Annotated in this window: 112 protein-coding genes, 3 tRNA genes and 1 other RNA gene (1 of these 116 only partly in view); 75 read left to right on the top strand and 41 right to left on the bottom strand. The window is 69.3% G+C overall.

The genetic code is table 11. The features are described from left to right. Positions 1-79 precede the first annotated feature (79 nt). From MRBLMX7_RS02510 to MRBLMX7_RS02500, 3 genes are read left to right on the top strand one after another with little or no spacing between them, the layout of a single operon-like run. Positions 80-1,303, top strand: a complete 1,224-nt coding sequence (locus MRBLMX7_RS02510; RefSeq protein WP_363366045.1) for an LLM class flavin-dependent oxidoreductase — start codon at positions 80-82, stop codon at positions 1,301-1,303. A gap of 1 nt (position 1,304) precedes the next feature. Continuing rightward, complete coding sequence (locus MRBLMX7_RS02505; RefSeq protein ID WP_363366044.1) at positions 1,305-1,949, top strand: FMN reductase; 645 nt, start codon at positions 1,305-1,307, stop codon at positions 1,947-1,949. Between the two features lie 60 nt (positions 1,950-2,009). Continuing rightward, positions 2,010-3,362 (top strand): FAD-binding oxidoreductase, encoded by a 1,353-nt coding sequence (locus MRBLMX7_RS02500; protein WP_363366043.1) that lies wholly within the window; start codon positions 2,010-2,012, stop codon positions 3,360-3,362. A 40-nt stretch (positions 3,363-3,402) separates the two neighbouring features. Here the strand turns inward: MRBLMX7_RS02500 and MRBLMX7_RS02495 are convergent, their stop codons facing one another. Then, positions 3,403-4,101, bottom strand: a complete 699-nt coding sequence (locus MRBLMX7_RS02495) for a response regulator (RefSeq protein WP_363366042.1) — start codon at positions 4,099-4,101, stop codon at positions 3,403-3,405. Continuing rightward, positions 4,098-5,378, bottom strand: a complete 1,281-nt coding sequence (locus MRBLMX7_RS02490; RefSeq protein WP_363366041.1) for a sensor histidine kinase — start codon at positions 5,376-5,378, stop codon at positions 4,098-4,100. The genes MRBLMX7_RS02495 and MRBLMX7_RS02490 overlap by 4 nt, the downstream gene beginning before the upstream one ends. A gap of 160 nt (positions 5,379-5,538) precedes the next feature. On the opposite strand from MRBLMX7_RS02490, the gene MRBLMX7_RS02485 reads away from it, so the two are divergent. Next, complete coding sequence (locus MRBLMX7_RS02485; protein WP_363366040.1) at positions 5,539-6,981, top strand: cation:dicarboxylate symporter family transporter; 1,443 nt, start codon at positions 5,539-5,541, stop codon at positions 6,979-6,981. 57 nt (positions 6,982-7,038) lie between these two features. On the opposite strand, the gene MRBLMX7_RS02480 is transcribed toward MRBLMX7_RS02485, so the two are convergent. After that, complete coding sequence (locus MRBLMX7_RS02480; RefSeq protein ID WP_161804375.1) at positions 7,039-7,215, bottom strand: DUF5302 domain-containing protein; 177 nt, start codon at positions 7,213-7,215, stop codon at positions 7,039-7,041. A 39-nt stretch (positions 7,216-7,254) separates the two neighbouring features. Next, positions 7,255-7,827, bottom strand: coding sequence for a DedA family protein (locus MRBLMX7_RS02475; RefSeq protein ID WP_363366039.1), 573 nt, complete (start codon positions 7,825-7,827; stop codon positions 7,255-7,257). 154 nt (positions 7,828-7,981) lie between these two features. Between MRBLMX7_RS02475 and MRBLMX7_RS02470 the strand changes: the two genes are divergently transcribed. Further along, complete coding sequence (locus MRBLMX7_RS02470) at positions 7,982-9,907, top strand: GDSL-type esterase/lipase family protein (protein ID WP_363366038.1); 1,926 nt, start codon at positions 7,982-7,984, stop codon at positions 9,905-9,907. A gap of 25 nt (positions 9,908-9,932) precedes the next feature. Here MRBLMX7_RS02470 and MRBLMX7_RS02465 read toward each other — a convergent pair whose 3' ends face one another. Then, positions 9,933-11,243: a UDP-glucose dehydrogenase family protein gene (locus MRBLMX7_RS02465; protein WP_363366037.1), complete on the bottom strand. Its 1,311-nt coding sequence runs from the start codon at positions 11,241-11,243 to the stop codon at positions 9,933-9,935. Positions 11,244-11,607: 364 nt separating this feature from the next. Between MRBLMX7_RS02465 and MRBLMX7_RS02460 the strand changes: the two genes are divergently transcribed. The 5 genes from MRBLMX7_RS02460 (at position 11,608) to MRBLMX7_RS02440 (ending at position 17,074) form a co-directional block, all read left to right on the top strand. Then, positions 11,608-13,884, top strand: a complete 2,277-nt coding sequence (locus MRBLMX7_RS02460) for a polyribonucleotide nucleotidyltransferase (RefSeq protein ID WP_363366036.1) — start codon at positions 11,608-11,610, stop codon at positions 13,882-13,884. Between the two features lie 217 nt (positions 13,885-14,101). After that, positions 14,102-15,127, top strand: coding sequence for an aldo/keto reductase (locus MRBLMX7_RS02455; protein ID WP_363366035.1), 1,026 nt, complete (start codon positions 14,102-14,104; stop codon positions 15,125-15,127). Between the two features lie 109 nt (positions 15,128-15,236). Further along, entirely contained in the window at positions 15,237-15,839 is a 603-nt protein-coding gene (locus tag MRBLMX7_RS02450; protein ID WP_363366034.1) for a histidine phosphatase family protein, read from the top strand. 60 nt (positions 15,840-15,899) lie between these two features. After that, positions 15,900-16,640: a 4-hydroxy-tetrahydrodipicolinate reductase gene (dapB, locus tag MRBLMX7_RS02445; protein ID WP_363366033.1), complete on the top strand. Its 741-nt coding sequence runs from the start codon at positions 15,900-15,902 to the stop codon at positions 16,638-16,640. Continuing rightward, positions 16,640-17,074, top strand: a complete 435-nt coding sequence (locus tag MRBLMX7_RS02440) for a hypothetical protein (RefSeq protein WP_363366032.1) — start codon at positions 16,640-16,642, stop codon at positions 17,072-17,074. Before dapB ends, MRBLMX7_RS02440 begins: the two co-directional genes overlap by 1 nt. A 30-nt stretch (positions 17,075-17,104) precedes the next feature. Here MRBLMX7_RS02440 and MRBLMX7_RS02435 read toward each other — a convergent pair whose 3' ends face one another. The 3 genes from MRBLMX7_RS02435 to MRBLMX7_RS02425 form a co-directional block, all read right to left on the bottom strand. After that, the gene (locus MRBLMX7_RS02435) at positions 17,105-17,530 is read right to left on the bottom strand and encodes an OsmC family peroxiredoxin (protein ID WP_363366031.1); all 426 of its coding nucleotides are present in this window, start codon (positions 17,528-17,530) and stop codon (positions 17,105-17,107) included. A gap of 94 nt (positions 17,531-17,624) precedes the next feature. Beyond that, the gene (locus MRBLMX7_RS02430; protein ID WP_363366030.1) at positions 17,625-18,188 is read right to left on the bottom strand and encodes a DUF4395 domain-containing protein; all 564 of its coding nucleotides are present in this window, start codon (positions 18,186-18,188) and stop codon (positions 17,625-17,627) included. A gap of 20 nt (positions 18,189-18,208) precedes the next feature. Continuing rightward, on the bottom strand, positions 18,209-18,619 hold the full coding sequence (locus MRBLMX7_RS02425) for a thioredoxin family protein (protein WP_363366029.1): 411 nt from the start codon (positions 18,617-18,619) through the stop codon (positions 18,209-18,211). Between the two features lie 96 nt (positions 18,620-18,715). Between MRBLMX7_RS02425 and MRBLMX7_RS02420 the strand changes: the two genes are divergently transcribed. The 3 genes from MRBLMX7_RS02420 to MRBLMX7_RS02410 are packed head-to-tail and all read left to right on the top strand — an operon-like array spanning position 18,716 to position 20,759. Next, complete coding sequence (locus MRBLMX7_RS02420; protein ID WP_363366028.1) at positions 18,716-19,525, top strand: thymidylate synthase; 810 nt, start codon at positions 18,716-18,718, stop codon at positions 19,523-19,525. Next, complete coding sequence (locus MRBLMX7_RS02415; RefSeq protein ID WP_363366027.1) at positions 19,522-19,998, top strand: dihydrofolate reductase; 477 nt, start codon at positions 19,522-19,524, stop codon at positions 19,996-19,998. Before MRBLMX7_RS02420 ends, MRBLMX7_RS02415 begins: the two co-directional genes overlap by 4 nt. After that, positions 19,998-20,759, top strand: a complete 762-nt coding sequence (locus MRBLMX7_RS02410; RefSeq protein ID WP_363366026.1) for an SDR family NAD(P)-dependent oxidoreductase — start codon at positions 19,998-20,000, stop codon at positions 20,757-20,759. The genes MRBLMX7_RS02415 and MRBLMX7_RS02410 overlap by 1 nt, the downstream gene beginning before the upstream one ends. 24 nt (positions 20,760-20,783) lie before the next feature. Here the strand turns inward: MRBLMX7_RS02410 and MRBLMX7_RS02405 are convergent, their stop codons facing one another. After that, the gene (locus MRBLMX7_RS02405) at positions 20,784-21,326 is read right to left on the bottom strand and encodes an NUDIX hydrolase (RefSeq protein WP_363366025.1); all 543 of its coding nucleotides are present in this window, start codon (positions 21,324-21,326) and stop codon (positions 20,784-20,786) included. A gap of 36 nt (positions 21,327-21,362) precedes the next feature. On the opposite strand from MRBLMX7_RS02405, the gene MRBLMX7_RS02400 reads away from it, so the two are divergent. From MRBLMX7_RS02400 to MRBLMX7_RS02320, 17 genes are all read left to right on the top strand, one after another. Continuing rightward, entirely contained in the window at positions 21,363-21,782 is a 420-nt protein-coding gene (locus MRBLMX7_RS02400) for an EF-Tu/IF-2/RF-3 family GTPase (RefSeq protein WP_363366024.1), read from the top strand. A gap of 28 nt (positions 21,783-21,810) precedes the next feature. Beyond that, positions 21,811-22,788 carry a 4-hydroxy-tetrahydrodipicolinate synthase gene (gene dapA, locus MRBLMX7_RS02395; protein WP_363366023.1) on the top strand — a complete coding sequence of 326 codons (978 nt, stop codon included), beginning with the start codon at positions 21,811-21,813 and terminating at the stop codon, positions 22,786-22,788. A 68-nt stretch (positions 22,789-22,856) separates the two neighbouring features. Continuing rightward, positions 22,857-24,533: a ribonuclease J gene (locus MRBLMX7_RS02390; protein WP_363366022.1), complete on the top strand. Its 1,677-nt coding sequence runs from the start codon at positions 22,857-22,859 to the stop codon at positions 24,531-24,533. A gap of 66 nt (positions 24,534-24,599) precedes the next feature. Continuing rightward, a complete protein-coding gene (locus tag MRBLMX7_RS02385; RefSeq protein WP_363366021.1) occupies positions 24,600-25,094 on the top strand; it encodes a GNAT family N-acetyltransferase in 495 nt (164 codons plus the stop codon). A 73-nt stretch (positions 25,095-25,167) separates the two neighbouring features. Then, positions 25,168-27,885 (top strand): FtsK/SpoIIIE family DNA translocase, encoded by a 2,718-nt coding sequence (locus MRBLMX7_RS02380; protein WP_363366020.1) that lies wholly within the window; start codon positions 25,168-25,170, stop codon positions 27,883-27,885. Further along, positions 27,885-28,460, top strand: a complete 576-nt coding sequence (gene pgsA, locus MRBLMX7_RS02375; protein WP_363366019.1) for a CDP-diacylglycerol--glycerol-3-phosphate 3-phosphatidyltransferase — start codon at positions 27,885-27,887, stop codon at positions 28,458-28,460. The genes MRBLMX7_RS02380 and pgsA overlap by 1 nt, the downstream gene beginning before the upstream one ends. After that, complete coding sequence (locus tag MRBLMX7_RS02370; RefSeq protein ID WP_363366018.1) at positions 28,457-28,936, top strand: CinA family protein; 480 nt, start codon at positions 28,457-28,459, stop codon at positions 28,934-28,936. Before pgsA ends, MRBLMX7_RS02370 begins: the two co-directional genes overlap by 4 nt. 141 nt (positions 28,937-29,077) lie before the next feature. Then, positions 29,078-29,386, top strand: coding sequence for a helix-turn-helix domain-containing protein (locus MRBLMX7_RS02365; RefSeq protein WP_050721194.1), 309 nt, complete (start codon positions 29,078-29,080; stop codon positions 29,384-29,386). 21 nt (positions 29,387-29,407) lie between these two features. Continuing rightward, the gene (locus MRBLMX7_RS02360; RefSeq protein ID WP_363366017.1) at positions 29,408-29,632 is read left to right on the top strand and encodes a DUF3046 domain-containing protein; all 225 of its coding nucleotides are present in this window, start codon (positions 29,408-29,410) and stop codon (positions 29,630-29,632) included. A gap of 268 nt (positions 29,633-29,900) precedes the next feature. Then, a complete protein-coding gene (recA, locus tag MRBLMX7_RS02355; protein ID WP_050721192.1) occupies positions 29,901-30,947 on the top strand; it encodes a recombinase RecA in 1,047 nt (348 codons plus the stop codon). A gap of 398 nt (positions 30,948-31,345) precedes the next feature. Next, positions 31,346-31,891, top strand: a complete 546-nt coding sequence (locus MRBLMX7_RS02350; RefSeq protein WP_363366016.1) for a regulatory protein RecX — start codon at positions 31,346-31,348, stop codon at positions 31,889-31,891. A 39-nt stretch (positions 31,892-31,930) separates the two neighbouring features. Then, positions 31,931-33,478, top strand: coding sequence for a tRNA (N6-isopentenyl adenosine(37)-C2)-methylthiotransferase MiaB (miaB, locus tag MRBLMX7_RS02345; RefSeq protein WP_363366015.1), 1,548 nt, complete (start codon positions 31,931-31,933; stop codon positions 33,476-33,478). Positions 33,479-33,495: 17 nt separating this feature from the next. Further along, a complete protein-coding gene (gene miaA, locus MRBLMX7_RS02340) occupies positions 33,496-34,410 on the top strand; it encodes a tRNA (adenosine(37)-N6)-dimethylallyltransferase MiaA (protein WP_363366014.1) in 915 nt (304 codons plus the stop codon). Between the two features lie 58 nt (positions 34,411-34,468). Then, positions 34,469-34,996, top strand: a complete 528-nt coding sequence (locus tag MRBLMX7_RS02335; RefSeq protein WP_363366013.1) for a dihydrofolate reductase family protein — start codon at positions 34,469-34,471, stop codon at positions 34,994-34,996. 25 nt (positions 34,997-35,021) lie between these two features. Beyond that, entirely contained in the window at positions 35,022-35,459 is a 438-nt protein-coding gene (locus tag MRBLMX7_RS02330) for a GNAT family acetyltransferase (RefSeq protein ID WP_363366012.1), read from the top strand. A 22-nt stretch (positions 35,460-35,481) separates the two neighbouring features. Continuing rightward, positions 35,482-36,354, top strand: coding sequence for a diaminopimelate epimerase (dapF, locus tag MRBLMX7_RS02325; protein ID WP_363366011.1), 873 nt, complete (start codon positions 35,482-35,484; stop codon positions 36,352-36,354). Further along, on the top strand, positions 36,354-37,007 hold the full coding sequence (locus MRBLMX7_RS02320; RefSeq protein WP_363366010.1) for an HAD family hydrolase: 654 nt from the start codon (positions 36,354-36,356) through the stop codon (positions 37,005-37,007). Before dapF ends, MRBLMX7_RS02320 begins: the two co-directional genes overlap by 1 nt. Positions 37,008-37,040: 33 nt before the next feature. On the opposite strand, the gene MRBLMX7_RS02315 is transcribed toward MRBLMX7_RS02320, so the two are convergent. Further along, the gene (locus MRBLMX7_RS02315; RefSeq protein WP_050721185.1) at positions 37,041-37,694 is read right to left on the bottom strand and encodes a class I SAM-dependent methyltransferase; all 654 of its coding nucleotides are present in this window, start codon (positions 37,692-37,694) and stop codon (positions 37,041-37,043) included. A gap of 68 nt (positions 37,695-37,762) precedes the next feature. On the opposite strand from MRBLMX7_RS02315, the gene hflX reads away from it, so the two are divergent. Next, positions 37,763-39,274 carry a GTPase HflX gene (gene hflX, locus MRBLMX7_RS02310; protein WP_363366009.1) on the top strand — a complete coding sequence of 504 codons (1,512 nt, stop codon included), beginning with the start codon at positions 37,763-37,765 and terminating at the stop codon, positions 39,272-39,274. A 7-nt stretch (positions 39,275-39,281) separates the two neighbouring features. Here the strand turns inward: hflX and MRBLMX7_RS02305 are convergent, their stop codons facing one another. After that, positions 39,282-39,950, bottom strand: coding sequence for an SIMPL domain-containing protein (locus MRBLMX7_RS02305; protein ID WP_363366008.1), 669 nt, complete (start codon positions 39,948-39,950; stop codon positions 39,282-39,284). Between the two features lie 142 nt (positions 39,951-40,092). Between MRBLMX7_RS02305 and ssrA the strand changes: the two genes are divergently transcribed. Continuing rightward, positions 40,093-40,462: a transfer-messenger RNA gene (gene ssrA / locus MRBLMX7_RS02300) on the top strand. Between the two features lie 73 nt (positions 40,463-40,535). Here the strand turns inward: ssrA and MRBLMX7_RS02295 are convergent. The 4 genes from MRBLMX7_RS02295 to hisN all read right to left on the bottom strand — a co-directional run bounded on the left by MRBLMX7_RS02295 (position 40,536) and on the right by hisN (position 43,314). Then, positions 40,536-41,396: a transposase gene (locus tag MRBLMX7_RS02295; RefSeq protein WP_363366007.1), complete on the bottom strand. Its 861-nt coding sequence runs from the start codon at positions 41,394-41,396 to the stop codon at positions 40,536-40,538. A 44-nt stretch (positions 41,397-41,440) separates the two neighbouring features. Continuing rightward, a complete protein-coding gene (locus MRBLMX7_RS02290) occupies positions 41,441-41,764 on the bottom strand; it encodes a hypothetical protein (RefSeq protein WP_050721151.1) in 324 nt (107 codons plus the stop codon). A gap of 153 nt (positions 41,765-41,917) precedes the next feature. Next, entirely contained in the window at positions 41,918-42,484 is a 567-nt protein-coding gene (locus tag MRBLMX7_RS02285; protein ID WP_363366006.1) for a hypothetical protein, read from the bottom strand. A gap of 32 nt (positions 42,485-42,516) precedes the next feature. Next, on the bottom strand, positions 42,517-43,314 hold the full coding sequence (gene hisN / locus MRBLMX7_RS02280; protein WP_363366005.1) for a histidinol-phosphatase: 798 nt from the start codon (positions 43,312-43,314) through the stop codon (positions 42,517-42,519). Between the two features lie 147 nt (positions 43,315-43,461). Here hisN and MRBLMX7_RS02275 point away from each other — a divergent pair. The 3 genes from MRBLMX7_RS02275 to MRBLMX7_RS02265 all read left to right on the top strand — a co-directional run bounded on the left by MRBLMX7_RS02275 (position 43,462) and on the right by MRBLMX7_RS02265 (position 45,391). Next, positions 43,462-43,534 (top strand) — tRNA-Lys (locus MRBLMX7_RS02275). A gap of 241 nt (positions 43,535-43,775) precedes the next feature. Next, entirely contained in the window at positions 43,776-43,988 is a 213-nt protein-coding gene (locus MRBLMX7_RS02270) for a helix-turn-helix transcriptional regulator (RefSeq protein ID WP_050721148.1), read from the top strand. Further along, positions 43,985-45,391, top strand: a complete 1,407-nt coding sequence (locus MRBLMX7_RS02265; protein ID WP_363366004.1) for a type II toxin-antitoxin system HipA family toxin — start codon at positions 43,985-43,987, stop codon at positions 45,389-45,391. Before MRBLMX7_RS02270 ends, MRBLMX7_RS02265 begins: the two co-directional genes overlap by 4 nt. 164 nt (positions 45,392-45,555) lie before the next feature. Here MRBLMX7_RS02265 and MRBLMX7_RS02260 read toward each other — a convergent pair whose 3' ends face one another. The 4 genes from MRBLMX7_RS02260 to MRBLMX7_RS02245 are packed head-to-tail and all read right to left on the bottom strand — an operon-like array spanning position 45,556 to position 48,581. Next, the gene (locus MRBLMX7_RS02260; RefSeq protein ID WP_363366003.1) at positions 45,556-46,029 is read right to left on the bottom strand and encodes a YbaK/EbsC family protein; all 474 of its coding nucleotides are present in this window, start codon (positions 46,027-46,029) and stop codon (positions 45,556-45,558) included. Positions 46,030-46,085: 56 nt separating this feature from the next. Continuing rightward, on the bottom strand, positions 46,086-47,318 hold the full coding sequence (locus MRBLMX7_RS02255; protein WP_414685133.1) for an MFS transporter: 1,233 nt from the start codon (positions 47,316-47,318) through the stop codon (positions 46,086-46,088). Beyond that, the gene (locus tag MRBLMX7_RS02250; protein ID WP_363366001.1) at positions 47,309-47,746 is read right to left on the bottom strand and encodes a MarR family winged helix-turn-helix transcriptional regulator; all 438 of its coding nucleotides are present in this window, start codon (positions 47,744-47,746) and stop codon (positions 47,309-47,311) included. The genes MRBLMX7_RS02255 and MRBLMX7_RS02250 overlap by 10 nt, the downstream gene beginning before the upstream one ends. A 46-nt stretch (positions 47,747-47,792) precedes the next feature. Then, a complete protein-coding gene (locus MRBLMX7_RS02245) occupies positions 47,793-48,581 on the bottom strand; it encodes an IclR family transcriptional regulator (RefSeq protein ID WP_363366000.1) in 789 nt (262 codons plus the stop codon). Between the two features lie 105 nt (positions 48,582-48,686). Here MRBLMX7_RS02245 and MRBLMX7_RS02240 point away from each other — a divergent pair, with 105 nt between their 5' ends. Genes MRBLMX7_RS02240 through MRBLMX7_RS02230 form a run of 3 tightly spaced genes read left to right on the top strand, consistent with a single transcriptional unit; the run spans position 48,687 to position 51,341 of the window. Continuing rightward, complete coding sequence (locus tag MRBLMX7_RS02240) at positions 48,687-49,460, top strand: CoA transferase subunit A (protein ID WP_363365999.1); 774 nt, start codon at positions 48,687-48,689, stop codon at positions 49,458-49,460. Between the two features lies 1 nt (position 49,461). Next, positions 49,462-50,109 (top strand): 3-oxoacid CoA-transferase subunit B, encoded by a 648-nt coding sequence (locus tag MRBLMX7_RS02235; RefSeq protein WP_363365998.1) that lies wholly within the window; start codon positions 49,462-49,464, stop codon positions 50,107-50,109. A gap of 23 nt (positions 50,110-50,132) precedes the next feature. Next, positions 50,133-51,341 carry an acetyl-CoA C-acetyltransferase gene (locus MRBLMX7_RS02230; protein WP_363365997.1) on the top strand — a complete coding sequence of 403 codons (1,209 nt, stop codon included), beginning with the start codon at positions 50,133-50,135 and terminating at the stop codon, positions 51,339-51,341. A 19-nt stretch (positions 51,342-51,360) separates the two neighbouring features. Here the strand turns inward: MRBLMX7_RS02230 and MRBLMX7_RS02225 are convergent, their stop codons facing one another. Then, positions 51,361-51,639, bottom strand: a complete 279-nt coding sequence (locus MRBLMX7_RS02225) for a hypothetical protein (protein WP_363365996.1) — start codon at positions 51,637-51,639, stop codon at positions 51,361-51,363. Positions 51,640-51,870: 231 nt separating this feature from the next. Between MRBLMX7_RS02225 and MRBLMX7_RS02220 the strand changes: the two genes are divergently transcribed. The 7 genes from MRBLMX7_RS02220 to ilvC all read left to right on the top strand — a co-directional run bounded on the left by MRBLMX7_RS02220 (position 51,871) and on the right by ilvC (position 60,675). Beyond that, entirely contained in the window at positions 51,871-53,157 is a 1,287-nt protein-coding gene (locus MRBLMX7_RS02220) for an MFS transporter (RefSeq protein ID WP_363365995.1), read from the top strand. Between the two features lie 54 nt (positions 53,158-53,211). After that, complete coding sequence (locus MRBLMX7_RS02215) at positions 53,212-54,621, top strand: alpha,alpha-trehalose-phosphate synthase (UDP-forming) (protein WP_363365994.1); 1,410 nt, start codon at positions 53,212-53,214, stop codon at positions 54,619-54,621. 47 nt (positions 54,622-54,668) lie between these two features. Next, the gene (gene otsB, locus MRBLMX7_RS02210; RefSeq protein ID WP_363365993.1) at positions 54,669-55,466 is read left to right on the top strand and encodes a trehalose-phosphatase; all 798 of its coding nucleotides are present in this window, start codon (positions 54,669-54,671) and stop codon (positions 55,464-55,466) included. 9 nt (positions 55,467-55,475) lie between these two features. After that, positions 55,476-57,194, top strand: coding sequence for a dihydroxy-acid dehydratase (gene ilvD, locus MRBLMX7_RS02205; RefSeq protein WP_050721138.1), 1,719 nt, complete (start codon positions 55,476-55,478; stop codon positions 57,192-57,194). Between the two features lie 60 nt (positions 57,195-57,254). Beyond that, complete coding sequence (locus MRBLMX7_RS02200; protein WP_363365992.1) at positions 57,255-59,057, top strand: acetolactate synthase large subunit; 1,803 nt, start codon at positions 57,255-57,257, stop codon at positions 59,055-59,057. A gap of 2 nt (positions 59,058-59,059) precedes the next feature. After that, positions 59,060-59,569 carry an acetolactate synthase small subunit gene (gene ilvN, locus MRBLMX7_RS02195; protein ID WP_050721136.1) on the top strand — a complete coding sequence of 170 codons (510 nt, stop codon included), beginning with the start codon at positions 59,060-59,062 and terminating at the stop codon, positions 59,567-59,569. Positions 59,570-59,646: 77 nt separating this feature from the next. After that, positions 59,647-60,675 (top strand): ketol-acid reductoisomerase, encoded by a 1,029-nt coding sequence (gene ilvC / locus MRBLMX7_RS02190; RefSeq protein ID WP_050721135.1) that lies wholly within the window; start codon positions 59,647-59,649, stop codon positions 60,673-60,675. Positions 60,676-60,828: 153 nt separating this feature from the next. On the opposite strand, the gene MRBLMX7_RS02185 is transcribed toward ilvC, so the two are convergent. Continuing rightward, complete coding sequence (locus tag MRBLMX7_RS02185) at positions 60,829-61,764, bottom strand: hypothetical protein (protein ID WP_363365991.1); 936 nt, start codon at positions 61,762-61,764, stop codon at positions 60,829-60,831. 77 nt (positions 61,765-61,841) lie between these two features. Here MRBLMX7_RS02185 and MRBLMX7_RS02180 point away from each other — a divergent pair, with 77 nt between their 5' ends. The 3 genes from MRBLMX7_RS02180 (at position 61,842) to serA (ending at position 64,380) form a co-directional block, all read left to right on the top strand. Next, positions 61,842-62,330, top strand: a complete 489-nt coding sequence (locus tag MRBLMX7_RS02180; protein ID WP_363365990.1) for a hypothetical protein — start codon at positions 61,842-61,844, stop codon at positions 62,328-62,330. Then, on the top strand, positions 62,327-62,656 hold the full coding sequence (locus MRBLMX7_RS02175) for a hypothetical protein (protein ID WP_363365989.1): 330 nt from the start codon (positions 62,327-62,329) through the stop codon (positions 62,654-62,656). Before MRBLMX7_RS02180 ends, MRBLMX7_RS02175 begins: the two co-directional genes overlap by 4 nt. Before the next feature lie 119 nt (positions 62,657-62,775). After that, complete coding sequence (gene serA, locus MRBLMX7_RS02170; protein WP_050721132.1) at positions 62,776-64,380, top strand: phosphoglycerate dehydrogenase; 1,605 nt, start codon at positions 62,776-62,778, stop codon at positions 64,378-64,380. Positions 64,381-64,452: 72 nt separating this feature from the next. On the opposite strand, the gene MRBLMX7_RS02165 is transcribed toward serA, so the two are convergent. Next, a complete protein-coding gene (locus MRBLMX7_RS02165; protein WP_050721131.1) occupies positions 64,453-64,998 on the bottom strand; it encodes a TetR/AcrR family transcriptional regulator in 546 nt (181 codons plus the stop codon). Positions 64,999-65,117: 119 nt separating this feature from the next. On the opposite strand from MRBLMX7_RS02165, the gene MRBLMX7_RS02160 reads away from it, so the two are divergent. The 8 genes from MRBLMX7_RS02160 (at position 65,118) to MRBLMX7_RS02125 (ending at position 73,536) form a co-directional block, all read left to right on the top strand. After that, complete coding sequence (locus MRBLMX7_RS02160; protein ID WP_363365988.1) at positions 65,118-66,653, top strand: MFS transporter; 1,536 nt, start codon at positions 65,118-65,120, stop codon at positions 66,651-66,653. Between the two features lie 67 nt (positions 66,654-66,720). After that, complete coding sequence (locus MRBLMX7_RS02155) at positions 66,721-67,764, top strand: 3-isopropylmalate dehydrogenase (RefSeq protein WP_363365987.1); 1,044 nt, start codon at positions 66,721-66,723, stop codon at positions 67,762-67,764. A 61-nt stretch (positions 67,765-67,825) separates the two neighbouring features. Further along, positions 67,826-68,926: a branched-chain amino acid aminotransferase gene (locus MRBLMX7_RS02150; RefSeq protein WP_363365986.1), complete on the top strand. Its 1,101-nt coding sequence runs from the start codon at positions 67,826-67,828 to the stop codon at positions 68,924-68,926. 96 nt (positions 68,927-69,022) lie between these two features. Continuing rightward, entirely contained in the window at positions 69,023-69,799 is a 777-nt protein-coding gene (locus MRBLMX7_RS02145; protein WP_363365985.1) for a fumarylacetoacetate hydrolase family protein, read from the top strand. Continuing rightward, complete coding sequence (locus MRBLMX7_RS02140) at positions 69,796-71,073, top strand: MFS transporter (RefSeq protein WP_363365984.1); 1,278 nt, start codon at positions 69,796-69,798, stop codon at positions 71,071-71,073. The genes MRBLMX7_RS02145 and MRBLMX7_RS02140 overlap by 4 nt, the downstream gene beginning before the upstream one ends. Continuing rightward, a complete protein-coding gene (locus tag MRBLMX7_RS02135; protein ID WP_363365983.1) occupies positions 71,054-71,842 on the top strand; it encodes a class I SAM-dependent methyltransferase in 789 nt (262 codons plus the stop codon). Before MRBLMX7_RS02140 ends, MRBLMX7_RS02135 begins: the two co-directional genes overlap by 20 nt. Before the next feature lie 19 nt (positions 71,843-71,861). Further along, positions 71,862-73,367 carry a glutamate--tRNA ligase gene (gene gltX, locus MRBLMX7_RS02130; protein ID WP_363365982.1) on the top strand — a complete coding sequence of 502 codons (1,506 nt, stop codon included), beginning with the start codon at positions 71,862-71,864 and terminating at the stop codon, positions 73,365-73,367. Between the two features lie 97 nt (positions 73,368-73,464). After that, positions 73,465-73,536, top strand: a tRNA-Gln gene (locus MRBLMX7_RS02125). Between the two features lie 50 nt (positions 73,537-73,586). Here the strand turns inward: MRBLMX7_RS02125 and MRBLMX7_RS02120 are convergent. Further along, positions 73,587-74,546, bottom strand: coding sequence for a hypothetical protein (locus tag MRBLMX7_RS02120; RefSeq protein WP_363365981.1), 960 nt, complete (start codon positions 74,544-74,546; stop codon positions 73,587-73,589). Between the two features lie 175 nt (positions 74,547-74,721). Here MRBLMX7_RS02120 and MRBLMX7_RS02115 point away from each other — a divergent pair, with 175 nt between their 5' ends. Beyond that, positions 74,722-75,681 carry a DNA topoisomerase IB gene (locus MRBLMX7_RS02115; protein WP_363365980.1) on the top strand — a complete coding sequence of 320 codons (960 nt, stop codon included), beginning with the start codon at positions 74,722-74,724 and terminating at the stop codon, positions 75,679-75,681. A 52-nt stretch (positions 75,682-75,733) separates the two neighbouring features. After that, positions 75,734-78,214, top strand: coding sequence for an aminopeptidase N (gene pepN / locus MRBLMX7_RS02110; RefSeq protein ID WP_363365979.1), 2,481 nt, complete (start codon positions 75,734-75,736; stop codon positions 78,212-78,214). Position 78,215: 1 nt separating this feature from the next. Here the strand turns inward: pepN and MRBLMX7_RS02105 are convergent, their stop codons facing one another. Next, positions 78,216-79,112, bottom strand: a complete 897-nt coding sequence (locus MRBLMX7_RS02105) for an aminoglycoside phosphotransferase family protein (protein WP_363365978.1) — start codon at positions 79,110-79,112, stop codon at positions 78,216-78,218. Further along, entirely contained in the window at positions 79,112-79,750 is a 639-nt protein-coding gene (locus MRBLMX7_RS02100; RefSeq protein ID WP_050721119.1) for an MBL fold metallo-hydrolase, read from the bottom strand. The genes MRBLMX7_RS02105 and MRBLMX7_RS02100 overlap by 1 nt, the downstream gene beginning before the upstream one ends. Positions 79,751-79,903: 153 nt before the next feature. On the opposite strand from MRBLMX7_RS02100, the gene MRBLMX7_RS02095 reads away from it, so the two are divergent. Further along, a tRNA-Glu gene (locus MRBLMX7_RS02095) sits at positions 79,904-79,976 on the top strand. 65 nt (positions 79,977-80,041) lie between these two features. On the opposite strand, the gene MRBLMX7_RS02090 is transcribed toward MRBLMX7_RS02095, so the two are convergent. The 6 genes from MRBLMX7_RS02090 to MRBLMX7_RS02065 all read right to left on the bottom strand — a co-directional run bounded on the left by MRBLMX7_RS02090 (position 80,042) and on the right by MRBLMX7_RS02065 (position 85,739). Next, the gene (locus MRBLMX7_RS02090; RefSeq protein ID WP_363365977.1) at positions 80,042-81,358 is read right to left on the bottom strand and encodes an acyltransferase family protein; all 1,317 of its coding nucleotides are present in this window, start codon (positions 81,356-81,358) and stop codon (positions 80,042-80,044) included. Between the two features lie 45 nt (positions 81,359-81,403). After that, complete coding sequence (locus tag MRBLMX7_RS02085; RefSeq protein WP_363365976.1) at positions 81,404-82,651, bottom strand: MFS transporter; 1,248 nt, start codon at positions 82,649-82,651, stop codon at positions 81,404-81,406. Next, complete coding sequence (locus MRBLMX7_RS02080) at positions 82,651-83,199, bottom strand: ArsR/SmtB family transcription factor (RefSeq protein ID WP_363365975.1); 549 nt, start codon at positions 83,197-83,199, stop codon at positions 82,651-82,653. The genes MRBLMX7_RS02085 and MRBLMX7_RS02080 overlap by 1 nt, the downstream gene beginning before the upstream one ends. A 108-nt stretch (positions 83,200-83,307) precedes the next feature. Beyond that, a complete protein-coding gene (locus tag MRBLMX7_RS02075) occupies positions 83,308-84,456 on the bottom strand; it encodes a DUF4349 domain-containing protein (protein ID WP_363365974.1) in 1,149 nt (382 codons plus the stop codon). After that, the gene (locus MRBLMX7_RS02070) at positions 84,453-85,010 is read right to left on the bottom strand and encodes an RNA polymerase sigma factor (RefSeq protein WP_363365973.1); all 558 of its coding nucleotides are present in this window, start codon (positions 85,008-85,010) and stop codon (positions 84,453-84,455) included. Before MRBLMX7_RS02070 ends, MRBLMX7_RS02075 begins: the two co-directional genes overlap by 4 nt. A 60-nt stretch (positions 85,011-85,070) precedes the next feature. Further along, positions 85,071-85,739, bottom strand: a complete 669-nt coding sequence (locus MRBLMX7_RS02065) for a TIGR00645 family protein (RefSeq protein ID WP_363365972.1) — start codon at positions 85,737-85,739, stop codon at positions 85,071-85,073. 181 nt (positions 85,740-85,920) lie between these two features. Between MRBLMX7_RS02065 and MRBLMX7_RS02060 the strand changes: the two genes are divergently transcribed. Further along, positions 85,921-86,925, top strand: coding sequence for a TerC/Alx family metal homeostasis membrane protein (locus MRBLMX7_RS02060; protein WP_363365971.1), 1,005 nt, complete (start codon positions 85,921-85,923; stop codon positions 86,923-86,925). 3 nt (positions 86,926-86,928) lie between these two features. Here the strand turns inward: MRBLMX7_RS02060 and MRBLMX7_RS02055 are convergent, their stop codons facing one another. Then, on the bottom strand, positions 86,929-87,522 hold the full coding sequence (locus MRBLMX7_RS02055; RefSeq protein ID WP_363365970.1) for an LON peptidase substrate-binding domain-containing protein: 594 nt from the start codon (positions 87,520-87,522) through the stop codon (positions 86,929-86,931). Positions 87,523-87,558: 36 nt separating this feature from the next. Between MRBLMX7_RS02055 and MRBLMX7_RS02050 the strand changes: the two genes are divergently transcribed. Next, the gene (locus MRBLMX7_RS02050; protein ID WP_363365969.1) at positions 87,559-88,056 is read left to right on the top strand and encodes a DUF427 domain-containing protein; all 498 of its coding nucleotides are present in this window, start codon (positions 87,559-87,561) and stop codon (positions 88,054-88,056) included. Between the two features lie 32 nt (positions 88,057-88,088). Here MRBLMX7_RS02050 and MRBLMX7_RS02045 read toward each other — a convergent pair whose 3' ends face one another. Together MRBLMX7_RS02045 and MRBLMX7_RS02040 are read right to left on the bottom strand one after the other, a co-directional pair. Continuing rightward, positions 88,089-89,402 (bottom strand): LLM class flavin-dependent oxidoreductase, encoded by a 1,314-nt coding sequence (locus MRBLMX7_RS02045; RefSeq protein WP_363365968.1) that lies wholly within the window; start codon positions 89,400-89,402, stop codon positions 88,089-88,091. Further along, positions 89,399-90,694, bottom strand: coding sequence for an O-acetylhomoserine aminocarboxypropyltransferase/cysteine synthase family protein (locus tag MRBLMX7_RS02040; protein ID WP_363365967.1), 1,296 nt, complete (start codon positions 90,692-90,694; stop codon positions 89,399-89,401). The genes MRBLMX7_RS02045 and MRBLMX7_RS02040 overlap by 4 nt, the downstream gene beginning before the upstream one ends. 187 nt (positions 90,695-90,881) lie before the next feature. Here MRBLMX7_RS02040 and leuC point away from each other — a divergent pair, with 187 nt between their 5' ends. The 6 genes from leuC (at position 90,882) to MRBLMX7_RS02010 (ending at position 97,237) form a co-directional block, all read left to right on the top strand. Then, positions 90,882-92,333, top strand: coding sequence for a 3-isopropylmalate dehydratase large subunit (leuC, locus tag MRBLMX7_RS02035; RefSeq protein ID WP_363365966.1), 1,452 nt, complete (start codon positions 90,882-90,884; stop codon positions 92,331-92,333). A gap of 2 nt (positions 92,334-92,335) precedes the next feature. Continuing rightward, a complete protein-coding gene (gene leuD, locus MRBLMX7_RS02030; RefSeq protein WP_363365965.1) occupies positions 92,336-92,932 on the top strand; it encodes a 3-isopropylmalate dehydratase small subunit in 597 nt (198 codons plus the stop codon). 65 nt (positions 92,933-92,997) lie between these two features. Continuing rightward, positions 92,998-94,365, top strand: a complete 1,368-nt coding sequence (murA, locus tag MRBLMX7_RS02025) for a UDP-N-acetylglucosamine 1-carboxyvinyltransferase (protein WP_363365964.1) — start codon at positions 92,998-93,000, stop codon at positions 94,363-94,365. 5 nt (positions 94,366-94,370) lie between these two features. Further along, positions 94,371-95,126 (top strand): lysophospholipid acyltransferase family protein, encoded by a 756-nt coding sequence (locus MRBLMX7_RS02020; RefSeq protein WP_363365963.1) that lies wholly within the window; start codon positions 94,371-94,373, stop codon positions 95,124-95,126. Continuing rightward, a complete protein-coding gene (locus MRBLMX7_RS02015) occupies positions 95,116-96,249 on the top strand; it encodes an NAD(P)H-dependent glycerol-3-phosphate dehydrogenase (protein WP_050721104.1) in 1,134 nt (377 codons plus the stop codon). The genes MRBLMX7_RS02020 and MRBLMX7_RS02015 overlap by 11 nt, the downstream gene beginning before the upstream one ends. Further along, on the top strand, positions 96,155-97,237 hold the full coding sequence (locus MRBLMX7_RS02010; protein ID WP_363365962.1) for a D-alanine--D-alanine ligase family protein: 1,083 nt from the start codon (positions 96,155-96,157) through the stop codon (positions 97,235-97,237). Before MRBLMX7_RS02015 ends, MRBLMX7_RS02010 begins: the two co-directional genes overlap by 95 nt. A gap of 24 nt (positions 97,238-97,261) precedes the next feature. Here the strand turns inward: MRBLMX7_RS02010 and MRBLMX7_RS02005 are convergent, their stop codons facing one another. Further along, positions 97,262-97,762: a DUF3515 family protein gene (locus tag MRBLMX7_RS02005; protein ID WP_363365961.1), complete on the bottom strand. Its 501-nt coding sequence runs from the start codon at positions 97,760-97,762 to the stop codon at positions 97,262-97,264. Between the two features lie 23 nt (positions 97,763-97,785). Between MRBLMX7_RS02005 and thiL the strand changes: the two genes are divergently transcribed. Beyond that, complete coding sequence (gene thiL / locus MRBLMX7_RS02000) at positions 97,786-98,781, top strand: thiamine-phosphate kinase (protein ID WP_363365960.1); 996 nt, start codon at positions 97,786-97,788, stop codon at positions 98,779-98,781. 81 nt (positions 98,782-98,862) lie between these two features. On the opposite strand, the gene rsmD is transcribed toward thiL, so the two are convergent. Continuing rightward, positions 98,863-99,441 carry a 16S rRNA (guanine(966)-N(2))-methyltransferase RsmD gene (rsmD, locus tag MRBLMX7_RS01995; protein ID WP_363365959.1) on the bottom strand — a complete coding sequence of 193 codons (579 nt, stop codon included), beginning with the start codon at positions 99,439-99,441 and terminating at the stop codon, positions 98,863-98,865. 61 nt (positions 99,442-99,502) lie between these two features. Here rsmD and MRBLMX7_RS01990 point away from each other — a divergent pair, with 61 nt between their 5' ends. The 6 genes from MRBLMX7_RS01990 (at position 99,503) to mutM (ending at position 104,628) form a co-directional block, all read left to right on the top strand. Continuing rightward, on the top strand, positions 99,503-101,674 hold the full coding sequence (locus MRBLMX7_RS01990; RefSeq protein ID WP_363365958.1) for an ATP-dependent DNA helicase RecG: 2,172 nt from the start codon (positions 99,503-99,505) through the stop codon (positions 101,672-101,674). A gap of 50 nt (positions 101,675-101,724) precedes the next feature. Beyond that, complete coding sequence (gene coaD, locus MRBLMX7_RS01985) at positions 101,725-102,222, top strand: pantetheine-phosphate adenylyltransferase (protein ID WP_050721098.1); 498 nt, start codon at positions 101,725-101,727, stop codon at positions 102,220-102,222. A 133-nt stretch (positions 102,223-102,355) separates the two neighbouring features. Then, complete coding sequence (locus MRBLMX7_RS01980) at positions 102,356-102,850, top strand: YceD family protein (RefSeq protein ID WP_363370774.1); 495 nt, start codon at positions 102,356-102,358, stop codon at positions 102,848-102,850. Positions 102,851-102,852: 2 nt separating this feature from the next. Further along, entirely contained in the window at positions 102,853-103,062 is a 210-nt protein-coding gene (gene rpmF, locus MRBLMX7_RS01975; RefSeq protein ID WP_050721097.1) for a 50S ribosomal protein L32, read from the top strand. Between the two features lie 23 nt (positions 103,063-103,085). Further along, the gene (gene rnc, locus MRBLMX7_RS01970; RefSeq protein ID WP_235556661.1) at positions 103,086-103,772 is read left to right on the top strand and encodes a ribonuclease III; all 687 of its coding nucleotides are present in this window, start codon (positions 103,086-103,088) and stop codon (positions 103,770-103,772) included. Further along, complete coding sequence (gene mutM / locus MRBLMX7_RS01965; RefSeq protein WP_363365957.1) at positions 103,765-104,628, top strand: bifunctional DNA-formamidopyrimidine glycosylase/DNA-(apurinic or apyrimidinic site) lyase; 864 nt, start codon at positions 103,765-103,767, stop codon at positions 104,626-104,628. Before rnc ends, mutM begins: the two co-directional genes overlap by 8 nt. Positions 104,629-104,637: 9 nt before the next feature. Here mutM and MRBLMX7_RS01960 read toward each other — a convergent pair whose 3' ends face one another. From MRBLMX7_RS01960 to MRBLMX7_RS01940, 5 genes are all read right to left on the bottom strand, one after another. Beyond that, positions 104,638-105,960, bottom strand: a complete 1,323-nt coding sequence (locus MRBLMX7_RS01960) for an FtsX-like permease family protein (RefSeq protein WP_363365956.1) — start codon at positions 105,958-105,960, stop codon at positions 104,638-104,640. Then, positions 105,957-106,652 (bottom strand): ABC transporter ATP-binding protein, encoded by a 696-nt coding sequence (locus MRBLMX7_RS01955; protein ID WP_363365955.1) that lies wholly within the window; start codon positions 106,650-106,652, stop codon positions 105,957-105,959. The genes MRBLMX7_RS01960 and MRBLMX7_RS01955 overlap by 4 nt, the downstream gene beginning before the upstream one ends. Before the next feature lie 87 nt (positions 106,653-106,739). Further along, positions 106,740-107,819, bottom strand: a complete 1,080-nt coding sequence (locus tag MRBLMX7_RS01950; RefSeq protein ID WP_363365954.1) for a GNAT family N-acetyltransferase — start codon at positions 107,817-107,819, stop codon at positions 106,740-106,742. Then, positions 107,816-108,904, bottom strand: coding sequence for a GNAT family N-acetyltransferase (locus MRBLMX7_RS01945; RefSeq protein ID WP_363365953.1), 1,089 nt, complete (start codon positions 108,902-108,904; stop codon positions 107,816-107,818). Before MRBLMX7_RS01945 ends, MRBLMX7_RS01950 begins: the two co-directional genes overlap by 4 nt. Positions 108,905-108,916: 12 nt before the next feature. Continuing rightward, positions 108,917-109,198, bottom strand: coding sequence for a hypothetical protein (locus MRBLMX7_RS01940; protein WP_363365952.1), 282 nt, complete (start codon positions 109,196-109,198; stop codon positions 108,917-108,919). Between the two features lie 573 nt (positions 109,199-109,771). Here MRBLMX7_RS01940 and smc point away from each other — a divergent pair. Continuing rightward, on the top strand, positions 109,772-110,739 hold the 5' portion of the coding sequence (gene smc / locus MRBLMX7_RS01935) for a chromosome segregation protein SMC (RefSeq protein ID WP_363365951.1). Its footprint extends 2,578 nt past the window's final position; the window shows 968 of its 3,546 coding nt (coding positions 1-968); its start codon is at positions 109,772-109,774; the stop codon falls past the right edge of the window.

Here is a 110,739-nt window from a genome sequence, read left to right as displayed (position 1 = left end):
TCCCAGTGCGTTGACCCAGATACATTCAAATGAATAGAAGCGGATGCACGACGTCCGCTTCGGAGGAGACGGAGCACTCATGAGCGAGCAGGCAGCCGGACAGATGCAGTTCGGCATCATGTCGGTCAGCGACATCACGCGCGACCCCACCACCGGCGTCACGCCCAGCGAGCAGGAGCGGATCGCCGCGACCATGACGATCGCCAAGCATGCGGAGGAGGTCGGCCTCGACGTGTTCGCGATCGGCGAGCACCACAACCCGCCGTTCTGGTCGTCGAGCCCCACCACCTTCCTCGCGGCGCTGGCCGCGCAGACCGAGCGCCTCGTCGTCTCCACGTCGACCACGCTCATCACGACCAACGACCCCGTGCGCATCGCGGAGGAGTACGCGATGCTGCAGCACGTGTCCGGCGGACGCATGGACCTCATGCTCGGCCGCGGCAACACCGGTCCCGTGTATCCCTGGTTCGGGAAGGACATCCGCCAGGGACTCCCGCTCGCGATCGAGAACTACGCCCTGCTGCACAAGCTGTGGCGCGAGGACGTCGTCGACTGGGAGGGCAAGTTCCGCACGCCCCTGCAGGGCTTCACGTCGACGCCGCGCCCTCTCGACGGCATCGCGCCCTTCGTGTGGCACGGCTCCATCCGCACCCCCGAGATCGCCGAGCAGGCCGCGTACTACGGCGACGGCTTCTTCGCGAACAACATCTTCTGGCCCAAGGAGCACTACCAGCGCCTGATCGAGCTCTACCGTCAGCGCTATGCCCACTACGGCCACGGCACTCCCGAGCAGGCGATCGTCGGACTCGGCGGCCAGGTCTTCATGGCCGCGAAGTCGCAGGACGCCGTGACGCAGTTCCGCCCGTACTTCGACAACGCCCCGGTCTACGGGCACGGCCCGAGCATGGAGGACTTCACCGAGATGACCCCGCTCACCGTGGGTTCACCTCAGCAGGTGATCGATCGCTACGCCGGCATGCGCGAGCACTTCGGGGACTACCAGCGCCAGCTGTTCCTCATCGACCACGCCGGACTGCCCCTGAAGACCGTGCTCGAGCAGCTCGACATCCTGGGGTCCGAGGTGGTGCCCGTGCTGCGCCGGGAGCTCGCGAAGGACCGACCGGCGGCGGTGCCGGATGCTCCCACGCACGCCGCGCGCGTGCAGGCCGTGTACGGCGACGGCCCGACCCGTCAGGCCCGCCCCGGGGCGAACCGCGGCGACAACCTGACCGGCGACTCGCCATACCAGGACACCCCCGCACCCGCCGGTGCGGCCTTCGGACTCAGCCGGAAGGAGGCGTGACATGACCACGCGTCGCATCGCCGTCGTCTCGGCGGGGCTGTCGAACCCCTCGTCCACGCGTATGCTCGCAGACCGGCTGGCCGCCGAGACCGTCCGCGCGCTCGCCGCGAAGGACATCGAGGCCACCGTCGACGTCATCGAGCTGCGCGACCATGCGCACGACATCACGAACAACATGCTCACCGGATTCGCGCCCCCGGCGCTCGAGACCGCGATCAACACCGTGGTGTCGGCCGACGCGCTGATCGCCGTGACGCCGATCTTCTCGACGAGCTACTCGGGTCTGTTCAAGTCGTTCATCGACGTGCTCGATCCCGACTCCCTCACGGGGAAGCCCGTGCTGATCGGCGCGAACGCGGGCACGGCTCGGCATTCCCTCGCGATCGACTACGCGATCCGACCACTGTTCGCCTACCTGCATGCCGAGGCCGTGTCGACCGGCGTGTTCGCGGCCTCGAGCGATTGGGGCGGCGCGGGCGACGACGTCGCGCCGCTCGCGAAGCGCGTCGAGAAGGGCGCGCGCGAGCTCGCCGAGGCGATCGCGAGTCGCGAGGTCGCGACGGCGTCCGACCCTTATGACCCCGCGACCTACCTCGGCGAGGGACGCTCGTTCGGCCACATGCTGGGCGGTCTCGCCGGCGAGTGAGTGCGCGGATGCGTCCATGAGGCCGTCGACAACGTCGGAGGGGCGTCGTACGGTGACCTCATGGAACACTCCTCCGTGTGGGACTCCGCCGCCGATGCGCTGCGTGGGTCGCTGATCCTGCCCGATGACGACGAGTTCGCCGCGGCGCGCCGTCCCTGGAATCTCGCGGTCGAGCAGCATCCGATCGCCGTGGCGTCCCCGGCCGACGTCGACGACCTGCGCGTGCTGCTTGCGGCGGCCCGCGACGCCGGCGCCGTGATCGCGGTGCAGCCGGGCGGGCACGGTGCAGCAGGCGACCTCTCCGGGGCGCTCCTCGTGCGTACCACCGCCTTCGACGGACTCGCGGTCGATCTCGACGCCGGCATCGTCCGTGTCGGCAGCGGCGTCAAGTGGGGCACCGTCGTGCAGGCGCTCGAGGGCACCGGCTGGGCCGCTCCCGCGGGGACGAGTCCCGTGGTCAGCGTCGCGGGCTTCACGCTCGGGGGAGGTCACTCCTGGTTCAGCCGTACGGCCGGTCTCGGCTCGGATGCACTGCGCGCGGCCTGGCTGCTCCGGACGGACGGCACACACGAGCGCGTCGACGACGACAGCGACCCCGAGACCATGTGGGCTCTGCGAGGAGCCGGGGGCATCGCCGGGATCGTCACGGACCTCGAGATCGACCTGGTGCGCGCGCCGGCGATCTGGGGCGCGGGTCTCGTGTTCGACGCGTCCGATGTCCCTCGTGTGCTGCGTGCCGTGCGCGACCTCGCCGTCGACGCCCCGACGTCGCTCAATGTGTTCGCGAACTCGATGCGCATGCCCGACGCTCCGCAGGTCCCCGAGGAGGTCCGTGGTCGCAGCTTCGTCACGGTGCAGGCGCTCTCGACGAACGGCCCGGCCGATGGACTGATGGATCGGGTGCGCCGCGTGGGCACGGTTCGTCGGGACACCACGGGCCCGACCTCGCCCGCGACGATCGCTGCGGCGGCCGCCGAACCGACGGACCCGACCCCGGGCCGCGGCGCATCCGCGGCGCTCGTCTCGCTCGACGACCAGCTGATCGACGACCTGATGGAGTTCCGCGACGCTGCCGAACAGTGGCCGGTCATGGGTATCGACATCCGGATGCTGGGCGGCGCGCTCGATGCCCCGAAGCGCGCCGGGTTCGCGACGCTGCAGGGCGTGGGCTGGCTGCTGCACGCACTCATCCCGGTGCTCCCGGGGACGCCGCCCGAGCCCGGCGACGCGAGCATGGCGGGATTCCGACGCGTGCTCGACCGTGCGCTCGCGCCGCAGACCGTGACGACCTTCCTGGGGCCGGGTGAGACGCTCGACAAGTGCGGACCCGCCTCGTCGATCGAGCGGCTTCGCGCTGTGCGAGCCACGCTCGATCCGGAGGGGCTGCTGCACGAGGGGCGACTCCCACGCTGAGGCGCGGACAGGGAGGCCTCGATAAGGCCGCGGACGGATCTCAGACGGGTCCGTCGGCGGTGCGGCGCTGCCAGGTGTACTCCGTCTCCGGGCGCCCTCGCGTGCCGTGGCGCGCCGCCCTGGCCACGACGCCCTCCGCCGTGAGGTGCTCCAGGTAGCGTCTGACGGCGACGCGAGACATTCCGAGCCGCTCGGCGGCCTCGCTCGCCGACAGGACTCCCGAAGAACGGAGGGCAGCGGACACGGCTTGCAACGTGGCACCGGAGAGCCCCTTGGGCAGCGGTATCGTCCCGGTCGCCCGTCCGAGTAACGCGTCGATCTCCGCCTGCGTGGCCTCCCCGTCGGTCGTGCGCGCGCTCGCGAGATGCTCTCGGTACGCCGTCATGCGCTCCTGGAACACCGCGAACGGAAACGGCTTGACCAGGTACTGGTACACCCCGAGGGCCGCCATCTGGCGAACGGTCTCGGCGTCGCGCACTCCCGTGATCGCGATCACGTCGATGGCTGCGGCCCGGGCCCTGAGGGTGCGGAGCACGTCGATCCCTGAGCCGTCCGGCATCGTGATGTCGAGCAGCACGAGGTCGAAGGGCGTGCCTGCTGGCGGGCTGAGCACGGCGTTCACGGCAGCGCGTGCACCGCTGCACTCGGCGCCGACCTCGAAACCGTCGATCCGTTCGAGGTACGAACGGTGCAGTTCGAGCGTGAGGGCGTCGTCGTCGACGATCAGTGTGCGGATCATGCTGTTCTCCGTCGGCGGGCGGCGGGCAGGAGCACCCGGAAGGTCGTCGGGTCGGAGCGGAGCTCGACCGAGCCGCCCGCGCCGATGACCACGGAGCGCACCAGGGCGAGGCCCACTCCACGGCCCTGCGCGCCGGCGGGCTTGGTGGAGAACCCCGCCTCGAAGACGCGGTCCACCAGGTCCGACGGCACCCCGGGCCCGCTGTCGGACACCTCGAGTGCGATCCCGCCGTCGGGCGTGGGTTCCAGCACCACCGATACCCAGCGCTCGGCGCTTCCGGCTGCGGCATCCATCGCGTTGTCGACCAGGTTGCCCAGCACTGCGACGCTGTCGACGGGCGACAGCGGGGACGCGGGCGTGTCGGGCTCGATGCGGATGCGCCAGTCGATGCCGCGCTCCTTGGCCTGTGAGGCCTTGCCCAACAGCAGCGCGCCGATGGCGGGATCGCCCGCGCGCCGCGCGGTCACCTGGTCCACGAGCGACTGGCTCTGACGAGAGGTCTCGGTGAGGATCTCGATCGCCTCCGCGCTGCGGCCCAGCTCGAGCAGGGCCACCGCGGTGTGCATGCGGTTCCCGTGCTCGTGGGTCTGCGCGCGCAAGGCGTCGCCGAGCGTGCGCAGGGACTCGTACGACGACACGGCGTCGCGCACCTGCCCCGGCGGCAGGTCGCCCGCGATGCGCCGGGTGACGCGCCGCGCCGCCCACGCGCCCAGGGCGCCGAGTGCCACGAGGGCGGCCGTGATCGCGAGCGACAGCGGCAGCCGACGCAGCAGGGTGTCGGAGATCGACTCGATCGTGACGCCCGCCGAGACCCATCCCCGCACGGTGCCGTCGGACGCGAGCACCGGCACGATCGTGCGCACCGACGGCCCGAGCGTGCCCGTGAAGACCTCGGTGAGCGGTACGGGATCCGTGGGAATCGTGCCGAGGTACTTCTCGCCGATGCGGTCGAGGTCCGGATGCGTCACGCGTACGCCGTCCGGCGTCATGACGGTGACGAAGTCGAGGTCTGCGGTGTCGACGACGTCGAGGGCGTAGGGCTCCAGCATGTTCGTGGCCGAGGCCTGATCACCGGACTCCAGGGCCTCGCGCACGACCGGGGACGCAGCCAGCGTCTGCGCCGTGGCCGCGGTCACCCTCTCGGCCTCCGCATGTGTCGCGCGCTGCGCCTCCACGACCAGGAACACCGCGACGAGGGCGCCGATCACGAGCGCTGCGACGAGCAGGACGAGGAAGACGCGCGAGGCGGTGCTGCTCGCGCTGCGGGCGTGTGCCATCGCTTCCTTCCGATCGTCCTCGATCACAGGGGGCCGAGATCCGTGATGACCAATACGACCACAAATGGCGTCGCGGGGGGAAGTCGGGGACCGTGAGGGGATCGCAGGGCGAGGTCGCCCGCGCACATGACACGACGACGTTCATGATCGAGGAGGAAACATGGCCATCACGACGGGGTTCTCCCTTCCGGGCTTCCACTGGCGCCGCAACAAGCAGGCGTGGGACAGGCACACGTGGCTGTACGTGTCCGTCATCATCGCGGTCGTGCTCGGCGCGGCCGTCGGGCTCATCGCCCCCGAGGTCGGGCAGTCGCTCGAGCCCATCGGCAAGGGTTTCGTCTCGCTGATCAAGATGATGATCGCCCCGATCATCTTCTGCACCATCGTGGTGGGCGTCGGATCCATCGCCAAGGCCGCGACGGTCGGGAAGATCGGCGGTCTCGCGCTGCTGTACTTCATGGTGATGTCCACGTTCGCGCTCGCGATCGGTCTCGTGGTGGGCAACATCATCCACCCCGGCGCCGGCCTCGACATGGCGAGCGCCCAGTACGACGCGACCGACACCGAGGCGAAGACCACGACCGAGTTCGTGCTCGGGATCATCCCCACGACGTTCTTCTCGGCCTTCACCGGCGAGAGCGTGCTGCAGGTGCTGTTCATCGCGCTGCTGACCGGCTTCGCGCTCCAGGGGCTCGGCGAGAAGGGCGCGCCCATCATGGACGCGGTGAAGAACCTGCAGAAGCTCGTGTTCCGCATCCTGGGCATGATCCTGTGGCTCGCGCCGCTCGGTGCGTTCGGAGCGATCGCGGCCGTGGTCGGCAAGACCGGCGTCGCGGCGATCTGGAGCCTCGGCATCCTGATGGTCGCGTTCTACATCACGTGCATCGTGTTCATCGTGGTGGTTCTCGGCGTGCTGCTGTACGCCGTCACCCGCGTCAACATCTTCAGTCTCGTCAAGTACCTGGCACGGGAGTACCTGCTGATCGTGGGCACGTCCTCGTCGGAGTCCGCGCTGCCGCGCCTGATCGCCAAGATGGAGCACGTCGGCGTCTCGAAGCCGGTGGTCGGCATCACCGTCCCGACCGGGTACTCGTTCAACCTCGACGGCACGGCGATCTACCTCACGATGGCGTCGCTGTTCATCGCCACGGGTATGGGGCAGCCCATGTCGATCGGCGAGCAGATCGGTCTCCTGGTCTTCATGATCATCGCGAGCAAGGGGGCGGCCGGAGTCACGGGAGCCGGACTCGCCACGCTCGCCGGCGGTCTGCAGGCGTACCGCCCCGACCTCGTCGACGGCGTCGGCGTCATCGTCGGGATCGACCGGTTCATGTCCGAGGGACGCGCGCTGACGAACTTCACCGGCAACGCCGTCGCGACGCTGCTGATCGGCACCTGGACCAAGCAGATCGACCGTGACCGGGTGCGTCGGGTCCTCGGCGGCGAGCTGCCGTTCGACGAGGCGCTGCTCGACGGGGTCGACGGTCACGGCATGGCCGATGAGAAGTCGGCAGTCGATTCGCAGGGACTCAAGGATTCGGCGATCGACGAGATGTCGGCCAAGCAGGAGCGGGCCCGCGCACGGGCGGCGCAGCAGCGCTGACACCGAGTCGAAGAGAGAATGCGGGAGCCGAGTCGATCGGCTCCCGCATTCGTGCGGTCAACCGCTCTTGCGTCGGAACTCGCGCCGCGTCTGCGGCGCGGCACCGCCGTGGACGGCGGAGTCGCCGTCCAGGTGGGCTTCGCCCTCGCGGTGGTGCGCGTTCTTCTTCTCGAGCGCTTCCTTGAACTTGCGCTTCATGTCCTCGGTGGAGGACGCGCCCTCTTCGGTGCTCATGCCCGCCAGCCTAGAGCACGCGTCGGAGCGCGCGGCGGGTCACCTGCGGAGCCGCCGGGTCGCGAAGTCGATCGCGGCACCGAGTCCCACGGCGACCGCGACCGACACGAGCACCGCCACGACCGGCCCGCCGGGGACGATCACGGCGATCAACGCGCCGACCGATGCCTGATAGGCGGCCCACCCCAGTGCGGCGACGGCGGCGAGGCACAGATAGCGCGCGGGATGGATGCGCGAGGCGCCGGCGACGAGGTTGATCGCGAGGCGCGCGAACGGAACGAACCGAGCGGTGAACAGCACCATGGCCAACCCGCCGTCCAGGCGTCGGCGAGCCCACGTCAGCGCCTGCTGCACGCGCGGGGCGCGCATCCAGCGCCACCGCTCGGTGCCGACGGTGCGGCCGATCACGTACACGGTGGCGTCGCCCAGGGCCGCGGCGACCCCCGCGCACGCGATCACCGCCCACAGCGGTGGCGAGCCCGATGCCGAGGAGACCGCCCCGAGCGCAGTCACCGCGATCTCCCCGGGGACCACCACGAAGAACGAGTCACCGAGAACGAGCAGGCTCATGATGGCGAGGCCCCAGGGGTCGGCGAGGAGATCTGTCGGCACCGCCCCACAGTGCGGGTCCGAGGTGAACGGGAACCAACGCGCGGATAGCCGGTGTCCAGCGATCCAGCATCCGGTGAACTTCTGGTGCCCTGGCCCGTTTCGGCGATCCGCTGCACCGCGACCGCTGCATCCTGAGGGTGTGAGAGTCGCGATCGTGACAGAGTCCTTCCTTCCGCACATGAACGGTGTCACCGGATCCGTGCTGCAGATCCTGAAGCACCTCGAGCGCACGGGGCATGAGGCCCACGTGATCGCGCCCGACGCGGTCGGCATCCCGACCGAGATCGCGGGGGCTCCGGTGGAGGCGATCCCGAGCCTGCCGCTGCCCGGCTACCGGAACGTCCGGGTCGGCACCTCGCCCGCGCACCGGGTCGCTGCGTCGCTGCGGCGCTTCCAGCCGGACGTGGTCCACCTCGCCTCGCCGTTCGCGCTGGGCTGGCGCGGTGCGCTCGCCGCCGAGCGACTCGACGTCGCCTCGGTCGCCGCTTACCAGACCGACGTCGCCGCCTACACGGAGCGCTACCGGATTCCCGCGACGACAGGGGTCGCGCAGACCCACATCGCGCGCCTGCATCGCCGGGCGACCCTCACGCTCGCCCCGTCGGCGGAGTCGGCGCAGCAGCTCGCGACACTGGGCGTGGACCGCGTCCGCCGCTGGGGAAGGGGCGTGGACGCGGAGCGCTTCCAGCCGTCGCGTCGCGACGAGACGCTCCGCTCGACGTGGGGAGGAGAGGTCGTGATCGGATACATCGGGCGCCTCGCACCCGAGAAGCAGGTCGAGGACCTCGCCGTGCTGCAGGACCTCCCCGGGACGCGTCTCGTGATCGTCGGCGACGGACCGAGCAGGGCGAAGCTCGAGGCGCTGATGCCCCGCGCCCTCTTCCTCGGCCACCTCGGCGGTGACGCGCTCGCCGCGGCCGCGGCATCCTTCGACGTGTTCGTGCACCCGGGGGAGAGCGAGACGTTCGGGCAGACGCTGCAGGAGGCGCACGCGAGCGGTGTGCCGGTCGTCGCCACCGGGCGAGGAGGCCCGCTCGACCTCGTGCGCATGGGCGTCGACGGCTGGCTGTACCGGCCTGGCGACCTCGACGACCTGCGCATGCGTGTCGCCGACCTCGCCGGAGACACCCGCAAGCGCCGGGCCTTCGGCGACGCAGGCCGGGAAGCCGTGCAGGGACGCAGCTGGTCGAGCGTGTGCGACCAGCTGTTGGGGCACTTCGACGAGGCGCGCGAGCTGCGCGCGGTCGATTCGGGCCTGCGCGCTCGCCGCATGACCCGGCCCGAGGCGACCGCGCCGCTCGTGGGACGACGATGGCAGCGCTACGTCGCCCTCGGGGACTCGCTGACGGAGGGATTGTGCGATCCGGCGCCAGACGGTGCGCTGCGCGGATGGGCCGACCGTCTCGCTCTGCTGCTCGCTGCACGCGGCGGACTCCACTACGCGAACCTGGCCATCCGATCCAAGCGCGTGCGTGACGTGTGCGAGACTCAGCTGCCCCGCGCGCTGGAGCTGCGCCCGGATCTCGTCTCGGTGCTGATCGGCGCGAACGATCTCGTGAAGCACCGCGTGGACGTGAGAGCGCTCGCCGCAGAGCTCGAGGATGCCGTCTGCCGGCTGCGAGGCATCGGCGCCGACGTGCTCCTGGTGACGCCCTTCCTGCCCCGCAGACGTGCTGCCCACCTGTACACGCGGCGGTTCTCGATGTTCGCGACCGCGCTCGCCGGCATCGCTGCGCGCACGGGGGCGATCCTCATCGACACCGACATGCATCCCTCGCTGCCCGACCGGCCGAACTGGGGCGAGGACCTCGTGCATCTCAGCAGCCGCGGGCACCGCTTCCTCGCCTACCGGGCCGGCGATGTGCTCGGCGTCCCGCACGCCGACGCGCTGGGTGTCCTCGACGCCGCGCTGCACGAGAACGAGTCGATCGGCGCAGGGCTGTGGTGGCGCCGGCATGCACTGCCGTGGGTGTGGCGGCGCCTGCACGGGCGTGCCGCGGGCGACGGTCGTGTCGCGAAGCACGACGACTACGTGTACCTCGGTCGCTCGGCGTCGGAGCGCACCGTCCCGGTGTCCTGAACGGGCGCTCGCGTCTCGAGACGGCTCAGCGGCGGCCCATGCCGTGGTACGACCAGCCCGCGGCGCGCCAGGCATCCGCATCCAGGCAGTTGCGACCGTCCACGATGACGCGGCCGGCGACGAGGGCCCCGGCGTGCTCCGGGTTCATCTCGCGGCGGTAGAGATCCCACTCCGTGACGACCACCACGGCATCGGCGTCGCGCAGGGCGTCGTCGCGCTCGGCGGCGTATCCGAGCTGGGGATGCGCCGCCGCCGCGTTCGGCAGCGCTGCGGGGTCGGTCACGACGACGTCGGCGCCGAGCCCGCGCAGGCGTACGGCGACGTCGAGCGCGGGTGAGTCGCGGATGTCGTCGCTGAACGGCTTGAAGGCCGCGCCGAGCACCGCGATCCGCTTCCCGAACACGAGACCGCCGAGTGCGTTCACGACGAGCTGCACCGCGCGGTCGCGTCGCCGGAGGTTGATGCCGTCGACCTCGCGGAGGAATCCGACGGCTTCGCCGCGGCCCAGCTCCTCGGCTCTGGCGGCGAAGGCGCGGATGTCCTTCGGCAGGCAGCCGCCGCCGAAGCCGATGCCGGATCCGAGGTAGCGCCGCCCGATCCGGGTGTCGTGCCCGAGGGCGTCGGCGAGCAGCGTCACATCGGCGCCTGAGGCCTCAGCGATCTCCGCCATCGCATTGATGAACGAGATCTTGGTGGCGAGGAACGCGTTCGCGGCGCCCTTCACCAGCTCTGCGGTAGCGAGGTCGGTCACGAGGTACGGCGCACCCGCCGCTATCGCGGGAGCGTAGGCCTCGCGCAGGAGTTCGGCCGCGGCATCCCCGGCATCGGTGGGAGGGATGCCGACGACGAGGCGATCCGGGGTGATCGTGTCGTGCACGGCCCAGCCTTCGCGGAGGAACTCCGGATTCCACACCAGCACCGCTCCCGACTCGGCGATCGATCCTGCCAGCCGTGCGGCGGTGCCGACCGGCACCGTCGACTTGCCGGCGACCACGTGTCCAGGTCGGAGGTGGGGGAGGAGGGCCTCGATCGCGGCGTCCACGAAACGGAGGTCGGCGGCGTGCCCGCCGGCGATCTGCGGGGTGCCGACGGCCAGGAAGTGCACGGCGGCGTCTGCGGCTTCGGCCATGTCCGCGCTGAAGCGCAGACGACCCGAGTCGAGTCCCTCGCGCAGTAGCTCGTCGAGCTGCGGCTCGAAGAACGGAGCGATGCCGTCCGCCAGGGCGGCGACCTTCCGCTCGTCGACGTCGATGCCGACGACGTCGTGTCCGATCGAGGCCATCGCCGCGGCATGGACGGCACCGAGGTACCCGCAGCCGATCACTGACATGCGCATGGGTTCACCTCAGCGGATGCCGCGCACCTGACCGCATCCACGCGGTGAACGCGCGATGACCGTCGGATGACTCTTCGGCGTCGTGGCCGGTCCCGCGGGATTCCGCGGCGGCGCTGATACAGTTGAGGGGACTGGCTCAGGTCGGTCACACAACTGCATATCGACTCATGGAGCGATCGGCGGAGAAGCTGGTCCCCTGTGGTGGGTTCCTCGGCGTGTGCCGTCGGGTGGCTTTCTACTGGTGGCCAGCGCAGGCGAGATTCGCGGGAGTGCCCGCGCGCCCGAACCCCGTCGTCCTGCTCCTTCATGAACACGCTCGCGCGTCACACGGACGAGCGAGTCTAAACAAAGAAGGAGAGACCTCTTGGAAGGTCCTGAAATCACCGCCACCGAGGCCGTTCTCGACAACGGCCGCTTCGGCACCCGCACCATCCGCTTCGAGACCGGCCGCCTCGCGCAGCAGGCTCAGGGCGCAGTCGCCGCGTACCTCGACGGCGAGACCATGCTCCTCTCGGCCACCAGCGCGGGCAAGCACCCGCGCGAGGGCTTCGACTTCTTCCCGCTGACGGTCGACGTCGAGGAGCGCTCCTACGCCGCGGGCAAGATCCCCGGCTCGTTCTTCCGCCGTGAGGGACGCCCCTCCACCGAGGCCATCCTCGTCTGCCGTCTGATCGACCGTCCGCTGCGTCCGTCGTTCGTCGACGGTCTGCGCAACGAGGTCCAGATCGTCATCACCGTCCTGTCGATCGCTCCGGGCGAGTTCTACGACGCCCTCGCGATCAACGCCGCCTCCGCGTCGACGCAGATCTCGGGTCTGCCGTTCTCGGGTCCCGTCGCCGGTGTGCGCCTCGCGTTCATCCCCGGCCACGGCGAGCACGCCGACCAGTGGGTCGCATTCCCGACCGCCGAGCAGGTCTCGGAGGCCGTGTTCGACCTGATCGTCGCCGGTCGTGTCGTCACGAAGGCCGACGGCACCGAGGACGTCGCGATCATGATGGTCGAGGCCGAGGCGACCGAGGGCAGCTGGAACCTCATCAAGGCCGGCGCCACGAAGCCCGACGAGACCGTCGTCGCGCAGGGTCTCGAGGCAGCGAAGCCCTTCATCGCTCAGCTCGTGAAGGCTCAGGCGGAGCTCGCCGCGTCCGCGTCGAAGGAGCCGGGTGTGTACCCGGTCTTCCCGCCGTACTCCAGCGAGGTCTACGACTTCGTGGCCGAGCGTTCCTACGACGACCTGGTGAACGTCTACCAGATCGCCGACAAGCAGGAGCGTCAGGGCAAGGACGACGAGGTCAAGGACCGCGTCAAGGCGCAGCTCATCGAAGCGGTCGAGGCCGGCAGCCTGCCCGCCGGGGCTCCGCTCGAGTTCGCCGCGGCGTACAAGTCCGTCACGAAGAAGATCGTCCGCGGTCGCATCCTCACCGAGAGCGTCCGCATGGACGGCCGCGGTCTCGCCGACATCCGTCCGCTCGACGCCGAGGTGCAGGTCATCCCGCGCGTTCACGGCTCGGCGATCTTCCAGCGCGGCGAGACCCAGATCATGGGCGTCACCACGCTGAACATGCTCAAGATGGAGCAGCAGATCGACTCGCTGTCGCCCACGACGAGCAAGCGCTACATGCACCACTACAACTTCCCGCCCTACTCGACCGGTGAGACCGGCCGCGTGGGTTCGCCGAAGCGTCGCGAGATCGGGCACGGCTTCCTCGCCGAGCGCGCCCTCGTGCCGGTGCTGCCGAGCCGCGAGGAGTTCCCCTACGCGATCCGTCAGGTGTCCGAGGCGCTGAGCTCGAACGGCTCGACGTCGATGGGCTCCGTCTGCGCGTCGACCCTGTCGCTGCTGAACGCGGGCGTGCCGCTGCGCGCTCCCGTCGCCGGCATCGCGATGGGCCTCGTGTCCGACGAGGTCGACGGCGAGACCCGCTACGCGGCGCTGACCGACATCCTCGGCGCCGAGGACGCGTTGGGCGACATGGACTTCAAGGTCGCGGGCACGAGCGAGTTCGTCACGGCGATCCAGCTCGACACGAAGCTCGACGGCATCCCGTCGTCGGTGCTCGCGGGGGCCCTGACCCAGGCTCGCGACGCGCGCCTGACGATCCTCAATGTCCTGAACGCGGCGATCGACGCTCCCGACGAGATGGCGCCGACCGCGCCGCGCGTCATCAGCGTGCAGATCCCCGTCGACAAGATCGGTGAGCTGATCGGCCCGAAGGGCAAGACGATCAACGCGATCCAGGACGAGACCGGCGCTCAGATCTCGATCGAGGAGGACGGCACCGTCTACATCGGCGCGACCGACGGCCCCTCGGCCGAGGCCGCCCGCGCCCAGGTCAACGCGATCGCGAACCCCACCAACCCGGAGGTCGGCGAGCAGTTCCTCGGAACCGTCGTCAAGATCGCGACGTTCGGCGCGTTCATCTCGCTTCTCCCGGGCAAGGACGGCCTGCTGCACGTCACCGAGGTGCGCAAGCTCGCAGGTGGCAAGCGCGTCGAGAACGTCGAGGACGTGCTCTCCGTCGGCCAGAAGATCCTCGTGAAGATCACGAAGATCGACGACCGCGGCAAGCTGTCGCTCGAGCCCGTGCTCGACGACGCGCCCGCTGCGGACGCTGCGTCCGCGGAGGAGTCCGCCGCCGAGTGATCGGCTGACGCACGACACCGGAACCCGGGTCCGTCTTCGTGGCGGGCCCGGGTTCCCGCGTGTCTGCGTGACCAAACCGTTATGGGAAGTTTCCCCGCCGTTCCCCGGATTGGACGGCGCGATCCCTGACGTCGCATACCCTCGAAGTACGCACCGGGGGGTGCATGTACGGCAGCGACGCAGATCGGGACGCACCGATCTATGCGGGGGTGAGGAAATGCGGTTGTTCAGCGTAGGCGCAGGAGCCTCCGCAGAGCGCGCACCGCAGGACGCCGATCACCCGTCCGCCCCGATCCCGATCGTCGGCCCCGGAATAGGAGAGACCATTCGCGTCCCCCTCGGAGAGACCGGATTCGAGACGTTCCCGCTCATGCTGGGGGCGGCCGAGTTCGGATGGAACGTCGACCTCGAGACGAGCCACGGCATCCTGGACCGCTACGTGGAGTTCGGCGGCAACGCGATCCATACTGCGGACGGCTTCTCGGGCGGCCGCAGCGAGCACATCATCGGGCAATGGCTCCGTTCACGCGGCCAGCGCGAGCGCGCACTGCTGAGCGTCCGCATCGGCGCGCACGCCGACAACCCGGGGCTCGGCTCGGTCAACCTCGTCCGCGCGGTCGAGGGGTCGCTCACGCGCCTCGGCGTGGAGCGCATCGACGTCCTGTATCTCGACGCGACGCTCGATCGCACGACCAACCTCGAGGACACTCTCGCGACCGTCGAGTGGCTGGTCGACGCGGGCAAGATCGGCGCTCTCGGCGCTTACGGTCTGGCCCCGGAGCGACTCGTCGAGGCGCGCATCCTCGCCTCGGCGGGCTACCCGCGCATCCAGGTGATCGACTCGCCGTACAACCTCATCCGCCGGCAGCCGTTCGAGGGGGACCTGCGCCTGGTCGCCGGTGCGCAGAACCTGGCCGTCACCCCGTCGCACGCGCTCGAACACGGCTTCCTCTCGGGGCGGCATCGCAGCAAAGCGCTGACCTCGCGTGGTGTGCGCGGGGAGCAGCTCCGCGGGCACCTCAACCGTCGCGGCACGAAGATCCTGCGCGCGCTCGACCAGGTGGCGGCCGAGCTGGAGGTGCCGGTGGCCGCGGTGTCGATCGCCTGGCTGCTGGCGCAGCGCACCGTGGCCGCGCCGATCGTGAACACGTTCGCGACCGAGCACGTCGACGAGCTCATGCAGGGAGCGGGCGTGTCGCTGTCACGCGTCCAGATCGCCGATCTCACCCGCGCGGGCAACTGAGCCCCACCCGTGCCGGCGGCGGGCTGAGAGTCGTCACACGACTGTCACACGGCTGACATAGGGTGGAGGAGATCCCCCGGCGGATGCTGTCGATGAAGCGAGCGAGTTTGTGACGCACTACATATACCTGGTCAGACACGGTGAACATCAGGATGCCGAGCACGGCCTCGCCGACGGACCCCTCTCACCGCGCGGTGCACGTCAGGCCGAACTGATCGCGGATCGTCTCTCCGGGCTTCCGCTGGACGCCGTCTGGCATTCGCCGCTGCTGCGCGCGGCCGAGACCGCTCGTGCGATCGCCGCGCGTCTGCCCTCCGTCGACCCCGCCCCGACCGCACTCCTGTTCGATTGCGTCCCCACGGGGATGACCGAAGAGACGCCGGCCGCGTTCGAGCCGTTCTTCGGATCCATCACGGACGCCGAGATCGAGGCGGGCGCAGCCCAGATGTCCGACGCCGTGAACGAGTTCCTGGTGCGCAAGCCGGGTGACGTCCACGAGGTGCTCATCACGCACAACTTCGTCATCTCCTGGTTCGTGCGCGAGGTGCTCGGTGCACCCGAATGGCGCTGGATGACTCTCAATCAGGCGCACTGCGGACTGACCGTGATCGCGCAGAAGCAGGGGCGTCCATGGACCCTGCTCACGCACAACGACACCGGTCACCTCCCGGTCGAGCTGCGCACCGGCATCCCCGACACGATGCCGGTCTGATCCACGCGCGACCGGCCTGGCGCTGCCGGGCGTCTCTCCGCCCGAAATAGGATTGTGGTCATGACCACGCAGGTAGCACTCGTCGGCGGCACCGGGAAGCTCGGGTCGATCATCCACGCGGTGATCGACGAGCTGGACGGCTTCGAGGTGGTCCGAGTGCTCACCTCGTCGAGCGACCTGTCGGAGATGGACGGCGCGGATCTCGTCATCGACGCGACCACGCCGCAGGTGAGCATCGACGTGGTGCGTGCCGCGGTCGAGCGGGGGATCAACGTCCTCGTCGCGACGTCCGGGTGGTCGGCGCAGCGCATCGCGCCGATCCGGCCGCTGGTCGAGGCTGCGGGCAGCGGCGCGGTGTTCATCCCCAACTTCTCTCTCGGCTCGGTCCTCGGCTCGGCTCTCGCCGCCGCGGCTGCACCGTTCTTCCCGTCGGCCGAGATCGTCGAGGCGCACCACGAGAAGAAGGTCGACTCTCCCAGCGGCACCGCTGTGCGCACCGCCGAGCTGATCGCCGCAGCGCGCGCCGAGCAGGGACCGGTGAGCGCCCCGCACGCGGACCAGCGTGCACGCGGCCAGCAGGTGGGCAGCGTCCCGATCCACTCGCTGCGTCGCCCCGGAGTGATCGCGAAGCAGGAGGTCGTGCTCGCCGGCCCCGGGGAGTCGCTCACCTTCACGCACGACACCGTCGAGCCCGCACTGGCGTACGCGCCCGGCATCCGTCTCGCCGTGCCGTTCGCGGCTCAGGCGCGCGGTGTCGTCGTCGGTCTCGAGAGCATGATCGACATCGGCGTCGGCTCCTGATGTCGCGCCTCGCCGTCGCCCTCATGGGTGCTGCACTGCTCGTCTACCTCGCGGTCGCTGTCTGGCTCGCCGTCATGTTCTTCGCCGTGGGGACGCCGGTGTCCATCGGCATGGGCATCGCTCTGATCGTGCTCGCTCCGCTCGGCGGCTGGGCGCTGGTCCGCGAGATGGTCTTCGGGTTGCAGGCGGACCGACTCGGACGCACGCTCGACGCCGAGGGCGGGATGCCGGAGGCGGAGACGGAGCTCACGCCGAGCGGACGCCTTCGGCCGGAAGACGCCGACCCGATGATCGCGCGCTACACCGCCGAGGCCGAATCAGCCCGTGGGGACTGGCGAGCGCGCTACCGTCTGGGCGTCGTTCAGGACGCGGCAGGGCACCGCAAGGACGCCCGCGCCAGCATCCGCGAGGCCATCCGGCTCTCGCGCGGCTGAGCCCGCTCGCCCCGCACGCGCGATCGGCGGTCAGGCGAGGGTCGCCTCGAGCGTGATCTCGACGCCGGCGAGCGCCTGGGAGACCGGGCAGCCCGTCTTCGCTCCGTTCGCGATCTCCTGGAACGCCTCGGGTGTGAGGCCGGGCACGACGGCGTTGACGTTGAGGTGGCTGCCCGTGATGCCCACGCCGGGCGTGAAGCTCACCGAGGCGCTGGTGTTCACGCGCTCCGGGGGAGTGCCGTTCTCCGCGAGGGCATGCGACAGCGCCATGCTGAAGCAGGAGGAGTGCGCCGCCGCGATCAGTTCCTCGGGCGTCGTGGTCGTGTCGCTGCCCTCGCTGCGGGCCTTCCAGTCGATCGGGAAGGTGCCGAGGTTGGACGAGGAGAACGCGACGGTCCCCGAGCCCTCCGCGAGGGATCCGGTCCAGGTGGTGTTCGCTTCGCTGGTGACGGGCATGATTCCTCCGGTTCTCGCGCTGCTCGGTGTGCGGGTCGCGTGTCCGGCCAGCCTATCGAGGCACCGCCAGGGACGGAACAGAAGTCCTCGGAGGTCAGGCAGCGGAGGCGCGGCCGAGGATTCCGATCCGCTGCAGCAGGAGGTACAGCTGGCATCCGAGGCAGAGCCCGATCGCCGCGTTGAGGAATGCGGCGACGAACGCTGCGGCGGTCGCGATCGGAAGCGCCCAGGGCACACCGGCGAGGTGCAGGACGAGGCCGATCGTCACGACGAACAGGCCGACGCCCTGTGCGAACCGGGGCGGACGCGGGTCCTCGAGCTCGCTCGGCGGGCTCAGGCGCGGACGCACCGCACGGCGGAAGAGCACTCCCCACGGGGCCGTCGCAGGGGAAAGCACACTCCACAGGAACAGCCCCGCGATGACGACCGCCAGTAGGAACCCCGGATCGAGCGCGCGTTGAGCGACGGATGCCGAGGCGATCGCCCATCCGCCGGCGGGGAACGTCGAATCCGCAAGGGGCTGATATGCGAACCAGCCGGTGCCCTGCGCGGTCGAGACCCCGATCAGCCCGAGGAAGGTCGCGACCAGCAGGAGCACCGTCGTGACGGTGGCGGCGAAGCGCGGGCCGCGCGGGTCGATGCCTGCCGGTGTGCTCATGTTGCTCCCATCGTTGGGCCTCACACGGAGGCGAGGGCTTCGGTCAGCGCGCGCGGCTGCGGCACGCCGTGGAATCGGGCGCGGACGGCTCCGGTGCCGTCGACGACGAAGGTGGTCGGGGTCTGCAGCACGCGGTAGCGCGAGGACAGGTCGGGGCGGTGGGTGAGGTCGACCTCGACGTGCGCGAGGGTGTCGTCCTCCGCGGCGTACGACGTCAGGATCCTACGCACCTGCGGGCAGCGGGCGCACGTCTCGGTGCTGAACTGCACGAGCGTCGCGCGGGCGCCGAGCGCGGCATCCGCATCGCGCGGATCGAACCGCAGATGGCCGCCGCTGCGCCGTCGTCCGTCCCGCGCCCTGATCACCAGGCCTGCGGCTCCGGCGAGCACCACAAGACCCACGGCGAGGGCGAGCGCGAGAGTGGGCGACATTCCCTGAGCGTATGCCCCGTTCGCCACCCGCGGACCCGATGTGTCGGAGCATGAAGATCCGCTCCGATGTCGCCGACGGCGGGTAGTCTGGCTGACATGAGCGCAGCCGTCCCCACGCCGTACGAAGACCTCCTCCGCGACGTGCTGGAGAACGGAACGCACAAGTCCGATCGCACGGGCACGGGCACCACGAGCGTGTTCGGTCGACAGATCCGCTTCGACCTCTCCGAGGGCTTCCCGCTGGTCACGACCAAGCGTGTGCACTTCAAGTCCATCGCGTACGAGCTGCTGTGGTTCCTGCGCGGCGACTCCAACGTGAAGTGGCTGCAGGAGCACGGCGTGAGCATCTGGGACGAATGGGCCGATGAGCAGGGCGATCTGGGACCCGTCTACGGTGTGCAGTGGCGATCCTGGCCGACGCCGGACGGCCGCAGCATCGACCAGTTGTCCGAGGTGATCGAGCAGATCCGCGCGACGCCGGACTCGCGCCGTCTGATCGTGTCGGCGTGGAACCCGGCCGACATCCCCGACATGGCGCTCGCGCCGTGCCACGCGCTGTTCCAGTTCTACGTCGCCGACGGCAAGCTGTCGTGCCAGCTCTACCAGCGCAGCGCCGACCTCTTCCTCGGAGTGCCGTTCAACATCGCCTCGTACGCACTGCTCACGATGATGATCGCGCAGCAGGTCGGTCTCGAGCCCGGCGACTTCGTCTGGACCGGCGGCGACTGCCACATCTACGACAATCACGTCGAGCAGGTGCGCGAGCAGCTGAGCCGCGATGCCTTCCCGGCCCCGACGCTGCGCTTCGCGCGCACTCCGGACTCGGTGCTCGACTACCAGTACGACGATTTCGTCGTGGAGGACTACCGACACCATGCGCCGATCCGGGCGGCGGTGGCGGTATGACCTGGGTCGGCCTGATCTGGGCGGAGGCGAAGCGCGGGGTCATCGGCGCCGAGGGCGGCATGCCGTGGAACGTCCCCGAAGACCTCGCGCACTTCAAGGACACCACCCTCGGAGCCCCGGTCATCATGGGGCGCAAGACCTGGGACTCGCTTCCCGAGCGGTTCAGGCCCCTGCCCGGACGCGAGAACGTCGTCATCACGCGTCAGCAGGACTGGTCCGCCGAGGGCGCGACCCACGCCGCCACGGTCGAGGAGGCCGTCCGCGGTCACGATCGCGTCTGGATCATCGGCGGTGCGGAGATCTTCCGTCAGGTGATCGCCGACGCGGACCGGCTCGAGGTCACCGAACTCGACCTCGACGTCGACGGCGATGCCTTCGCGCCGTCGATCGAGGGCTGGCGGCTGATCGACGACGGAGAGTGGAAGACCTCGCGCAGCGGCATCCGCTATCGCTTCCGGGGATACGAGCGCTGATGCCCACCGCACTGATCACGGGCGCCAGCGCAGGACTGGGAGCCGAGTTCGCGCGCCAGCTCGCCCGCCGCCGCGCCGATCTGATCCTCGTCGCTCGTTCGGTCGAGGCTCTCGACGAGCTCGCGGCAGAGCTGCGGAGCGAGTGCGGCGTCGCGGTCGAGGTTCTCGCCGCCGACCTCGCGATCGAGGAGGAGGTGGAGGCTGTCGCGGCACGCCTCCGCGACCTCGACGACCCCGTCGACCTTCTCGTGAACAACGCGGGCTTCGGGCTTCCGCTGCAGTTCGCGGACAACGACATCGACGACGAGGTGCGGCACCTGCGTGTGCACGTCGAAGCCTCCATGCGCCTCATGCACGCGGCCCTCCAGTCCATGCGCGGACGCGGAGGGCGCATCATCAACGTCGCCTCGGTCGCCGGATTCATCTCTCGTTCGACGTATTCGGCGTGCAAGAGCTGGCTCATCGGATTCAGCCGGTGGGCGAACGCGGAGTATTCTCGCGACCGCGTCAGTGTGACCGCGGTGTGCCCGGGATTCACGCACACGTCGTTCCACGAGCGCATGGGCCTCGCGCCCGGGCGCGAAGGCGTGCCCGCTCCGATGTGGCTCGACGCGCGCGACGTCGTGCGCGAGGGCCTGCGCGATGCGGCCCTGGGCAGGTCGGTCTCCATCCCGTCGCTGCGCTACAAGGCGATCGTGGCGGTCGCCGGGCTGCTGCCGAGTTCCCTCACGTCCGGCGTCGCGCGCCGGGGGCGCGTCTGATCCCTTCCGGTGGCGGAACCCCGCTCAGCGGAACCGGCCCAGGTGGATGCCGGCCAATGCGATCGCGGCGATTGTCTCGCCGTCGGTGATGCGTCCGTCTGAGATCATCGCCAGGACCTCGCCGAACGGGACCCAATCGACCGCGTCGATTCCCTCCTCGGCGCGGGAAGGGGAGTCGGTCGCGCCGGCGTCGCCGAGCCGACGCGCGAGGAAGACGTGCTCGGGCGCATCCGCGACGCCGTTCAGCGCGTTCATGGTGCCGAGGAGCGTCCAGTCGTCGGCCTCGACACCCGTCTCCTCGAGGAGTTCGCGGCGGGCGGCCACCAGGGGATCCTCGCCGTCGCTCCCGCCGGCCGGAACCTCGACGGACCTGCCGGTCGTGTATCTCTCGAGTGTCACGAGACAGATGCGGTCCTCTTCGTCCATCGCGACGACGAAGACCGCGGCGTTGCGCACCGTGACGACGCCGTAGATCCCATCGCCGCCCGGACCGGTGACCTGATCCTCCCGCACCTCGATCCAGCGATTCCCGTAGACGACCGACGACCCGTGCGTGACCCATGCCATGCGTCCGAGCATAGGCGTCTCCGTAGGATGGCACGCATGGGATGGCTCTTCGGCAGGAAGCGCGAATCGCAGGACGCGAACGAGACGCTGCGGCGCTACAACGAGGCCGAGGCGGCGCGACTCGCAGCCATGGCGAGCGGCGCGCCGACGGTCGCGACGGGGGAGCCCCTCGCCGTGGCGACGTCCTCGACCGAGTTCGCGGTCGAGGACGTGTTCACGATCACGGGTCGGGGCATCGTCACGACGGGCACCGTGACCTCGGGTGTTCTCCGCGTCGGCGACGCGGTAGTCGTGGTCCGCGCCGGTACGACGACCGGATCGACGGAGATCGCCGGCGTCGAGATGTTCCGCAAGACGCTCAAGGAGGCGACCCCGGGCGTGAACGTCGGGCTGCTTCTGCGCGGCAAGGTCGATGTCGTCCGAGGCGACGTCATCCGCCCTGCCCCGTCCGCGTGAGCGGTCGCCGAACCGATACGCTGGGTGCATGACGCACTCGGGCAATCCATTCGGACAGGTTCTCGTCGCGCTCGTCACTCCGATGACGGCCGACGGCGAAGTCGACTGGCCCGCCGTCGAGAAGCACATCGATGACGTGATCACCGCGGGAGCGGACGGCATCGTCGTGACGGGAACGACCGGCGAGACCTCGACCCTCACCGATCCCGAGAAGCTCAAGCTCGTCGAGATCGGCAAGTCCGTCTCGGCGGGACGGGCGAAGATCATCACGGGTGGCGGCTCGAACGAGACCGCGCACGCGATCGAGCTCTACAAGGCCAGCGAGAAGGCCGGCGCCGACGGCATCATGATCGTGACGCCGTACTACAACAAGCCCACGCAGGCCGGAATCCTCACGCACTTCCGCCTCGTCGCCGACGCCACGGATCTGCCGGTCATCCTGTACGACATCCCGGGGCGCACCGGGGTGCCGATCAGGTACGAGACGATCCTCCGGCTCGCCAAGCACCCCAACATCCTCGCGGTGAAGGACGCCAAGGGCGACTTCTCCGAGGTCAGCCGGGTGCTGAACCAGACCGACCTCATGTACTTCTCCGGCGACGACGCGAACGTGCTGCCGCATCTCGCGATCGGTGCGACCGGACTGATCGGCGTCACGGCGAACATCGCGGCGACCCCGTACCGCACAATCGTGGATGCCGTGAACCGCGGTGATCTGGCGGCGGCGACCGCCGAGCACCAGCGCCTCGAGCCTCTCGTGCGTGCGGTCATGACGCACGTGCCCGGCACCGTCGCGGCGAAATACATCCTGCACGGGCTCGGACGCATCTCCAGCCCGCGCGTCCGTCTGCCGCTGGTGGGTCCGGAGGAGTGGGAGGCCGCCCTCATCGAGGACGAACTCGACCTCGTCAAGGACGTCCCCGGCGCCGACTTCTCGAACTTCCGTCCCGACCGCAACGCCGCCGCCGGCGGCGCACTGCCGAAGGTGCACGGCACGACACGCTGATACAGGCCGCGGTGCGCCGCGCCACCATGAACGACCGGACGCGTGGAGCGTCCGACTGAGGAGAGCGCATGTCCATTCCGATCGCAGATCCCGCCGCCCTCGAGAAGGGGACGTTGCGCGTCATCCCGCTCGGCGGTCTCGGCGAGATCGGTCGCAACATGACCGTCTTCGAGTTCGAGGGCAAGATCCTGATCGTCGACTGCGGCGTGCTGTTCCCTGAGGAGCACCAGCCGGGTGTCGACCTGATCCTGCCCGACTTCGAGCCGATCAAGGACCGCCTCGACGACATCGTCGGCGTGGTCCTGACCCACGGCCACGAAGACCACATCGGCGCCGTCCCCTACCTGCTCCGACTCAAGAGCGACATCCCCCTGATCGGTTCGGGCCTCACGCTCGCACTCGTCGAGGCGAAGCTCAAGGAGCACCGGATCAAGGCCTTCACCCTCACCGTCCAGGAGGGCCAGGAGGAGCAGGTCGGGCCCTTCGACCTCGAGTTCGTCGCGGTGAACCACTCGATCCCTGATGCTCTCGCCGTCGCGATCCGCACTCCCGCAGGCACGGCCCTGGCGACCGGTGACTTCAAGATGGACCAGCTGCCGCTCGACGGCCGCATCACGGATCTCCGTGCGTTCGCTCGTCTCGGCGAGGAGGGAGTCGACCTGTTCCTCGTCGACTCGACGAACGCCGACGTCCCCGGGTTCACGCCCACCGAGCGCTCGATCGGCCCTGTGCTCGACCAGGTGATCGCCAAGGCCCCGCGCCGCGTGATCGTGGCGAGCTTCTCGAGCCACGTCCACCGCGTGCAGCAGGTCATCGACGCCGCGCACGCGAACGGACGTCGCGTCGCGTTCCTCGGGCGCAGCATGGTGCGCAACATGACGATCGCCGAGCAGCTCGGCTATCTCAAGGTCCCGGACGGCGTCCTGATCGACTACAAGAAGGCGCGCGACCTCCCGGACGACCGGATCGTCTACATGTCCACCGGTTCACAGGGCGAGCCGATGGCGGTGCTGAGCCGCATGGTCAACATGGATCACGCGATCGAGATTGGCGAGGGTGACACCGTGATCCTCGCGTCCAGCCTGATCCCCGGCAACGAGAACGCCGTGTACCGCATCATCGACGGCCTCACGAAGCTCGGCGCGAACGTCGTCCACAAGGCGAACGCGAGGGTGCACGTCTCCGGACACGCGGCCGCCGGCGAGCTCATCTACTGCTACAACATCCTGAAGCCGAAGAACGTGCTCCCGGTGCACGGCGAGTACCGGCACCTGGTGGCCAACGCGAAGCTGGCGCAGGACACCGGCATCGCCGCGGAGCGGACGATCATCGCCTCGAACGGTACCGTGATCGACCTGAAGGACGGCGACGCGCGCATCGCCGGTCAGCTCGACCTCGGGTTCGTGTACGTCGACGGCTCGACTGTGGGCGCGATCACTGACGCCGACCTCAAGGACCGACGCATTCTCGCCGAGGAGGGATTCGTCTCGGTCATCGTGGTGGTGGATGCCGCGACGGGACGCATCATCTCGGGGCCGGAGATCCATGCGCGAGGCATCGCGGAGGATGACTCGGTGTTCGACGACGTGGCTCCGAAGATCGTCGCCGCGCTCAAGGAGGCCTCGGGCAACGGAGTGCGTGACACGCACGCGCTCTCGCAGGTCGTGCGTCGCACGATCGGACGCTGGGTCAACCAGAAGCTCCGACGTCGTCCGATGATCGTCCCGCTCGTCATCGAGGCCTGATCCCGTCGTCCCGCATTCACGGGTGCGCGACATCCGGTCGTAACACCCGCGCCCTATGCTCGGCCCATGTACAGGGGCTTCACGTCTCGCAGGGCTGTGCAGACGGATGCGGCGTTCCTCGGCGACATGCTCGTCGAGGCGGCGAACTGGCGCGCCGGGGGAGCGCGACCGCGACACGAGGTGCTCACATCGTCGGAGCACCGGCGCTACCTCGCGGGATGGAAGCGCACGGCCGACGACGGAGTGGTGGCGGTGGACCGCGACGATTCGCCGATCGGCGCCGCGTGGTACCGCACGCTCCCGCAGGACGATGCGGGGTTCGGATTCATCGGCGTCGCCGTGCCCGAGCTGATCATCGGGGTGCACCCGCTGTGGCGTGCGCGCGGCGTGGGTCGCTCCTTGCTGCGTGACGTCGTGGGACTCGCCGCCGCGCAAGGATACGCGCGGATCAGTCTGAGCGTGGAGCGCGACAACTTCGCCCGCAATCTCTACCGAGCGGAGGGATTCTCCGTGGTGTCGGAGACGGAGCACCGCGCGACGATGGCCAGGTCCACACGCTGAGCGTGAGCCTGGGGATGCGCGGAATGCCGCGTCATTACGGGGGAATGTCGGCTCTTGGCTCTAGCGTGGGAGCATGGCCAGGAGTACCACGAAGACTGAGCGCGCATCGAGCAGCGCGTCGTCGCGCCCGAAGCGGGCGTCCTCGCCGAAGACTCAGGCTGCGCCGAAGAAGTACATCGACGACGTCGACAAGCCTCCCGTGATCGTCCGCGCGTGGGGTGGGTTGGCGCACGGCGTGGGCGGACTGTTCCGTGCGTTCGGGCCCGAGACCCTCGAGAAGGACGACCGTCGCGACGGCTTCCCGTTCTTCCTCGTGCTGCTGGCGATCGCCGGGGCCGTGAACGAGTGGTTCTTCATCGGCAGCGAGGTCGCGGCGAACATCAGCGCGTACTCGGTCGGCCTGTTCGTCGGGCGGGTCGCGTTCATCATGCCGGTGCTGCTTCTCCTGCTGGCCGGCTGGCTGTTCCGCCATCCGTCTTCCGTGCACGACAACGGGCGCATCGGCATCGGGTTCGGGATGTTCGTGCTCGCCCTCTCGGGCATCTTCCACGTGGCGGGTCCCCGTCCGCATCCGAATCAGGGCATGCCCGCGCTGAGCGAGTCCGGCGGGCTCCTCGGCTGGCTGATCGGACAGCCGCTCACATACCTGACCGACATCCCGGCCTATATCGTGCTGTCGCTGCTGGTCGTGCTCAGCATCCTCATCCTGACCAAGACGCCGCCGAACCGCATCGGTCAGCGTCTGGGCGACCTCTACGCGTGGATGTTCGACGCCGAGCGGGTGGAGAAGCCGGCCAAGGATGCCGCGACGATCGACGACGCCGACAAGGTCGACGACCCCGACGTCCTGCCCTGGTGGCGCCGTAACAAGACCGGCCGCGAGGAGGACCCCGACGAGGGCTCCCTCGGCTCCGACGACATCACCGCGCTGCTCGGGCAGGCGGAGGCGACTCCGGCCTACGACCAGGCGGTGACCGTGGCGAACCCCTATGACGCCGCCACCGAGGTCATTTCGGACGTGCGCTCCGTCACCAACGCGCTCGCTGAGCAGCAGACGACCGCGCTGCTGGACGACGACTCCGACACCGGTGAGATGCCCGAGCTCCCCGGTCTCGATGGCTTCGGCACGGAAGGGCCAGGGGATCGTGGACCGCAGGCTCCGGTCGCGCCCTACGTTTTGCCGTCGCCGAGAGTGCTCGCGGAGGGTCCGCCGTCCGTAGCCCGATCCGAGGCGAACGATCGCATCGTCGAGCAGATCACCAGCGTCCTGTCGCAGTTCAACGTCGACGCCAAGGTCACCGGCTTCTCGCGGGGCCCGACGGTCACGCAGTACGAGGTCGAGGTCGGTCACGGCGTCAAGGTCGAGAAGATCCTGCAGCTCAGCAATAACTTCGCCTACGCGGTCGCGTCGAACGACGTGCGCATCCTGTCGCCGATCCCCGGCAAGAGCGCGATCGGCATCGAGATCCCGAACACGGATCGGGAGACCGTCTCCCTGGGTGACGTGCTGCGTTCCCAGGCTGCGCAGAAGAGCACGCATCCGCTGACCATCGGCGTCGGCAAGGACGTCGGCGGGAACTTCGTCACCGCGAACCTGGCCAAGATGCCGCACCTGCTGGTCGCGGGATCCACCGGCTCGGGCAAGTCGAGCTTCGTGAACTCCATGATCACGAGCCTCCTCATGCGCGCCCGCCCGTCCGATGTACGGATGGTCCTGATCGACCCGAAGCGCGTCGAGCTCACGAGCTACGCGGGCGTCCCGCACCTCATCACCCCAATCATCACGAACCCGAAGAAGGCCGCCGAGGCCCTGCAGTGGGTCGTGAAGGAGATGGACATGCGGTACGACGACCTCGCGTCGTTCGGCTTCCGCCACATCGACGATTTCAACAAGGCCGTGCGAGCCGGCGAGGTCGAGGTCCCGGTGGGCAGCGAGCGCGTGCTCAAGCCGTACCCGTACCTCCTCGTCGTGGTCGACGAGCTCGCCGACCTCATGATGGTCGCCCCGCGCGACGTCGAGGACTCGATCGTGCGCATCACCCAGCTGGCCCGCGCCTCCGGCATCCACCTGGTGCTCGCGACGCAGCGACCGAGCGTCGACGTCGTCACGGGTCTGATCAAGGCGAACGTCCCGTCGCGTCTCGCGTTCGCCGTGACCAGCGTCACCGACAGTCGGGTGATCCTCGACAGCCCCGGCGCCGACAAGCTCATCGGCCAGGGTGACGCGCTGTTCTCGCCCATGGGGTCGTCCAAGCCGTTCCGTCTGCAGGGCGCATGGGTCGACGAGAAGGAGATCGACGCGGTCGTCAAGCATGTGACCCGCCAGGCACGGCCCGAGTACCGCGCGGACGTGCAGGAGGCCATGGAGCCGGCCAAGAAGAAGGAGGTCGACGAGGACATCGGCGACGACCTCGAGCTGCTTCTCGCGGCCGCAGAGCTCATCGTGTCCTCGCAGTTCGGCTCGACCTCGATGCTGCAGCGCAAGCTCCGGGTGGGCTTCGCCAAGGCCGGTCGCCTCATGGATCTCCTCGAGTCCCGCGAGGTCGTCGGCCCGTCCGAGGGGTCGAAGGCGCGAGACGTGCTCGCGACGCCCGAGCAGCTCCCGCAGGTCATGGCGAAGCTCCGAGGCGAGGATGCTCCCTCCGTGCCCGCTGCCGCACCTGCTGCTCCCGCGGCGGCCGCGCCGGCCGCATCTCCGCGCGACCCGGTCGAGGCGCAGTACGACGGTCTGCCTGTGGTCGAGGCCGAGGACGGCGACGAGGACGCCTGGGGCCTCACGGGGCGCGACTGATGGCGATCCCTCGGCAGCTCCCCAATGCGATCACGGTCGCGCGGATCCCGCTTGCGGTGATCTTCTTCGTCGTCCTGCTGCTCGGCGGGACGTACGGCATCCCGGATATCGCACTCCGCTGGGTCGCGGGGGTTCTCTTCGTCATCGCGATCTCGACCGACTGGGTCGACGGCTACCTCGCACGGCGCTACGACATCGTCAGCGACTTCGGGAAGCTCTGGGACCCGATCGCCGACAAGCTGCTGACGGGTGCCGGATTCATCGGGCTCGCGATCCTGGGCGAGCTGAACTGGTGGTTTGTCATCGTCATCCTGATCCGCGAGTGGGGGATCACGGTGCATCGCCTGATGGTCGCGAGCGAGCACGTCGTCGCGGCGGCGTGGATGGGCAAGATCAAGACCGCGGTGCAGGGCGTCGCGTTGTCGTGGGCGCTGCTGCCGTTGCACGTGGTGATCGGTCTCGGGCCGTGGACGTTCATCACCGCGATCCTGATGGTCGCCGTGCTTGTGCTGACGGTCGCGAGCGGGATCGACTACATCGTCGCCCAGGTCCGGGGTTCCCGGCGGACCTCATGACCCCCGCCGCGGAGGCCGTCGCGGCGCTCGTCGACCGCGGATGGACGCTCGGAGTGGCCGAGTCGCTCACCGGGGGCGCCGTCGCCGCCGAGGTCGTCTCCGTTCCCGGGGCCTCAGCCGCGCTGTGGGGCGGAGTGATCGCCTATGCGACTCCCGTCAAGCACAGCGTCCTTGGCGTGGACGCAGACCTCCTCGCGCAGCGCGGTCCCGTCCATCCCGAAGTCGCCCTGCAGATGGCGAGGGGCGTGCGGCGCGCGGTCGCGGTCGGACGGCCGAGCGATGTCGGCATCGCGACCACCGGCATCGCCGGTCCGGACTCACCGGACGGACAGCTGGTCGGCACCGTGCACGTGGCGGTCGTGACACCGAACGGTTCGTTGAGCGAGTCGTTCCGGTTCTCCGGCGACCGCGCGGAGATCCGAGCGCGGTCGGTCGACGCCGTGCTCGACGCGCTCTGCCGACTCGTTCGGGAATAGCACCGTGGGCGAGTCCGTTGACATGAATGTGCTCACATCGAAAGCACAGCGTGCGAAGGTAGATTCTGTGACAGTCCTTAGGGCTAGACTGGCGATTCCATCGGGGGAGACCTTGAGTGGGCGATCTGGGAGGAGGTTCCGATGATTCTTGTACGACAGGAAATCGGCGATGTGCTGAGGGACTTCCGCCTGCAGAAGGGGCGTACGCTCCGGCAGGTTGCGAGCAAGGCGTCCGTGGCCCTCGGCTACCTCAGCGAGGTGGAGCGCGGTCAGAAGGAGGCTTCGAGTGAGATCCTCGCCTCTGTGGCGGATGCTCTCGACGTCCCCATCTCGACCATCATGCGCGAGGTCGGAGATCGCATCTCGGTGCTCGAGGGCATCCAGGTCTTCCCGGATGTCGTGCCGGACGATCTGGTGGCGTCCGTTGAGCCCGAGCTCACGCTCCGCTGATCGACGACTCTGAGACCGTCCGTGCGACGCAGTGAGTTCCTTCGTGCCGTGGACGCGGAGTTCGGTGGGCGGGCGTCGTCTCTCGTGAGCGACCTGGTGCTGACGCAACTCTCCGGCCGCACGGCCGAGCAGGCACTGGATGCGGGCGTACCGCCACGCGACATCTGGCAGGCGCTGTGCGCCGAGACCGAGGTGCCGGTCGAGCGTCGGCACGGCGCGGGACGTCTCGAACCCCGTCGGCACTGAGTTCCCCGAATCTCACGGATCTTCGTCTCTGCGACACGGCGGTTCGGCGTGTCGTCGAAGGTGTGTTCGAAAACACGCGTAGTCTTCTGCACAAGTGGTTCCGAGATCTCGTTATCCCCGTTCTCCGGCACCGACGACGCAATGTCGGAGGTGACTCGTACGGTGTGAAACAGGCCGAAGAGCCATACGCCTTGTCGGAGAGTTCCGCCCATCCCGGGTGGGCCGCGACAGCCTACAGGCGGCATCACGCGAGCAGAAGGAGCACGACATGCCATCACCCGCCGACCGCGAGAAGTCCCTCGAGACAGCACTCGCCCAGATCGACCGCCAGTTCGGAAAGGGCTCGGTCATGCGGCTGGGAAGCGACGAGCGCGCTCCTGTCGCGGTGATCCCGACCGGTTCGATCGCCCTCGACGTCGCGTTGGGCGTCGGAGGTCTGCCGCGTGGCCGCATCGTCGAGATCTACGGACCCGAGTCCTCCGGTAAGACGACCCTCACGCTGCATGCGATCGCCAATGCGCAGCGCTCCGGCGGCATCGCGGCCTTCATCGACGCCGAGCACGCCCTCGATCCGGACTACGCCGCCAAGCTCGGCGTCGACATCGACGCGCTGCTCGTCTCCCAGCCGGACACCGGTGAGCAGGCGCTCGAGATCGCCGATATGCTCGTGCGCTCCGGAGCGATCGACCTGATCGTGATCGACTCGGTCGCAGCCCTGGTGCCGCGTGCCGAGATCGAAGGCGAGATGGGAGACTCGCACGTCGGTCTCCAGGCGCGACTGATGTCGCAGGCTCTCCGCAAGCTGACCGGTGGTCTCAACCAGACCAACACCACGATGATCTTCATCAACCAGCTGCGCGAGAAGATCGGAGTGTTCTTCGGCTCTCCGGAGACCACCGCCGGCGGTAAGGCGTTGAAGTTCTACGCCTCGGTCCGCATGGACATCCGTCGCATCGAGACGCTCAAGGACGGTACCGACGCTGTCGGAAACCGCACCAGGGTCAAGGTCGTCAAGAACAAGATGGCTCCACCCTTCAAGCAGGCGGAGTTCGACATCCTCTACGGCGTCGGAATCTCCCGCGAGGGCAGTCTGATCGACTTCGGCGTCGACCACGGCATCGTCAAGAAGTCGGGATCCTGGTACACCTACGACGGTGATCAGCTCGGGCAGGGCAAGGAGAACGCCCGGAACTTCCTGATCAAGAACCCCGACATCGCGCTGACGATCGAGACGCAGATCAAGCAGAAGCTCGGTATCGGCGGCGCCGCTCCCGCAGCACCGGCGGACGAGCTCGCCGAGCGTCGTCCGGCCTGACCATGACGACACGAGACGACGGGGGCGCATCCGACCGGATCGCCCCCGTCATCCCGCTCTTCGGGAACGCCCGTGGCGCGTCCCGCCCTTCCCGCGGGACATTGGATCCGTCGTCGGACCTTGCCGAGACCGGGGAACGGTCACGCCGATCTTCGGCACCAGGACGTTCGGACGACGAGGGCGACGCGATGCCGCAGCGCACGGACGACGGCGGGCTGTGGCGGTCGACATGGGACGACAGCCCGCGTCGATCGACGCATCCGATCCGGTCTGCAGGACAGGGCGCGGCTTTCGGATCCTCTGCCGGCGACGAGCGGACCGGGCCGAGCGATCGACATCCCGCTCGGGGCAACCACCGCAGTGCCGAACTGCGTGCTCTGAACGACAGCATCGATCGGATGGGTGACAGCGCGACGACCGCACCGGACGTCCGCGCGGCCGCAGAGGAGCTGCTGGTTCGCAAGCTTCGCTCGAGGTCGTTGTCGGCATCGGAGGCACGGCTCATTCTGCGCGGCGTCGATCAGGATGGCGCCAGGCTCGATGCAGGCACCGTGGACGACATCATCGACGAGTTCACGCGACGTGGCTATCTCGACGATGCGCAGCTCGCAGGGCAGCTCGTCGCCGCGGGCATCGAACGCAAGGGACAGGGTCGCGTGGCGCTCTCCCGGGCGCTCGCACAACGAGGGATCCCTCGCGAGGTCATCGATGCCGCGCTGGACGAGTTGCCGGATGACGATGCCGAGCGTGCTCTCGAGTACGCGCGCTCCAAAGCGCGGTCGCTCAGCCGACTGGACGCCGACACCGCACTGCGCAGACTCGTCGGCCAGCTCGCACGGCGAGGCTACAACGGCGCTATCGCGATGTCCGCGGCCAAGACAGCGCTCGCGGAGGCGACTTTCGGGCGACCGTCTTCCGGCGTGCGATTCGTGGACTCCGACTGAATCCGCTCGCACGGAGTGCGCTCGTACAATAGGAGCATCATGACTACTCCGCGCAGTGAACCGACGATCATCGCGTCGTCGTCGGCAGCCATCGACCTCGACGGGCATCGGCGATCCTACGAGGTCCGCACGTTCGGATGCCAGATGAACGTCCACGACTCGGAGAGACTGTCCGGGTCGCTGGAGAGCGCCGGCTACGTCCGCGCCGAGCTCGGCGACGAGGCCGACGTCGTGATCATCAACACGTGCGCCGTGCGCGACAACGCCGCGGGGAAGCTCTACGGCACCCTCGGCCAACTCGCCGCAGTGAAGCGGCGCAAGGACGGCATGCAGATCGCCGTCGGCGGATGCCTCGCTCAGATGGACAAGCAGGCCGTTCTCGACAAGGCGCCATGGGTCGACGTGGTCTTCGGCACGCACAACATGGGGTCGCTCCCGGGTCTGCTCGAGCGGGCGCGACACAACGGCGAGGCCGAGCTGGAGATCCTCGAGTCCCTCGAGGTGTTCCCCTCGACGCTCCCGACCAAGCGGGACTCCGCGCACAGCGGCTGGGTCTCGATCTCCGTCGGGTGCAACAACACGTGCACCTTCTGCATCGTTCCCAGCCTGCGCGGCAAGGAGAAGGACCGCCGCCCCGGCGACATCCTGAACGAGATCCGACTGCTCGTCGAGGACGGCGCGATCGAGGTCACCCTGCTAGGGCAGAACGTCAACTCCTACGGTGTCGAGTTCGGTGACCGTCAGGCATTCGGCAAGCTGCTCCGCGCGGCGGGCGAGATCGACGGACTCGAGCGCATCCGGTTCACCAGCCCGCACCCCGCCGCATTCACAGACGACGTGATCGACGCCATGGCCGAGACGCCGAACGTGATGCCGCAGCTGCACATGCCGCTTCAATCCGGCAGCGACCGCATCCTCAAGGCGATGCGCCGTTCGTATCGGAGCGACCGCTTCCTCGGCATCCTCGACCGCGTCCGCGAGCGGATCCCGCACGCCGCCATCACCACCGACATCATCGTCGGGTTCCCGGGTGAGACCGAGGCCGATTTCGAGGACACGATGCGAGTCGTCGAGCAGGCACGATTCTCGAGCGCTTTCACGTTCCAGTACTCGATCCGCGAGGGCACGCCTGCGGCGACGATGGACGAGCAGGTGCCGAAGGCCGTCGTCCAGGAGCGGTACAACCGACTGATCGCCCTGCAGGAGCGGATCTCCCTCGAGGAGAACCAGAAGCAGGTCGGTCGGGAGGCCGAGGTCCTCGTCTCCACCGGCGAGGGCAAGAAGGACACCGAGACCCACCGACTCACCGGCCGCGGCGAGGACAACCGTCTCGTCCACTTCGAGGTGACCCCCGGTTCGCCGACCCCGCGTCCCGGCGACGTCGTCACCGTGACGATCAGCCACGCCGCGCCCTTCCACCTGCTTGCCGACGATCCCTCCGGTGCGCCGCTGCGCATCCGGCGTACGCGCGGGGGAGACGCGTGGGACCGCGCGCAGGCAGAATCGTGCGCTGTGCCGGCGCCGAGCGTCGAGGGCGGCCCCCGTGCGGTCTCGCTGGGGCTGCCCACGCTGCGCGTCGGCGTGTGACCGTCACGACTCCTGGCATGCGGCAGCCCCGGCTCTGGGCCATCGCGGGGGCGACCGGTACGGGCAAGAGCGATCTCGCCCTCGATCTCGCGGAGGCACTCCGTCTCCGCGGGAATCCCGCGGAGATCGTGAACGCCGACGCCATGCAGCTCTATCGCGGCATGGACATCGGCACGGCCAAGCTCCCGGAGAGCGAGCGGCGCGGCATCCCGCATCATATGTTCGACGTGCGCGAGGTCGATCAGGACGCCGCGGTCGCCTGGTATCAGCCACGGGCGCGCGAGGCCATCCAGGCCATCCAGGCGAGCGGCGGCGACGCCATCCTCGTCGGCGGTTCGGGGCTCTATGTCTCGAGCGTCATCTACGACTTCGCATTCCCGCCGCGAGACCCGGCGATCCGCGAACGGCTCGAGCACGAACTCGCCGAGCACGGAGTCGAGGAGCTCGTCGCACGTCTCCGGACCCTCGACCCCGACACCGCCGAGCGGATCGATCCGCGCAACGAGAGGCGCGTCATCCGCGCCCTCGAGATCGTCGAACAGGGAAGCGCGACGCACGGGGCGGCGCTCCCCACAGAGCCCGTCCTCTGGCAGCCGCAGGGCACCCGCGTGATCGGTCTGCACGTGGACCGCGCGGACCTCGTCGCACGACTCGACGCGCGGGTCGAACGCATGTGGCGAGACGGGATGGTCGAGGAGGTCGCGCGGCTCCGCGAGCGCGGTCTCGAAGACGGCGTCACCGCCGCGCGCGCGATCGGGTACGCTCAGGCGCTCGCGCAGCTGGACGGACGGATGACGCAGGACGAGGCCATCGCGCAGACGCAGGCCCTGACGCGACGCTACGCCCGCCGCCAGGTGTCGTGGTTCAAGCGCTACCCCGAGCTCCAGTGGGTCGACGCCCCCGTCGAAGCGACGACGCTGCTCGACGTCTGAGTGAATCCCGGCGCGAGAAGCCGGCGCGGATGTCCGTGCTCCGTGGCAGTGTGTCGACATGGCCACTCACTTCTTCACCGCATCCAGCCTCGACGGATTCATCGCGACCGAAGAGCATTCGCTCGACTGGTTGCTGTCGCGGGACATCGACCAGGAGGGACCGATGTCGTACCTGCAGTTCGAGAAGCGGATCGGCGCGCTGGCGATGGGCGCGTCGACGTACGAGTGGGTCATGCGCCACGAGGACGGTCGCTGGGGATATACGCAGCCCACCTGGGTGTTCACTCATCGCGCTCTCGACGTTCCGGAGGGCGCGGATGTGCGGCTCACCCGATCGGACATCGCCGCCGTGCACGCAGAGATGACAGCCGCGGCCGGTGAGCAGGATGTCTGGATCGTGGGAGGCGGCGACCTGGCAGGACAGTTCGCCGACGCCGGACTCCTCGACGAGGTCTGGGTGCAGTACGCGCCCGTGACTCTCGGAGCGGGCGCGCCGCTCCTGCCCCGGGCGCTGGAGCTCGAACTGCTCGAGGTCGCGCGCAACAGGGACTTTTTGTGCGGTCGGTACGGGGTGGTCCGCGGCTGAGGCCCGGCGATCCTAGACTCGAGTGATGACCTGGAGTGTGCGCGCCTTCCGTCCTGAGGACACGGAGAGCGTCATCGCTCTCTGGGAGGAGGCCGGGCTCACCCGTCCGTGGAACGACCCGCGGCTGGACATCCAGCGCAAGCTGTCGGTGCAGCCGGAGCTGTTCCTCGTCGCGGTCGACGACGGCTCGGCGGACTCCGCGCTGGTCGGAACCGTGATAGCGGGCTACGACGGTCACCGCGGATGGTTGTACTACCTCGCCTCGTCGATCTCGCACCGCCGTCGCGGAGTGGGACGCGCTCTCGTCGCCGAAGCCGAACGCCTGTTGCTCGGCATGGGGTGTCCGAAGATCCAGCTGATGGTACGAGAGGGCAACGAGCAGGCGCTGGGCTTCTACGACGAACTCGGCTATGTGCGTTTCTCCGTCGCGAACACGGGCAAGCGCCTCATCGTCGACGCATAGCCGGGATCCCTAGACTGGGACCATGGTCGCATTCACCAAGGGGCACGGCACCGGCAACGATTTCGTCATCATCGCCGACCCCGACGGCACCCTCGACCTCACAGCCGATCAGGTCGCAGCACTCTGCGATCGACACTTCGGCATCGGCGCCGACGGCATCCTCCGTGTCGTCCGATCCACGGCGATCGCCGACGGAGCTGCCGCTCTCGCGGAGGAACCCGAAGCCGAGTGGTTCATGGACTACCGCAACGCCGACGGGTCCATCGCGGAGATGTGCGGCAACGGCGTCCGAGTGTTCGTGCACTATCTGCTCCGGTCCGGCCTCGCGACACTCGAACCCGGTTCCACGCTCCCGGTCGGCACCCGCGCCGGTGTCCGCGACATCACACGCAGCGAGAACGGCTACCAGGTCGATCTCGGGCTGTGGAAGCTCTCCGGCGACGACCCGCTCGTCACCGCGGACGGATTGCCCGTCGCCCGTCCCGGACTCGGCATCGACGTCGGCAATCCGCACGTCGTGGTCGCGCTCGCGGAAGAGGCGGAGCTCGCGACTCTGGAGCTGCACCGTGCTCCCGAGCTCGACCCCGTGCTGCCCCACGGCGCCAACGTCGAGTTCGTCGTGCCCGGCGAGCCTCTCGTGAGGGACGGCATCGGTCACGTGCGCATGCGTGTCTCGGAGCGCGGGGTCGGCGAGACGCTCAGCTGTGGAACCGGGGTCGCCGCGACGGCCCTCGCCGTCCGGTACTGGGCGGGGGAGAAGGCTCCCGATCACTGGCGGGTCGAGGTTCCGGGAGGCACGCTCGGCGTGCGGATGTTCCCCGCTGAGGACGGCGAGCACGTAGGACTCTCCGGACCCGCGCAGCTGGTGTACAGCGGCGAGGTCGACCTGCTCTGATGGCTGCGTCGAGCGCCATCGGGCTCGTGATCTTCGACTGCGACGGTGTGCTGGTCGACAGCGAGCGGATCTCCGTCGACATCGACCGACGGGTGCTCGGTGAGCTCGGGTGGACGCTCACGAACGAGGAGATCGTGCACCGCTTCGTCGGCCGCTCCGACGCTCACTTCCGTGCGGAGGTCGAGCAGCACCTCGGCCGCCCTCTCGACGACGATTGGGACGCGCCCTACGCGCAGTGGTACCGGGAGGCTTTCGACCGTGATCTCGTGGAGGTGCCCGGGGTGGTCGAGGCGCTCGACGCGGTGAGGGTCCCCAGCTGCGTGGCGTCGAGCGGCTCTCACGCCAAGATCCGACGGAGTCTCACCCTTACCGGTCTGCTGACGCGGTTCGATGGGCGCATCTTCAGCGCCGAGGACGTACGGGAGGGCAAGCCGGCCCCCGATCTGTTCCTCCATGCTGCCGCTCAGCTCGACGTGCAGCCCGAGCGATGCATCGTCGTCGAAGACAGCCGGTTCGGCGTGCAGGCTGCTCGCGCGGCCGGTATGCGCGTGCTCGGCTATGCGGGCGGCCTCACCCCGGGGGAATGGCTCGAGGCGGAAGGAGCCACCGTGTTCACCGACATGGGCGCGCTTCCCGGACTGCTCGTGACCTGAGTTCGAGCATCATCCCGCGAGGACGAGAACGGTTCAGGAGGCGAGACCCGTGAGCGCGATCGGCTCGGTGGGCGGGGTTCCGTGCTTGCGTACCTTGAGCACTCGATAGCCCTTCGCCGTCGCAGTGCGGAACACGCTGAACCCGGGCGTGAACGTCGCGCCGATCCAGCGCTGCAGCGAATCGGCGCCGAGGTTCCTCTGCACGACGAGCCAGGCGTCGCTGCGCTCGTCGAGCCGCGGGATCCACTTCTCCAGCATCCCGTGCAGTTCGTTCTTCCCGACCCGGATCGGCGGGTTGGAGCGGATGGAGCGGAATACCACGTCGCCGGGAACATCCTCGGGGCGTACGGCGTTGACATTGGTGAGTCCGAGTGCCGTCGCGTTGCGGCGGACGAGGTCCAGAGCCCGCTCGTTCACGTCGACGGCCCAGACCGTCGCATGTGGCGACTGCAGCGCCATGGTGAGCGAGATCGGTCCCCAGCCGCTTCCGAGGTCGAGAAGATGACCGCCCGGCGGCACGGGAGGCATGTTGGCGAAGAGCACCGCAGTTCCGGCGTCCAGCCGATCCGGGCTGAAGACGCCACCGGCGGTGGTGACATCCAGCTCTCGGCCTGCGAGCGATACACGGATCGTTCGCAGATTCTCAGGACTCGCCGGGGCCGCAGTGAAGTAATGGTCGGACCCCATACCGTGAGCGTAGCGGACAGCGCGGGCTAAGGTTAAGGCTCGCAACGAAACCCAGAGAACAGGGACGGATGACGGATACCACGACACACTCGACCGGCGACGACGCGCTCGATCGCGTGCTCGCGAACGCGGAGAAGCGCACCGAGGCGCGCGTGTTCGGAGCCGCTCAGGCGCTGCAGGAAGAATCGACGGCCGCGCACGCCCGATCCGACGGCGACCAGTGGGACCTCGAGGATCGCCACGCACTCCGTCGAGTGGGCGGCCTCTCCACCGAGCTCGAAGACGTCACCGAGGTCGAGTACCGTCAGCTGCGGCTCGAGAACGTCGTGCTCGTGGGCGTGTATCCGCAGGGCGCACAGGACGACGCCGAGAACTCTCTGCGCGAACTCGCCGCCCTGGCGGAGACCGCGGGCGCGGTCGTGCTCGACGGTGTGCTGCAGCGCCGTCCGCACCCCGATGCGGCGACCTACATCGGCCGCGGGAAGGCGCAGGAGCTCAAGGACATCGTGGCCGCGACCGGTGCCGACACCGTGATCGCCGACACCGAACTCGCGCCGAGCCAGCGACGTGCCCTGGAGGATGTCGTCAAGGTCAAGGTCATCGACCGCACGACGGTCATCCTCGACATCTTCAGCCAGCATGCCAAGAGCCGTGAGGGCAAGGCGCAGGTGGAGCTCGCGCAGCTCGAGTACCTGCTGCCGCGCCTGCGCGGGTGGGGTGAGTCCATGAGCCGTCAGGCCGGTGGACAGGTGGGTGCCGGCGGCGCCGGTATGGGCTCGCGCGGTCCCGGTGAGACGAAGATCGAGCTCGACCGTCGTCGCATCCGCACCAAGATGGCTCTGCTGCGTCGGCAGATCCGCGACTTCGGGCCGGCACGGGAGGCGAAGCGCGCCGAGCGGCGTCGGAACACGATCCCCTCTGTCGCGATCGCCGGTTACACCAACGCCGGCAAGTCAAGCCTGCTGAACGCGCTCACGAGCGCGGGCGTGCTCGTCGAGAACGCCCTGTTCGCGACGCTGGATGCGACGGTCCGGCGCTCCGAGACCACGGACGGGCGTGTCTACACGCTCACCGACACGGTCGGATTCGTGCGCAACCTGCCGCATCAGCTCGTCGAGGCCTTCCGGTCGACGCTCGAGGAGGTCGGCGACGCCGACGTCGTGCTGCACGTCGTCGACGGCTCGCATCCCGATCCTGCCGGACAGCTGCAGACCGTCCGCGACGTGATGGGCGACGTCGGGGTGCGTGACATGCCGGAGATCGTCGTCTTCAACAAGGCCGACCTGATCACGGAGGACGAGCGGCTCGTGCTGCGCGGACTCGAGCCGAAGGCGCACTTCGTCTCATCCCGCTCCGGAGAGGGGATCGTCGAGCTTCGCGCCGCGATCGAGGATGCCCTGCCGAAGCCGGCCGTGGAGATCCACGCAGTCGTGCCGTACGATCGCGGAGACCTCGTCGCCGCGATCCACGAGAGTGGGATGCTGCTGTCGGTGGAGCACCGCGAGGACGGGACCGCCGTCCACGCACGCGTCTCGGAACGACTCGCGGCCGACCTCGAGCCGTTCGCCGTCGACGCCTGAGGCGGCATCAGCGGGCTACGAAGCGCGCCTCCACCGTCGCGGAGATCACGATCTCGTCGGGTTCGTACTGCATGGCGGGGGCAGAGTCCGCAGCGAACGCTGCTCCGCGGGCCGCCTTCATCATCACCGGAGCGCCGGGGGAGGCCTGACCACTGGAGATGAGGCCGACGTCGGCGATCTCCTTCGGTGATACCTCCTGCAACCCGAGCGCACCGGCGTACGCGTGAGCGCGCGTGACGGCGACGCCCACGGCTCGTGCGGCCACCTCTCGCTCGACCTCTGCGCGGGTGTCGGGAGTGAGGTGCCAGTCGACCCAGCCGACCTCGACGCCGTCCCACGAGGAGACATCGGAGACCCAGGTCGACAGCTCGGCGGGATCGGTGAACGTCGCGGTGAGATCGATGCTCGCGTAGTGCACCGGGGCGAGACGCTTGCCCTCGTTGTTCCACGGACGCTCCGCGCGCACCGAGAGCCGTGTGCTCGTCCAGTCGACCACCGTGCCGGCATCCGCCCTGGACGTGATCGACTCGCGCACGGGTTCGGCGAGGCTCATGACGCGATCGACGACCACGGAACGCTCCGGCCCCTCGGCACGGACGCTGACCTGGATGGTGGCGCGCTCGGGCGCGACGCGCGCCTCGTGCTCGCCGCGGACGGTGATGGTGACATCGCTCATATCGCGACTCTACGCCCCCGACCCGAGCGCGAGCGGAATGGCGCAGACGCCGCGGACGTTGTAGTCTGAGATGCTAGGGAGCTCCGCTCTCCGAGGTGACAAATCCACAGTGTGACAGCGGCTCCTTCGAGAGAAGGACCACGGGGCTGATCGGTTTCGACAGCGCCTGTGAATCCACGAGAAGCGGGCCGAGGATGCAGAGTTATCTCGTAAACGCTCTCTGCAAAACAATAGTTGCCGAAACCAAGCGCAACGACTTCGCCCTCGCTGCCTAAGCGAGCCCGATAGTCCGTCAGACCGTGTGTGATTCCGACACGGATCCTGGCGTCATCTAGGAATCTTGCTGCGTGACGGCGTCTGGACGTCACGTGGGACTCTTCCCAGGCTGGGCTCGTCGACTTAGGTGTCTGTGACAAAGGTCGGAGCCGAGCAGAACGCTTCCACAGACTGCGCCCGGAGAAGGCGTGGAGACTCAGCGTTGGACGGGGGTTCGATTCCCCCCAGCTCCACCAGGTCGCTGTCACCGGATTCAGACCCCGTCGGATGCTCTCGAGCGACCGGCGGGGTCTTTGCTGCACCGCGTGGTCAGTGATCCTTCAGCGCTGCGAACTCCGCGTCCGCCGCCGACACGGCGCGTTCGGCGTCGGCAAGGCGCTCGGACGTGGAAGTCTCAGCATGTTCCGCATCGCGGGCCTCCGTGCGACCACGATCGAGGGCACGCTCGACCTGAGCGAGTTCGCGTTCCAGCTCCGCCTGGCGAGTAGTGAGGTCTGCGATCGTGGCGCGCGCCTCCGACGCGCGCTTCGCGGCCTTCGTCTGTTCGCGGACCAGCCGATCGCGCGTCTGCTCGGCGTCATGCAGCGCGCGCTCGGCGTTCTTGCGCTCGCGTCGCGCGGCGACCTCGTCGGCGGGAAGCGGTATGGCATGCGGCGCCGACGGGGCGCCCCCGCCGACGAGCGCATCCATGACGTCACCGAAGGATCCGGACGGCTCGAGCTCCCGCACGAGCCGACCGGAGGCCACCGCGGCTGCGGCATCCGGGTCGAAGAACGCGGCCGAGATCGTCTGCTGCACGGCGTCGCGCGTGGACGCCGTGATCCGCTCGCCCCGGGTTGCGGCGAGTTCGGAGGCCGCCGAGGCAAGGCGTGAGGTCAGCGCGCGGCGATCCCGTCCGAGTTGCGCCAGGGCCTTCGCGTCGAGATCGGCCTGCGCTTCGCGGAGCTCCTCAGCCAGAGTGAGCGCCTCGCCTAGCTGCGCGGCACGTTCCCGGGCGAACACGTTCACGACCCACGCAGCGACCGAGGGCTTGCGGAGCGCGCGGATGCCGGCGGCGAGCGAGGCATCCGTCACCGCCGATGCCCGGGCGTTGCGAGTGACGGTGAACTCCGCGAGAGGACCCGTGTAGAGCTCAGCGGCGATCGCGATCAGCTCGGCGTCCGTGCTCATGCGAGCGACCTTACACCGCAGTCAGCGCGTCGTCGCAGCGACGATCACGCGGGGACGGGCTCAGCGCTGGACTCGGCGGGCTCCGGCGTGAGGTACATGCCCGAGGGGGCGTTCGCGGTGAAGGCGAGGGCATCGACCCAGGCGCGGTTGATCGCCGGGGGCCGACTTCCGAAGTACTTGAAGACGAGAGAGCTGCCCGAATGGACCCACACAGTCGTGCGCCCGCCGCCTGTGCTCGCATCGTCCTTCCAGGAGAACGAGAAGGGCTCGCCGCGGCGGAGCTTCGCGGTCATGACCAACTGGAGGTGGGTGAGAGCGCGGTCCTCGATCTCGACCTTCGGTCCGCCCTCATAGATGAACTTGCCCATGCTGCAGCCTCGATGTTCGTCGCCACGGGAACCCGTGCTAGAGGCGCGACCGAGGTGATCGCTGTGTGGGGATGGTCTCACCCTCGCATATCCCGCTGAGAGAAGACCCCGTGATGACCGCGGGCGCACCCTCGCGTCGCGGGGTGTCCTCGCTCAGCCCTGCCAGTCGATCAGGATCAGGCCCTGACGGGTATCGGCGAACTTCACCCAGCCGTCGCCGAACAGGTACGTCATCCCGTAGCCGTCGTCGTCCGTGCCCATCGAGAAATCCGGGTTCTCGGTGATGTAGATCCCGTCGGGGCCGTCTTCCCGCGTCCACCCGGATGCGAGCAGGGACGACTGCGCCTCTCCGGCCTCCTGAGCGGTGAGGGCCGACCAGCCGTACAGCTGCCCATGGTCCGAGGCCACCGAGTAGTCGGCCCAGAAGCACAGCAGCCCGTCATCGAGCGTCACGTCGCCGATCACGAACTCCTTCTCCTCGAACGTCCATCCGGCGTCGGTGAGCGCCTGGACCGTGCCGGGCGAGACGATCGTGTCGCACGTGGGCGCGGCACCGGCGTCCGGCGTCGGAGTCGAGGTCGGAGTGGGTGTGGCCGTCGGCGTCGGCTCGGGAGCGTCGGGGGTGGGGGTCGCGGCGGTGTCGGGTCCGCCGGAGCATCCGGCGAGAATCGCGACGAGGGCGATCGCGCCGAGCGCGGCAGTCAAGGTGCGGTGCGTCATCACAGGCCTTCGTGGGGAGGGGGAGGCGGGGATCAGTCGTGCAGGAGGTCGAGGAACGCGTCGTGCAGGACCCCGTTGGTGGCGAGTGCCGACAGGTCGGAGATCGTCTCGGCTCCGTCGAAACCGGTCATGCGGCCGCCCGCCTCGCGGACGATGGGCACCGCGGCGGCGATGTCGTACTCCTTGACGTCGAACTCCGCCACCATGTCGATGCGTCCCTCGGCGAGCAGCATGTACGCGTACACGTCGCCATACGCGCGGTCGCGCCACACCCTGTCGGCGAGGCGGAGCAGCTGGTCGCGGTGTCCGGATCGCGTCCACTGGGCGATGCTCTGGAAGCTCACGCTCGCCTCGTCGAGCGCCGAGACGTCGGAGACCCGCAGGCGCCGCGGGCCAGCATCCGTCGACGTCCAGGCACCCGCGCCTGCGGAGGCCCACCAGCGGCGTCCCAGAGCCGGCATGCTCACGACGCCGACCTGCGGCACCCCGTCGATCGCGAGAGCGATCATCGTGCCCCACAGCGGCACCCCGCGGAGGAAGTTCGCGGTGCCGTCGATCGGGTCGACGATCCACTGGCGGTGCGTGTCGCCCTGCGCGCCGAACTCCTCGCCGAAGATGCCGTCGTCGGGACGCTCGGCCGAGATGATCTCGCGGATGGCGCGCTCGGTCGCGAGATCCGCATCCGTCACGTGCGAGCTGTCGGCCTTGGTCGAGATCTCGAGGTCGGCGCTGTCGAAGCGGGGCAAGGACTGTGCGTCGGCCGCATCGGCCAGACGCAGGGCGAGCTCGAGGTCGCGCGAGAGATCTGCGGCGGAGGGGGATGCGGTCACGAGACCAGGATAACCGGCGTGTCCGCGTCGGCCGTCCCGCACCGACACGGGGCGACACGCGCGGCCGTCCCGCCGGATCCGCGCCGATTTCCGCTCGCGCCGCTCGGCTGGTAATGTAATTCCTCGGCCGGGGGAAACCCGGGCCACGCACCTCTAGCTCAATCGGCAGAGCAACTGACTCTTAATCAGTGGGTTCAGGGTTCAAGTCCCTGGGGGTGCACGGATAGGCCTCGATCTCTCTCGCCAGAGTTCGGGGCCTTTTCGCTGTGTGAGCACAAGTACCTGACCAGCTCATGGATATCCACAGGGCTGAGTGCCGGTACGGGCGCGAGTCGAATCGTATGAGCGAGCGGCGCCCGGTCGAGGGTCGATAGCCTTGTCAGACTTGACGGACACTCGTGCGAGTGTCAGACTTGACGGACATCGCTCGAGTGTCAGACCTCACGGACAGAAGGTGGACCTTGCTGGCAGTCACACCCACGGACTGGGGCAACATCGTACGCGATCGCCGCATCGAACTCGGGTTCTCGCAGGGAGCGCTGGGGGAGAAGATCGGCATGAGCCGGCAGTGGATCGTCCGCTTCGAGAACGGCAACGCCGGGGTCGCGACGATCGAGCACATCACCCGCCTCGCCGAAGCGCTCGACCTCGACGTCGAAGTCAGCGCATCATGAGCGCCCAGCTCACCGCGTACATCGACGGACGTCGCGTCGGGCAGTTCACACGCGACGGCGGCGGCCCCATCACCTTCACATTCGACGACGCCTGGCGCCGTAGCGTGCGCAGGCTCGAACTGACACTGTCGATGCCGAAGAGCCGACGCCAGCACGTCGGAGCCGCCCCACTGAACTACCTCTGGAACCTGCTCCCCGACAGCGAAGCGGTGCTCGAGCGATGGGGCACCATGTTCGGTGTCAGCCCCCGCAACCCGATGGCCCTCCTCGCCCACGTCGGCATGGACACCGCCGGTGCGGTGCAGCTGGTGGAAACCGACGAGGAGACGCTCACCGGCCCGACCGGTAACGAACCGATCACCGCCGAGGAGATCGCCGCGCACATCCGCCAGCTGCGCACCGACCCCGAGGCGTGGCTGATCCCCGGGCACAACGCCGGGTACTTCTCGCTCGCAGGCGCGCAGTCGAAGTTCGCGCTCGCGCGCGCCGCCGACGGAGGATGGTCGGTTCCGATCGGCCGGGCCGCGTCCACGCACATCCTGAAGCCGGGGATCCGCGGACTCGAACGCAGCGACCTGAACGAGCACCTGTCGCTCGCCGCTGCATCCCTGCTCGGACTCAGCTCCGCCGACACCGCCATCGAACTCTTCGAGGACGAGTCGGTCATCGTCGTCCGCCGGTACGACCGGACCCTCGCCGAGGACGGCACGGTGACGCGCCTGCACCAGGAGGACATGGCGCAGGCGACCGGCACGCACCCAGTCGGCAAGTACCAGAACGAGGGCGGCCCCGGGATCGAGAAGATCGTGACCCTCATCCGTGGCGCGCGAGGGAAGGACGCCGGCAGCGCCGACCGGTTCTTCGAGGCGACCATCTTCAACTGGGCAGCGCTCGGCACCGACGCGCACGCCAAGAACTACTCGCTGCTGCACAGCGCCAACGACGGCCCCTGCCTCGCACCGCTCTACGATGTCGCCACCGCGCTCCCGTACCCCGACATCAACACCCGCAGCACGAAGCTGGCGATGTCGTTCGGGCGGCACTACCGGCAGTACGAGATCGAAGCGCGTCACGTCATCGCGGACGCTGTCGCTCTCGGTTTCGATGCCGATTGGGCGCACGACCGTGCCGTGGCGATCGTCGACGGGCTCGCCGACGCGTACTCGGAGGCGGCGCGCGCAGCGAATCTCACCGGAGACGATGCCGCGTTCGCCGGCCAGATCGTCGACGAGGCGGCCCTCCGCTCCGCGCGGCTGTGCCGCGAGCTCGACACTCTGTCGACCAGCCCTGCGCCGGCATCGACGTCGACCGCCGCCAGCGCGGACGCCCCGACGACCAGTGGGAGCGGCCAAACACGGGCGGGCAACGGCCGATTCGGCCGGAAGGCCGCACCGAGCGAGTAGGCGCCGCCTGACGAGCAGGGCGACACGCGCATCCAATCTGCTCTGTCCACCTGTCGGCTCCTGGCGATACGATCGTCACGAGCAGTCTGGACAGCTCATCTCCGAGTCGGCATCCCCACGTGGTGCAGGCATCGAAGGACAACCGTGGCGGATCCAGGTGCAGTTCAGGCCACGCGGACGACGGTCCCACTCGTGAGCTGCTGCAGTGAGGCGAAGGTCAGTGGCATCACGGTGTGCGGATGACCTGCCGCGGCCCAGATGACCGCGTGGTCGGCGAGAGTCTCGTCGATCCACGTCGGCAGGGGAGCGGGATGCCCGACCGGCGCGACCCCGCCGATGGCCTGACCAGTGGCGTCGCGGACGACGGCGGGCGGAGCCATCGAGACCGACGACGCGCCCCACGTCTTCGCGAGCACGTCGAGATCGACGCGGTGTCCGCCGCTTGCCATCACCAGCACGGGTGAGCCGTCGGCGAGCAGGACGAGGCTGTTCGCGATCGCCGCGACATCGCAGCCGATCGCCTCAGCCGCGGCGCGAGCGGTCCGCGCCGAGTCGGGGAGGACGCGGATCTCGCTCACCACCCCCGCATCGGCGAGATGCTGCTGGACCAGTAGGCTGCGCTCGGGAAGATCGCTCATGGCCCCACCGTAGCGATACGGCGGGGCCATGAGGCGGTCGTGAGGAGCGGGCCGGGTCAGGCGGCGTCGCCGATGAGGATCGCCTGGGCGTCCTCGGTCTCGGCATCCGCCGGCTCGTCGTCGATGTGCGCGAGGGTCTTGCGACCGAGGAGCACCGTGAGTGCTGCCAGCAGGACAGCCAGCGCGGCCACGAGATAGGGCACCGTGGCGTTGAGCGCGTGCCACAGGGCAGCGGCGAGCGGCGGAGCCATCGCGCCCCCGAGGAAGCGCACGGCCGAGTAGGCGGACGACGCGACCGAGCGGGGGAGGTCTGTGGCCTCCATGACCGCCTCGGTGAGCACCGTGTTCATGATGCCCAGCAGGAGACCGCCCACGATGATGCAGGTCACGAGCGCCGCGGCAGAACTCACCAGTAGACCGGCGACCACGAGGTCCACGGCCAGCAGCGGGAGCACCAGGAGGATCACGCGGGTGCGCGGCATCCGGCGCATGAGCACGGGGGCGACCCAGACGCTCGTGATCGCGAGAGCGACGCCCCAGCCGAAGAACGTGAAGCCGATGCCCATGGCACCGAAGCCAAGCGGGAACGGGGAGAACGCCAAGAGGATGAAGAAGCCGATGTTGTAGAACAGGGCGGCCACGGCGAGGATCGCGAGGGCCGGGCGGCGGAGCGCGGTGAAAGGCGCGGAGAAGCGGACCGGCGCCGGCTTGTCCTGCGGGCCGCGCAGCAGCACGAGCACCGCGAGGAACGCGATCGCCATGAGTACCACGACGCCGAAGAACGGGGCGCGCCAGCTCTGCTCGCCCAGAAGACCGCCGAGGAGCGGGCCGATCGCGATGCCGAGACCGAGGGCGGCCTCGTACAGGACGATCGCCGCGCCGCTCCCGCCCGACGCCGCTCCGACGATGGTCGCGAGGGCGGTCGAGATGAACAGCGCGTTTCCGAGGCCCCATCCGGCGCGGAAGCCGATCACGGCGTCGACACTGCCGCTCAGGGCGCACAGCAGTGCGAACACGACGATCAGGGCGAGTCCGATCAGCAGCGTGCGCTTGGCTCCGATGCGGCTGGAGATCCAGCTGGTGACGAGCATCGCGAGGCCCGTGACGGCGAGGTAGCTCGTGAAGAGCAGCTCGGTCTCGAAGGGGCTCGCCTGCAGCGAGTCGGCGATGGCCGGAAGGATGGGGTCCACGAGGCCGATGCCCATGAAGGCGACGACGCAGGCGAAGGCGACGGCCCAGACCTGCGCGGGCTGCTTCCACACGGAAGCGGTGGTGCTGCTCACTGCGATGCTCCTGTCGAGTCGATGGTGGTGTGCGCGGAGAGGATCTCGGCGGCGCGGGTGAGCGTCTGCCAGTCGTCCTCGCCGAGAGTGGCGAAGCGCGGTGCGAGGGTGTCGCGGAACTCGGCGCGCCATGACCGCAGTGCCTCGGATCCGGCCTCGGTGATGCCGACCGCGATGGCACGGGAGTCCTCGGGGACGGGGGAGCGGAGCACGAGCCCGTCACGCTCCAGCACGCCGATCAGGCGAGTCATCCCCGGCTGCGTGGTGCGGGCAGCGGCGGCGAGCTCGCCCACGCGCTTCGGCCCGCTCTGCTCGAGCAGGCTCAGCACTCGCCACTGCGCGGCGGGCGCGTCGTTCCCGGCATCCTGTGCCGCGATCCGCCCGAGGGCGTATGACGACAGGATGAGGGAGGGGATCACGTCCGAACGATTCATACCAAGCATTATATACCCGATGGTATGAAAGTGTCGTGGGGGTGGATCAGCGGCGGGCGCCTGCGATCCGCGCGGAGAGCTGATGCGCATGCGCGAGGAGGATGCGTCCGAGCTCGGCCGTGCGTTCGGGACCGAATCGGAAGGCGACCCCCGTGAGGCTCAGCGCCCACTCCGGGCGTCCCGACCGGTCGAACACCGCGGCACCGAGTCCCCAGCTGCCCTCGACGATGAGGCCCGGGTTCACGGCGTAGCCGCGCTCCTTGGTCTCGGAGAGGCGCGTACGCAGCGGCTCCCGGCCATGCGGGCGCCCCCAGTTCTGCTCGAGCTCGGGGTGGCGTTCGAGATACGCATCCACATCGTGGTCAGGCAGGAAGGCGAGGATCGCGAGTCCGGCGCTCGCGACGCCCAGCGGAAAGCGCACGCCCTCGCTGAGGACGAAGGAGCGGATCGGGAACGATCCCTCCTCACGGAGCAGGCACACCGTCTCGTCGGCACGGCGCACCGAGAGGAACGCGCTCTCCTCGGTCTTCACCGCGAGGGAGCGGACGATGTCCCGGGCGAGACCCGTGACGTCGTAGCGAGCCGCGGCCACGCTGCCCATGAGATACAGCTCGGGCCCCGGCATCCACCGCACGCTGTCGTCGTCGCGATCGACGAGGCCCTCGGCGCGGAGCGCGGACAGGAGCCGATGAGCCGTGGAGCGGGACAGGTCGGCGTCGCGCGCGAGCTCCTGGAGCGTCGCCCCGGTCGCCCCGCTCGCCGTCACGAGCCGGAGCAGCGAGGTCGCGCGCGCGATCGCCTGTGCGCCGGGGATGCTGTGCGTCGAGGATTCCACAATACGGACGCTAGGCCGAAGTCCGTCCACATCGCAAGAGCGCGCTTGGACCACCCTGCCGCAACAGCGCAGGCTGGACGCACGCACGTCTTCGAAGGAGCACTCGTGATCGACAAGCAATGGCCCTCCGCGGAGGAGGCCGTGGCGGACATCGCTGACGGCTCCTCGCTCGCGGTCGGCGGATTCGGGCTCTCCGGCAACCCGATCGCCCTGATCGAGGCCCTGCTCGCGCAGGGGACCACCGATCTCAGCATCGTCAGCAACAACTGCGGCGTGGACGACTGGGGCCTCGGCATCTTGCTCGGCGCACAGCGCATCCGCAAGATGACCTCCTCCTACGTCGGCGAGAACAAGGAGTTCGAGCGGCAGTTCCTCTCCGGCGAACTCGAGCTCGAACTCACGCCGCAGGGAACGCTGGCGGAGAAGCTCCGCGCCGGGGGTTCCGGTATCGCCGCCTTCTACACGCAGACGGGCGTCGGCACGCAGGTCGCCGAGGGCGGGCTTCCTCGTCGCTATGCGGTCGACGGCTCGATCGACATCGCCTCGCCCGTCAAGGACGTGCGCACCTTCGCGGTCGACGGCATCTCGCGGGAGTACGTGCTCGAGGAGGCCATCACCACCGACTTCGCTCTCGTGCACGCTCTCCGCGGCGACCGCCACGGCAACCTCGTCTTCAACAAGGCCGCCCGCAACTTCAACCCTCTCGCCGCCATGGCCGGTCGAGTGTGCATCGCGCAGGTCGAGGAGCTCGTGGAACCGGGCGACCTCGATCCCGACAGCATCCACCTCCCCGGCGTGTTCGTGCACCGGGTGATCGAGGTCGGAACCGACATCCCCAAGCGCATAGAGCGGCGCACGGTCACGACGGACGGAGCCTGACATGGCGCTCACACGCGAGGAGATGGCCGCGCGCGCGGCCGCCGAGCTGCAGGACGGCTCCTACGTCAACCTCGGGATCGGTCTGCCGACGCTCGTGCCCAACCACGTCCCCACGGACGTCACGGTCGTGCTGCAGTCCGAGAACGGCATTCTCGGGGTCGGCCCCTACCCGCGCGAGGACGCCGTCGACCCCGACCTCATCAACGCCGGCAAGGAGACCGTCACCGTGCTCCCCGGCGCGTCGTTCTTCGACTCCGCCACGAGCTTCGGGATGATCCGCGGCGGCAAGATCGATGCCGCGATCCTCGGCGCCATGCAGGTCTCGGCCACGGGCGACCTCGCGAACTGGATGATCCCCGGCAAGATGGTGAAGGGACCGGGAGGGGCGATGGACCTCGTGCACGGCGCCGCGCGCGTGATCGTCCTGATGGAGCACGTCGCGCGTGACGGATCCGCGAAGATCGTGCACGAGTGCAGCCTTCCCCTGACGGGCCGCGGAGTCGTCGACCGGATCATCACCGACCTCGCCGTGATCGACGTCACCGACGACGGTCTCGTGCTCGTCGAGACCGCGCCGGGCGTGAGCGTCGACGAGATCATCGCGGCCACCGAGCCGCCGCTGCGCGTGTCCGCGGCGCTGCAGCACTGACACGCATCAGGAAGGATGCTCCCATGACCGATCCCACTGCACCCACCGCATCCGACCAGGATGTCGTCATCGTCGCCGCCGCGCGCACCCCGCAGGGGCGGCTGAAGGGACAGCTCGCGAGCTTCACCGCCCCGCAGCTCGGAGCTATCGCGATCCGCGGCGCCCTCGAGCAGGGAGCCGTCGACCCCGGCGCCGTGGACGCCGTGATCGTCGGCCAGGTGCTCGCCGCCGGCTCCGGGCAGAACGCCGCCAGGCAGGCCGCGATCGGCGCGGGCATCGGATGGGACGTGCCGGCGCACTCCGTCAACAAGGTGTGCCTGTCAGGTCTCACGGCTGTGATTGACGCCGCGCGCACGATCAGGACGGGGGATGCCGAGGTCGTGGTCGCCGCAGGCATGGAGTCGATGACCCGCGCACCGCACCTGCTGATGGGCTCGCGCGACGGATGGACCTACGGCAGCGTCGAGGTGCTCGACCACATGGCCTACGACGGCCTCACCGACGCGTACGACCGCGAGAGCATGGGCGCGTCGACCGAGCGGCATAACGCCCGGTACGACCTGACCCGCGACGCGCAGGATTCCGTTGCCGCGCTGTCGCATCAGCGGGCGGCGGCGGCGCAGGCCGCGGGAGTGTTCGACGCGGAGATCGTGACGGTCTCGGTGCCGCAGCGCCGCGGTGAGCCGATCGCGGTGACGGCCGACGAGGGCGTGCGCCCGGACACGACCGTGGAGTCGCTGTCCGGGCTCCGTGCGGCCTTCGCCGAGGGCGGTTCGATCACGGCCGGCAACTCCTCGCAGATCTCCGACGGCGCGTCCGCGGTGGTCGTCACCACCCGCGCGCGTGCGGCGGAGGAGGGATGGCCCGTGCTCGTCACGGTGGGCGCGAGCGGCCAGACCGCCGGACCCGACAACTCCCTGCAGGCGCAGCCGGCGCGGGCGATCGAGCGCGCGTGCGCGAAGCAGGGCATCACACCGGCCGATCTCGATCTCGTCGAGATCAACGAGGCGTTCGGCGCGGTCGTGGCCCGTTCGCAGGTCGAGCTCGGGCTGGACAGCGAGATCGTGAACATCCACGGCGGAGGCATCGCGATCGGACACCCGATCGGGGCCTCGGGCAACCGGCTGGTGGTGCACGTCGCCCACGAGCTGGCGCGCCGAGGCGGCGGCGTCGCGGCGGTCGGGCTGTGCGGCGGCGGTGGTCAGGGTGAGGCGCTGATCCTCACCCGCTGATCCGCCGGGTGCGGGGAGATCAGCGGCGCGAGCGCTTCAGCTCTTTGTTGAAGTTCTTCTCCTGCTTGGAGATGTCCTTCTGCTGCTTGGCGTACAGCGGCGAGTCCTCGGCGACGGGCTTGCCGTGGTTGTAGCGCCGCGTGTCGATCACGGCGCCGATCGCGAGGGCGAAGGTGATGGCCCAGCTCAGCCATCCGAGCGCGACGCGCCACGTGAGCTTCGTCTCGCGCGAACCGCGCAGCAGGGACACGCCTGACATGATCGCGCCCAGGAGTCCTGTTCCCGTGAGGTAGTTCATGCCATCACGCTACCCGTGCTCGCCCCCGCCCCGTCGAGCCTTGACAAGCCGACGTGGAATCTGCGGGGGAGGGGAGCGATGCCGCAGACGGTCCCCGCCGCCGTCCGAAGTCGCTTGCTACCATGGAGAGGTCGCGGTTCGTCCGCGGCCGCACCCGTGTAACTACCGGCCGTCGGCTCCCCGACGGACAGCGGCGGCACCCGACCCCGCGTCCGCGGACGCGCGAGAGCCATGACACACGCCACATCCTCGTCTTCGTCGACGGACGCCGGGTCGACCCCCTCCGGCTCCGCGGTCGAGCAGCCAAGTCTCCTCCGTCTTACCGGACTCCCGTACTTCGTGATCGCGTTCATCGCGCGGCTGCCCTTCGCCATGATGGTCGTCGGAGTCCTGACGGTCGTCGTCTCCGCCCGCGGCTCCCTGTCTCTCGGTGGTCTGACATCGGCCGCCGTCGGTCTCGGCACGGCATGCTTCGGGCCACTGCTGGGGGCCGCCGCAGATCGCTTCGGGCAGCGATCCGTTCTGCTCGTCCTCGCGATCGCGAACGGAGCCATGCTCGTGCTGTTCACGGTCGTGGTCTACGGAGACGCAGTCGACGCCCTCGTGCTGCTCGCCGCGTTCGGGATCGGGGCGACCGCCCCGCAGGTCGCCCCGATGTCGCGCTCGCGCCTCGTCACGATCATCACGGACCGGATGCCGGAGAGCATCCGCACCCGCACGATCTCGGGCACCATGGCGTACGAGTCGGCCGCCGACGAGACGGTGTTCGTGTTCGGGCCGTTTTTCGTCGGCATCCTCGCCTCCGCGCTCGCCCCGTGGGCGCCGCTCGCGGGCGCGGCGGCGCTGACCGTACTGTTCGTCGGCGCCTTCGCCCTGCACCCGAGCGCGCGCGTGGTGTCGGTGCACCGCGGCGCCGACGGTCGCGCGCCGTCGTCCGCCGCCGAGCTGTTCGACGGCCGACTGCTGGTCGTCGTGCTCGGCATCCTCGGTGTCGGCATGTTCTTCGGCACGATGCTGACCTCTCTCACGTCGTTCATGGCGGATCGTGGTGCGTCCGAGCAGGCCGGTCTGCTGTACGGAGTGATGGGCGTGGGATCGGCGATCCTCGCTCTGGGCGTCGCCTGGCTCCCCGCGAGGTTCACCCTGCGCGCCCGCTGGCTGCTGTTCTCCGGCATCCTCCTGGCCGGCTCGCTGCTGCTCCTCGTGGTCGACTCGCCCGGCACGATGATGCTCGCGCTCGCGATCATGGGCGTAGGCATCGGTCCGACCCTCGTGACGCAGTACAGCCTGGGCGCGGCCCGCAGCCCGCTGGGCCGTTCGGCGACCGTCATGACGATGCTCGGCTCGGGCGTCGTGGTCGGACAGTCGCTCGGCGCCGCGGTCGCGGGTGAACTCGCAGAGAGCTTCGGCACCGGTGCGGCGCTGCTCCTGCCCATCGTCGCGGCGGCGGTAGCCTTCGTCGCTGCCCTTGTCAACTGGCCCCTGAGCTCGACCCGGCCTCGCGTAGCCTCGATCTGACGCTTCTGTAGCCTGAGGAGCACGCACCGCACCGCACCGACAGGAGCTTCCCGCATGCCCGCCGCAGAATTCGTCGTCGTCGCCAACCGTCTGCCCGTCGACCGGATCATCGGCCCCGCGGGCGAGGAGGAGTGGCGGACGTCGCCCGGCGGGCTCGTGGCGGCTCTGGAGCCGATGATGCGGCATGCGCACGGCGCCTGGGTCGGCTGGCCCGGGCAGGCCGGCCTCGAACTCGAGCCGCTCGAGATCAACGGGATCGACCTCATCCCGATCGCCTTGAGCGCGGAGGAGATCGCGGACTACTACGAGGGCTTCGCGAATGACACGATCTGGCCGCTGTATCACGACGTGATCGCGCCTCCCCAGTACCACCGGGAGTGGTGGGACGCGTACGTGCGCGTCAACCGCCGGTTCGCGGAGGCCGCCGCCGCTGCGGCCGCGCCCGAGGGAACCGTGTGGGTGCACGACTACCAGCTGCAGCTGGTGCCGCAGATGGTCCGCGAGCTGCGACCCGACGTCACGATCGGCTACTTCCACCACATCCCGTTCCCGGCGCACGGTCTGTACGCCCAGCTCCCGTGGCGCGACCAGGTGCTCACGGGTCTGCTCGGCGCGGACGTGATCGGCTTCCAGCGCGCGCAGGACGCCACGTACTTCCTGCAGGCTGTGCGCCGCCGCCTGAAGTACGAGGTGAAGGGCTCGGCCGTCACGGTCCCCGACGGAGACGGAGGTTCGCGCACCGCCGTCGCCCGGGCGTTCCCGATCTCGATCGACACGGCGCCGTATCTGGAGCTCGCCGCACGGCCCGAGGTGCAGGCGCGTGCCGCGGAGATCCGCGCGAGCCTCGGCAACCCCTCGAAGATCCTGCTCGGGGTCGACCGCCTCGACTACACCAAGGGCATCCGGCACCGCATCAAGGCGTACGGCGAACTGCTCGAGGACGGGCGTCTCGACGTGGAGGACGTGACGTTCGTGCAGGTCGCGAGTCCCAGCCGCGAACGCGTGGACGCCTACGTGCACCTGCGCGATGAGATCGAGCTCGCGGTCGGACGCATCAACGGCGACCACGACACGATGGGGCACACGGCGATCCGCTACCTGCACCAGGGATACCCGCGCGAGGAGATGGTCGCGCTGTACCTCGCGGCCGACGTCATGCTCGTGACCGCGCTCCGAGACGGCATGAACCTCGTCGCGAAGGAGTACGTGGCCACGCGGGCCGACAACCGCGGCGTGCTCGTGCTGAGTGAGTTCACCGGCGCCGCCGACGAGCTGCGCCAAGCGGTGCGTGTGAACCCGCACGACATCGCCGGACTCAAGGACGCGATCATGACGGCCGTGCAGATGCCCGGCGCCGAGCAGAGCAAGCGGATGCGGTCGCTGCGGCGGCGCGTGCTCGAGAACGACGTGGACGCGTGGTCGTCGTCGTTCCTCGCGGCGCTCGCGGAGGTCAGAGGGCGCTGACCGCGGCGGCCATACTGGAGGGGACACCCGCCTCGATTGGAGACCCTGTGACCCGCTCCTGGACCCCTGGAACGCCGGATGCCGCGCTGAGCGCGATCGCCGCCACGCCGCGACTCGTCGTCGCGCTGGACTTCGACGGCACGGCATCCCCGCTCGTGCCCGACCCCATGGCGGCGCGGGCGCTTCCGGAGGTCGCGGTGCAGGTCGACCGTCTCGCGGCGCTGCCCGACACCGTCGTGGCCTACGTCTCGGGACGCAGCATGCACGATCTGCGCATCATCACGGAGCACACGGACGACTCGCTGATCGCCCTGGCAGGCTCCCACGGAGCGCAGTACTGGTACCCGGGTGTGGGTGACGCGGAGTCCACCGGGCCGGACACGGCCGACGGCGCCCGCGAGGAGCTCTGGGCAGCCGCACGCCCGATCATCGACCGCTACGAGGGTGCCGAGCTCGAGCCCAAGACGTTCGGGATGGGCGTGCACACCCGCACCGCCACGCGCGAGGTCGAGACGGCGGTGTTCGCGGAGATCGACGCCCTCGTCGCCGAGCGGTTCCCGCACTGGCGTCGGCGCTCGGGCCACCGGGTACTCGAGTTCTCGTCCCGCACCGAGGGCAAGGACGCCGCCATGGCTGCGCTCCGTGAGCATTTCGGCGCCACCGCCATCCTGTTCGCGGGTGACGACGTCACGGACGAGGACGCGATGCGGGTGCTCGAGGGCGACGACCTCGGAGTGCGCGTCGGGCCGGGGGAGAGCGCGGCGGAGCTCCGTGTGGAGAACCCACAGGAGATCGCCCTGCTTCTGAGAGCGCTCGCGGACGAGCGGGCCGCCGGTCGGGAATAGACTTCCGTCATGTCCTCGCTCGAGTCCGCATCCCACGAGTCCATCGACATCAAACCGCGCAGCCGCGTCGTCACCGACGGCATCGAAGCCACGACCTCGCGCGGCATGCTCCGTGCCGTCGGCATGGGCGACGCCGACTGGGACAAGCCCCAGATCGGCATCGCGTCCAGCTGGAACGAGATCACCCCCTGCAACCTGAGCCTCGACCGGCTCGCGCAGGGCGCCAAGGAGGGCGTGCACTCCGGCGGAGGCTATCCGCTGCAGTTCGGCACCATCTCCGTCTCCGACGGCATCTCCATGGGTCATGAGGGCATGCACTTCTCGCTCGTGTCGCGCGAGGTCATCGCCGACTCGGTCGAGACGGTGATGATGGCCGAGCGCCTGGACGGCTCGGTGCTTCTCGCGGGCTGCGACAAGTCGATCCCCGGCATGCTCATGGCCAGTGCGCGCCTCGACCTGTCGAGCGTGTTCCTGTACGCGGGATCGATTGCTCCCGGATGGGTCAAGCTCTCCGACGGCACCGAGAAGGACGTCACGATCATCGACTCGTTCGAGGCCGTCGGCGCGTGCCGCGCGGGCCTCATGAGCGAAGAGGACCTCAAGCGCATCGAATGCGCGATCGCTCCCGGAGAGGGCGCGTGCGGTGGCATGTACACGGCCAACACCATGGCCTCGGTCGCCGAGGCTCTGGGACTCAGCCTTCCGGGCTCGGCGGCGCCGCCCGCGGCCGACCGTCGCCGCGACTACTTCGCACACCGCTCGGGCGAGGCCGTCGTGAACCTGCTGCGTCAGGGCATCACGACGCGCGACATCCTCACCCCCGAGGCCTTCGAGAACGCGATCGCGCTGGCCATGGCGCTCGGCGGCTCCACCAACGTCGTGCTGCACCTGCTCGCGATCGCCCGCGAGGCTGAGGTCGAGCTGAGCCTGCACGACTTCAACCGCATCGGCGACAGGGTGCCGCACGTGGCCGACATGAAGCCGTTCGGCAAGTACGTCATGAACGACGTCGACCGGCACGGGGGCATCCCGGTGATCATGAAGGCGATGCTCGACGAGGGCCTGCTGCACGGAGACGCGCTCACGGTCACGGGCAAGACGCTCGCCGAGAACCTCGCCGATCTCGACCCCCTGCCGATCGACGGCGAGGTCATCCACACGTTCGACAACCCGATCCACGCGACCGGCGGCCTCACGATCCTGCACGGGTCGCTGGCCCCCGAGGGTGCCGTGGTCAAGACCGCCGGCTTCGACGCCGCCGTGTTCGAAGGCAAGGCCCGCGTGTTCGAACGCGAGCGCGCGGCGATGGACGCGGTCGCGAACGGCGAGATCGAGAAGAACACCGTCATCGTGATCCGGTATGAAGGCCCCAAGGGCGGACCCGGGATGCGGGAGATGCTCGCGATCACCGCGGCCATCAAGGGCGCGGGGCTCGGAAAAGATGTACTACTCTTGACGGACGGACGATTCTCAGGCGGCACAACCGGCCTGTGCATCGGCCACATAGCACCCGAAGCGGTGGACGCAGGTCCCATCGCCTTCGTGCGCGATGGTGATCTGATACGGGTCGATATCGCAGCTCGCTCTCTCGACCTACTCGTCGACGAGGCGGAGCTCGCCTCCCGCCGCTCTGGCTGGGAGCCGCTTCCCCCGCGCTATACCCGTGGCGTCCTTGCCAAGTACTCGCGTCTTGTGCGGTCCGCCGCCGAAGGCGCGACGACCGGCTGATCAGCGTCGGCCGCCTCTCCGGCACCCGACGTCATCCCGCAGACCACCAGAAGGAGAGTCATGACTGCTGACTCCGTCTCGGCCGTGCCGAGGCCCCCTGCTCCCAAGTCCGCCGCACCCGAGATCACCGGAGCCGAGGCCGTCGTCCGCAGCCTCGAGCTGCTCGGCGTCACCGACGTCTTCGGGCTGCCCGGCGGCGCGATCCTCCCCGTCTACGACCCGCTCATGGATGCCGAGTCGCTGCGTCACATCCTCGTCCGCCACGAGCAGGGCGCGGGGCACGCCGCCGAAGGCTACGCATCGGCATCCGGCAAGGTGGGAGTCTGCATCGCGACCTCCGGTCCCGGGGCGACCAACCTCGTCACCGCCATCGCCGACGCCTACATGGACTCCGTGCCGCTGCTCGCGATCACCGGTCAGGTCTTCTCGACCCTCATGGGCACCGATGCGTTCCAGGAGGCCGACATCGTCGGCATCACGATGCCCGTGACCAAGCACTCCTTCCTCGTGAAGGACGCCGCCGACATCCCCGCCGCGATCGCCGCAGCCTACGAGATCGCCTCGACCGGTCGCCCTGGCCCCGTGCTCGTCGACATCACGAAGGATGCGCAGCAGAACGTGGCGCCGTTCGTGTGGCCGCCGAAGATCGACCTGCCGGGGTATCGTCCGGTCACCAAGGCGCACGGAAAGCAGATCCAGGCCGCTGCGGCACTGCTCGCCGAGGCGAAGAAGCCGGTCCTCTACGTGGGGGGTGGCGTCGTGCGCGGCAGGGCGTCGGCCGAGCTGCTCGACCTCGCCGAGACGACGGGTGCCCCCGTGGTCACGACGCTGATGGCGCGCGGCGCATTCCCCGACTCGCACCAGCAGCACCTCGGGATGCCCGGCATGCACGGCACCGTCCCCGCGGTGCTCGCGCTGCAGGAGGCCGACCTCATCGTCTCGCTCGGCGCGCGCTTCGACGATCGCGTGACCGGCAAGGCCGCGCTCTTCGCCCCCTACGCGAAGGTCGTGCACGTCGACATCGACCCCGCCGAGATCTCCAAGATCCGCACCGCCGACGTGCCGATCGTGGGCGACGTGCGAGACGTGCTCATCGACCTCGAGACGGCGTTCCGCAGTGCGATCGGCACCGCGAAGCCCGACACCGAGGAATGGTGGTCGTACCTCGACGGTCTTCGCACCGAGTTCCCCCTGGGCTACACGCCGACGACCGACGGGCTCCTCGCTCCGCAGCACGTGATCCAGCGGATCGGCGAGCTCACCGGCCCGGAGGGCGTGTACGCCGCAGGCGTGGGCCAGCACCAGATGTGGGCCGCGCAGTTCATCAAGTACGAGCGCCCCAACGCGTGGCTGAACTCCGGGGGAGCGGGCACGATGGGCTACTCGGTGCCCGCCGCCATGGGCGCCAAGGTCGCCGAACCCGACCGCGTCGTGTGGGCGATCGACGGCGACGGATGCTTCCAGATGACCAATCAGGAGCTCGCGACCTGCGCGATCAACGACATCCCGATCAAGGTCGCCATCATCAACAACTCCTCCCTGGGCATGGTGCGCCAGTGGCAGACGCTGTTCTACGACGGCCGCCATTCGAACACCGACCTCAACACGGGACACGGCACGATCCGCATCCCGGACTTCGTGAAGCTCGCCGAGGCCTACGGGTGCCTCGCGATCCGCGTGGAGAAGGAGGACGAGGTCGACGCCGCGATCCAGCTGGCACTCGAGACGAACGACCGCCCCGTCGTGATCGACTTCGTCGTGAGCGCCGACTCCATGGTGTGGCCGATGGTCCCGCAGGGCGTGAGCAACAACTACGTCCAGTACGCGCGTGACCACGCGCCCGCATTCGACGAGGAGGACTGACCATGACGACGCACGTGCTGAGCCTCCTCGTGGAGGACACCCCCGGTCTGCTGACGCGAGTCGCCGGACTGTTCGCCCGCCGCGGCTTCAACATCCACTCGCTCGCGGTCGGCGTGACCGAGGTGCCGAGCATCTCGCGCATCACGGTGGTCGTCGACCTCGACGACCTGCCCCTCGAGCAGGTGACGAAGCAGCTGAACAAGCTCATCAACGTCATCAAGATCGTGGAGCTCGACTTCTCGACGTCCGTGCAGCGCGAGCACATGCTCATCAAGGTGCGCACCGACAACTCGACCCGGTCGAACGTGATCGAGGTCGTGAACCTGTTCCGCGCCTCCGTCGTCGACTACGCCTCCGACGCGCTCGTGGTCGAGGTCACGGGCGACCGCGGCAAGGTCGAGGCCCTGCTCCGTGCCCTCGAGCCCTTCGGCATCAAGGAGATCGCCCAGTCGGGCCTTCTCGCGATCGGCCGCGGCGGCAAGAGCATCACCGAGCGCGTCCTGCGCGGCTGACACACACCATCCAGAGCTTCGCCGTTCGTCGAGCGAGCGGAGCGAGACGAAACGCAACAATCAAGGAGAAAGAACCAGTGAGCACCGAGATCTTCTACGACGCCGACGCCGACCTGTCCCTCATCCAGGGCAAGAAGGTCGCCGTCGTCGGCTACGGCTCGCAGGGCCATGCGCACGCGCAGAACCTGCGCGACTCGGGCGTCGAGGTCGCCATCGCCCTCAAGGAGGGCTCGAAGTCCGCCGCGAAGGCCGAGGAGGCCGGCTTCCCGGTCAAGACCGTCGCCGAGGCGACCCAGTGGGCCGACCTCATCATGATCCTCGCGCCGGACCAGCACCAGCGCACGATCTACAGCGAGTCGATCGCCCCGAACCTCACCGAGGGCAAGACGCTCGCGTTCGCGCACGGCTTCAACATCCGCTTCGGCTACATCGATGCCCCCGAGGGCGTCGACGTGATCCTCGTCGCTCCGAAGGCACCGGGCCACACCGTGCGTCGCGAGTTCGTCGCCGGCCGCGGCATCCCGGACATCATCGCCGTCGAGCGCGACGCCTCGGGCAACGCCTGGGCCACCGCCCTCTCGTACGCGAAGGCCATCGGCGGCACCCGCGCCGGCGTGATCAAGACGACCTTCACCGAGGAGACCGAGACCGACCTGTTCGGCGAGCAGGCCGTGCTGTGCGGCGGCATGAGCCACCTCGTGCAGGCGGGCTTCGAGACGCTCGTCGAGGCGGGCTACCAGCCGCAGATCGCGTACTTCGAGGTGCTGCACGAGCTCAAGCTCATCGTCGACCTCATGTGGGAGGGCGGCATCGCCAAGCAGCGCTGGTCGATCTCCGACACGGCCGAGTTCGGCGACTACGTCTCGGGCCCGCGCGTCATCGACGAGCGCGTCAAGGAGAGCATGAAGGGCGTCCTCTCGGACATCCAGTCCGGCGCGTTCGCGAAGCGCTTCATCGACGACCAGGACAACGGTGCCGAGGAGTTCCTGGCGCTGCGCGCCAAGGAGGAGACGCACCCGATCGAGGCCACCGGCAAGGAGCTGCGTTCGCTCTTCGCCTGGAAGCAGCAGGACGAGGACTACGTCGACGGCAGCGCTGCGCGCTGACGGCGCCGTAGCCCTCGGAGGACGGTGCTGATCGCGCCGCTGCGCGGCGGCCGGCCTTCGGCCTGGGTCGACGGCAGCGCTGCGCGCTGATCTCTCGATCCACGCAAAACGGGCCCGGTGCGGATCGCACCGGGCCCGTTCTGCGTCTGCGGATCACTCCGCGGGAGCCGCGTCTTCGACCTCGATGGGAGCGTCGGTCGGGTCGGCCCAGACCGGAGCCGGCAGGGGAGTGTCGACGGCTCCGCCCTGGATCGCTCGCAGAGCCTCGGTGATCTCGTCGGCGTTCTCCGGCACCGCGAGTCCGCACGTGCGCAGCTCCGAGGCGAACTTGAGCGTGAGGCGGATCTTGCCGGCCTCGACCGCTTCCGCCGTGGTCCCGGTGACCTTCTCGCTGCCGGTCTGGATGTCGGACACCTCATCGCACACGTGGTAGACCGCGCCGCCGGCGACCCACACGACTTCGTCCTTGCCGAGGAGCTGGATCACGGTGGATTGGTCGGCCGTGTACTGCTCGATGGAGGGCGGGTCGAAGTCGATGCCCAGCACGACAGCGAGGGCCGCGAGCACGATGCCCACGATGCCCGCGGTGGCCTTCTGACCCTTGTCCATGTCCTTGTTGAGGAAGATGAGGATGATGAGGGGGAGGAACGCCACGACCGCGATGATCGCGCCGAGCTGGTTCTGCACGAAGAAGCGCACGGTGTCGGACTTGCGGGCGGGATCGAGGCGATTCGCCTTCTTCCATAGGATCGATCCCGTGATCGACAGCGCCGCGATCACGACGAGCAGGATGAGGAGAGTGATGAACGCCCACTGCGGGAACTGCGCGGTGGCGTTCTGGCTCTCGAGCAGTCCGGTGTCCGCGTCGCGAACGAAGGTGCCGTCCTCGCCTACCATCACACGCTGACGGAGGAGCCAGAAGATCGCGACGGCTTCCGCGGCGATCGCGACGACCCAGAGCGCAACGGCGATCCACCGGAACGTGGTGGCCTTCGACTTTGCCTGCGCGGTCGGCTTCCATCCCGGCGCGGGTTCCCCGCCGGCTCCGTCCGACGCCACCGCGTCCACGTCCTTGTTCTGCTCGGCCACGGTGATCCTTCCCGATGGGGCCCTCTTCCGGCCCGGATGCCCCGAGCCTAGTGGAGAGCGTGTCCTACGCTGGAGACATGACTTCGGATCCCGACGACGACGCCCTGACCTGGGATGGGGATGACGGCGCGCGATCGTCGGCACCCGTCCGGAAGGACGCCGCGCAGACGCAGGCGCCGACCTCCGAGCCCGCATCCGCATCCGCATCCGCGCACCATGACGCCGGTGGGGATGTCGTCGACGACGAGGCGATCGTCGAGGATCGCCCTGCGCTGAGCTCTGCGATGCTCCTGACCCTCGGCGTCGTCGGAGGGATCTATCTCCTGTACAGCGTCGGCTGGGTCGTCGGAGGGCTGCGCCTCAAGCCGCTGGCGAACTTCTTCGTCGCGGACGCGATGTTCCTCCCGTGGTTCGTGCTCGCGATCGCGGCGCCCGCGCTCTGGTTCCTCGCGAGCTGGGTGCTGACGCGAGGCAGGGCGGCGTGGATGCGTGTGGGCGTGCTCCTGCTCGGCGTGGTGCTCCTCGTGCCCTGGCCGTTCGTCACCGTGGGGGCGATCGGCGCATGAGCGACACGACCGTGCCGTCGGCATCACTCTCGCCCCGCTGGATCACCGGACTCGTGCTCGGGATCGCCGGGCTCTTCTACGCCTACGCGATCTGGAACGCGATCGCGCACCTGATCACGATGGCCCAGAGCGGACTCGACACCGCGGGATGGGTGGCCCTGGTGTTCGGGGTCGTCTTCCCGGCTATCGTGTTCGTCTTCGCGTACCTGATCGGTCGTCGCCGTCGTGTGGGAGAGCTCGCGATCGTCCTGCTCGCGGGGCTCGGGCTGGTGGCGGTGTTCTGGCTCAGCCTCATCGCGTACAGCCTCACGCTCGCCACCGGGTAGGCGTCGCCGAGCGTCACACGGCGCGGGCGGCGCTGCGCCCTCGGGTAGGCTGGGCGGTGATCGCGCCCCCACGGTGTGCGGCGCATCGGCCCCTCTGTCGCTGCCCCGAAGGATCCACTGTGCCGAAGCCCGTCGTGCTCATCGCCGAAGTTCTCTCTCCTGCCACGATCGAGGCCCTGGGCCCCGACTTCGACGTCAGGCACGTCGACGGCACCGACCGGGAGGCCCTGTTCGCGGCACTCGCCGAGGCGAACGCGGTGCTCATCCGCTCGGCGACGCAGATCGACGAGGAAGCCCTCGCGCACGCTCCGCAGCTCAAGGTCGTCGCGCGGGCCGGTGTCGGCCTCGACAACGTCGACATCAAGGCCGCAACGACCGCCGGTGTCATGGTCGTGAACGCGCCCACGTCGAACATCGTCTCGGCCGCCGAGCTGACGGTCGGGCATATCCTGAGCCTCGCGCGCCGGATCCCGGCCGCCCACGCCTCGCTGTCGGCGGGCCAGTGGAAGCGCAGCTCGTTCACGGGCGCCGAGCTCTTCGAGAAGACCGTCGGCATCGTCGGCCTCGGGCGCATCGGCGCACTGGTCGCGGCGCGCCTCGCCGCGTTCGACATGCGCGTGGTGGCCTACGACCCCTACGTGACCTCGGCGCGTGCGCAGCAGCTCGGCGTGCAGCTGCTCTCGCTCGACGAGCTGGTCGCGGAGGCGGACTTCCTGACGATCCACATGCCGAAGACGCCCGAGACGACGGGCATGATCGGCGCCGAGCAGTTCGCGGCGATGAAGCCGACGGCGTTCGTCGTGAACGTGGCCCGCGGCGGGCTCATCGACGAGGAGGCTCTGCACGAGGCTCTCGTGGCCGGCGAGATCGCCGGGGCGGGGCTCGACGTGTTCACCTCGGAGCCGCCCGCGGAGGGCGGTTCGGCGCGCCCGCTCCTCGACCTGCCGAACGTCGTCGTGACGCCCCACCTGGGTGCGAGCACCGAGGAGGCTCAGGAGAAGGCGGGCGTCTCGGTCGCGAAGTCGGTGCGTCTAGCGCTCGGAGGAGACCTCGTGCCCGACGCGGTGAACGTCGCCGGCGGGGTCATCGACCCCTACGTGCGCCCCGGCATCTCGCTCGTCGAGAAGCTCGGCCAGATCTTCGCGGCCCTCGCGACCTCGCCCCTCACGAGCCTCGACGTCGAGGTGCACGGCGAGCTCAACGCCTACGACGTGAGCGTGCTCAAGCTCGCCGCGCTCAAGGGAGTCTTCACGAACATCGTGAGCGAGACCGTGTCGTACGTGAACGCCCCGCTCCTCGCCGAGCAGCGGGGGATCGCGGTGCGTCTGCTCAAGGACGACGTGAGCGCCGAGTACCGCAACGTCATCACTCTGACGGGCGCGCTGTCCGACGGCACGCAGCTCTCGGTCTCCGGCACGCTGACCGGGCCGAAGCAGACCGAGAAGCTCGTGGGCATCAACGACCACGCGCTGGAACTGCCGATCGAGAAGCACCACGTCGTGATGCTCTACACCGACCGTCCCGGCATCGTCGCGGTCTACGGACAGAAGTTCGGCGAGGCGGGCATCAACATCGCCGGCATGCAGATCGGCCGTCTCGCGGCGGGGGACCAGGCGCTCAGCGTCCTCACCCTCGACTCGCCTGTGTCGGACGAGCTGCTCGACGACGTGCGCGGTGCGATCGACGCCGACCTGTTCCGTCAGATCGAGATCACCGAGGTCTGATCGCAGACCACGACAGGGAGGATGCCGTGTTGCACGGCATCCTCCCTGTCCGCGTTCCCGAGGTGTGCGGCCTCAGGGAGCCGTGGCGCGCAGGACGAGTTCCAGGAGCGCCTCGAGCTCCTCGCGATGGGGGACGAGGTGCTCCCCGCCGTTCACGTCGAGCGAGTTGTTGAAGTAGAGGCCGTCGCTCACGAGCATCACGAGGTCGAGGCTCGCTCGATCGCGGACGTGGGGGCGGATCGTGTCCTCCCAGCGTCGCCGCACGTGCCGCAGCGCGTCGCCGGCCGCGGCGGATCCGCCCTGCGCGAGGCGTGACGTGGCGATCAGAGCGCGGTCGAGCGCGTCGTCCTCCATCACCGAGGTGCGCACGTAATAGGCGACCGGTCCCTCGTCGTGGGCGTTCATGCGCTCGAGATCGATCGTCGTGAGCCTGTCGAGCCGATCCAGGATGCCGGCCACGAGGTCGTCCTTGGAACCGAAATGGTAGAGCAGGCCGCCCTTCGAGACCCCGGCCTCTCGTGCCGTGGCGTCGAGGGTCGCGGCACGCTCGCCGTCGTTGATGACGATCTTCTCGAACGCGTCGAGCACGCGTTCGCGGGCCAGGGGCGGTCTGGGCATCGGGGTCCTCTGCTCGGCGGATTCCTGTGTTCACGCTAGTGCCAGGGGAGCGGTGATTCTGTTACTATACCAGCCGGACGGTTTAGTTTTAGGCCGTCGCGATTCGAAAGGTGTGACCCATGACCCGTACGGCGTCGATTCCGACGACGGAGACGGATGCTCCCCGAGTAGGAGCCCGCGGATGGGCGGCGCTCGTCGTCCTCATGCTGCCGGTGCTGCTCGTCTCGGTGGACAACACGGTGCTGAGCTTCGCACTCCCGGAGATCTCCATCGCGCTCGCCCCCACCGGCGCCGAGCAGCTGTGGATCATCGACGTGTACCCGCTCGTGCTGGCGGGTCTGCTCGTGACCATGGGTACTCTCGGCGATCGCTTCGGTCGCCGCCGGATGCTGCTGATCGGCGCGACCGGATTCGCGATCGTGTCCGCCCTCGCCGCGTTCGCTCCCACGGCGGGGCTGCTGATCGCCGCTCGCGCCCTCCTCGGATTCTTCGGCGCCATGCTGATGCCGTCGACGCTGTCGCTGCTGCGGTCGATCTTCCTGAACCGCGACCAGCGTCGCCTCGCGATCGCGGTGTGGGCATCCGCGTTCTCCGCGGGCGCTGCCCTGGGGCCGATCGTCGGCGGGTTCCTCCTCGAGCACTTCGCCTGGGGCTCCGTGTTCCTGATCGCCGTGCCGGTGCTCATCCCGCTCCTGATCTGTGCGCCGTTGCTCGTGCCCGAGAGCCGTGACCCCCACCCCGGTCGCATCGACCCGATCAGCATCCTGCTCTCCATGGCCGCGATGATCCCGGTCGTGTACGCGATCAAGTCCTTCGCCGTGGACGGCCCCTCGCTGACCGCCGGCGCCTGGGCTCTGCTCGGCGTGGTGATGGGGTGGCTGTTCGTGCGGCGCCAGCTGCGCGCCGAGATCCCGATGCTCGACATGGCGCTGTTCCGTCGCGGCTCGTTCTCGGGCGCGATCCTCGTGAACCTGCTGAGCGTCGTCGCGCTCGTCGGCTTCCTGTACTTCGTGTCGCAGCACCTGCAGCTGGTCCTGGGGCTCTCGCCGATGGTCGCGGGTCTCGCTCTGGTGCCCGGCATGGTCGCGATGATCGTCGCCGGTCTCAGCGTGGTGCCGATCTCGCGCCGCGTGCCGCCGCACATCCTGGTGCCCGCCGGACTGGTGTTCTCGGTGATCGGCTACCTGCTCGTCGCGGTCTCGACCGAGGACCACGGCGTCGCGCCGCTCATCCTCGCGTTCGTGGTGCTGGGCATCGGCATCGGCGCGGCGGAGACGATCTCGAACGAGCTGATCCTGTCGAGCGCGCCGGCGGCCAAGGCCGGTGCCGCGAGTGCGGTGTCCGAGACCGCGTACGAGCTCGGCGCCGTCCTCGGCACCGCGGTGCTGGGTGGCCTCATCACGGCCTTCTACCGCGGAGCGCTCGTGATACCGGACGGGATCCCCGCAGACGCCGCCCGCGCGGCGGCCGAGACCCTTGCCGGTGCGTACACCGCGGCCGCAGCGCTCCCCGCGCAGCTCGGCGAGGCTCTGTGGGCGGCGGCGTCCGCGGCCTTCGGCTCCGGAGTGCTCGTGACCTCGCTCATCGGAGCCGCGCTCGTCGTGCTGGCCGGCGTGATCGCGGCCGTCACACTGCGCAAGGCACCCACGCACTGACCACTACGCTGGGAGGACCGGCCACCCGCGCGCGGGTGCGCCGGTCCATCCCGATGCAAGGAGTCGCATGTCGCGTGTCGTGAAGCTGGCCCTGATTCCCGGAGACGGGATCGGCCCGGAGGTCGTCGCCGAAGCCGAGAAGGTCCTCGATGCCGTCACCGCCGAGAGCGATGTGACCTTCGAAAAGACGCACTTCTCGCTCGGAGCGGCGCGATTCCTCGAGACCGGCGACACGCTCACGGACGACGACCTCCAGGCGATCGCCGCGCACGACGCGATCATCCTCGGTGCCGTGGGCGGAACCCCCGGCGACCCGCGTCTCAAGCACGCGAACATCGAGCGCGGTCTGCTCCTCAAGCTCCGTTTCACGCTCGACCACTACGTGAACCTGCGTCCGTCGAAGCTCTTCACCGGCGCCGCGGGCCCCCTCGCGAACCCGGGGGAGATCGATTTCGTCGTGGTCCGCGAGGGCACCGAGGGGCCGTACGTCGGCAACGGGGGAGCGATCCGCCAGGGCACGCCGCACGAGATCGCGAACGAGACTTCGGTCAACACCGCCTTCGGCGTCGAGCGCGTCGTGCGCTACGCCTTCGACCTCGCGGAGCGTCGCCGCAAGAAGCTGACGCTCGTGCACAAGACGAACGTCCTCGTGCACGCGGGAGCGATTTGGAAGCGGATCGTCGACCAGGTGTCGGCCGAGCACCCCGACGTGCAGGTCGACTACCTGCACGTCGATGCGGCGACGATCTTCCTCGTGACCGACCCCTCGCGCTTCGACGTGATCGTCACGGACAACCTCTTCGGTGACATCCTCACCGACCTCGCCGGCGCCGTCACGGGCGGCATCGGCCTCGCAGCCTCGGGGAACATCAACCCCGACGGCGCATTCCCCTCGATGTTCGAGCCGGTGCACGGATCCGCGCCCGACATCGCCGGGCAGCAGAAGGCGGACCCCACGGCCGCGATTCTCTCGGTCGCGCTGCTGCTCGACCACCTCGGCCTGTCGGCGGAGAGCGCTCGCGTGAGCGCCGCCGTCGAGGCCGACATCGCCGCGCGCACGGGCGCGCGGCCGACCGCGGAGATCGGCTCCGCGATCGCTGCACGCCTCTGAACGACAGGCGTAGGCTGAAGCGGCGCGAGGATGCGCCCACCCACAAGGATTGGATGAAGAGATGACGACCATCGACGCTGAGGCCGCGTTGGCTCCGCTGGAGTTCGCGGTGACGAAGAACCTGAACGCCGCCACGAAGGCCCGTGTCGCGGAGGTGCACGACGACCCCGGTTTCGGCGTGGCGTTCACGGACCACATGGTCGACATCTGCTGGTCGGCCAAGGGCGGGTGGCACCGTCCGCGCGTGCAGCCGTACGGCCCGATCGCGCTCGACCCCGCGGCCTCCGTGCTGCACTACGCGCAGGAGATCTTCGAGGGCATCAAGGCTTACCGTCACGCGGACGGCTCGGTGCACACGTTCCGTCCCGACCGCAACGCGGCGCGTATGCAGGCGAGCGCGCGCCGACTCGCCCTTCCCGAGCTCCCGACCGAGTACTTCATCCAGTCGCTCCGCGAGATCGTCGCGGTCGACGGGCACTGGGTGCCGTCCGGCGAAGATCAGAGCCTCTACCTGCGCCCCTTCATGTTCGCCAAGGAGGCGTTCCTGGGTGTGCGCGCAGCGCAGAAGGTCGCCTACTACGTGATCGCGAGCCCGGCCGGGGCATACTTCACCGGCGGCGTGAAGCCCGTGCGCATCTGGCTCTCGGAGGACTACGCCCGCGCGGGCAAGGGCGGCACGGGCAAGGCGAAGACGGGTGGCAACTACGCCTCGAGCCTCCTCGCGCAGAAGGAGGCGAGCGCCAAGGGTTGCGACCAGGTCGTGTTCCTCAACGAGAAGCGCGACGTCGAAGAGCTCGGCGGTATGAACGTCGTGTTCGTGTTCAAGGACGGCCGCGTCGTGACGCCCGAGTCCGACAGCATCCTCGACGGCATCACGCGCGACTCGCTGCTGCAGCTCGCGGAGGACCGCGGCTACACGGTCGAGAAGCGACCCATCTCGATCACCGAGTGGCGCGAGGGCGTCGCCTCGGGCGACATCGTCGAGGTCTTCGCGTGCGGGACGGCCGCCGTCGTGACTCCCATCGGCGCTCTCGTCGGCGAGGGTTTCGATGAGCCGCAGCCGCTCGGCGACCTCGCTCTGTCGCTGCGCGAGGAGCTCACCGACATCCAGTACGGCCGCCGAGAGGACCGGCACGGTTGGCTCCTGCGCCTCGACGCCTGAGCCTCAGCCGTCCGACCCGGATCGGACACGCGACCCCGCTTTGCGAACCCTGCAAGGCGGGGTCGTCTCGTCGAGGCCCCTGGCTAGGCTGGATGCATGAAGATCGCCCGATTCAGCAATGACGACGCCATCCTCTTCGGGATCGTCGACGACACCGACCTCGTCGTCCTCGCGGGCGACCCGCTCTTCGCGGGCTACGAGACGACGGGCGTGCGTGTGCCGATCGCGGATGCCGTGATCCTGGCACCCGTGATCCCGCGCTCGAAGATCGTGTGCGTCGGCAAGAACTACCACGACCACGCGGCCGAGATGGGCGGCGAGGCCCCGGAGGAGCCGCTGCTGTTCCTCAAGCCGAACACCTCCGTGATCGGCCCCGGCGACGCGATCGTCCGCCCGGCCATCTCCGAGCAGACCGAGTACGAGGGGGAGCTCGCCGTCGTGATCGGCCGTGTCGCGAAGAACGTGTCGGCAGCCGACGCGCTCGATCACGTTCTCGGCTACACGATCGCGAACGACGTCACGGCGCGCGACCTGCAGCGCAAGGACGGCCAGTGGACACGGGCGAAGGGCTTCGACACGTTCTGCCCGCTCGGCCCGACCATCAACACGGACTTCGACCCCACGACCGCGACCATCGAGACCCGTGTCAACGGCGAGGTGCGCCAGCACGCGCCGCTCACGGACATGATCCACTCGGTCGCCGCGATCATCGAGCACGCTTCGGCCGTCTTCACGCTGCTCCCGGGTGACGTGATCCTCACCGGCACGCCCGCCGGCGTCGGCGCCTTCTCGGCCGGCGACACCGTCGAGGTGGAGATCACCGGCCTCGGCATCCTGCGCAACATCGTGCGCGACGCACCACGCGCGTCATGAGCGTCGTCGCCCTGTCGGCGGCTCAGCTCGCGCGGGTGCAGCGCCGCACGGTGCTGACCCTGTCGCTCGGGCAGGTGCTCGGGGGCATCGCCTTCGGAGCGACCGTCTCGCTCGGTGCGCTGCTGGCCGCCGACATCTCGGGCGATGACGCGCTGTCAGGCCTCGCGACCGCCTCCGTGACGCTCGGCGCCGCGCTGTGCGCGATCCCGCTCGCACGCCTCGCCGCTCGGCTCGGACGCCGGCGCGCCCTGACGCTCGGCAACCTCTTCGCTCTCGTGGGCATCGCGGTCGTGATCCTCGCGGCGTCGCTACGGGTGTTCCCGCTGCTGCTCGTCGGCATCGTCATGATCGGCGCCGGGAACGCGGGCAATCTGCAGTCGCGGTTCGCGGCGACCGACCTCGCGGCGCCGAAGCACCGCGGTCGGGATCTCTCGATCGTCGTATGGGCCACGACGATCGGCGGCGTCGCCGGTCCGCTGCTGCTCGGCCCCGGCGAGGTGGTCGGCGAGATGATCGGGATGCCGCCGCAGACCGGCTCGTACGCGTTCTCTTTCGTCGCGCAGTGCGCCGCGCTCGTGCTGTACCTGGTCGCGCTGCGCCCTGACCCGCTCCTCACGGCCCAGCGTCTCTCGACGGCTGCGGAAGCCGCCACGGGCACCGTCTTCGCCGACAGGCCGCGGGTCGCGCGGTACGCGATCTTCGCGATCGCCGGGTCTCATGTCGTGATGGCCTCGGTCATGGCGATGACTCCCGTGCACCTCTCGCACATGGCGCACGGCGCACACGGAATGGCGCCGACGCCGGCGGACGTCTCGGCGCTCGTCGGGATCACGATCGCGCTGCACGTCGGCGGCATGTACGCGCTCTCACCGGTGTTCGGCATCCTGGCCGATCGCTGGGGTCGCCTCCGAGTCGTTCTCCTGGGGCAGGTGCTCCTGGGCGGGGCTCTGGCGTTCGCGGTGTTCGTGAACGATCAGGAGTGGGGAGTGATGGTCGCCCTGATCCTGCTCGGTCTGGGCTGGAGTGCCGCGACCGTCGCCGGGGCCGCGCTGCTGACGGAGGCGAGCGCGCCGGAGCTGCGCACTCGTCGTCAGGGGCGCAGCGACTCGCTCATGAGCCTGTCCGCGGCGGGGGGAGCCGTGCTCGCGGGCGTCGTGCTGGCGAACTTCCAGTACGCGGGTCTCGGCATCGCAGCCTCGGTCATCGTGCTGATCATCGTGGTGCTGTCGCCCCTCGCGGTGGAGCATTCGCCGCGTGAGGTCGAGAGCCGGTGAGGCCGTGAAGGCGTGGAACGGCACCGGTGAGGCGTACGCGGTCTCCTACGCGTCCCTGTGCCTGGGGACCGGACCGCAGCTGATCGCCGCGCTCGGACGGGGTGAAGGGCGCACACTGCTGGATGTCGGGTCGGGTACCTCCTCGCTGCTCGCCGAGTTCGCCGGGCAGGGCTGGGCGGTCACGGGATGTGAGCCGGAGCCCTCCATGCGGGCGGTCGCGGAGCGCGAGCATCCTGACATCGACTGCGTGGCCGGAGCCCTGCCGGAGCTGCCGTTCGACGGGCAGTCGTTCGACACGGTGACGGCGAACTTCGTGCTCAACCACGTCTCGGATCCGCGGGAGTCGGCCGGGGAGCTCGCGCGAGTGGCGCGCCAGCGCGTCGCGGCGACGATCTGGGTGCAGTCTCCGTCGTGGTTCTGGAGGGAGATCTGCGACCGTGCAGGACTCGTGCCGGCCGAGGGGGAGAGGCTGCCTCCCGAGCGTGACTTCGCTCGGACCGCCGCGGGCTTCGCGGAGATGCTGACGGATGCCGGATGGCGTGGCGTCCAGGTGTCCGAGAGCACGTGGACGTGGCGGGCCTCGCCTGCGGCGCTCTGGGCGTCGGCGGAGGGCGGCGTGGCCGGCGCCGGCCTCTTCTACCGGAGCCTCGACCCGGCAGGGCGCTCGGCCTTCCGGCGTGGGTTCGATGAGCTGTGCGACGTCCTCGCGGTCGGCGATGAGGTGCCGCTCGAGCACACCGCCGCCATCGCCGTGGGAGAACCCCGCTGAGCCGTAGAATCGAAGGGCTATGGCTACTCCTCATCCCCTCACCACGACCGCCAGCGGTGCCGACGTCCGCGTCCGCTTCTGCCCTTCGCCGACCGGCCTGCCGCACGTCGGCATGGTGCGCACCGCGCTGTTCAACTGGGCGTACGCCCGTCACAACGGCGGGAAGATGGTGTTCCGCATCGAGGACACGGACGCTGCCCGCGACAGCGAGGAGAGCTTCCGCCAGCTCGTCGACGCTCTGACCTGGTTGGAGATCGACTGGGACGAGGGCGTCGAGGTCGGCGGACCGCACGCACCGTATCGCCAGTCGGAGCGCCACGACATCTACCGCGGCGTGATCGAGAAGCTCCTCGCGACAGGTGCGCTCTATGAGAGCTACTCGACCGCCGAGGAGATCGACGCCCGCAACGAGGCCGCAGGACGCGCGAAGCAGCTCGGCTACGACAACTTCGACCGTGACCTCACCGACGAGCAGAAGGCCGCCTTCCGCGCCGAGGGGCGCCAGCCCGCGCTCCGCCTGCGGGTGCCCGACGAAGACGTCACGTATGTCGACCTCATCCGTGGCGAGGTCACGTTCCCGGCCGGATCCTTCCCGGACTTCGTGGTCGTGCGTCCCAACGGCATCCCCCTCTACACCTTCGTGAACCCGGTCGACGACGCGCTCATGGGGATCACGCACGTGCTGCGCGGCGAGGACCTCATGCCGTCGACCGCGCGCCAGCTCGCGCTGTACGCGGCGCTGATCGACGCGGGGGTCACGACCTTCGTGCCGCGCTTCGCCCACATGCCGCTCGTGCTGGGGGAGACCGGCACCAAGAAGCTCTCCAAGCGCGACCCGCAGGCCGATCTCTTCCTGCACCGCGAGCGCGGCTTCATCCACGAGGGCCTGCTGAACTACCTGGCGCTGCTCGGCTGGTCGATCGGCCCCGACCGCGACGTGTTCTCGCTCGAGGAGTTCATCGCGGCTTTCGACATCACGAACGTGAACCCGAACCCGGCCCGCTTCGACCAGAAGAAGGCCGAGTCGATCAACGGCGACCACATCCGGATGCTGGGGGAGAAGGACTTCGCCGAGCGGACGATCCCGTACCTCGCGGCAGCGGGTCTCTTCGACGAGCCGACCCACGAGCAGCTCGTGCTGGCGTTCCGTGCAGCGCCCCTCGTGCAGGAGCGCGTGCAGCTGCTCGGCGACGTCCCCGGCATGCTGGGCTTCCTGTTCGTCGACGAGGTGTCGTACGACGCAGATGCGTTGAAGGGCCTGCCGGCGAACGCCGCCGAGGTGCTCGACGCCTGTGTGGCGGCCATAGAGTCGGTCGAGGAGTTCACGCCGGAGAGGATCCAAGACGCGCTCGCGAAGGCGCTCGTCGAGGACCTCGAGCTCAAGCCGCGCGTGGCCTACGGGCCGCCCCGCGTCGCCATCACGGGTCGCCGTGTGTCGCCGCCGCTGTTCGAGTCCATGGAGCTGATCGGCAAGGACGAGTCGCTCCGCCGCCTGCGCGGACTCTCGGCGTTCCTCGCGCAGTGACGGCACGCCCGGGCGGCGACCCGCGATCGGACGTTTTGGCATTCCGGTCGCCGCTCGGGTAGGCTTGACTCTCGGTGCGAGGCCCAGGTTTCGCCCTTGGGGTATGGTGTAATTGGCAACACGGCTGATTCTGGTTCAGTTGTTCTTGGTTCGAGTCCAGGTACCCCAGCACAACGAAAACCCCCGCTCAGGCGGGGGTTTCGTGGTTTGTGGGGCGGGTTACTCGCATTCTCCGAGGAACCCGAGATAGCACACGGCCTCATGCGTCTCGGCGGGGCGGTAGTCCTCGTTCGACACCTGGCGCACATCCGTCTCGGGGGTGCGCGAGAGGTTGCCGTAGGTGCCCAGCGTGGCCACGTACGAGCCCGGCGTGTCCTGGGCCTGCATCTCGAGGATCGCGCCGTTGTACTCGGTGCACAGGGCGGTCGCGTCCTCGGTCAGCTCGACGCCCACGCAGGCCGCGGTGTAGCTCGCGAGGAGCAGGTTCGTGCAGTCGGTCCAGTCCTGGTTCACGAAGCAGGGGTTCACCGCGTCCATCGTCACGTCGAAGCGCCCGGTCTCGTAGGTCTCGCTGTGGAACGTCTCGGGCTGCTCGGGAACGTCGACCTTGGTCCAGGTGCGGGCCGTGGCGAACGCCGTCACGACGACGATCGCGATGATCAGGAGCAGCGCGCCGAGGACCGACAGGGTGACCCACAGGCCGACGTTCTTCCGCGCAGGCGCTGCGAGGCCCGCGGCTCCCGCGAACTGGGCGGCCCCTGGGTAGCTCGCACCGGCGTACTCCCCGCCGGAGTAGCCCGCACCGGGGTGGCCGGTACCGGGAAATCCGGTCTCGGGGTACGCCGCGGTGGTCGCGAAGACCGCATCCACAGGCGCGGGACCCGCGAGAGGGACCGTGGGCTGCGCGGTATCCGGCGCAGGGGCGCCCTGCGGTGCGGTGTACTGCGGAGGTGGCGGGGCGTCGAAGCTCGCCGGACCGGTCGGGGGGCCCGGCGCGACCGGTGCCTCGGGAGTCGGTGCTACCGGCTGCAGGGACAGCCAGTAGCCGTACCAGCTCTGCACGGATGCCGGATCGGCGGCGACCAGCTCGGCCTCGGTGTCGCTGAGGGGGAGGGCGAGGCCGCCGCGCAGATCCGGTCTCGCGAGGGCCGACTGGAACTGCTCGAGTGACATCGTCATACACATGAGGATGACAGACCCCGGTGGCCGTCGACAATCCGGTCGGTGACGACGCATCGAACGCGACCTCCGAGTCCTAGCAGATCGCGCTGCTGCGACGCCATGCCCTATCGCGTCGTCGTCGGGAGGCGGCATCCTCGATGTCGTCGACGAGCGAGACCCGGGAGGCACGAGGATGGCGCTGAGACGAGTCGTTCCAGGAGAGGAACCGGGTATCCGGCGTCGCCGCTCGGGATCCGGGTTCCGCTACCTCGACGCGGGCGGGGAGCCCGTGTCGGAAGCCGACCGCGAACGCATCTCCGACCTCGTCATCCCGCCGCGATGGACCGACGTCTGGATCGCCGCCGACCCGCTCGCGCACATCCAGGCCGTCGGCACCGACGACGCCGGTCGCCGCCAATACGTGTACCACCCGCTGTGGCGCACCGGCCGCGACCAGCGCAAGTTCGCTCGCGCCCTGCGTCTCGCCGCCGCCCTGCCCTCCGCCCGCCGACGGGTGACGATGGCGATCGGCGAGCCGGGGCTCTCCCGCGATCGTGCCCTGGCTGTCGCGTTCCGCCTGCTGGACGACGGTGCCCTGCGCATCGGCTCCGAGCGCTACCTGGTCAAGCACGGCAGTCGCGGGCTCAGCACCCTGCGTCGACGCGACGTGCGCATCGACGGCAGCACCGTGGCCCTCAGCTTCCCCGCCAAGAGCAAGCAGCTCGCGTCCATCGAGATCACCGACGAGGCATTGGCCGAGGCGCTCACGGAGTTCTCGGTCGGGTCGCCCCGAGCGACGCTCCTCGCCTACCGCAAGGGACGGCGCCGCGTACGACTGTCGTCCACGGAGATCAACGACTACCTGCGCGAGGTCGCCGGAGGGAAGTTCACCGCGAAGGACTTCCGCACCCTGCACGGCACGATCCTCGCGGCCGACGCGCTCGCGCGCATCGGCGTGCTCGAGGGTCGCAACGACCGCAAGAAGGCCGAGCGCCTCGCGGTGCAGGCGACGGCCTCGGCGCTCGGCAACACGATCGCGGTGGCGCGCAGCAGCTACATCGACCCCAGGGTGTTCCGTCAGTACGCGCGCGGTCGCACGCTCGATCTCACGGTGTCACCCGAGTCCGCGATCCGGCGGCTGCTCGGCAAATGAACCGGTTCGACGCGCTGCATGACCGATAGAGGGCGGATGACAGGATGGGAACATGGACACAGCCAATCTCTCCCGCGAGGAGACGGCCGCGCGATCCGCATCCGTCACCGTGCACCGCATCCGCGTCGAGCTCGACCTGACCGGCGCCCCTGAGCGCGCGCGACCCGGATTCCCGACGACCACCACGCTCGAGTTCTCCGCGACGAGCGATGAGACGTGGATCGATTTCATCGGCCTGTCCGTCGACCGCGTGCTGCTCAACGAGGAGGAGCAGCCCGTCGACTGGGACGGAGCCCGGATCCGCCTTCAGGGACTCGCCGCCGAGAACACGGTGCGCGTCGAGGCCGTCGGCGCCTACAGCCGCTCCGGTGAGGGGATGCATCGCTTCCACGACCCCGCAGACGACCTCACCTACCTCTACACGCAGTACGAGCCTGCCGATTCACGTCGGGTCATGGCCTGCTTCGAGCAGCCCGACATGAAAGCCGAGTACGTCTTCGTCGTGGACGCGCCCGCGGGCTGGGAGGTGCTGTCGAACCAGGCGCCGGCCACCGTCGACGAAGGCGTCGGGGTGCAGCGCATCGAGTTCGCGCCGACCCTCCCCATCTCGAGCTACATCACGTCCGTCGCCGCGGGGCCCTATGCGCGTGTCGAGGGGGAGTGGACCCGTGACGAGCAGCGCATCGCGCTCGCCGTGTTCGCGCGTCGCTCGCTGGCTGAGCACCTCGAGTCCGAGGAGATCCTCGAGATCACCCGACAGGGCCTCGACTTCTTCACCGAGGCCTTCGCCTACCCCTACCCGTGGGGCAAGTACGACCAGATCTTCGTGCCCGAGTACAACCTCGGGGCGATGGAGAACCCGGGCCTGGTGACGTTCACCGAGGCCTACCTGTCACGCGGGGCGGCGACCGAGGCGCAGCGTGCCGCTCGCGCCAACACGATCCTGCACGAGATGGCGCACATGTGGTTCGGCGACCTCGTCACGATGAAGTGGTGGGACGACCTATGGCTCAAGGAGTCCTTCGCCGACTACATGGGTGCCCACGCTTCGGCCGCTGCGACGCGCTTCCAGGACGCGTGGGTCACGTTCGCCGCACGCCGCAAGGCGTGGGCGTATCAGCAGGACCAGCTGCCGACGACGCATCCCATCGTCGCGGACATCACCGACCTGGAGGCAGCGAAGCTCAACTTCGACGGCATCACCTACGCCAAGGGGGCGTCGGTGCTCAAGCAGCTCGTGGCGTTCGTGGGCGACGAGGCGTTCTTCGAGGGCGCGCGTCGCTACTTCTCCGCGAATGCCTTCGGCAACACGACGCTCGACGACTTCCTCGTGCAGCTCAGCGCCGTCTCGGGACGCGACATGACCGAATGGTCGCGCGCGTGGCTCGAGACCTCGGGGCTCTCGACGCTCGAGCTCGACAGGGATGCTGACGGCGCGGCCGTGCTCGTACAGCACGAGCCGCGCCCGCACCGCCTGCGCATCGGTCTCTACGGCCGAGTCGACGAGCGCATCGTTCGCCGTGACCAGATATCTCTGGACATCGCCGCGGAGCGCACCCCGCTGCAGCTGCCCGACGCCGACCTCGTCCTGCTGAACGACGACGACCTCACGTATGCGAAGGCCAGGCTCGACGAGCGCTCGCTCGCGACCGTCGAGGAGTCGCTGTCGTCGATCGAGGATCCGCTCGCGCGTGCTCTGGTGTCGTCGTCGCTGTGGAACGCGACGCGCGACGGAGAGCTCGCCGCGACGCGCTACACGGCGATCGTCCGACGGCACGCTCCCGGCGAGTCCAACATCGGGCTGCTGGTCGGAGTGATCGCCAACGCGGCGTTCGCTATCCAGCACTATGTCTCCGACGACGCGCGTGCCGAGGAGCAGCGGCTGTGGGCCGAGACGTCGTGGGACGCTCTGCAGGCTGCGGATGCAGGAAGTGACGCGCAGCTGTCCTGGGCGCGATCGCTCGCCGCGGCATCCGCGTTCGACGACGTGCACCACGCCGAGGTCCGTGCTCTCCTGGACGGTGCGGCGCCTGAGGGGCTGACGATCGACCCGGATCTGCGCTGGCAGCTGCTCACGTCTCTCGTGGCGACCACGCACGCGGGACTCGACGAGATCGAGGCCGAGAGCGCGCGCGACGACACGGGCACCGGTCGCACCGCCGCACGCCGGGCGCGATCGTCGCGACCCGAGGCGACGGTGCGTGCCGCGGCGTGGGACGCGGCGTGGAACGACCACTCGCTCAGCAACGACCATCTCGACGCCGAGATCGCCGGCTTCCGCGCGGGCGGACGTCGCGATCTGGTCGACCGTTTCGACGAGGAGTACTTCGCCCGAATCTCCGATGCCTGGCGTACGCGCAGCATCGAGCTCGCGCAGCGTCTCGTCGTCGGACTGTTCCCGGCCACGCCGACGCTCGACCGCGTGGATGCCTGGCTCGACGCGCACGGCGACGCGCCGGCCGCTCTGCGGCGCATCGTGATCGAACAGCGCGATCATCTCGCACGCGATCTGCGGGTGCGCGCCGCCCAGTAGCTCAGCCGTCGACGACCGCCCGCGCCGTGCTCTCTCCGAGTGCGCGGAACTCCGGGCGGTCGTCGCTCTTCGTCAGGAAGACGGCAGCGAGGTACGCGGCCCAGGCGCGTGCGCGCGTCCACGTGGCGTCGTCGTAGCGCTCGGCGGTCGCGGATCGGAAGCGGATCCGACCATCCGCGTCGAAGAGCATCCAGGATGCCGCCAGGTCGTAGGCGGGATCGCCGGCGGTGACGTCGCCGAAGTCGATGAGCGCGGCGAGCCGACCCTCGTGGACGAGCAGGTTCCCCGGGTGCAGGTCGCCGTGGATCCACACGCGCTCGCGCGCGGGCGCGGCTGCGAGGCCGCGTTCCCAGATGACGCCCAGGTCGTCGGCCACGGCGTCGAGGCCGGAGGAGCGGAGCCCGTCGAGGTGCTCGCGCAGAGCGGCGTCTCTGTGCGGCAGGGGGACGCCCCGATACGGGTTGGCCGGAGCATCGGCGGGGGCCGACCCGTGCACGGCATCGAGCGCGGCGGCGAGCAGAGAGGCCCACGCTGTGTTCTCCTCGCGTGGCCGCCCCAGCGCGGGCGAGCCGTCGATCCACGGCACCACCGACCACGCCCAGGGAAAGAGCTCCGAGGGGCGGCCGACGATCACGGGCACCGGAGTCTGCACACCGAGGCGCGCGAGCGCCGGCGCGAGTGCGGGGAGGACGCGTTGCTCGTGCAGGATGAGGTCGGCGGCAAGAGCGCGCCGCGGCACGCGGACGGCGAGGTCGACGCCCAGTCGCCAGATCGCGTTGTCCCAGCCCTCGGCGGCGAGGTCGAGCGGCCGCGATGCGAGATCGGCGGATGCCGTCGCGAGAAGATCTCGAACAGCCGCGACGTCGAGGCGACGCTCGGCGGACGGAGAATCCGCCATCAGATGTCGAGAGACTCTCCGGGCTCGAGCACGAAGAACTCCCCGCCGTTCTGCTCGGTCGCCCACTGCAGACGCTGACGGTGCATGGTCTTGCCGGCGACGGACAGCGTCATGTCGTGCGTGCCGAACGCGCGTCGAGGCTTCACGGCGAGCACGTAGTCCATGGCTTCGCCGATCTTGAGCCACGGAGCGCCGAGAGGCGCGGCCATGGTCTGCACATCGATGCCCTCGGGGACGGCGTACGAGTCGCCCGGGTAGTAGAACACGTCGTCCACGAGCACGCCGACGTTCTCGACCACCGGAAGCGAGGAGTGGATGACTTCGTGCGTTCCTCCGAAGAAGCGCAGCGAGAAGTCGCCGGCCGTGACGGTCTCTCCCGGTGCGACGACCGTGATCTCGTAGCCCTCCGCGGCTCGGGCGACTCCGGCGGGTGCGAAGATCGGCGTGCCCGGCGCCGCGCGGAGGATGCGGTCGAGGTGCTCGGGCGTCCAGTGGTCAGGGTGCTCGTGCGTGATGACCACGGCGACCAGGCCGTGCAGGTCGTCGAGCGGTGCGGTGAAGGACCCCGGATCGATCACCAGGACGTCGTCGCCCTTCTCGATGCGGAGGGCGGCATGTTCGAATTTCGTGACGCGCATGAGACGAGTCAACTCCTTCCGACGGCCGCTGGCAAACGCTTCTCGGGCGCGCCACGCCCGGGATCCGGCGCGCTCCCGCCTCGATTTGGCGGCACGAGAATCGTCATGGCATACTTGAACAGTTGTCGCGGGACGGAAACGCTCCGCAAGACTGGCCCCATCGTATAGCGGCCTAGTACGCCGCCCTCTCACGGCGGTAACGCGGGTTCGAATCCCGCTGGGGTCACACAACAAACGAAAGCCCTCGGTTCGCCGAGGGCTTTCGTCGTATCCGGATGCGATCGACGAACGTCACTCCACGCGCTTCGATCCGGTGAGCCACAGTGCTGCCAGCGTGCAGGCGAGCGACAGCGCGGCCAGCGGGAAATCGAGCCCGTAGGTCGTGATGCCGATGATCGGCACGACGAACACGACCACGGCGACCACGCATGCTCGAGCGCCGGGGAAGCGCGGCGCTCCTGGAGCCGGAGCGGCCTCGAAACGCACGAGCCATAGCGACGCGGCCCACACGACGGCGAGCACGAGCAGCAGGAACACCGGCCGGGTCCACCACCAGATGGCGCTGCCCGGCGCGGGCATCGGCAGCGGCAGCACGAGTTGGATGCCGATGAGGATCATGATCACCGGCAGATGCCACAGGTAGATCGTCATGAGGCGTGAGCCGATCACGAACACAGCCCCCTGCGCCGCCCTGGTCCTCATGAGCGCGGTGAGGGGCCGGTGCAGCAGGGTGAGTCCCGCGGCCTGGATCACGGCGAGCACGGCCATGGGCGTGGTGGGCGGCCACTGGTTGGCGAGCATGCTCCAGGAGTATCCGTCGAGCGACACGAGACCCCAGAGCGCGAGATAGCCCACGGCGATCAGCAGCGCGAGCTGCCACCAGCGGCGACGCGCGAACCAGCCGTCGTACAGGAAGAAGCCGATCTGCTGTGCGAACAGCCAGACGAACACGATGTTGGGCACCCCGAAGAGCTCCTGACCCGCGCCGTAGCCGACGGGCGGGACGGGCTGGATGCCGAGTAGGCCGCCGATCACGATGTACCGGAACCCGTCGACCAGCAGCGCTCCGGCGAGCAGGACGAGCAGCACCCGGGCGCCGTGGCGCTCGTGCAGGCGCATCATGGCGGGAGCGCACGCCTGGACCACGAGATAGGCGGCGAGGAACCACAGCGGCGAGCCGACGCCGACCGCCACGACGTCGACGAGAGCCGGGTCGATCCCTAGCATCCGCACCGCACCGAGCGCGATCGTGAAGAACACGAACACCGGGACTGCCGGCCGCGCCAGCCGTGCCAGTCGGACGCGCACGAACGCATCGGCACTCTCGCCGCGGGCGACGGTCGACCGCCAGCCGGCACGAGCCGCGTAACCGCCCACGACGAAGAACAGCGGCATGATGTTCGCGACCCAGGTGGCGGCGCTGAACCACGGCTGCGCTTCGACGGTGCGTTCGATCAGGAGCGACCCGTCCGCGGCGCGGCCGACCCCGGTGAACAGGATGTGCACGAACACGACCAGGACGACGCACGTCACGCGGGCGAGATCCAGCGTGAGGTCGCGCCCGACGGGCACTGCTCTTGCGGTCGTCTCGCGGGCGGCGCTGCTCATGGCGATGACTCTAGCGTCGTGGCGTCGCCTCGTGCGGCCCGGGCGTCAGGCTGGGGATGGTGTGTCGCGGATCGTCATGGTGCGGAATGTCCGATTGCTTAGCGGCAGGATCATGATCGCCATCATCGCCCCACCGAACAGGGCGAACGGGATGCCGACTGCGGTCGCGGAGGCGAGAGCGCCGAACGCCGCCATCGCGAGGGGCATCAGGCAGTCGTCGCCGAGTCGGGTGAGCGAGCTCATGCGACCGAGGTAGGCGGTGTCGACGGTCGCGGCGAACGTCGCGCTCAGCAGCACGGAGGCGTATCCCGCCGTGAGACCGATGACGAAGGCGGCCGAGGCCACGAGCCATGCCGGTCCGAAGCCGAGGGCGACGATGGCGGCGCCCTGCACGACGAGAGCCCAGAAGCCTGCGAGCGCCTCTCGCCGTGGACGCCAGCGCAGCACGCTCGCGGCGCCGAGGGCCGCACCGAGTCCGAGCAGCGCCTCGAAGAGACCCACGGCCTGCGCTCCCCACCCCTGGTCGTGGGCGCGGAGCGCCAGGCCGATGCCGATCGCCGGCCCGACGGCGAGGTTGAGTCCGGACAGGGCGATCACGAGCGTGCGGGTGGTCGGGTGCACGCGCAGGTGTCCGAAGCCGCGTCCGATGCCGCGCAGGACCGGCTCCCGCTCGGCGCGGGGCAGCCGGAACCTCGGGCGCAGCCAGATCGCGATGAACGCGACCACGAGAGCGAACGTGACGGCGTTGGCGCTCGCGCTGCCGACGAGCCCCGACCACGCGACCAGTACACCGCCGAGCGCCGCGCCGGCCATGGTGCCGAGCCGCGTCGCCGTCTGCGACATGGCGCTGTAGGCGGGGAGGTCCCCGGGGCGGACGAGCTGGCGGGAGATCGTGCCAGCCGAGGGTTCGTAGAACGCGTCGCACACGCCGAAGGCGATCGCGGCGCAGAGCAGCAGGGCCACGCTCGGGGGCTCGGCCAGTACCCACAGGGCCACGGCGATCAGCACGCCCACGCGCACCGTGTTGAAGAGCATCATGACGCGGCGCGCATCGGCCCGGTCGGCGATAACCCCGCCGAACAGCAGGATCACGGCGCGCGGCACGGTACCTGCGGCGACGATGAGCCCCGCGACGGCGGGAGTGGCGATCTGCACGGCCGTCCAGGCGAGGGCGATGGTCCAGACCGCGTCTCCGGCATCCGACAGCGCCTTCACGATGATCCAGGCGTGGACCCGATGATCCCCGCGGAACGGGGGAGGGACCGTGAGCTGCTCCGGTGCGACGGCGGTCATCACGGCACCGTCGGGAAGGCGTGCGCGAAGAAGAAGATCGGGGTGCGCTCCTGCCCGTCCTCGAGATCGACCGAGTCCCTCCACTCGTCGAGGGTCTTCAGGAGCCGCGCCGAGAGGTCGCGCAGCTCGTCCGGCGACGCCCAGGACGTCGTCTCCGTGTTGGACGCATCGTACGCCGCATAGGCGGGGTCGTCGTGACGGCGCTGCCACTGCTGGAGCCGCTCGATCTGCATCCGGATGCTCTGGCGCTGGGCCTCGCGCGCGAGCAGCGCGTCGGCGGGCGAGTCGGCGAAGTCGCCTGCCGACCACGTGAGTCCCCGACGAGCCACACGCCACCAGCTCGTGCGGCGATCGCCCTGCGGGTCTTCGACGCGCTCCACGAGACCGGCGCGTTCCAGCATCCGCAGGTGATGGCTGATGCTGCCGACCTGGCTCTGCAGGGCCTTCGCGAGCGTCGTGACCTGTGACGTGCCGTACAGCAGCAGGTAGTCGTACATGCGCCGCCGCAGTGGGTGGTGCACGGCGGTGATGACGGAGATGTCTTCCATGCACGCAAAGGTACGGGCGAACGGATAGGACGACAAGACTTCTTGTATACCCCGGAAAATCAACGACGGGGGCGGTCTCGACGTATCGAGACCGCCCCCGTCGGAGGACTACTCCTCGGTCGCCCCGGCCGCCTCAGTACGGGAGCGGAGTGCCGCGGCATCCTTCACGCGGCGGGTGCGCCGCGCCCGCCGGATGCCCCACACCACCAGCACCACGAGCGCTGCGATCGCGAGCCAGGGGAGGAGGAACCCTACGGAGACGACGAGCGCGTTGAGCGACACCACGAGACCGTTCCAGCCGGCGAGCAGTCCGTCGCCGAACCCCGCCGGGTCCGCCGTGGTCGGCTCGGCGGTCTTCGTGAGCTGCACCTGCAGACTCGACATCGCGACCTGATCCTGCAGCGCCGTGAGCTGCTGCTGGTAGGACTCGAGCTGCGCCTGCCGATCGGTCAGCGCGACCTCGGCCTCGATCAGCTCCGACACGCTGCCCGACTGCGCCATCAGCTCGGTGAGTCGCTGGACGGAGGCCGTCGTCGCGTCCACGCGGGCCTGGAGGTCGATCGTGGTCGAGGTGACGTCCTGCTTCGAGATCGACGACGACAGCACCTCTCCGGATTCGCGCAGCTCCTCGATCACCGTCGGGAGGTCGGCGGACGGCACACGGATGCTGATCCAGCCGTAACCCGAGTCCGGCGCGACCGCGCCCCGGCCGTCGTCGAGCGCCAGGCTCTTGCCGACCTCGGTGCTCTCCACGTAGCCGTCGTACTCCTCGGCCAGCGCCGAGATCTCATCGGCCGCGGCGGCGATGTCCTTCACCTGCAGGGTGACGTTCCCGGTCGCGATGATGTCGCGGTCGGTCGCGTCGACGTCCCCCTGGGCGGTCTGCAGGTCGGGATTCACCGTGGAGGACTCCGGCGCCGCCTCCGAGACGCCCATCGGGTCGCTGCGGTCCGCAACGCCTCCGCTCGAACCGTCGGAGCTCCAGCCCGCGATCCCCGAGCCGCCCTCGGCGGTGCTCATGGCACTGCCGCCGACACTGCTCAGGATCGGCGGCGTGACCAGCACTCCGACGACGAACGCGGCCGCGATCCCGGCACCGGTGAGCCAGCGCCGTCGGCGCACGCGCGACCTGTCCGGGAGGGATGCGGCCATCTGCCGTGGCCGCTCCGAGGCGATCTCCTCGAACACCGCCTTCTCGATGCGGTCGACGGCGGCGTCGGAGAGCTCCGGCAGCCCGTCGGTGGTCTTGTCGTTCATGCCTCGCTCGCTTCCTTGACGGCACCGCGCAGGCGGGTGCGCACTCGCGAGAGACGATTCCGAACCACGGCGTGGCTGATGCCCAGCTCCTCGGCCGCCGCCTGATACGCGTAGCCCTCGGCGGCGCAGAGGCGGAAGATCTCGCGGTCGATCTCGCTCAGCGTGCCGATCTCCGCCGCGATGCGCTCCGCGAGGTCCGCGGTGATCACCTGCTCCTCGACGCTGATCGCCGCGGGGAGCGTGTCATCGACGGCATCCGCGGTGTGCGCCTGATCCCGCCGGCGCTGACGCAGCCGGTTCGCCGCCTGGAAACGGCAGATCGTCGCCAACCACGGCAGGACCGACTCTCCCTGCAGCTCCAGACCCGGCAGCTTGCGCCACGCGGTCACGAAGGTCTCCTGCGTCACGTCCTCGGCGTCGGCGGGGGAGCCGATGATGCCGTGGGCGATCCAGTAGACCGGTCGGACATACAGGCGGTACAGCTCGCGGAAGGCGCTCTCGTCGCCGGCCGCGGCCTTGGCCACCCATCTCTGATCACTCGTCTGCACGGGCATCCTGATTCCGTTCGGTGTCTCTCACCAGGGAAGTGTCGAGGGATGCCCCATCGTCTCAGATCAGTGTGCGGGGGCTCCGGTGGATGCCGCGTGCGCCGCCTTGATCGTGCTCTGCGACATCTTGTCGATCCACGCGAGGGCGAGCGCCGACACGATGAACACCATGTGGATCACGACCTGCCACAGCACGCCCGTGGGCGTGTACTCGCCGAGACCTGCCGCTTCGGACTTCGTGATGCCGTCCTCGTCCATGTTGCCGACCGCGATGAAGGTCTTGAGCAGGTGGATGGACGAGATGCCGATGATCGCCATCGCGAGCTTGACCTTGAGTACGTTGGCGTTGACGTGCGAGAGCCACTCCGGCTGATCGGGATGCCCGTCGGTGTTGATGCGCGACACGAAGGTCTCGTACCCGCCGATGATCACCATGATCAGCAGGTTCGCGATCATCACGACGTCGATCAGGCCGAGGACGCTCAGCATGATGGTCGCCTCGTTGATGTGCGTGATGTCGTGGAAGACGTCCTCGACGATCAGGTGCCACAGCTCGACCATGAACAAGATGACGTACACGAGCTGGGCGATGATCAGGCCGATGTAGAGCGGCGCCTGCAGCCATCGGCTGACGAAGATGAGGGAGCCGATCGAGCGGGCCCAGGGGTTGCGCTGAGGTGTCTCGAGCGGTGTGGCTCCGGAGGCGGGCTGATCCGTGTGCGAAGTCGTGGTCACGACGACCATTCCACCACGCCCCAGGGTCTAGCATGGACTTCTGCGAGAGGGAGTATCCCGGATACGCGCGTAACGTCATCACGAGCATCGTCGAAGCTGCTCCGGGCGCGCGCCGCACCGATGTGTGCGGGGGAGAGACTTTCGGACTTCTCCGTACCCTCTCGAAAGGTCCCGCACGCCCGTGGACATCCCTCTCTGGTTCGAGATCACCTCGATGGTGGTTCTGAGCCTCATCCTCATCGGCGATCTGCTGCTCATCCGCCTGCGCCCGCACATCCCCTCGACCAAGGAGTCGACGCTGTGGGTCGTGTTCTACGTCGGGCTCGCGCTGCTGTTCGCGCTGATCCTGGGTAACGTCGCCGGGTGGCGAAACGCCGGTGACTTCATCACCGGCTGGGCGCTCGAATACAGCCTCTCGGTCGACAACCTCTTCGTGTTCGTGCTGATCATGGCGCAGTTCGCGGTGCCGCGGCGCCTGCAGCAGCAGGTGCTCATGGTGGGGATCATCATCGCGCTCGTGCTGCGCGGGGCCTTCATCCTCGTCGGCGTCACGATCATCGAGCACTTCTCGCCGATCTTCTACATCTTCGGCGCGTTCCTGATCTACACGGCCATCAAGCAGGCGATGCCCGAGGGTGACCATGACGACGACGTGAAGCGCGAGAACTTCATCGTGCGCCTGCTCCGCCGCCGCATCGACATCAGCGAGACCTACGACGGCTCGAAGATCCGCACCACGGTCGACGGCAAGCGGATGTGGACCCCGATGGTCATCGTGTTCATCACGATCGGCGTGACCGACCTGATCTTCGCGATCGACTCGATCCCGGCGATCTTCGAGATCACCACGAACGGTTTCCTGGTGTTCGCGGCCAACATCTTCGCCCTCATGGGGCTGCGCCAGCTGTACTTCCTGCTCGGCGATCTGCTCGACCGCCTGCGGTACCTGCACTACGGCATCGCCGTGATCCTCGGCTTCATCGGCGTCAAGCTCATCCTTCATGCGCTGCACGAGAACGAGCTGCCGTTCATCAACGGCGGGCAGCACGTCGAATGGGTGCCCGACATCGACAACCTCGTGTCCCTGGGCGTGATCGTCGTGTCGATGACGGTGGCGACCATCGCGAGCCTGGTGGCGTCCTCGCGGGAGAAGCGCGCTGCGCGGCTCACGACGCCGGTGGACTGAGCCTCAGCTCTCTTTCCAGAGCGATTCGGCCTCGAGCGTCAGATCGATCAGCTGGCCGAGCAGGCCGCCGGTCGTCGTGGACTGCAGGAGCGTGTAGCGGTCGTACTCGCCGAGCGGGGCGATCGCGGCGAGCTGCCAGGCCGCGGCGATCGGATCCTCCGACAGCTCGGTGTCGGGGTCCCAGGGGCCGTCGCTGCGTGCGAGCACCCGGCGCACGATCGCCTCGGCCTCCGTCCGCAGCGGTGCGAGCGCGTCGTTCCACACGAGCGCGGGGACGGGTGAGGTCTCGGCTCTCGGGTGGGGTTCGTCGTCAGCCCAGCGATCGACCGAGAAGCGCGCAGTGCCGACCGCGACGATGTGGAGCACCTCGGCGTCCGCAGTGACGCTGACCAGACGCGCCATGGTGCCGATCGTGCTGCGCTGGTCGCCGCCGCCGACCTCGTGGCCGCGCTGGATGAGCACGACGCCGAACTGCGGGTCCTCCTCGTCGAGGAGACGGCCGACCATGGTGAGGTACCGCGGCTCGAACACGCGCAACGGCAGAGGCGTGTAGGGGAACAGCACCGAACCGAGCGGGAACATCGGCAACGCGATCATGAGCCCAGTCAACACCGACGGACGTACAGTGAACAGATGCGAAGACCACGTCCAGAGGTTCCGGCACCGGGTCAGGAGTCCGTCTGGGACTATCCGCGACCGCCACGCGACGAGCCGGTCGCGGCTCGCGTCACGATCCGGCTCGGCGGGGAGCTGATCGCAGACACGCGTGGCGCTGTGCGGGTGCTCGAGACGAGCCATCCGCCCGTGTACTACCTTCCGATCGCCGATTTCGTGCCCGGCGCCCTCGTGCCGGCCTCGGGGTCGTCCTTCTGCGAGTTCAAGGGCGCGGCGCGCTACTTCGACGTGCGTGGCGGGGGCGTCGTCGCGGCGGGTGCGGCGTGGAACTATCCGCAGCCGTCTCCGGGCTTCGAGACGCTCGTCGATCGCGTCGCGGTGTACGCGGGACCCATGGACGCGTGCACGGTCGACGGCGAGGTCGTGGTGGCGCAGCCCGGCGGCTTCTACGGCGGGTGGGTCACCTCGTCCGTCGTCGGTCCGTTCAAGGGAGTTCCGGGCTCGATGGGCTGGTAGCCTCGGCGACCCGACGCGGGATTGTCCCAGGCTCAGAACGCGCGCAGGTTGGCCTGCAGCCCGCCCTCGACGTACTCGCGTCGCAGGATCCCGCGCCGCCGCAGCACCGGGACGAGCTCGTCGAGCGTGCGGTGCAGCGTCACGGGGTGGAAGTCGCCCCACAGCAGCACGCCGTCGTTGCCCCAGTCTCCGAGCTCCTCGATCAGGTCGGCGAACTCCTCGGCGGTGCCGACGAAACCGGTGCGGTCGCTGATGCGCCCGCTGCGGGCCAGCGCGGCGAGGTGGGCGCGGAGCGGCGCATCGTCGCCCCGGTCGCCGACGAGCCGCTGGATGCTGCCTCGCGAGACGTGCGGGCCGAAGATCCCGAGGTCGAGCGGTCGGTCGAGGTCGAGTGCGGTGAGGTCGGTCTCGAGGTCGCTCGACTGCTTGCGGGCGATCTGCACGAGCGTCGCGTCGTCGGGATCGGCCGAGGCCGCGACGATGCGGTCCGCCTCCTCGGCGGATGTGGTGATGACGGGCTGGATCGCGAAGAGGATCCTGATGTCGCCGGGCGTGCGGCCCGCGGAGAGAGCAGCGTCGTGGATCTTCGCACGGTAGGCACGCACCGACGATTCCGTGAGCGGCGCGAGGGCCAGCTGCACGTCGGAGTTCGCACCCGCGAAGCCGAGTCCGCGCCCCGAGCCGCCGGGGGAGACGATCGCCGGCTCGCCGTCGGTGAACGGGATGGCGTTGAGCGGACCGTCGAAGGCGAAGTGCTCGCCGCGGTGCTGCACGGCGCGGAGCCTCGAGCCGTCGGCGTAGACGTCGGTGGTGCGGTCGCGCACGAGCGCCCCCTGGTCCCAGCTGCGCCAGAGCGCGCGGATGCCGTCCAGCCATTCCTCGGCGCGGTCGTACGCCTCGTCGTGGCCGAGCTGCGCTGCCGCGGAGAAGTGCCGGGCGCTGCCGGTGTCGGTCACGACGTTGAGCCCGAGGCGGTGACCGCTGAGATGCTGCAGGGTCGAGAACTGGCGTGCCGCGGTGTACGGGAGATACGCGGCGGGGTTCACGGTCGGGACCACGCCGAGGTGCCTGGTCGCCTGAAAGAGGTAGGGCGCGAGCAGGAGCGGGTCGTGCTTCGGCCCGCCGAACGCGTGCCGCACGCGCAGGTCGATCGTGGCGGGCGAGCCGAGCGACGGCGCATCCTCGATGATGACGAGATCGAAGCCGGCCTGCTCGAGCGTTCGTGCGGCCTCCTGGTAGATCTCGGGACGGGTCCAGTCGTAGTCCCAGTCGAGCGACGGATAGCCCCAGCCCTGCGGGCCGAAGCCGCGGGCGAGGAACCACCCGAAATGCTGCGGGCGGCTCATGCGACCGCCTCGCGGGCCGGCTCGAGCACCCGGGTGAGGTCGGCGATCAGATCGGCGACGTCCTCGATGCCGATCGACAGGCGCAGGGTCCCAGGACGGACGCCGAGGATCCCGCGTTCCTCCTCGGTGCGGGAGGCGTGGCTGGTGGTCCCGGGATGCAGGACGAGCGACCGCACGTCTCCGATGTGCGTCATGTGCGTGAACACACGGACGTCCTGGACGAACGCGCGTGCGGCGTCGAGTCCGCCCTTCAGGGTGAAGGTGAAGATCGATCCGAAGCCCCCGCCGAGGTACTTCGTCGCCAGCGCGTGATCCGGGTGGCTCTCGAGGCCGACGTAGTCGACGCTCTCCACGGCATCCTGCGCCGCGAGCCACCGCGCGACCTCGAGTGCGTTGCGCGACTGGCGCTCGACGCGCAGGCCCAGGGTCTCCACGCCCTGGCCGATCAGGAACGCGTTCAGTGGCGAGGGCGAGGCGCCGAACCGCGGGGCGACGGACTCGCGCGCATATGCGATGCGCGCGTTGCCCCCGTGCCGTGCGGCGACGCTCGCGAGGCCTGCGCGCCCCGGGAGTACCAGGTGCGGAGCGTTGTGGCCGGCGGCTGCCGCATCGAAGCGGCCGTCGTCGACGATCACGCCGCCGAGCACCGAGCCGTGTCCGGCGAGGAACTTCGAGGCGGAGTGCACCACGATCGCGGCACCGTGCTCCAGAGGGCGCACGAGGAACGGCGTGCCGAGGGTGTTGTCGACGATCAGCGGGATCGCCGTCTCGTCACCGACGGCGCTCACTGCCGCGATGTCGAGCACGTCGTTGCGGGCGTTCGCGATCGACTCGGCGAACAGCGCCCGTGTGTTCGGGCGGATCGCCGCGCGCCAGGCGTCGGGGTCGCGGATGTCGTCGATGAACGTCGTCTCGATCCCCAGGCGGGCGAAGTTGTCGAGCAGCAGGCCGCGCGTGCCCTCGTAGATGTGCGTGGACGAGACGATGTGGTCGCCCGCCCCCGCGACGGTCAGCAGGGCCGTCGACACCGCGGCCTGACCGCTCGCCACGAGCACGGCGTCGGCTCCCGACTCGAGCGCCGCGAGCTGACGCTCCACCGCGCGCACCGTCGGATTGCCCGTGCGCGTGTAGCCGAAGCCGGCCCCCGTGCCGAAGTGATCGGCGGCATGGTCGAAGTCGTCGAACTCGAAGCCCGCGGTGAGGTAGATCGGGGTGGCCCGCGAGGACGCGGCATCCTGGTTCCGGGCGGCGTGGACGGCCTTGGTGGCGAAGCCGGGGGAGTCGACGGTCATGCAGAGCCCTCTCGATGGTGCGGGTGACAGTACTGTGTCACGGCGCGTCGCAGTCCGCGGAAGCGGTGGTAACCTGACGTCATGCGGATCGTGCTCCTTCTTAGCGGCCGCGACGAGACCTCGTTCTGAGCCCCTCCTCGTCGCGGAGTCCACTGTGGGCCGAACCGCCAGCTTCAGGAGAATCGCAATGAACACCCCCGCACCAGACTCTGAGTCCGCACGTCGCCGGACCCTGGCCGAGAAGGTCTGGGACGATCACCTCGTCATGAAGGGCGAGAACGGCGAACCCGATCTCATCTACATCGACCTGCACCTCGTGCACGAGGTCACGAGTCCTCAGGCCTTCGACGGCCTGCGCGCCGAGGGGCGCCCGTTGCGCCGACTCGACCTCACGATCGCCACCGAGGATCACAACACCCCGACGTGGGAGATCGACAAGCCGATCGCCGACCTCACGAGTCGCACCCAGATCGAGACGCTGCGGCGCAACGCCGCCGAGTTCGGCGTCCGACTCCACTCCCTGGGCGACGCCGAGCAGGGCATCGTGCACGTCGTCGGTCCTCAGCTCGGACTCACCATGCCCGGCATCACGGTCGTCTGCGGCGACTCGCACACCTCGACGCACGGCGCCTTCGGAGCCATGGCGTTCGGCATCGGCACGAGCGAGGTCGAGCACGTCATGGCGACGCAGACCCTGCCCCTGAAGCCCTTCAAGACCATGGCGATCACGGTCGAGGGCACGCTGCGCCCCGGCGTCACCGCCAAGGACATCATCCTCGCCGTGATCGCGAAGATCGGCACCGGGGGCGGCCAGGGCTACGTGCTCGAGTACCGTGGCAGCGCGATCCGCGCGCTCTCCATGGAGGGCCGCATGACGATCTGCAACATGTCGATCGAGGCGGGCGCCCGCGCCGGCATGGTCGCACCCGATGAGACGACCTTCGCCTACCTGGAAGGACGCCCGCACGCGCCGAAGGGCCAGGACTGGGACGACGCCGTCGCCTACTGGCGCACGCTCCCGACCGACGAGGGCGCGGCGTTCGACGCCGAGGTGTTCATCGACGCCGACGAGCTCGAGCCGTTCGTCACCTGGGGCACGAACCCCGGCCAGGGCAGCTCGCTGTCGGCATCCGTGCCCGACCCCTCGACCATCGTCGACCCGAATGAGCGCGCGGCCGCCGAGCGGGCACTCGAATACATGGACCTGACCCCCGGCACCCCGCTCAAGGAGGTGCCGGTCGACGCGGTCTTCATGGGATCGTGCACGAACAGCCGCATCGAGGACCTGCGTGCGTTCGCGTCGATCATCGAGGGGCGGAAGAAGGCCGAGGGCGTGCGCGTCATGGTCGTGCCGGGGTCCGCCCGTGTGCGCCTCGAGGCCGAGGCCGAGGGGCTCGACAAGATCATCACCGACTTCGGCGCCGAGTGGCGCTTCGCGGGCTGCTCGATGTGCCTCGGCATGAACCCCGATCAGCTCGCTCCGGGCGAGCGGTGCGCGTCGACCTCGAACCGCAACTTCGAGGGACGCCAGGGCAAGGGCGGGAGGACGCACCTCGTGTCGCCGCTCGTCGCCGCGGCGACCGCGATCCGCGGCACGCTGTCGAGTCCGAGCGACCTGTACGAGATGGCGGAGGTCTGACCATGGAGAAGTTCACCACCCACACCGGGATCGCCGCCCCGCTGAAGCGCTCCAACGTCGACACGGACCAGATCATCCCTGCCGTCTTCCTCAAGAGGGTCACCAAGACCGGCTTCGAGGACGCGCTGTTCCACGGCTGGCGGCAGGACCCCGACTTCGTGCTCAACCAGGAGGCGTTCCAGGGCGCATCCGTGCTGGTCGCCGGGCCTGACTTCGGCACAGGGTCGAGCCGTGAGCACGCCGTCTGGGCGTTGCGCGACTTCGGGTTCAGCGTCGTGCTGAGCCCCCGCTTCGCGGACATCTTCCGGGGCAACTCGGGCAAGCAGGGCCTGCTCGCCGCGACGATCTCCGAGGAGGATCTCGAGCGGATCTGGGCCGAGATCGACCGGAATCCCGGCGCATCGATCACCGTGAACCTCGAGGAGCGGGTCGCCACCATCGGCGAGATCCAGGCCGACCTCGGTGTCGACGATTACACTAGATGGCGGCTCCTCGAAGGGCTCGATGACATCGGGCTCACGCTGCGCAACGAAGACAAGATCGCGCAGTTCGAAGCCCGCCGCGAATCGTGGCGGCCCCGGACCCTCCCCGTTCAGTGAACGGCGGGACGGGGGAGCAGAGGGCGACCCCGTCCCGAATTCCGTTGAACGAAGTGAGGCTCCGAATGACGACACCTGTGCGCGATGCTCTGGCGGATGGAGTCCCAGCGTTGACCGGAGATGTCCTCGCGATCCGCGGAGGCCGCCCCTTGCGCGGCCGCGTCGACGTCAAGGGTGCGAAGAACCTCGCGACCAAGGCCATGGTCGCGACGCTGCTCGGCGAGACCGCCAGCACCCTGCGCGACGTCCCCGATCTCAGCGACGTCGCCGTGGTGCGCTCGCTCCTCGAGGTGCACGGCGTCCAGGTGTCGGCGGGCGACGAGCCCGGGTCGCTCGTGTTCGACCCCAGCGGCGTCGAGTCCGCTCACATGGAGGAGATCGACGCCCACGCGGGAGCCTCGCGCATCCCGATCCTGTTCTGCGGCCCGCTGCTGCACCGGCTCGGTCAGGCTTTCATCCCCGACCTCGGCGGCTGCCGCATCGGCGACCGCCCCATCGACTTCCACCTCGACGCGCTCCGCAAGTTCGGGGCGATCGTCGAGAAGCTCCCGAGCGGCATCCGCCTCTCCACGGGCGGGACACGCCTGCACGGCGCGAACATCCACCTCCCGTACCCCAGCGTCGGCGCCACCGAGCAGGTGCTGCTGACGGCGGTCCGCGCCGAGGGCACGACCGAGCTCCGCAACGCGGCGATCGAGCCCGAGATCATGGATCTCATCGCGGTGCTGCAGAAGATGGGCGCCATCATCTCCTACGAGCCCAACCGGGTGATCCTCATCGAGGGCGTGGAGACCCTGCGCGGATACGACCACCGGTCGATCTTCGACCGCAACGAGGCCGCGTCCTGGGCCTCGGCCGCACTCGCGACCGACGGCGAGATCTTCGTGGGCGGAGCGAAGCAGCAGGAGATGCTCACGTTCCTCAACGTGTTCCGCAAGGCGGGCGGATGGTTCGACATCCAGGAGGACGGCATCCTATTCCGTCGAGGCGGCGAGCTGAAGCCCGTGGTCGTCGAGACCGACGTTCACCCGGGCTTCATGACCGATTGGCAGCAGCCGCTCGTGGTCGCGCTCACGCAGGCGCACGGCCGCTCCGTCGTGCACGAGACCGTGTACGAGAACCGCATGGGCTTCACCGACGCCCTCGTCAAGATGGGCGCCGACATCGTCGTGCACCCTCGCGGACTGCAGGCGGGCCCGCGACGTGTGCCTCGCCGCGACCTCGAGCAGGCGGCCGTGATCACGGGACCGACCCCGCTGCACGGTGCCGATATCGTGGTGCCCGATCTGCGCGGCGGGTACAGCCACGTCATCGCGGCGCTGACGGCGGAGGGTGAATCGCAGGTCTCGGGCGTCGACATCCTGAGCCGCGGGTACGAGAAGTTCCTCGCCAAGCTCGACGCCCTGGGCGCCGACTTCGACGTCGTCCGGTGACGTCGATGGGTTCCCGGTCCCCGGAGACGACTCGCCCGAGCCTCTTCTGGCCGGTCGCCGCGATCGTGCTGCCGCTCGTGGGACTGCTCGCACGCATCCGCATCACGGGTGCGGAGAAGCTCCCCCGCGAGGGGTCGTTCGTGCTCGCCCCGAACCACTACTCGGAGTTCGATCCGCTGATCGTGGCCGTCGCCGTGTGGCGGGTCGGCCGCGCGCCGCGGTTCATGGCCAAGGAGAGCCTGTTCCGGGTCCCGGTGCTCGGGTGGATCCTGCGCAAGACGGGCATGATCCCTGTGGCGCGCACATCCTCTGCCGCCGCGGCCAAGCAGACCATGAAGCAGTCGCAGGAACTCGTCGAGCACGACCGCGGGGTCATCGTGTACCCGGAGGGCACGCTGACACGTGATCCGGACATGTGGCCGATGCGCGGCAAGTCCGGTGCCGTGCGCCTCGCGCTGGCCGGCGGCATCCCGGTGATCCCGATGGCCCACTGGGGCACGCAGGCGATCATGGGCCGCTATCAGAAGGGCCTGAGCCTCTGGCCGCTCCGCAAGCCCGTGCACGTCGTGATCGGCGATCCCGTCGACCTGTCCGACCTGCAGCATCGGGCCGGTGAACCGGCGGCGCTGAACGAGGCCACCACACGCGTCATGAACGCGATCACCGGGCTACTCGAAGGACTCCGCGACGAGAAGGCGCCGGCTGAGCGGTGGAACCCCGCCGCACACGGGCAGAAGGAGACGGGTCGCCTTGACACCTAAGCGCACGGTACCCGCCGGCCCCCGCGTCGCCGTGATCGGAGCGGGCAGTTGGGGGACCACTTTCGGGAAGATCCTCGCCGACGGCGGCGCCCAGGTCACGATGTGGGCTCGGCGCGCCGAGCTCGCCCACGAGATCGACGAGGCGAAGCGCAATTCCCGCTACCTTCCCGGCATCAACCTGCCCCGCACCATGGCCGCGACGCACGAGCTGGCGATCGCCCTGCGCGACGTCGATCAGGTGTACCTCTCGGTGCCGAGCCAGTCGCTGCGCGAGAACCTCAAGGCGCTGCGCCCGCTGCTGGCAGACGGCGACGCGAAGATCGTCAGCCTCATGAAGGGCGTCGAGCGCAGTTCGGGCCTCCGGATGAGCCAGGTGATCGAGCAGGAGCTGCGGTGCGATCCCGACCGCATCGCGGTGGCCTCGGGTCCGAACCTCGCACTCGAGATCGCCCGCGAGCAGCCCACCGCCGCCGTGATCTCGTCGCGCAGCCAGGAGACGGCCGAGGAGGTGGCCCGCGCCGCGCGCAACGGGTACTTCCGGACCTTCGTGAACACCGATGTGATCGGCACGGAGTTCGGCGGTGTCCTGAAGAACCTCATCGCCGTCGCGATCGGCATCGTCGACGGCGTGGGCTACGGCGAGAACACCAAGGCGTCGATCATCACCCGCGGTCTCGTGGAGATGACGGACTTCGCGGTCGCGAACGGCGCTCACCCCGAGACGCTGCAGGGGCTCGCGGGTCTCGGCGACCTCATCGCGACCTGCCAGTCGCCGCTCAGCCGCAACAACACGGCAGGGCGCCTGCTCGGCCAGGGATACAGCTTCCAGGACGTCGTGAAGCAGATGCAGCAGACCGCCGAGGGACTCGCGTCCGTCGCGCCGGTGCTGCAGCTCGCCCGCGAGTCCGAGGTGGACATGCCCATCGTCGAACAGGTGAAGATGGTGCTCGACGGCAAGATGGACCCGCGCGACATCGCACCCCACCTGACGACGGACGACGACACCCCGCAGGGGGAGAGGACCAACCATGGACAAGCAGACGGTGGTGGTGCTCTTCGGAGGGCGCTCCAGCGAGCATTCGATCAGTTCCGCAACGGCGGGCGGGGTTCTGGGCGCGATTGATCGGGACCGCTACGCCGTGATCCCCGTCGGGATCACGCGTGAGGGGGCCTTCGTCCTCGAGGACGACGATCCCGCGAAGTTCCCGCTCGACGCCGCGCACCTGCCGGAGGTCGTGGACAACGGCACCCGCGTATTGTGGCCGGAGCCGGGCGGCGACCGCACTCTACGCGTCGTGCGACCCGATGGGACTCTGGACGGCCTGGGCGAGATCGACATCGTGCTGCCGATCCTGCATGGCCCGCACGGCGAGGACGGCACGATCCAGGGCTACTTCGACACGCTCGAAGTCCCGTACGCGGGCGGCGGGGTGCTCGATTCCGCGCTGTGCATGGACAAGCACTTCATGAAGATCGCTCTGCAGGCCGCGGGTATCCCGGTGGCGCCGTGGGTGACCGTGCGAGCTCGCCAGTGGGAGCGGGATGCCGCGGCCGTGCGCTCCGCGGCCGCCGCTCTCGGCCTTCCGCTGTTCGTCAAGCCCGCCCGTGCGGGATCCAGTGTGGGAGTGTCGAAGGTCGAGTCCCCGGACGAGCTCGATGCGGCCCTCGCGATCGCGTTCGCGGAGGACGACAAGGTGCTCATCGAGACCGGCGTCTCCGGCCGGGAGATCGAGGTCGCGGTGCTCGAAGGCGCCGACGGCGTGCGCGCATCGCTCCCGGGCGAGATCGTGCTCACCTCCCGCGGCTTCTACGACTTCGAGGGCAAGTACCTCGGCGGTGACGGCGTCGACGTGGTGTGCCCGGCGGAGCTGGATGCGGAGCAGGTCTCGGCGATCCAGGATGCCGGCATCCGCGCCTTCGAGGCCGTGGACGGTCGGGGACTCGCCCGAGTGGACATGTTCCTCACGGCCTCGGGGGAGCTGGTCGTGAACGAGCTCAACACGATGCCCGGCTTCACGCCGATCTCGATGTTCCCGAAGTGCTGGGTGGCCTCGGGCCTCAGCTACGGCGACCTCATCTCGGAACTCATCGAGGCGGGTCTGCGCCGCTGACGCCGATGCTCGGCCGGGCGGCCGTCAGCCCTCGGTCGAGCCGGTGCCGTCGTCAGTCGGCACACGGTCCGTGCAACGAGCGGTCGCCGGCTCCAGACCGGACTGGATGCTCGTCGACAGGCTCTCCACGACGGTCCGGAAGTCGAGTTCTTCCCCGCGACGGATGATGACCTCGACGGCCGGATCGCGACCGTAGGTGACGAGGCGCTGGCGTTCGTCCTCCTGATCGAGCACGAGCCAGTCGACGCCGCCGATGGTCGTGCACACCTCGGTCGAGGGGGCGGGGACGTCGACCCCGCAGCGGAGCACGACGGTGGGCTCACCCCAGGCGCCGGTCGCCTGCGCGTCGGTCCACACGCGGTCGAGGTCGCCGACGGCATCCGGAAGCAGGACGGAGACCTCCGCGCACGACGGATTGTTCGCGTCGGCTGCCGGCTCCAGGTGGATCGTGGTCGAGCATCCGGCGAGGCCGGCGGCGGCGATCAGCATCCCCGCGACGAGGAGCAGACGACGAGAGGAGGGCATGCATCCAGGCTACCTTTGACTCCATGCCCTCCCGATCCGACTCCGACGACCCGCGCCTCGGAAAGCTCTCCGAGGGAGAGATCCTCCGAGCCATCCTCACGAGGACCGTGCCCGCCGCGCACGCGCTGATCGGGCCGGGCGACGATGCCGCCGTCGTGGCCGCACCCTCCGGCTCTGTCGTCGCGACCACCGACACGCTGGTGCACGGCCCCGACTTCCGCCTCGCCTGGTCGAGCGGCTATGACCTCGGGTGGAAGGCCGCCGCGGTCAACCTCGCGGACGTCGCCGCGATGGGCGCGCGCCCGACCGCCCTGCTCGTCGCCCTCGCCGTGCCTCGCGACCTGCGGCTGTCGTTCGTCGAACAGCTCGCCGACGGGTTCCGCGAGGCGTGTGCGGCGCTCGCACCCGGTTGCGCCGTCGTGGGCGGCGACCTCACGGTGTCCGATGTCCTCACGGTCGCGGTCACGGCGCTCGGCGATCTCGAGGGCCGTGCCGCGGTCACCCGCGCGGGTGCGCGACCGGGTGACGTCATGGCGATCGCCGGCGAGCTGGGCCACGCCGCACGCGGACTCGCCGTGCTGTTCGGCCGGTTCCGCGACGGCGACGCCCCGGTGCCGGTCGACCCCGCCGTGCTTGGCGAGGGGGAGCGCGCCGCGATCGCGGCGCAGCTGCGTCCCGCTCCGCCGATCGGTCTCGGCCCGGTGGCGGCCCTTGCCGGGGCGACCGCGATGATGGACGTGTCGGACGGCCTCGCACTCGACGCGCGGCGTCTCGCGGCCGCCTCCGGCGTCACGATAGCGCTGGACGGCGCCGCGCTCGGTGGCGATCCGGAGAGGGCTCTCGCGGGAGGGGAGGATCATGCGCTGCTCGCCGCCTTCCCGACCGAGGCGCTTCCTCCGGGATACCGTCGGATCGGCGAGGTGCGGACACGCGGCGACGACGACCTGCTGCTCGACGACCGCCCCGTCGACGTGAGCGGATGGGACCCCTACCGCGATTGGGACTCCGCCTCCGGCTGAGCACCCGTCTATTTCTGCCGTATGGCACAAATCGCCCGTCTGTTTCTGCCGAACGGCAGAAATAGACGGGCGGGGGCGGGGCTAGGACGCGGGCGACGGATGCCGGGGGCCGGCCCACCAGATCCTCGTGTCGCCGTAGGACTTGTCGCGGAGGAGCTCGAGGCCCGCGGCGTCCAGGTCGGGAGGCGTCGAGCGTCGCGCGCGTTCGATCACGACCACCGCGTCGGCGCTGAGGAGCGGTGCGAGGGCGATCAGATCCGCGGTCATCGCGCCGTCGTCGAGATCGTAGGGCGGATCCGTGAACACGAGGTCGAAGGTGCCGGTCGCACGCTGCAGGTACGCCCGGACGGTGCTCTGGTGCACCCGCGCTGTCGGAAGTCCGCCCGCTTTCGCGACCACCGCGGCGTTGCGCCGCACGACGGCGGCGGCCGCACGACCGTGCTCGACGAGATCCACATCGGCCGCTCCGCGACTCTGGGACTCGAGCCCCAGTGCTCCTGATCCCGCGTACAGGTCCAGCACTCGGGCGCCGACGATCGCGTCGGACGACTCCAGAGCGCCGAACAGCGACTCCCGCACCCGGTCGCTCGTGGGCCTCGTCCCCGCTCCCGGGACCTCGAGTCGTGCTCCTCGTGCTGCCCCGGCGATGATCCTCGTCACCCGTTCACGATACGACAGGCGCGGTGCGCGCCGTGTCCGTGCCGCCTCCTAGACTCGGAGGATGCCGCTCACGCTCGACACGTCCCTGGCGGAGGCGCTCGGCGCCACCCCGGCGAAGACACTCGACCGTGCCTTCGGCATGGCGACGGTGGGCGACCTCCTGTCGCACTACCCGCGTCGCTACGCGGATCCGGGGGAATTGACCCCGATCCGCGAGCTCCCGATCGGCGAGACCGTCACGATCGTGGCCGAGGTGCTGTCGTCGAGCGCCCGCGCGATGCGCAACCGCCGCGGTGCGATGGCCGACGTCGTGATCGGCGACGGCATCGGCAAGATGTCGCTGACCTTCTTCGCCAAGAACCTCGGCGCCGCCAAATGGCGCTCGGAGGAGCTCGCCGTCGGGCGACGCGGAGTGTTCTCGGGCAAGGTCGGCGAGTTCAACGGCGTGACGCAGTTCGCGCACCCGGAGTACGAGCTGTTCGACGACGAGGATGCCGCGCGGCGCCGCGCGGACGCCCGAGCTGCCGTGCTGATCCCCATCTACCCGGCGACGTCGAGCCTGCAGACCTGGCAGATCGCGAAATTCGTCGGTCGTGTGCTCGACGATCTCTCTGAGGTGCCCGAGCCGCTGTCTGCCGAGGTCAGGGCCAGGGAGGAGCTCCTGACGGCGCGGGAGGCGCTCGAGCAGATCCACCGGCCGAAGACCCGCAACGACATCGATCCGGCGGTGCGGACGCTGCGCATGCACGAGGCGCTCACTCTGCAGACCGCCCTCCTGCAGCAACGCGATGCCGTGCGATCGCTCTCGGCCACGGCACGTCCCGCGGCGCCCGGCGGCCTGCTGGAGCGCTTCGACGCCGCGATGCCGTACACGCTGACGCCCGACCAGCAGACGGTCGGCGAAGCGGTCGCCGCCGATCTCGTGGGCTCCTGGCCCATGAACCGCCTGGTGCAGGGAGAGGTCGGCTCAGGAAAGACGCTCGTGGCGCTGCGCGCGATGCTGCAGGTCGCCGAATCCGGTGGGCAGGCGGCGCTCATCGCGCCGACGGAGGTGCTGGCGGCGCAGCATCTCCGCTCGATCACCAAGATGCTCGGTCCGCAGCTCGCGCCCCTCGTGATGCCGACGCTGTTGACGGGTCAGCTCCCGGCCGCCGAGAGGCGCAAGGCCGCCCTGCGGGTCGCCTCGGGGCAGTCGCTCATCGTCGTGGGCACGCACGCGCTGCTGGGGGAGAAGACGACCTTCGCCGATCTCGGTCTTGTGGTGGTCGACGAGCAGCACCGCTTCGGCGTCGAGCAGCGTGAGGCACTTCGCGCGAAGGGGTCGAGTCCGCATGCGCTCGTGCTCACAGCGACTCCGATCCCGAGGACGGTCGCGATGACCGTGTTCGGCGACCTCGACACCTCGGTGATCCGCACGATGCCGAAGGGGCGGGCAGGCATCGAGTCGTTCGTGGCCCCGCTCGCGGAGCATCCGGGCTGGTTCAACCGGGTCTGGGAGCGTGCGGCCGAGGAGATCGCACAGGGGCGTCAGGTGTTCGCGGTATGCGCTGCGATCGACACCACCAAGAAGACCGCAGAGGCGGGGGAGACCCTGCTGCAGCCGGAAGGCGCCGCGGGCCCCCGCTGGGGTGTGGTGCAGCTCGACGAGGCGCTCGCGACGCATCCCACCCTCGGCGGCCTGCGCCGGGCGGTGCTGCACGGGCGCATGCCCTCGGACGAGAAGGATGCCGTGATGCAGGCGTTCGCGCGGGGCGACATCGATCTGCTCCTCGCGACGACCGTGATCGAGGTCGGCGTCGACGTGCCGAACGCCTCGACGATGATCGTGCTCGACGCGGAACGCTTCGGGGTGTCGCAGCTCCACCAGCTGCGTGGTCGCGTGGGTCGAGGCGGAGTGCCGGGGCTGTGTCTGCTCGTGACGGAGGCCGAATCCGGATCGGTGGCACGAGAGCGTGTGGATGCCGTCGCCGCGACCCTCGACGGCTTCCAGCTCGCCGAGGTCGATCTCGAGCTGCGCGGTGAGGGCGACGTGCTGGGCGCGGCGCAGGCGGGCGTGCGGTCGTCGCTCAAACTGCTCCGGGTCGTCAAGGACTCGAAGCTCATCGTCCGTGCGCGGGAGCTCGCCGAGGGCATCCTCGCCGACGATCCCGAGCTCGCTGCGAATCCGGGTCTGCGATCGGCTATCGCCCGTCGTGTGAGCGACGAGGACCGCGCCGCCCTGGCCAAGAACTGAGCGTGAACCGCGCACACGGTGCATGCCGGACCGTGCTCTAGGCTGGGAACATGAGCAGCCGGATCGCCGTCGTCCCGGGTTCCTTCGATCCGCCGACCCTGGGCCATCTCGATGTGATCCGTCGTGCGGCGAAGCTGTACGACGAACTCCACGTACTGGTCGTGCACAACCCCGGCAAGGAGGCGATGCTGCCGATCGCGCAGCGCATGTCGCTGCTCGAGCAGTCGATCGCCGAGGACGGCATGGACGGCAACGTCGTCGTGGGCTCGTGGAGCATGGGTCTGCTCGTCGACTACGCGCGCGATGTGGGCGCCGGCGTTCTCGTCAAGGGCATCCGCTCGCAGATCGACGTCGCCTACGAGTCGCCCATGGCGATCGTGAACCGACACCTCGCCGACATCGAGACCGTCTTCCTGCTTCCCGACCCGGCGCACGCGCTGGTGTCGAGCTCGCTGGTGCGACAGGTCGCCGGCCTGGGGGGCGACATCGCACCCTTCGTGCCGCCGGCGGTGGCCGCGTTCCTCGACACCGGCGCCCGCGGCATCTGACAGACGTCCAGCCAGGCGGTCAGGCGACGGCCAGCCTCGACTGTGCAGGAGCCGGTAGCATTGCCGGGTGCGTTCCCGACTCAACGGCCCCTTCGTCCTCCCCGTCCGCGACATCGTGCGCAAGCCGGGGGAGATGCGCGAGCATGCCTTCACGGTGACCCTCGCCGAGCCGTGGGGCGAGGGCATCGTCTCGTTCGCCCAGGGATCCGAGCTCGATGTCGACGTGCGTCTCGAGTCGGTGCACGAGGGCATCCTCGCCTCCGGGACCGTCGATGCCGAGTACTCCGGAGTGTGCGGCAGATGCCTCACGGACATCGCCCGGCCTGTCGAAGTCGAGTTCCAGGAGCTTTTCGCGTATCCTGGTGAGGAAGAAACTGACTTCGAGGTTCAAGACGACCACGTGGATCTTGAAACTCTGGTCAGGGATGCGGCCGTATTGTCGCTTCCCTTCCAGCCGGTGTGTCAGCCGGATTGCCTCGGGCTCGACCCGGTCACAGGCGAGAGGCTGACCGAGAGCACCGGGTCGGAGCAGGCCGCTCCCATCGATCCGCGATGGAGTGCGCTCCAGAAGATCACAGACCAGGACGGTACGGCACAGAGCCGGGCCGCCGAGAAAGAAGAGAGCTAGTCATGGCTGGTAACCCCCCGAAGCGCAAGGTCTCCCGTTCCAACACCCGCTCGCGCCGCGCGCAGTGGAAGGCCGAGGCTCCCGCGCTCGTCAAGACCGTCGAGAACGGCAAGGTCGTCTACAGCCGCCCGCACCAGGCCAAGGTCGTCACCGACTCGCAGGGCACCGAGCTGTTCCTCGAGTACAAGGGCCGTAAGGTCGCCGACGTCTGAGTCGCGACCCCAACGCTGTGACAGTGGTCCCCGAAGGGACGCGCACACTTCCTGAGAAGCTCCGTGTCGAGATCGACGCGGAGCTTCTGGAGTTGGCGCTGACCCATCGTTCCTACGCCTACGAGCACGGCGGCATCCCGCACAACGAGCGGCTCGAGTTCCTCGGGGACTCGGTGCTCGGGCAGGCCGTCACGGTGATGCTGTTCACGACGCACCCCGAGCTCGACGAGGGATCGCTGGCCAAGCGCCGAGCGAGCGTCGTGTCGACCGTGGCCCTCGCCGAGGTGGCGCGGGGGATCGGTCTGGGCTCGCATCTCCTGCTCGGGCGTGGCGAGGAGCAGACCGGCGGTCGTGACAAGGACTCGATCCTGGCCGACACGATGGAAGCCGTCATCGGTGCGACCTTCCTGTCGGCGGGACCGGATGCTGCCACCGATCTCGTGCTGCGTCTCACGAAGCCGCTGCTCGCCGACCCCGAACGCTACGGCGCGGCGATGGATCCGAAGACGAGCCTGCAGGAGTTGGCCGCGCGCCTCGGAGCGACGCCTCCGCGGTACTCGATCGAGGCGAGTGGTCCGGATCACGATCGCCGCTTCACCGCAACCGTGGTCGTGGGTGAGCTGACCATGACGGGTCTCGGCAGCAGCAAGAAGACTGCCGAGATGGCCGCCGCGCTCAGTGCGTGGCGCGTGCTCGACGAGCGTGCCTGAGCTTCCCGAGGTCGAGGTGGTGCGCGCGGGCCTCGCCCCCGCCACGATCGGCGCGCGGATCACGGCCGTCAGCGTGTTCGACGAACGCGCCCTGACCCGCCACAGCGCCGGGGCGGCCGACTTCGTGTCGCGACTCGAGGGGCATCGCTTCACGGCCGCGGACCGACGGGGCAAGTTCCTGTGGCTGCCGCTCGAGGGCGACGAGTCCGCCCTGATCGCCCATCTGGGCATGAGCGGGCAGATGCTGCTGCGTGCCCCCGATGCGACGCCCGAGCGACACGAGCGCGTGCGGCTCCACGTCGAGCACCCGACGCACGGCGACCTTGCCATCGTCTTCGCGGACCAGCGGACCTTCGGCTCGCTCGCCGTCGACGCACTGCAGGACGACGGCCCCACGCGCATTCCCTCGCAGGTCGTGCACATCGCGCGCGATCCGATCGATCCGCTCTTCGACGACGCCGGGTTCCTTTCGGCACTCCGACGTCGGAACAGTGCTGTCAAGCGCGTCCTGCTCGATCAGCAGGTCATCAGCGGCGTCGGCAACATCTACGCCGACGAATCGTTGTGGGCCGCACGGATCCACCCCGAGACCGCTGCGTCGTCGCTGTCGACGCAGGCCGCACGCCGGTTGCTGGCCGAGATTCGTCTGGTTCTCGCGAAGGCGCTGGCCGAGGGCGGCACGAGCTTCGATGCACAGTACGTGAACGTCAACGGCCAGGCCGGCTACTTCGCGCACTCCCTCAACGCCTACGGGCGCGGTGGCCAGCCGTGTCCGCGCTGCGGCGGGCCGATCCGCCGTGAGGCGTTCATGAACCGCTCGAGCCACTACTGCCCCCGGTGCCAGCGGCGCCGTTGAGATCCGGGATCAGGCCGCCTGGAACGAACGCGCGAGCAGCGGACGCGTGATCCGGGTCGTCGCCCAGACGACGCCGATCCCCACGGCGACGACCGTCGCGATCGTCAGCAGCGACACGGGTGCGGTGATCACGGCCATGCCGAGGAGCGGGAACACCAGCACGGCGGCACAGAGCGCCGACCCGATCGCCGTGGTGAGCAGCGGCGACATGATCGCGCGTCGACGGGCGGCATCCACGGTCTGAAGGGGGACGCCGAGGTGGTGGAGGCTCCGGTGCAGTTCGCGCTCGTCGAGGATCGACGCGGCCTGGTTCACTCCGACGGATGCTGCGACCATCAGGAACGATCCGACGAGGGTGATGATGAGGCCGGTGCGGATGTCCGTGACGAGTGCAGCATCCCGCGCTGACGCACCCTCGCCGTCCATGAGCGACATGAGCGAGACGCCGGTGCCGGCGAACACGGCCATGAAGCTCGCCATGGCGATGCCGCTCACCTGACGCCATGCGGCCCTCGGGGAGTCGAGCACTGCACGGGCGGCGAGCAGGCGCTCCGGGCTCTCGGCACGGCGGAGCTGACGGGATGCCGACACCTTGAGAACCCACGGACCGACGACGTTGAGGACCGCAAGGGCCGCGGCGAACAGCCCGGCGATGACGACGATCGTGGTCGTGAGGCCCGCGGTCGAGGGGAAGGCCTTGATCAGCAGGAACGCGAGCGCCAGCACCGAGACGGCCACCACCGCGCGCAGCCAGTGCACGGACGACACGGCCGACCGCATCCGCACGCCGAGCGGCGAGATGACGACGCGGCGCAGCCCCAGTGCCGCGCTGCCGACGGCGACGAGCAGGATCCCGCCGACCACGGCGATGACCGCAAGAGGGGAGAGGAGCACGGATGCGGCCCCGAGCGCCTCACCGCGGAACGGGATCAGTCCGATGGCCGGGCTCAGGGCGAGGTAGACGACCACACCGGCGAGGGCGCCGGCAGCGGCGACCAGCAGCGACTCGATCACGGTGGCTACGCCGACGCCCATCGGGGTGACGCCCAGGAGGCGCAGAGTCGACAGGCGTTCGTCGCGACGTCGGGCGGAGAGCCGCGCGGCCGCACCGCCGAGGCCGGCGAGCGGGACGACGAGCAGCACGAGGGCGATCGCGGCGAGGGCCTGATAGAGGCCGGCCATGTCGTCGGTCCACGACCAGAACGCCTGCGCGCCGCCCACCACGGTGAGCACGAGCGCGGTCACGAGCGCGAACGCCACGATCGGCAATGCGAGCACAGCGTTCTGACCGGGTGCAGGCCGCAGCAGTAGGGCGAGGACGCGGGGGTTCATGCCGACACCTCCGAGGAGACGATCTGACCGTCACGGACCGAGACGGTTCGCGAGCAGCGCGCCGCGACCTCGGGATCGTGCGTCACGACGAGCAGCGTGCGTCCCTGTCCCGTGGTGGACCAGAGCAGCGCGTCCATGACCTCGTGCGAGGTGCGCGAGTCGAGCGCGCCCGTGGGCTCGTCGGCGAAGACGAGTTCCGCGCCCGTCGCCTGAGCGCGCGCGATCGCGACACGCTGCGCCTGGCCGCCCGAGAGCTCGCCGATCCGGCGGTCCTCCATTCCGGCCAGCCCGAGGGCGGCGAGCCAGGCGGCGGCGTGCTGCACGGCGTCCGAGCGCTTCACGCCGTTGATCATCGACGCGAGAGCGACGTTCTCGACAGCCGTGAGTTCGGGGATGAGCAAGCCCTGCTGGAAGACGAAGCCGAAGCGCTCGCGCCGCAGTCGAGAGCGCTCTGTCTCGCCGAGTCCCGACACCTCGACCGGATGCCCGATCGACGGCTGGAAAGTCACCGAACCGGCATCCGGCGCGACGATGCCGGCGAGGACGTGCAGCAGGGTCGTCTTGCCCGAGCCCGATGCACCCATGATCGCGACGGACTCGCCGCGGTGGACAGTGAGGTCCACCCCGGCGAGTGCGCGCGTGGTGCCATAGGACTTGCTGAGGGCTCGTGCTTCGAGGACGGAGGAGTTCATGCTTCCAAGCCTCGCGGCCCGAGGGCTGTCATCGCGTCGGTCAGACGGATGATCGACCAGCCGACGCGTACTCCGCGCGGATGATCCTCAGAGCCGCTTCTGCCAGGCCCCCGCGTACGACACCGGCACGAATCCGAGTGCCTCGTTGATGCTCAGCATCGGACGGTTCTCCTCCGCGTTGAACGTCGACACCACTGCCGACTCCGGCATGAGCTCTCGCCAGCGCAGCAGGTTCGCGCATTTCACGATCGTGCCGAGGCGGTGCCCGCGGTGCTCGCGCGCCACGAGGGTGCCGAACTGGTGCGTGACGCCCGACCGGTCTGCGCCGATCAGCAGCTCGTTGTAGGCGACGAGCGCGCCCGAGGGGACGTGCTGCACCGCGACGACCGAGAACGCCTGGCCGGCGGAGGTGTTGCGCGCATCGCGGCGGACGACGCGGCCGGCGTCCCACTCCTCGGCGACGAACTCCATATCGCCGCTGGGGGCATCGGTCGACAGGCGGGCGAGGATCGCCGCGTAACCGTCCCGGTACTCGGGTGGGGTCGGCGCCATCCAGTGCACGGTGCGGTAGTCGGGTCCCGCATGCTGCTCAGCCTCGGCCAACGCCGCGACGAGCAGAGCCGGGTCGGCGCGCAGGTCCAGCTCGCTGTTGCGCTCGACCTGCTCGCACACGTAGCCGTGGCGCTCGAGCGCCTCCGACAGGCGGGTGGCGGGGATGCGCCCCCATCCGGTGCGCGGGGTGATCATGCGGTCGGTCTCGATCGGCCGGTGCAGCGTCCACATCTGCACGAGGGTGCGGCCGCGGGCCTGCGCCTCGCGCTCGGCGAGTTCGAGAAGCGCATCCTCGACCCCGAGCCCCGCTGACGACTCGGGCACGAGGAGGTCGATCTCCGCGGCACGGGCCTCGGCCTCCTGGGCGAAGTCCATCGAGAGCATGCCGACGATCTCCGTGCCGATGCGCGCGACGAAGCCCAGGCTCAGTGAGTCGGTGTTCTCCTGCCACGCGGGCAGCATCTGCTCGGCATCCGGCGCGAGGCCGGGGAGCCCGGTCTCCTCGTCGCAGATCTGCCGGTTCAACGCCCCGAGGGCCCGGAAGTCCGCGGCATCCTGATCGTCGAGCGATGCCGGGACGAGCAGCGGTGTGATGGTGAGAGCGATCGTGTTCACACGAGTTCCTTTCTCCAGGCGCCTTCGTAGGCGATGGCGGTGAAGCCGAGGGCTTCGTTGATGGCGAGCATGGGCCGGTTCTCCTCGGCGTTGTAGGTGATGATCGACGGCGACTCCGGCGCGATGTCCGACCAGTGGAGCAGAGCCGCGCACTTCACGAGCTGACCGATCCGGTGCCCGCGATGCTCGCGGAGAACGAGGGTGTCGTGCTGGTGCGTCGTCGCCGAGAGATCGGGGCCGATGCCCAGCTCGGTGAAGCCGGCCAGCTCGCCCGTGTCCACGTGCTGGGCCGCCGTCACGAGCAGTCTCTGCGACATCTCGACGATCCTCTGCTCGCTGCGGATCAGACGGTCGGCGTCCCATGCCTCCTCGTCGGCGTCGAGGCCGGCCGAGGGGGCGTCCGTCGACATCCGCGACTTCAGCCACGCGAACCCGTCGACGTGTTCGGCGGGCGTGGGGATCTCCCATTGCAGCACCCGGTAGCCGGTCGACGCCTCCTGCGCCTCCGCGAGCAGCTGCTGCGCCCGCTCGTGAGACTCCGCGGTCCGCGGCAGACTGCTGATGCGATACACCTGCTCGAGCACGAATCCGTACCGGGTGAGGAAGCGGGCGACGTGGTCGTCGGGAACGCTTCCGATGCCCGTGCGCGCTGTCAGCCGGTCACCGTCGCCCTGCTGCTGCTCCGTCCAGTTCTGGATGACGGTACGACCGTGGTCGCGGGCGAAGGCCTCGATGTGCGGGAGGATCGCGCTGCCGATCCCGCGGCCCCAGACCCGCGGGCGGAGTTCCACCGTCGCGATCGCGACCCGCGAGCCCTCCTCGTGGGGGATGTCGACCACGGCGCGGCCGACGGTCTCGTCACCGACGCGGACCGCCCAGACGCGAGTGGTGCGCTCCTCGCGGGAGCGGAGAAGCGGCAGCAGTGCTTCGGGAGTGAGGTCCTGCTCCTCGCGACCGGTGATCTCGCGGTACACGAGGTTGCGGATGCGAGCGAGTTCGCGGAACTCGTCGGCGTCCGCCGCATCCGCTCGTGCGGGGAGCACGAGCGGATGCAGCGTCGCCTCGGCGGTGAGTCCGATGCTCATGATGGCCTCCGGTCAGCGCAGCTGGCGCTGCAGGTCGAACGTGAGCAGTGCGGTGGTCTCGGCGGCGGAACGCGTCCGACGGTCGAGATCGATCAGCTCTGCGGTGCGGGCCGTCGCGATGCGGCGGATCCGTGGCGGATGCTGAGCCCTCTGGAGCAGCCAGAGGCCGATCCGGAGGGAAAGACGATCGGCGAGCGCGAGGCGCTGCAGTTCGTCGTGGTCGGGGATGTGCAGGACCAGCTGGTCCTCGGTATCCGGCGGGTGGGTGGTGCTGCGGTACAGCGTGGTGTTCACGATGGTGTCCTTCGGTGAATGGTGGTGATGAGGCGAGACTGCGTCGGCACCGGTGCGCGGACGGACGACGCTGCGTCGTCGGTCGACCGATGCGGACGGGCCGGTTCCGGACCGCAAGGATGCGGACGCCGGGACGGCGGCAACCGTGATCCGAAGACGGATCAGCGGGAGGGGGCGCGAAGACGCGCTGAGGACGATGCCCGATGACGGGCGGAGTCCTCCGGAGGCTGCTCTGCGGACGAACGATGCGGCTGAGCCGTCACGCGTTCTGATCTACGACAGAGAGCTACGACGGACGCCGGCGGTTACCGAGTGCGCAAGGCGCGGCGCAAAGGGCGCGGCGAGGCCTGTGGCCTGTGCGTTCAGCTGAGTGATCATCATCGGTAACCTCCTTTCGTGTGGCGATCCGGAGGTTCACGGTAGCGAAGGCTCACAGCCGACGTCAAGCATCCCGGGCGTGTCCGGCGTGTCGCGTCGCTGTTCCGTTCGCCGTCGAACCGCGCGGGATGCCGGTCCTGGCGCGGGATTCCGGTAGCGTGAGGGCGTGATCCAGCCGGGAAGCGCGGTACGCGCATGCATCTGAAGAGCCTGACCCTCAAGGGGTTCAAGTCCTTCGCGCAGCCGACGAGCTTCGTCTTCGAACCGGGGGTCACGTGCATCGTCGGCCCCAACGGATCGGGGAAGTCCAACGTGGTCGACGCACTCGCCTGGGTCATGGGCGAGCAGGGGGCCAAGACGCTCCGCGGCGGCAAGATGGAAGACGTGATCTTCGCCGGCACGTCGACGCGAGGCCCGCTGGGGCGTGCCGAGGTGCAGCTCACGATCGACAACAGCGACGGGGCGCTGCCGATCGAGTACGCCGAGGTCACGATCAGCCGCACACTGTTCCGCAACGGGTCGAGCGAGTACGCGATCAACGGCGAGAACTGCCGTCTGCTCGACGTGCAGGAGCTGCTGAGCGACTCCGGCCTCGGCCGTGAGATGCACGTGATCGTCGGGCAGGGGCGTCTCGACACCGTCCTCCAGGCTTCGCCCGAAGACCGTCGCGGCTTCATCGAGGAGGCCGCCGGCATCCTCAAGCACCGTCGGCGCAAGGAGAAGACCCTTCGCAAGCTCGACGCGATGGAGACGAACCTCACGCGCCTGAGCGACCTGGCCGGAGAGATCCGCCGTCAGCTCAAGCCCCTGGGGCGGCAGGCCGAGATCGCGAGGGAGGCGCAGACCATCGCCGCCGTGGTGCGCGACGCGAAGGCGCGCATCTTCGCCGACGACGTCGTCGCACTCCGCACGGCCCTCGCCGACCACACACGCACCGAGCATGAGCGCCACACCGAGCGTCTGGTGCTGTCGGATCAGGCCGAGGCCGTGAGGGCGAGCATCACCCGACTCGAACAGGACCAGAACTCGGTCGCGGTCGATCAAGCGCGAGGCGTCGCATTCGGCCTCGAACAGGTTCAGGAGCGGATGCGCGGGCTCTACACGCTCGCGAACCAGCGACTGGCCCTCCTCGGGTCGGAGGAGGACGACGCCGCCGTCACCGC

The sequence above is a fragment of the Microbacterium sp. LMX7-1.2 genome (assembly GCF_040675935.1).
GTDB lineage: Bacteria > Actinomycetota > Actinomycetes > Actinomycetales > Microbacteriaceae > Microbacterium.
This window is presented reverse-complemented; position numbering and strand designations above follow the sequence as displayed.

Bases quoted from the DNA above. Each gene is read 5' to 3' on its own strand.
- MRBLMX7_RS02510 (WP_363366045.1), top strand. From the start codon at position 80: ATGAGCGAGCAGGCAGCCGGACAGATGCAGTTCGGCATCATGTCGGTC.
- MRBLMX7_RS02505 (WP_363366044.1), top strand. From the start codon at position 1,305: ATGACCACGCGTCGCATCGCCGTCGTCTCGGCGGGGCTGTCGAACCCC.
- MRBLMX7_RS02500 (WP_363366043.1), top strand. From the start codon at position 2,010: ATGGAACACTCCTCCGTGTGGGACTCCGCCGCCGATGCGCTGCGTGGG.
- MRBLMX7_RS02495 (WP_363366042.1), bottom strand. From the start codon at position 4,101: ATGATCCGCACACTGATCGTCGACGACGACGCCCTCACGCTCGAACTG.
- MRBLMX7_RS02490 (WP_363366041.1), bottom strand. From the start codon at position 5,378: ATGGCACACGCCCGCAGCGCGAGCAGCACCGCCTCGCGCGTCTTCCTC.
- MRBLMX7_RS02485 (WP_363366040.1), top strand. From the start codon at position 5,539: ATGGCCATCACGACGGGGTTCTCCCTTCCGGGCTTCCACTGGCGCCGC.
- MRBLMX7_RS02480 (WP_161804375.1), bottom strand. From the start codon at position 7,215: ATGAGCACCGAAGAGGGCGCGTCCTCCACCGAGGACATGAAGCGCAAG.
- MRBLMX7_RS02465 (WP_363366037.1), bottom strand. From the start codon at position 11,243: ATGCGCATGTCAGTGATCGGCTGCGGGTACCTCGGTGCCGTCCATGCC.
- MRBLMX7_RS02455 (WP_363366035.1), top strand. From the start codon at position 14,102: ATGCGGTTGTTCAGCGTAGGCGCAGGAGCCTCCGCAGAGCGCGCACCG.
- dapB (WP_363366033.1), top strand. From the start codon at position 15,900: ATGACCACGCAGGTAGCACTCGTCGGCGGCACCGGGAAGCTCGGGTCG.
- MRBLMX7_RS02440 (WP_363366032.1), top strand. From the start codon at position 16,640: ATGTCGCGCCTCGCCGTCGCCCTCATGGGTGCTGCACTGCTCGTCTAC.
- MRBLMX7_RS02435 (WP_363366031.1), bottom strand. From the start codon at position 17,530: ATGCCCGTCACCAGCGAAGCGAACACCACCTGGACCGGATCCCTCGCG.
- MRBLMX7_RS02430 (WP_363366030.1), bottom strand. From the start codon at position 18,188: ATGAGCACACCGGCAGGCATCGACCCGCGCGGCCCGCGCTTCGCCGCC.
- MRBLMX7_RS02425 (WP_363366029.1), bottom strand. From the start codon at position 18,619: ATGTCGCCCACTCTCGCGCTCGCCCTCGCCGTGGGTCTTGTGGTGCTC.
- MRBLMX7_RS02420 (WP_363366028.1), top strand. From the start codon at position 18,716: ATGAGCGCAGCCGTCCCCACGCCGTACGAAGACCTCCTCCGCGACGTG.
- MRBLMX7_RS02415 (WP_363366027.1), top strand. From the start codon at position 19,522: ATGACCTGGGTCGGCCTGATCTGGGCGGAGGCGAAGCGCGGGGTCATC.
- MRBLMX7_RS02410 (WP_363366026.1), top strand. From the start codon at position 19,998: ATGCCCACCGCACTGATCACGGGCGCCAGCGCAGGACTGGGAGCCGAG.
- MRBLMX7_RS02405 (WP_363366025.1), bottom strand. From the start codon at position 21,326: ATGGCATGGGTCACGCACGGGTCGTCGGTCGTCTACGGGAATCGCTGG.
- MRBLMX7_RS02400 (WP_363366024.1), top strand. From the start codon at position 21,363: ATGGGATGGCTCTTCGGCAGGAAGCGCGAATCGCAGGACGCGAACGAG.
- dapA (WP_363366023.1), top strand. From the start codon at position 21,811: ATGACGCACTCGGGCAATCCATTCGGACAGGTTCTCGTCGCGCTCGTC.
- MRBLMX7_RS02390 (WP_363366022.1), top strand. From the start codon at position 22,857: ATGTCCATTCCGATCGCAGATCCCGCCGCCCTCGAGAAGGGGACGTTG.
- MRBLMX7_RS02385 (WP_363366021.1), top strand. From the start codon at position 24,600: ATGTACAGGGGCTTCACGTCTCGCAGGGCTGTGCAGACGGATGCGGCG.
- MRBLMX7_RS02380 (WP_363366020.1), top strand. From the start codon at position 25,168: ATGGCCAGGAGTACCACGAAGACTGAGCGCGCATCGAGCAGCGCGTCG.
- pgsA (WP_363366019.1), top strand. From the start codon at position 27,885: ATGGCGATCCCTCGGCAGCTCCCCAATGCGATCACGGTCGCGCGGATC.
- MRBLMX7_RS02370 (WP_363366018.1), top strand. From the start codon at position 28,457: ATGACCCCCGCCGCGGAGGCCGTCGCGGCGCTCGTCGACCGCGGATGG.
- MRBLMX7_RS02365 (WP_050721194.1), top strand. From the start codon at position 29,078: ATGATTCTTGTACGACAGGAAATCGGCGATGTGCTGAGGGACTTCCGC.
- recA (WP_050721192.1), top strand. From the start codon at position 29,901: ATGCCATCACCCGCCGACCGCGAGAAGTCCCTCGAGACAGCACTCGCC.
- MRBLMX7_RS02350 (WP_363366016.1), top strand. From the start codon at position 31,346: ATGGGTGACAGCGCGACGACCGCACCGGACGTCCGCGCGGCCGCAGAG.
- miaB (WP_363366015.1), top strand. From the start codon at position 31,931: ATGACTACTCCGCGCAGTGAACCGACGATCATCGCGTCGTCGTCGGCA.
- miaA (WP_363366014.1), top strand. From the start codon at position 33,496: ATGCGGCAGCCCCGGCTCTGGGCCATCGCGGGGGCGACCGGTACGGGC.
- MRBLMX7_RS02335 (WP_363366013.1), top strand. From the start codon at position 34,469: ATGGCCACTCACTTCTTCACCGCATCCAGCCTCGACGGATTCATCGCG.
- MRBLMX7_RS02330 (WP_363366012.1), top strand. From the start codon at position 35,022: ATGACCTGGAGTGTGCGCGCCTTCCGTCCTGAGGACACGGAGAGCGTC.
- dapF (WP_363366011.1), top strand. From the start codon at position 35,482: ATGGTCGCATTCACCAAGGGGCACGGCACCGGCAACGATTTCGTCATC.
- MRBLMX7_RS02320 (WP_363366010.1), top strand. From the start codon at position 36,354: ATGGCTGCGTCGAGCGCCATCGGGCTCGTGATCTTCGACTGCGACGGT.
- MRBLMX7_RS02315 (WP_050721185.1), bottom strand. From the start codon at position 37,694: ATGGGGTCCGACCATTACTTCACTGCGGCCCCGGCGAGTCCTGAGAAT.
- hflX (WP_363366009.1), top strand. From the start codon at position 37,763: ATGACGGATACCACGACACACTCGACCGGCGACGACGCGCTCGATCGC.
- MRBLMX7_RS02305 (WP_363366008.1), bottom strand. From the start codon at position 39,950: ATGAGCGATGTCACCATCACCGTCCGCGGCGAGCACGAGGCGCGCGTC.
- MRBLMX7_RS02295 (WP_363366007.1), bottom strand. From the start codon at position 41,396: ATGAGCACGGACGCCGAGCTGATCGCGATCGCCGCTGAGCTCTACACG.
- MRBLMX7_RS02290 (WP_050721151.1), bottom strand. From the start codon at position 41,764: ATGGGCAAGTTCATCTATGAGGGCGGACCGAAGGTCGAGATCGAGGAC.
- MRBLMX7_RS02285 (WP_363366006.1), bottom strand. From the start codon at position 42,484: ATGACGCACCGCACCTTGACTGCCGCGCTCGGCGCGATCGCCCTCGTC.
- MRBLMX7_RS02265 (WP_363366004.1), top strand. From the start codon at position 43,985: ATGAGCGCCCAGCTCACCGCGTACATCGACGGACGTCGCGTCGGGCAG.
- MRBLMX7_RS02260 (WP_363366003.1), bottom strand. From the start codon at position 46,029: ATGAGCGATCTTCCCGAGCGCAGCCTACTGGTCCAGCAGCATCTCGCC.
- MRBLMX7_RS02250 (WP_363366001.1), bottom strand. From the start codon at position 47,746: ATGAATCGTTCGGACGTGATCCCCTCCCTCATCCTGTCGTCATACGCC.
- MRBLMX7_RS02235 (WP_363365998.1), top strand. From the start codon at position 49,462: ATGGCGCTCACACGCGAGGAGATGGCCGCGCGCGCGGCCGCCGAGCTG.
- MRBLMX7_RS02230 (WP_363365997.1), top strand. From the start codon at position 50,133: ATGACCGATCCCACTGCACCCACCGCATCCGACCAGGATGTCGTCATC.
- MRBLMX7_RS02225 (WP_363365996.1), bottom strand. From the start codon at position 51,639: ATGAACTACCTCACGGGAACAGGACTCCTGGGCGCGATCATGTCAGGC.
- MRBLMX7_RS02220 (WP_363365995.1), top strand. From the start codon at position 51,871: ATGACACACGCCACATCCTCGTCTTCGTCGACGGACGCCGGGTCGACC.
- MRBLMX7_RS02215 (WP_363365994.1), top strand. From the start codon at position 53,212: ATGCCCGCCGCAGAATTCGTCGTCGTCGCCAACCGTCTGCCCGTCGAC.
- ilvD (WP_050721138.1), top strand. From the start codon at position 55,476: ATGTCCTCGCTCGAGTCCGCATCCCACGAGTCCATCGACATCAAACCG.
- MRBLMX7_RS02200 (WP_363365992.1), top strand. From the start codon at position 57,255: ATGACTGCTGACTCCGTCTCGGCCGTGCCGAGGCCCCCTGCTCCCAAG.
- ilvN (WP_050721136.1), top strand. From the start codon at position 59,060: ATGACGACGCACGTGCTGAGCCTCCTCGTGGAGGACACCCCCGGTCTG.
- MRBLMX7_RS02180 (WP_363365990.1), top strand. From the start codon at position 61,842: ATGACTTCGGATCCCGACGACGACGCCCTGACCTGGGATGGGGATGAC.
- MRBLMX7_RS02175 (WP_363365989.1), top strand. From the start codon at position 62,327: ATGAGCGACACGACCGTGCCGTCGGCATCACTCTCGCCCCGCTGGATC.
- MRBLMX7_RS02165 (WP_050721131.1), bottom strand. From the start codon at position 64,998: ATGCCCAGACCGCCCCTGGCCCGCGAACGCGTGCTCGACGCGTTCGAG.
- MRBLMX7_RS02160 (WP_363365988.1), top strand. From the start codon at position 65,118: ATGACCCGTACGGCGTCGATTCCGACGACGGAGACGGATGCTCCCCGA.
- MRBLMX7_RS02155 (WP_363365987.1), top strand. From the start codon at position 66,721: ATGTCGCGTGTCGTGAAGCTGGCCCTGATTCCCGGAGACGGGATCGGC.
- MRBLMX7_RS02150 (WP_363365986.1), top strand. From the start codon at position 67,826: ATGACGACCATCGACGCTGAGGCCGCGTTGGCTCCGCTGGAGTTCGCG.
- MRBLMX7_RS02145 (WP_363365985.1), top strand. From the start codon at position 69,023: ATGAAGATCGCCCGATTCAGCAATGACGACGCCATCCTCTTCGGGATC.
- MRBLMX7_RS02140 (WP_363365984.1), top strand. From the start codon at position 69,796: ATGAGCGTCGTCGCCCTGTCGGCGGCTCAGCTCGCGCGGGTGCAGCGC.
- gltX (WP_363365982.1), top strand. From the start codon at position 71,862: ATGGCTACTCCTCATCCCCTCACCACGACCGCCAGCGGTGCCGACGTC.
- MRBLMX7_RS02120 (WP_363365981.1), bottom strand. From the start codon at position 74,546: ATGACGATGTCACTCGAGCAGTTCCAGTCGGCCCTCGCGAGACCGGAT.
- MRBLMX7_RS02115 (WP_363365980.1), top strand. From the start codon at position 74,722: ATGGCGCTGAGACGAGTCGTTCCAGGAGAGGAACCGGGTATCCGGCGT.
- pepN (WP_363365979.1), top strand. From the start codon at position 75,734: ATGGACACAGCCAATCTCTCCCGCGAGGAGACGGCCGCGCGATCCGCA.
- MRBLMX7_RS02105 (WP_363365978.1), bottom strand. From the start codon at position 79,112: ATGGCGGATTCTCCGTCCGCCGAGCGTCGCCTCGACGTCGCGGCTGTT.
- MRBLMX7_RS02100 (WP_050721119.1), bottom strand. From the start codon at position 79,750: ATGCGCGTCACGAAATTCGAACATGCCGCCCTCCGCATCGAGAAGGGC.
- MRBLMX7_RS02090 (WP_363365977.1), bottom strand. From the start codon at position 81,358: ATGAGCAGCGCCGCCCGCGAGACGACCGCAAGAGCAGTGCCCGTCGGG.
- MRBLMX7_RS02085 (WP_363365976.1), bottom strand. From the start codon at position 82,651: ATGACCGCCGTCGCACCGGAGCAGCTCACGGTCCCTCCCCCGTTCCGC.
- MRBLMX7_RS02080 (WP_363365975.1), bottom strand. From the start codon at position 83,199: ATGGAAGACATCTCCGTCATCACCGCCGTGCACCACCCACTGCGGCGG.
- MRBLMX7_RS02075 (WP_363365974.1), bottom strand. From the start codon at position 84,456: ATGAACGACAAGACCACCGACGGGCTGCCGGAGCTCTCCGACGCCGCC.
- MRBLMX7_RS02070 (WP_363365973.1), bottom strand. From the start codon at position 85,010: ATGCCCGTGCAGACGAGTGATCAGAGATGGGTGGCCAAGGCCGCGGCC.
- MRBLMX7_RS02055 (WP_363365970.1), bottom strand. From the start codon at position 87,522: ATGATCGCGTTGCCGATGTTCCCGCTCGGTTCGGTGCTGTTCCCCTAC.
- MRBLMX7_RS02050 (WP_363365969.1), top strand. From the start codon at position 87,559: ATGCGAAGACCACGTCCAGAGGTTCCGGCACCGGGTCAGGAGTCCGTC.
- MRBLMX7_RS02045 (WP_363365968.1), bottom strand. From the start codon at position 89,402: ATGAGCCGCCCGCAGCATTTCGGGTGGTTCCTCGCCCGCGGCTTCGGC.
- MRBLMX7_RS02040 (WP_363365967.1), bottom strand. From the start codon at position 90,694: ATGACCGTCGACTCCCCCGGCTTCGCCACCAAGGCCGTCCACGCCGCC.
- leuC (WP_363365966.1), top strand. From the start codon at position 90,882: ATGAACACCCCCGCACCAGACTCTGAGTCCGCACGTCGCCGGACCCTG.
- leuD (WP_363365965.1), top strand. From the start codon at position 92,336: ATGGAGAAGTTCACCACCCACACCGGGATCGCCGCCCCGCTGAAGCGC.
- murA (WP_363365964.1), top strand. From the start codon at position 92,998: ATGACGACACCTGTGCGCGATGCTCTGGCGGATGGAGTCCCAGCGTTG.
- MRBLMX7_RS02020 (WP_363365963.1), top strand. From the start codon at position 94,371: ATGGGTTCCCGGTCCCCGGAGACGACTCGCCCGAGCCTCTTCTGGCCG.
- MRBLMX7_RS02010 (WP_363365962.1), top strand. From the start codon at position 96,155: ATGGACAAGCAGACGGTGGTGGTGCTCTTCGGAGGGCGCTCCAGCGAG.
- MRBLMX7_RS02005 (WP_363365961.1), bottom strand. From the start codon at position 97,762: ATGCCCTCCTCTCGTCGTCTGCTCCTCGTCGCGGGGATGCTGATCGCC.
- thiL (WP_363365960.1), top strand. From the start codon at position 97,786: ATGCCCTCCCGATCCGACTCCGACGACCCGCGCCTCGGAAAGCTCTCC.
- MRBLMX7_RS01990 (WP_363365958.1), top strand. From the start codon at position 99,503: ATGCCGCTCACGCTCGACACGTCCCTGGCGGAGGCGCTCGGCGCCACC.
- coaD (WP_050721098.1), top strand. From the start codon at position 101,725: ATGAGCAGCCGGATCGCCGTCGTCCCGGGTTCCTTCGATCCGCCGACC.
- MRBLMX7_RS01980 (WP_363370774.1), top strand. From the start codon at position 102,356: ATGCGCGAGCATGCCTTCACGGTGACCCTCGCCGAGCCGTGGGGCGAG.
- rpmF (WP_050721097.1), top strand. From the start codon at position 102,853: ATGGCTGGTAACCCCCCGAAGCGCAAGGTCTCCCGTTCCAACACCCGC.
- MRBLMX7_RS01960 (WP_363365956.1), bottom strand. From the start codon at position 105,960: ATGAACCCCCGCGTCCTCGCCCTACTGCTGCGGCCTGCACCCGGTCAG.
- MRBLMX7_RS01955 (WP_363365955.1), bottom strand. From the start codon at position 106,652: ATGAACTCCTCCGTCCTCGAAGCACGAGCCCTCAGCAAGTCCTATGGC.
- MRBLMX7_RS01945 (WP_363365953.1), bottom strand. From the start codon at position 108,904: ATGAGCATCGGACTCACCGCCGAGGCGACGCTGCATCCGCTCGTGCTC.